At 44.9% G+C, this 115,343-nt stretch carries 107 protein-coding genes, 2 tRNA genes and 1 riboswitch (2 of these 110 running past the window's edge); of the genes, 61 read left to right on the top strand and 48 right to left on the bottom strand.

Annotated elements, in window-relative coordinates:
* Positions 1–185: the 3' portion of a 50S ribosomal protein L3 N(5)-glutamine methyltransferase gene (gene prmB, locus CBX98_RS16530; RefSeq protein ID WP_005397909.1), read on the top strand. 748 nt of this gene lie to the left of the window's left edge; 185 of the gene's 933 nt are visible here — the last part of the coding sequence; its start codon lies off the left edge, out of view; it ends in the stop codon at positions 183–185.
* A 179-nt stretch (positions 186–364) separates the two neighbouring features.
* On the top strand, positions 365–1,450 hold the full coding sequence (gene aroC, locus CBX98_RS16525; protein ID WP_005397911.1) for a chorismate synthase: 1,086 nt from the start codon (positions 365–367) through the stop codon (positions 1,448–1,450).
* A gap of 84 nt (positions 1,451–1,534) precedes the next feature.
* Here the strand turns inward: aroC and CBX98_RS16520 are convergent, their stop codons facing one another.
* Complete coding sequence (locus tag CBX98_RS16520; protein WP_005397913.1) at positions 1,535–2,158, bottom strand: trimeric intracellular cation channel family protein; 624 nt, start codon at positions 2,156–2,158, stop codon at positions 1,535–1,537.
* A gap of 333 nt (positions 2,159–2,491) precedes the next feature.
* Here CBX98_RS16520 and CBX98_RS16510 point away from each other — a divergent pair, with 333 nt between their 5' ends.
* The 3 genes from CBX98_RS16510 (at position 2,492) to CBX98_RS16495 (ending at position 3,981) form a co-directional block, all read left to right on the top strand.
* Positions 2,492–3,022, top strand: a complete 531-nt coding sequence (locus CBX98_RS16510) for an elongation factor P hydroxylase (protein ID WP_109169786.1) — start codon at positions 2,492–2,494, stop codon at positions 3,020–3,022.
* A 25-nt stretch (positions 3,023–3,047) separates the two neighbouring features.
* A complete protein-coding gene (locus tag CBX98_RS16505) occupies positions 3,048–3,311 on the top strand; it encodes a YfcL family protein (RefSeq protein WP_005397926.1) in 264 nt (87 codons plus the stop codon).
* Positions 3,312–3,456: 145 nt separating this feature from the next.
* Positions 3,457–3,981 carry an NADPH-dependent FMN reductase gene (locus CBX98_RS16495; protein WP_053808780.1) on the top strand — a complete coding sequence of 175 codons (525 nt, stop codon included), beginning with the start codon at positions 3,457–3,459 and terminating at the stop codon, positions 3,979–3,981.
* Between the two features lie 76 nt (positions 3,982–4,057).
* Here CBX98_RS16495 and mnmC read toward each other — a convergent pair whose 3' ends face one another.
* Entirely contained in the window at positions 4,058–6,076 is a 2,019-nt protein-coding gene (gene mnmC, locus CBX98_RS16490) for a bifunctional tRNA (5-methylaminomethyl-2-thiouridine)(34)-methyltransferase MnmD/FAD-dependent 5-carboxymethylaminomethyl-2-thiouridine(34) oxidoreductase MnmC (RefSeq protein WP_109169785.1), read from the bottom strand.
* Between the two features lie 128 nt (positions 6,077–6,204).
* Here mnmC and fabB point away from each other — a divergent pair, with 128 nt between their 5' ends.
* The 10 genes from fabB (at position 6,205) to purF (ending at position 20,052) form a co-directional block, all read left to right on the top strand.
* On the top strand, positions 6,205–7,416 hold the full coding sequence (gene fabB / locus CBX98_RS16485; protein ID WP_006741726.1) for a beta-ketoacyl-ACP synthase I: 1,212 nt from the start codon (positions 6,205–6,207) through the stop codon (positions 7,414–7,416).
* A 341-nt stretch (positions 7,417–7,757) separates the two neighbouring features.
* Positions 7,758–8,891, top strand: coding sequence for a 4-phosphoerythronate dehydrogenase (locus tag CBX98_RS16480; RefSeq protein WP_085342870.1), 1,134 nt, complete (start codon positions 7,758–7,760; stop codon positions 8,889–8,891).
* Positions 8,888–9,901 carry an aspartate-semialdehyde dehydrogenase gene (locus CBX98_RS16475; RefSeq protein ID WP_005397941.1) on the top strand — a complete coding sequence of 338 codons (1,014 nt, stop codon included), beginning with the start codon at positions 8,888–8,890 and terminating at the stop codon, positions 9,899–9,901. The genes CBX98_RS16480 and CBX98_RS16475 overlap by 4 nt, the downstream gene beginning before the upstream one ends.
* A 197-nt stretch (positions 9,902–10,098) precedes the next feature.
* Complete coding sequence (locus CBX98_RS16470; RefSeq protein WP_109169784.1) at positions 10,099–13,974, top strand: FimV/HubP family polar landmark protein; 3,876 nt, start codon at positions 10,099–10,101, stop codon at positions 13,972–13,974.
* A gap of 138 nt (positions 13,975–14,112) precedes the next feature.
* The gene (gene truA / locus CBX98_RS16465; protein WP_046874498.1) at positions 14,113–14,907 is read left to right on the top strand and encodes a tRNA pseudouridine(38-40) synthase TruA; all 795 of its coding nucleotides are present in this window, start codon (positions 14,113–14,115) and stop codon (positions 14,905–14,907) included.
* 197 nt (positions 14,908–15,104) lie between these two features.
* Positions 15,105–16,031, top strand: coding sequence for an acetyl-CoA carboxylase, carboxyltransferase subunit beta (gene accD / locus CBX98_RS16455; RefSeq protein WP_005397203.1), 927 nt, complete (start codon positions 15,105–15,107; stop codon positions 16,029–16,031).
* Between the two features lie 46 nt (positions 16,032–16,077).
* Positions 16,078–17,340, top strand: coding sequence for a bifunctional tetrahydrofolate synthase/dihydrofolate synthase (gene folC / locus CBX98_RS16450; protein ID WP_109169783.1), 1,263 nt, complete (start codon positions 16,078–16,080; stop codon positions 17,338–17,340).
* Positions 17,341–17,354: 14 nt separating this feature from the next.
* Complete coding sequence (locus CBX98_RS16445; RefSeq protein ID WP_109169782.1) at positions 17,355–17,948, top strand: SPOR domain-containing protein; 594 nt, start codon at positions 17,355–17,357, stop codon at positions 17,946–17,948.
* A 61-nt stretch (positions 17,949–18,009) separates the two neighbouring features.
* Complete coding sequence (locus CBX98_RS16440) at positions 18,010–18,501, top strand: CvpA family protein (RefSeq protein WP_005380590.1); 492 nt, start codon at positions 18,010–18,012, stop codon at positions 18,499–18,501.
* A 36-nt stretch (positions 18,502–18,537) separates the two neighbouring features.
* Entirely contained in the window at positions 18,538–20,052 is a 1,515-nt protein-coding gene (purF, locus tag CBX98_RS16435; protein ID WP_005397209.1) for an amidophosphoribosyltransferase, read from the top strand.
* A gap of 66 nt (positions 20,053–20,118) precedes the next feature.
* Here purF and CBX98_RS16430 read toward each other — a convergent pair whose 3' ends face one another.
* Positions 20,119–20,994: a LysR family transcriptional regulator gene (locus CBX98_RS16430; RefSeq protein ID WP_005397211.1), complete on the bottom strand. Its 876-nt coding sequence runs from the start codon at positions 20,992–20,994 to the stop codon at positions 20,119–20,121.
* Positions 20,995–21,282: 288 nt separating this feature from the next.
* Here CBX98_RS16430 and CBX98_RS16425 point away from each other — a divergent pair, with 288 nt between their 5' ends.
* The 7 genes from CBX98_RS16425 to recR all read left to right on the top strand — a co-directional run bounded on the left by CBX98_RS16425 (position 21,283) and on the right by recR (position 27,015).
* A complete protein-coding gene (locus CBX98_RS16425) occupies positions 21,283–22,389 on the top strand; it encodes a response regulator (RefSeq protein WP_005397213.1) in 1,107 nt (368 codons plus the stop codon).
* Positions 22,390–22,614: 225 nt separating this feature from the next.
* On the top strand, positions 22,615–22,746 hold the full coding sequence (locus CBX98_RS26795; protein ID WP_005380608.1) for a hypothetical protein: 132 nt from the start codon (positions 22,615–22,617) through the stop codon (positions 22,744–22,746).
* Positions 22,747–22,773: 27 nt separating this feature from the next.
* The gene (locus CBX98_RS16415; RefSeq protein ID WP_041852909.1) at positions 22,774–23,166 is read left to right on the top strand and encodes a YbaN family protein; all 393 of its coding nucleotides are present in this window, start codon (positions 22,774–22,776) and stop codon (positions 23,164–23,166) included.
* 162 nt (positions 23,167–23,328) lie between these two features.
* Positions 23,329–23,874, top strand: coding sequence for an adenine phosphoribosyltransferase (apt, locus tag CBX98_RS16410; protein ID WP_005380615.1), 546 nt, complete (start codon positions 23,329–23,331; stop codon positions 23,872–23,874).
* An 8-nt stretch (positions 23,875–23,882) separates the two neighbouring features.
* Complete coding sequence (dnaX, locus tag CBX98_RS16405; RefSeq protein WP_109169781.1) at positions 23,883–25,973, top strand: DNA polymerase III subunit gamma/tau; 2,091 nt, start codon at positions 23,883–23,885, stop codon at positions 25,971–25,973.
* A gap of 82 nt (positions 25,974–26,055) precedes the next feature.
* Positions 26,056–26,385, top strand: a complete 330-nt coding sequence (locus CBX98_RS16400) for a YbaB/EbfC family nucleoid-associated protein (RefSeq protein ID WP_005380618.1) — start codon at positions 26,056–26,058, stop codon at positions 26,383–26,385.
* Positions 26,386–26,415: 30 nt separating this feature from the next.
* Positions 26,416–27,015 carry a recombination mediator RecR gene (recR, locus tag CBX98_RS16395; protein WP_031780610.1) on the top strand — a complete coding sequence of 200 codons (600 nt, stop codon included), beginning with the start codon at positions 26,416–26,418 and terminating at the stop codon, positions 27,013–27,015.
* 51 nt (positions 27,016–27,066) lie between these two features.
* Here the strand turns inward: recR and aqpZ are convergent, their stop codons facing one another.
* Both aqpZ and CBX98_RS16385 read right to left on the bottom strand, forming a co-directional pair.
* Complete coding sequence (gene aqpZ, locus CBX98_RS16390) at positions 27,067–27,765, bottom strand: aquaporin Z (RefSeq protein ID WP_109169780.1); 699 nt, start codon at positions 27,763–27,765, stop codon at positions 27,067–27,069.
* Between the two features lie 206 nt (positions 27,766–27,971).
* The gene (locus CBX98_RS16385) at positions 27,972–29,231 is read right to left on the bottom strand and encodes an amino acid permease (RefSeq protein WP_172605980.1); all 1,260 of its coding nucleotides are present in this window, start codon (positions 29,229–29,231) and stop codon (positions 27,972–27,974) included.
* A 317-nt stretch (positions 29,232–29,548) separates the two neighbouring features.
* Between CBX98_RS16385 and CBX98_RS16380 the strand changes: the two genes are divergently transcribed.
* Genes CBX98_RS16380 through CBX98_RS16370 form a run of 3 tightly spaced genes read left to right on the top strand, consistent with a single transcriptional unit; the run spans position 29,549 to position 31,910 of the window.
* On the top strand, positions 29,549–29,929 hold the full coding sequence (locus CBX98_RS16380; protein WP_005397224.1) for a RidA family protein: 381 nt from the start codon (positions 29,549–29,551) through the stop codon (positions 29,927–29,929).
* A 15-nt stretch (positions 29,930–29,944) separates the two neighbouring features.
* Positions 29,945–31,222: an L-serine ammonia-lyase, iron-sulfur-dependent, subunit alpha gene (locus CBX98_RS16375; protein WP_104969667.1), complete on the top strand. Its 1,278-nt coding sequence runs from the start codon at positions 29,945–29,947 to the stop codon at positions 31,220–31,222.
* Between the two features lie 28 nt (positions 31,223–31,250).
* Entirely contained in the window at positions 31,251–31,910 is a 660-nt protein-coding gene (locus CBX98_RS16370) for a PAS domain-containing protein (protein ID WP_005397228.1), read from the top strand.
* An 18-nt stretch (positions 31,911–31,928) separates the two neighbouring features.
* Here the strand turns inward: CBX98_RS16370 and CBX98_RS16365 are convergent, their stop codons facing one another.
* A complete protein-coding gene (locus CBX98_RS16365; protein ID WP_025574470.1) occupies positions 31,929–32,177 on the bottom strand; it encodes a YkgJ family cysteine cluster protein in 249 nt (82 codons plus the stop codon).
* 126 nt (positions 32,178–32,303) lie between these two features.
* The gene (locus CBX98_RS16360) at positions 32,304–32,552 is read right to left on the bottom strand and encodes a GlsB/YeaQ/YmgE family stress response membrane protein (protein WP_005397239.1); all 249 of its coding nucleotides are present in this window, start codon (positions 32,550–32,552) and stop codon (positions 32,304–32,306) included.
* A 188-nt stretch (positions 32,553–32,740) separates the two neighbouring features.
* Between CBX98_RS16360 and CBX98_RS16355 the strand changes: the two genes are divergently transcribed.
* The gene (locus CBX98_RS16355; protein ID WP_109169778.1) at positions 32,741–33,184 is read left to right on the top strand and encodes a YcgN family cysteine cluster protein; all 444 of its coding nucleotides are present in this window, start codon (positions 32,741–32,743) and stop codon (positions 33,182–33,184) included.
* A gap of 186 nt (positions 33,185–33,370) precedes the next feature.
* A complete protein-coding gene (locus CBX98_RS16350) occupies positions 33,371–35,050 on the top strand; it encodes a mechanosensitive ion channel family protein (RefSeq protein WP_031780612.1) in 1,680 nt (559 codons plus the stop codon).
* A gap of 68 nt (positions 35,051–35,118) precedes the next feature.
* Here CBX98_RS16350 and CBX98_RS16345 read toward each other — a convergent pair whose 3' ends face one another.
* The 10 genes from CBX98_RS16345 to gap form a co-directional block, all read right to left on the bottom strand.
* A complete protein-coding gene (locus CBX98_RS16345) occupies positions 35,119–35,403 on the bottom strand; it encodes a putative quinol monooxygenase (protein WP_109169777.1) in 285 nt (94 codons plus the stop codon).
* Positions 35,404–35,420: 17 nt separating this feature from the next.
* Complete coding sequence (locus tag CBX98_RS16340; protein ID WP_172605979.1) at positions 35,421–35,816, bottom strand: VOC family protein; 396 nt, start codon at positions 35,814–35,816, stop codon at positions 35,421–35,423.
* A gap of 151 nt (positions 35,817–35,967) precedes the next feature.
* Positions 35,968–36,267 carry a ribbon-helix-helix domain-containing protein gene (locus CBX98_RS16335; RefSeq protein WP_031780613.1) on the bottom strand — a complete coding sequence of 100 codons (300 nt, stop codon included), beginning with the start codon at positions 36,265–36,267 and terminating at the stop codon, positions 35,968–35,970.
* A 136-nt stretch (positions 36,268–36,403) separates the two neighbouring features.
* Entirely contained in the window at positions 36,404–37,981 is a 1,578-nt protein-coding gene (locus CBX98_RS16330; protein WP_047010121.1) for an alkaline phosphatase, read from the bottom strand.
* Positions 37,982–38,378: 397 nt separating this feature from the next.
* A complete protein-coding gene (locus CBX98_RS16320) occupies positions 38,379–38,738 on the bottom strand; it encodes a hypothetical protein (RefSeq protein WP_005397250.1) in 360 nt (119 codons plus the stop codon).
* Between the two features lie 250 nt (positions 38,739–38,988).
* Positions 38,989–39,936: a ChaN family lipoprotein gene (locus CBX98_RS16315; RefSeq protein ID WP_109169776.1), complete on the bottom strand. Its 948-nt coding sequence runs from the start codon at positions 39,934–39,936 to the stop codon at positions 38,989–38,991.
* A 97-nt stretch (positions 39,937–40,033) separates the two neighbouring features.
* Positions 40,034–40,861 carry a 23S rRNA (guanine(745)-N(1))-methyltransferase gene (rlmA, locus tag CBX98_RS16310; protein WP_046874509.1) on the bottom strand — a complete coding sequence of 276 codons (828 nt, stop codon included), beginning with the start codon at positions 40,859–40,861 and terminating at the stop codon, positions 40,034–40,036.
* Positions 40,862–40,957: 96 nt separating this feature from the next.
* On the bottom strand, positions 40,958–42,994 hold the full coding sequence (locus tag CBX98_RS16305; protein ID WP_109169775.1) for a methyl-accepting chemotaxis protein: 2,037 nt from the start codon (positions 42,992–42,994) through the stop codon (positions 40,958–40,960).
* Positions 42,995–43,193: 199 nt separating this feature from the next.
* Positions 43,194–44,078, bottom strand: a complete 885-nt coding sequence (locus CBX98_RS16300; RefSeq protein WP_109169774.1) for a D-hexose-6-phosphate mutarotase — start codon at positions 44,076–44,078, stop codon at positions 43,194–43,196.
* A 158-nt stretch (positions 44,079–44,236) separates the two neighbouring features.
* A complete protein-coding gene (gene gap, locus CBX98_RS16295; protein ID WP_012841556.1) occupies positions 44,237–45,232 on the bottom strand; it encodes a type I glyceraldehyde-3-phosphate dehydrogenase in 996 nt (331 codons plus the stop codon).
* Positions 45,233–45,569: 337 nt separating this feature from the next.
* On the opposite strand from gap, the gene msrB reads away from it, so the two are divergent.
* Positions 45,570–45,980 (top strand): peptide-methionine (R)-S-oxide reductase MsrB, encoded by a 411-nt coding sequence (msrB, locus tag CBX98_RS16290; protein WP_047010128.1) that lies wholly within the window; start codon positions 45,570–45,572, stop codon positions 45,978–45,980.
* Between the two features lie 115 nt (positions 45,981–46,095).
* Here the strand turns inward: msrB and CBX98_RS16285 are convergent, their stop codons facing one another.
* A complete protein-coding gene (locus CBX98_RS16285) occupies positions 46,096–46,917 on the bottom strand; it encodes a DUF2989 domain-containing protein (protein WP_109169773.1) in 822 nt (273 codons plus the stop codon).
* Positions 46,918–47,018: 101 nt separating this feature from the next.
* On the opposite strand from CBX98_RS16285, the gene CBX98_RS16280 reads away from it, so the two are divergent.
* Positions 47,019–47,303, top strand: coding sequence for a DUF1315 family protein (locus tag CBX98_RS16280; protein WP_005380700.1), 285 nt, complete (start codon positions 47,019–47,021; stop codon positions 47,301–47,303).
* 105 nt (positions 47,304–47,408) lie between these two features.
* Here CBX98_RS16280 and ansA read toward each other — a convergent pair whose 3' ends face one another.
* Both ansA and sppA read right to left on the bottom strand, forming a co-directional pair.
* Complete coding sequence (gene ansA, locus CBX98_RS16275) at positions 47,409–48,422, bottom strand: asparaginase (RefSeq protein ID WP_046874512.1); 1,014 nt, start codon at positions 48,420–48,422, stop codon at positions 47,409–47,411.
* Positions 48,423–48,587: 165 nt separating this feature from the next.
* Positions 48,588–50,438, bottom strand: a complete 1,851-nt coding sequence (sppA, locus tag CBX98_RS16270) for a signal peptide peptidase SppA (protein ID WP_012841560.1) — start codon at positions 50,436–50,438, stop codon at positions 48,588–48,590.
* Positions 50,439–50,662: 224 nt separating this feature from the next.
* On the opposite strand from sppA, the gene CBX98_RS16265 reads away from it, so the two are divergent.
* Positions 50,663–52,675, top strand: a complete 2,013-nt coding sequence (locus CBX98_RS16265; RefSeq protein WP_168187874.1) for an NADPH-dependent 2,4-dienoyl-CoA reductase — start codon at positions 50,663–50,665, stop codon at positions 52,673–52,675.
* A 59-nt stretch (positions 52,676–52,734) separates the two neighbouring features.
* Here CBX98_RS16265 and CBX98_RS16260 read toward each other — a convergent pair whose 3' ends face one another.
* Entirely contained in the window at positions 52,735–54,051 is a 1,317-nt protein-coding gene (locus CBX98_RS16260) for an MFS transporter (RefSeq protein ID WP_109169772.1), read from the bottom strand.
* 173 nt (positions 54,052–54,224) lie between these two features.
* Between CBX98_RS16260 and CBX98_RS16255 the strand changes: the two genes are divergently transcribed.
* Positions 54,225–54,773: an NAD(P)H nitroreductase gene (locus CBX98_RS16255; protein ID WP_109169771.1), complete on the top strand. Its 549-nt coding sequence runs from the start codon at positions 54,225–54,227 to the stop codon at positions 54,771–54,773.
* A gap of 103 nt (positions 54,774–54,876) precedes the next feature.
* A complete protein-coding gene (locus CBX98_RS16250) occupies positions 54,877–56,844 on the top strand; it encodes a DNA topoisomerase III (protein ID WP_109169770.1) in 1,968 nt (655 codons plus the stop codon).
* 44 nt (positions 56,845–56,888) lie between these two features.
* Here the strand turns inward: CBX98_RS16250 and CBX98_RS16245 are convergent, their stop codons facing one another.
* Together CBX98_RS16245 and CBX98_RS16240 are read right to left on the bottom strand one after the other, a co-directional pair.
* The gene (locus tag CBX98_RS16245; RefSeq protein ID WP_005380717.1) at positions 56,889–57,095 is read right to left on the bottom strand and encodes a hypothetical protein; all 207 of its coding nucleotides are present in this window, start codon (positions 57,093–57,095) and stop codon (positions 56,889–56,891) included.
* A gap of 183 nt (positions 57,096–57,278) precedes the next feature.
* Complete coding sequence (locus CBX98_RS16240) at positions 57,279–57,968, bottom strand: SDR family oxidoreductase (protein ID WP_109169769.1); 690 nt, start codon at positions 57,966–57,968, stop codon at positions 57,279–57,281.
* Positions 57,969–58,239: 271 nt separating this feature from the next.
* On the opposite strand from CBX98_RS16240, the gene CBX98_RS16235 reads away from it, so the two are divergent.
* Positions 58,240–59,163 (top strand): histone deacetylase, encoded by a 924-nt coding sequence (locus CBX98_RS16235; protein WP_109169768.1) that lies wholly within the window; start codon positions 58,240–58,242, stop codon positions 59,161–59,163.
* A gap of 190 nt (positions 59,164–59,353) precedes the next feature.
* Here the strand turns inward: CBX98_RS16235 and CBX98_RS16230 are convergent.
* The 3 genes from CBX98_RS16230 to CBX98_RS16220 all read right to left on the bottom strand — a co-directional run bounded on the left by CBX98_RS16230 (position 59,354) and on the right by CBX98_RS16220 (position 61,657).
* Positions 59,354–59,444, bottom strand: a tRNA-Ser gene (locus CBX98_RS16230).
* 154 nt (positions 59,445–59,598) lie between these two features.
* Positions 59,599–61,407, bottom strand: a complete 1,809-nt coding sequence (locus CBX98_RS16225; protein WP_046874519.1) for a DUF3413 domain-containing protein — start codon at positions 61,405–61,407, stop codon at positions 59,599–59,601.
* Between the two features lie 22 nt (positions 61,408–61,429).
* Complete coding sequence (locus CBX98_RS16220) at positions 61,430–61,657, bottom strand: YejL family protein (RefSeq protein WP_005380722.1); 228 nt, start codon at positions 61,655–61,657, stop codon at positions 61,430–61,432.
* 85 nt (positions 61,658–61,742) lie between these two features.
* On the opposite strand from CBX98_RS16220, the gene yejK reads away from it, so the two are divergent.
* The 3 genes from yejK to CBX98_RS16205 all read left to right on the top strand — a co-directional run bounded on the left by yejK (position 61,743) and on the right by CBX98_RS16205 (position 65,408).
* The gene (gene yejK / locus CBX98_RS16215; protein WP_005396521.1) at positions 61,743–62,741 is read left to right on the top strand and encodes a nucleoid-associated protein YejK; all 999 of its coding nucleotides are present in this window, start codon (positions 61,743–61,745) and stop codon (positions 62,739–62,741) included.
* An 82-nt stretch (positions 62,742–62,823) separates the two neighbouring features.
* On the top strand, positions 62,824–64,140 hold the full coding sequence (locus CBX98_RS16210; protein ID WP_109169767.1) for an Hpt domain-containing protein: 1,317 nt from the start codon (positions 62,824–62,826) through the stop codon (positions 64,138–64,140).
* Between the two features lie 104 nt (positions 64,141–64,244).
* Complete coding sequence (locus tag CBX98_RS16205) at positions 64,245–65,408, top strand: chemotaxis protein (RefSeq protein WP_065645115.1); 1,164 nt, start codon at positions 64,245–64,247, stop codon at positions 65,406–65,408.
* 88 nt (positions 65,409–65,496) lie between these two features.
* On the opposite strand, the gene nhaC is transcribed toward CBX98_RS16205, so the two are convergent.
* Complete coding sequence (gene nhaC, locus CBX98_RS16200) at positions 65,497–66,930, bottom strand: Na+/H+ antiporter NhaC (RefSeq protein WP_005396525.1); 1,434 nt, start codon at positions 66,928–66,930, stop codon at positions 65,497–65,499.
* A gap of 430 nt (positions 66,931–67,360) precedes the next feature.
* On the opposite strand from nhaC, the gene asd reads away from it, so the two are divergent.
* Positions 67,361–68,476 carry an aspartate-semialdehyde dehydrogenase gene (asd, locus tag CBX98_RS16195; RefSeq protein WP_109169766.1) on the top strand — a complete coding sequence of 372 codons (1,116 nt, stop codon included), beginning with the start codon at positions 67,361–67,363 and terminating at the stop codon, positions 68,474–68,476.
* A 55-nt stretch (positions 68,477–68,531) separates the two neighbouring features.
* Here asd and CBX98_RS16190 read toward each other — a convergent pair whose 3' ends face one another.
* Both CBX98_RS16190 and CBX98_RS16185 read right to left on the bottom strand, forming a co-directional pair.
* Positions 68,532–69,395, bottom strand: coding sequence for an ion transporter (locus CBX98_RS16190; protein WP_005396527.1), 864 nt, complete (start codon positions 69,393–69,395; stop codon positions 68,532–68,534).
* A gap of 35 nt (positions 69,396–69,430) precedes the next feature.
* Positions 69,431–70,069, bottom strand: a complete 639-nt coding sequence (locus CBX98_RS16185; RefSeq protein WP_005396528.1) for a YchE family NAAT transporter — start codon at positions 70,067–70,069, stop codon at positions 69,431–69,433.
* Positions 70,070–70,719: 650 nt separating this feature from the next.
* Here CBX98_RS16185 and adhE point away from each other — a divergent pair.
* Positions 70,720–73,422, top strand: a complete 2,703-nt coding sequence (adhE, locus tag CBX98_RS16180) for a bifunctional acetaldehyde-CoA/alcohol dehydrogenase (protein ID WP_046874521.1) — start codon at positions 70,720–70,722, stop codon at positions 73,420–73,422.
* Between the two features lie 141 nt (positions 73,423–73,563).
* On the opposite strand, the gene CBX98_RS16175 is transcribed toward adhE, so the two are convergent.
* The 3 genes from CBX98_RS16175 to sodB form a co-directional block, all read right to left on the bottom strand.
* Positions 73,564–74,247, bottom strand: a complete 684-nt coding sequence (locus tag CBX98_RS16175) for an SDR family oxidoreductase (RefSeq protein ID WP_012841565.1) — start codon at positions 74,245–74,247, stop codon at positions 73,564–73,566.
* Between the two features lie 191 nt (positions 74,248–74,438).
* Entirely contained in the window at positions 74,439–74,942 is a 504-nt protein-coding gene (locus CBX98_RS16170; protein WP_109169765.1) for a VC2046/SO_2500 family protein, read from the bottom strand.
* A gap of 156 nt (positions 74,943–75,098) precedes the next feature.
* Positions 75,099–75,683 (bottom strand): superoxide dismutase [Fe], encoded by a 585-nt coding sequence (gene sodB / locus CBX98_RS16165; RefSeq protein ID WP_005396533.1) that lies wholly within the window; start codon positions 75,681–75,683, stop codon positions 75,099–75,101.
* Between the two features lie 284 nt (positions 75,684–75,967).
* On the opposite strand from sodB, the gene CBX98_RS16160 reads away from it, so the two are divergent.
* Together CBX98_RS16160 and CBX98_RS16155 are read left to right on the top strand one after the other, a co-directional pair.
* A complete protein-coding gene (locus tag CBX98_RS16160) occupies positions 75,968–76,303 on the top strand; it encodes a Grx4 family monothiol glutaredoxin (protein ID WP_017635833.1) in 336 nt (111 codons plus the stop codon).
* Positions 76,304–76,377: 74 nt separating this feature from the next.
* Positions 76,378–77,007 (top strand): DsbA family protein, encoded by a 630-nt coding sequence (locus tag CBX98_RS16155; protein ID WP_005396534.1) that lies wholly within the window; start codon positions 76,378–76,380, stop codon positions 77,005–77,007.
* Positions 77,008–77,082: 75 nt separating this feature from the next.
* On the opposite strand, the gene CBX98_RS16150 is transcribed toward CBX98_RS16155, so the two are convergent.
* Positions 77,083–78,408, bottom strand: coding sequence for a Na+/H+ antiporter family protein (locus tag CBX98_RS16150; protein ID WP_005396535.1), 1,326 nt, complete (start codon positions 78,406–78,408; stop codon positions 77,083–77,085).
* A gap of 28 nt (positions 78,409–78,436) precedes the next feature.
* Complete coding sequence (rnt, locus tag CBX98_RS16145) at positions 78,437–79,081, bottom strand: ribonuclease T (protein WP_109169764.1); 645 nt, start codon at positions 79,079–79,081, stop codon at positions 78,437–78,439.
* Between the two features lie 263 nt (positions 79,082–79,344).
* Between rnt and CBX98_RS16135 the strand changes: the two genes are divergently transcribed.
* Positions 79,345–80,226, top strand: a complete 882-nt coding sequence (locus CBX98_RS16135; protein WP_012841571.1) for an OmpA family protein — start codon at positions 79,345–79,347, stop codon at positions 80,224–80,226.
* 120 nt (positions 80,227–80,346) lie between these two features.
* Here CBX98_RS16135 and CBX98_RS16130 read toward each other — a convergent pair whose 3' ends face one another.
* The 10 genes from CBX98_RS16130 to CBX98_RS16085 all read right to left on the bottom strand — a co-directional run bounded on the left by CBX98_RS16130 (position 80,347) and on the right by CBX98_RS16085 (position 88,692).
* On the bottom strand, positions 80,347–80,781 hold the full coding sequence (locus tag CBX98_RS16130) for a DUF2753 domain-containing protein (RefSeq protein WP_005384886.1): 435 nt from the start codon (positions 80,779–80,781) through the stop codon (positions 80,347–80,349).
* Between the two features lie 150 nt (positions 80,782–80,931).
* The gene (gene gloA / locus CBX98_RS16125; RefSeq protein WP_005380739.1) at positions 80,932–81,348 is read right to left on the bottom strand and encodes a lactoylglutathione lyase; all 417 of its coding nucleotides are present in this window, start codon (positions 81,346–81,348) and stop codon (positions 80,932–80,934) included.
* 32 nt (positions 81,349–81,380) lie between these two features.
* On the bottom strand, positions 81,381–82,022 hold the full coding sequence (gene nth / locus CBX98_RS16120) for an endonuclease III (RefSeq protein WP_005396542.1): 642 nt from the start codon (positions 82,020–82,022) through the stop codon (positions 81,381–81,383).
* Positions 82,023–82,086: 64 nt separating this feature from the next.
* The gene (locus tag CBX98_RS16115) at positions 82,087–82,779 is read right to left on the bottom strand and encodes an electron transport complex subunit E (protein WP_005396543.1); all 693 of its coding nucleotides are present in this window, start codon (positions 82,777–82,779) and stop codon (positions 82,087–82,089) included.
* Positions 82,779–83,411 carry an electron transport complex subunit RsxG gene (gene rsxG, locus CBX98_RS16110; protein WP_006743364.1) on the bottom strand — a complete coding sequence of 211 codons (633 nt, stop codon included), beginning with the start codon at positions 83,409–83,411 and terminating at the stop codon, positions 82,779–82,781. The genes CBX98_RS16115 and rsxG overlap by 1 nt, the downstream gene beginning before the upstream one ends.
* 7 nt (positions 83,412–83,418) lie before the next feature.
* Positions 83,419–84,465 (bottom strand): electron transport complex subunit RsxD, encoded by a 1,047-nt coding sequence (rsxD, locus tag CBX98_RS16105; RefSeq protein ID WP_109169763.1) that lies wholly within the window; start codon positions 84,463–84,465, stop codon positions 83,419–83,421.
* Positions 84,465–87,101: an electron transport complex subunit RsxC gene (rsxC, locus tag CBX98_RS16100; protein ID WP_109169762.1), complete on the bottom strand. Its 2,637-nt coding sequence runs from the start codon at positions 87,099–87,101 to the stop codon at positions 84,465–84,467. Before rsxC ends, rsxD begins: the two co-directional genes overlap by 1 nt.
* An 8-nt stretch (positions 87,102–87,109) precedes the next feature.
* Positions 87,110–87,706 (bottom strand): electron transport complex subunit RsxB, encoded by a 597-nt coding sequence (gene rsxB, locus CBX98_RS16095; protein WP_005396655.1) that lies wholly within the window; start codon positions 87,704–87,706, stop codon positions 87,110–87,112.
* 3 nt (positions 87,707–87,709) lie between these two features.
* Positions 87,710–88,288: an electron transport complex subunit RsxA gene (gene rsxA, locus CBX98_RS16090; protein ID WP_005380762.1), complete on the bottom strand. Its 579-nt coding sequence runs from the start codon at positions 88,286–88,288 to the stop codon at positions 87,710–87,712.
* 328 nt (positions 88,289–88,616) lie between these two features.
* Positions 88,617–88,692: transfer RNA gene (locus tag CBX98_RS16085), tRNA-Asn, on the bottom strand.
* Between the two features lie 559 nt (positions 88,693–89,251).
* Here CBX98_RS16085 and uvrB point away from each other — a divergent pair.
* From uvrB to luxU, 3 genes are all read left to right on the top strand, one after another.
* Positions 89,252–91,282, top strand: coding sequence for an excinuclease ABC subunit UvrB (gene uvrB, locus CBX98_RS16075; protein ID WP_065646646.1), 2,031 nt, complete (start codon positions 89,252–89,254; stop codon positions 91,280–91,282).
* A gap of 293 nt (positions 91,283–91,575) precedes the next feature.
* Positions 91,576–92,982 (top strand): quorum-sensing sigma-54 dependent transcriptional regulator LuxO, encoded by a 1,407-nt coding sequence (gene luxO / locus CBX98_RS16070; RefSeq protein ID WP_005396653.1) that lies wholly within the window; start codon positions 91,576–91,578, stop codon positions 92,980–92,982.
* The gene (gene luxU, locus CBX98_RS16065) at positions 92,979–93,323 is read left to right on the top strand and encodes a quorum-sensing phosphorelay protein LuxU (protein WP_012841577.1); all 345 of its coding nucleotides are present in this window, start codon (positions 92,979–92,981) and stop codon (positions 93,321–93,323) included. The genes luxO and luxU overlap by 4 nt, the downstream gene beginning before the upstream one ends.
* 110 nt (positions 93,324–93,433) lie before the next feature.
* Here luxU and CBX98_RS16060 read toward each other — a convergent pair whose 3' ends face one another.
* Positions 93,434–94,330, bottom strand: coding sequence for a YvcK family protein (locus tag CBX98_RS16060; RefSeq protein ID WP_074191595.1), 897 nt, complete (start codon positions 94,328–94,330; stop codon positions 93,434–93,436).
* A 175-nt stretch (positions 94,331–94,505) separates the two neighbouring features.
* Positions 94,506–94,640, top strand: a riboswitch (molybdenum cofactor riboswitch).
* Between CBX98_RS16060 and moaA the strand changes: the two genes are divergently transcribed.
* From moaA to CBX98_RS16005, 11 genes are all read left to right on the top strand, one after another.
* The gene (moaA, locus tag CBX98_RS16055) at positions 94,629–95,618 is read left to right on the top strand and encodes a GTP 3',8-cyclase MoaA (protein WP_005396649.1); all 990 of its coding nucleotides are present in this window, start codon (positions 94,629–94,631) and stop codon (positions 95,616–95,618) included. (Overlaps the previous riboswitch by 12 nt.)
* A 105-nt stretch (positions 95,619–95,723) precedes the next feature.
* The gene (gene moaB, locus CBX98_RS16050; RefSeq protein WP_005396648.1) at positions 95,724–96,236 is read left to right on the top strand and encodes a molybdenum cofactor biosynthesis protein B; all 513 of its coding nucleotides are present in this window, start codon (positions 95,724–95,726) and stop codon (positions 96,234–96,236) included.
* 26 nt (positions 96,237–96,262) lie between these two features.
* Positions 96,263–96,742, top strand: a complete 480-nt coding sequence (gene moaC / locus CBX98_RS16045) for a cyclic pyranopterin monophosphate synthase MoaC (protein WP_005396647.1) — start codon at positions 96,263–96,265, stop codon at positions 96,740–96,742.
* Positions 96,739–96,996, top strand: a complete 258-nt coding sequence (gene moaD / locus CBX98_RS16040) for a molybdopterin synthase sulfur carrier subunit (protein ID WP_005396646.1) — start codon at positions 96,739–96,741, stop codon at positions 96,994–96,996. Before moaC ends, moaD begins: the two co-directional genes overlap by 4 nt.
* Before the next feature lies 1 nt (position 96,997).
* Positions 96,998–97,453, top strand: coding sequence for a molybdopterin synthase catalytic subunit MoaE (gene moaE, locus CBX98_RS16035; protein ID WP_109169760.1), 456 nt, complete (start codon positions 96,998–97,000; stop codon positions 97,451–97,453).
* A 532-nt stretch (positions 97,454–97,985) separates the two neighbouring features.
* Positions 97,986–99,662: an ABC transporter substrate-binding protein gene (locus CBX98_RS16030; protein WP_005396644.1), complete on the top strand. Its 1,677-nt coding sequence runs from the start codon at positions 97,986–97,988 to the stop codon at positions 99,660–99,662.
* A 128-nt stretch (positions 99,663–99,790) separates the two neighbouring features.
* Positions 99,791–100,711, top strand: coding sequence for an oligopeptide ABC transporter permease OppB (gene oppB / locus CBX98_RS16025; protein ID WP_006742810.1), 921 nt, complete (start codon positions 99,791–99,793; stop codon positions 100,709–100,711).
* A gap of 15 nt (positions 100,712–100,726) precedes the next feature.
* A complete protein-coding gene (gene oppC / locus CBX98_RS16020; protein ID WP_005396642.1) occupies positions 100,727–101,629 on the top strand; it encodes an oligopeptide ABC transporter permease OppC in 903 nt (300 codons plus the stop codon).
* Positions 101,630–101,656: 27 nt separating this feature from the next.
* On the top strand, positions 101,657–102,628 hold the full coding sequence (locus CBX98_RS16015; RefSeq protein ID WP_005396641.1) for an ABC transporter ATP-binding protein: 972 nt from the start codon (positions 101,657–101,659) through the stop codon (positions 102,626–102,628).
* Positions 102,607–103,620, top strand: a complete 1,014-nt coding sequence (gene oppF / locus CBX98_RS16010) for a murein tripeptide/oligopeptide ABC transporter ATP binding protein OppF (RefSeq protein ID WP_109169759.1) — start codon at positions 102,607–102,609, stop codon at positions 103,618–103,620. Before CBX98_RS16015 ends, oppF begins: the two co-directional genes overlap by 22 nt.
* Positions 103,621–103,787: 167 nt before the next feature.
* Positions 103,788–104,735 (top strand): glutathione S-transferase family protein, encoded by a 948-nt coding sequence (locus tag CBX98_RS16005; protein ID WP_109169758.1) that lies wholly within the window; start codon positions 103,788–103,790, stop codon positions 104,733–104,735.
* 114 nt (positions 104,736–104,849) lie between these two features.
* Here CBX98_RS16005 and CBX98_RS16000 read toward each other — a convergent pair whose 3' ends face one another.
* Complete coding sequence (locus tag CBX98_RS16000) at positions 104,850–105,272, bottom strand: hypothetical protein (RefSeq protein WP_109169757.1); 423 nt, start codon at positions 105,270–105,272, stop codon at positions 104,850–104,852.
* 286 nt (positions 105,273–105,558) lie between these two features.
* Between CBX98_RS16000 and CBX98_RS15995 the strand changes: the two genes are divergently transcribed.
* Positions 105,559–106,836: a DUF4010 domain-containing protein gene (locus tag CBX98_RS15995; RefSeq protein WP_046874406.1), complete on the top strand. Its 1,278-nt coding sequence runs from the start codon at positions 105,559–105,561 to the stop codon at positions 106,834–106,836.
* A gap of 111 nt (positions 106,837–106,947) precedes the next feature.
* On the opposite strand, the gene pta is transcribed toward CBX98_RS15995, so the two are convergent.
* Together pta and CBX98_RS15985 are read right to left on the bottom strand one after the other, a co-directional pair.
* Positions 106,948–109,092, bottom strand: a complete 2,145-nt coding sequence (gene pta / locus CBX98_RS15990) for a phosphate acetyltransferase (RefSeq protein ID WP_005396636.1) — start codon at positions 109,090–109,092, stop codon at positions 106,948–106,950.
* Positions 109,093–109,228: 136 nt separating this feature from the next.
* Positions 109,229–110,425, bottom strand: coding sequence for an acetate kinase (locus tag CBX98_RS15985; protein WP_005396635.1), 1,197 nt, complete (start codon positions 110,423–110,425; stop codon positions 109,229–109,231).
* Between the two features lie 346 nt (positions 110,426–110,771).
* Between CBX98_RS15985 and yfbV the strand changes: the two genes are divergently transcribed.
* The 5 genes from yfbV to malZ form a co-directional block, all read left to right on the top strand.
* On the top strand, positions 110,772–111,224 hold the full coding sequence (gene yfbV / locus CBX98_RS15980) for a terminus macrodomain insulation protein YfbV (protein ID WP_005380809.1): 453 nt from the start codon (positions 110,772–110,774) through the stop codon (positions 111,222–111,224).
* Positions 111,225–111,567: 343 nt separating this feature from the next.
* On the top strand, positions 111,568–112,533 hold the full coding sequence (locus tag CBX98_RS15975) for an ABC transporter substrate-binding protein (RefSeq protein ID WP_012841583.1): 966 nt from the start codon (positions 111,568–111,570) through the stop codon (positions 112,531–112,533).
* A 177-nt stretch (positions 112,534–112,710) separates the two neighbouring features.
* Positions 112,711–113,646: an ABC transporter permease gene (locus tag CBX98_RS15970; protein WP_005396632.1), complete on the top strand. Its 936-nt coding sequence runs from the start codon at positions 112,711–112,713 to the stop codon at positions 113,644–113,646.
* Positions 113,643–114,437 carry an ABC transporter ATP-binding protein gene (locus tag CBX98_RS15965; RefSeq protein WP_005387275.1) on the top strand — a complete coding sequence of 265 codons (795 nt, stop codon included), beginning with the start codon at positions 113,643–113,645 and terminating at the stop codon, positions 114,435–114,437. Before CBX98_RS15970 ends, CBX98_RS15965 begins: the two co-directional genes overlap by 4 nt.
* Positions 114,438–114,578: 141 nt before the next feature.
* On the top strand, positions 114,579–115,343 hold the beginning of the coding sequence (gene malZ, locus CBX98_RS15960; RefSeq protein WP_109169756.1) for a maltodextrin glucosidase. 1,062 nt of this gene lie beyond the right edge of the window; only the first 765 of its 1,827 coding nucleotides appear in the window; it begins with the start codon at positions 114,579–114,581; the stop codon falls past the right edge of the window.

The following is a 115,343-nucleotide window of genomic DNA, read 5'->3' as shown; positions in this document are numbered from 1 at the left end:
ACTACCTAACAGATAACGGCATTCTTATCTGTGAAGTTGGCAACTCAATGATTCATATGATGGAACAGTACCCACAGATTCCGTTCACTTGGATTGAGTTTGAGAACGGTGGTCACGGCGTATTCATGCTAACGCGTGACCAGCTGGTTGAGTGTGCCGAAGAGTTCAAACTGTACAAAGACTAATAGGGTCTTGCACTAAACGTCAAAACACCGAGCTTTATGCTCGGTGTTTTTTTATGCATAACTCGCCGATATTAACTCTTTACATCAAAACGTAATAAAGCCACTATGAATCCACGAAGAATTGGAAAGCAGTTGCGCTCTGGTTTGAGAGGGCGTAGCGATAAAAACTTGAGGAAGTAATGGCAGGAAACAGTATCGGACAACATTTCCGAGTGACGACATTCGGGGAAAGTCACGGTATCGCACTGGGATGTATCGTAGACGGATGTCCTCCGGGGTTAGAAATTACAGAAGCAGATCTGCAAATCGATCTCGACCGCCGTCGTCCAGGCACATCACGTTACACCACACAACGTCGTGAACCGGATGAAGTTAAAATTCTTTCTGGTGTTTTTGAAGGCAAAACCACAGGCACATCGATCGGTTTGCTAATTGAAAACACCGATCAGCGCTCAAAAGATTACTCGGACATCAAAGATAAATTCCGTCCGGGTCATGCTGATTATACTTACCACCAAAAGTATGGCATCCGTGACTATCGAGGTGGCGGCCGTTCGTCTGCTCGTGAAACCGCAATGCGTGTGGCGGCGGGTGCAATCGCGAAGAAATACTTGAAAGATGAGTTTGGTGTTGAGATTCGCGCGTATTTGTCACAAATGGGTGATGTCTCTATCGACAAGGTAGATTGGAACGAAATCGAAAACAATGCGTTCTTTTGCCCAGATGTGGACAAAGTAGAAGCGTTTGACCAACTTATCCGTGACCTGAAAAAAGAAGGTGACTCTATTGGCGCGAAAATTCAGGTTGTGGCAACTAACGTGCCTGTTGGTCTTGGTGAGCCTGTATTTGATCGTCTTGATGCCGACATTGCACACGCGCTAATGAGCATTAATGCGGTGAAAGGCGTTGAGATTGGTGATGGCTTTGATGTGGTAAACCAAAAAGGCAGTCAACACCGTGATACGCTTGCTCCTGAAGGTTTTGGCAGTAATCACGCGGGCGGTATTCTTGGCGGTATCTCAACTGGTCAAGACATTGTGGCTAACATTGCGCTTAAGCCAACATCAAGCATCACAGTTCCGGGTGAGACCATCACAAAAGAAGGTGAGCCAACTCAGTTGATCACCAAAGGCCGTCATGATCCTTGTGTGGGTATTCGTGCCGTACCAATAGCTGAAGCGATGCTAGCGATTGTGGTGATGGATCATTTGCTGCGTCATCGTGGTCAGAACCATGGCGTAACAACTGAAACACCGAAGATTTAAGCTTAAAAATAAGCTTGATAAAGAGACAAAAGGCTGCTCAATGGGCAGCCTTTTTAATGTGTTTTCATTACGCGTTTAGATAAGTTAATGGAGTGAGCCTTCCGTTTCCAAATTGAAAGAAGGGAGACGCCACTTAAAACGTACCGCAGCCATACGCAGCATATAACCGGTGATCAGCGTAATGATAGTGGCTGTTACATCGGGAATATTAAATTCTAATAGCGCTAAGTACATTCCTGATGCGATAAGAGCGACAGAAGCGTAAAGTTCTTCATGCAGTACCAACGGTGTTTGGCGACAGATTAAGTCGCGGAGTAGACCACCGAATACACCCGTTACTAGCGCTGAAACCATACAAATTCCAGGGTGTAAGCCCATGCCCATCGCAATCTTAGTTCCGATGATGCTGAACACGATCAAACCTAACGCATCAAGGCGGATGAATAGACCTTTTAGCTTAATCACCCATTTAGCTAAGCCTGTGGTAAGTACACCCGCAACACACGTGATTGCTAGGAACTCTGGGTTTTTTACCCAACCAAGAGGGTAGTGCCCCAGTAAAATGTCACGTACGGTGCCACCACCAATGGCCGTTGCACTGGCCACCAACATAACACCAAACCAGTCCATTTTTCTTCTACCAGCACTCAACGCACCTGTCATGGCTTCAGCCGTGATACCAATGATATACAACACACTTAGCAACATAGAGAGACACTCAACGTAAAAAGTTACTACGTTCTACATGAATCATCGTAGGCGCAGCAACAATACTTACAAAAGGTTTTATCATTCTTAAAAAGTGATTAAAACCAGCAACATGCCTGTAATCAAACCGCTTAAAAAACAGCAGTTTGAGCAGCATCAAAATAAGGCGAGAGTGTAGTAGCAAATGAGTACGCTGACGAATGAGAAATTATATGGAGAAAGCGATGTTCAGATAAATTCAACTAATAACCAAAACTGTGGGAGCATCTTTACCTTATAGATAAAAACAGCGACAATACGCAGCGCATGTCAAACTGAAGTACAAACTCGACGATGACCCACGAATACCAAGACCTTATCACCATTTTCAATGACACCTTTTTAGACCAATTTAATACGAAATTGGAGTTAGGTGGTGATGAGCCTATTTATCTTCCTGCTGATGATGAGCATCCTCATCATCGGATTATTTTTGCTCGGGGTTTTTATGCCTCCGCATTACACGAAATCTCGCATTGGTGTGTGGCAGGGCCTGAGCGTCGTTTGCTGGAAGATTTTGGCTATTGGTATGAACCCGATGGGCGCACGGAAGAAGTTCAAGCGGAGTTTGAGAAAGTTGAAGTGCGTCCGCAAGCTTATGAATGGATTCTGGCACAAAGTGCTGGCTTCCCTTTTACGGTGAGTTGTGACAATCTACACGGCGATTTTGAACCAGATAGGCTCGGCTTTATGCAGAAAGTGCATAAAGAAGTGTTGGGTATTTTGGAAGCTGGCTTGCCTTTGCGAGTGAGAATGCTTTCGGATGCTCTGCGTGCGTTTTACCAAACCAAGCCGCTGGAAGCGTCAGACTTTTGCGTTAAATAACCTCAAATAACCTCAGAGATACACCATGATTATTGAATTTGAAGAAAAACTACTGGAACTGATTGATGCTCGAATTGAAACAGCATCTGACGATGAATTGTTTGCTGGTGGTTATCTACGTGGTCACATCTCTTTGTCTGCGGCATCTTGTGAAGAAGAAGGCATTAGCGATATTACTGAACTGAAGTCACGCATTGAGAGCAGTTTGGAAGACGCTCGTACCGAATTAAGCCCAGCTGATCGCGCGATCGTCAGTGACTTGTGGCAAGAACTGCAGGCTCAGGCTTAATCTCCGAACGTCGTTCTCCGTTTATTAGTCCAAGTCATTTACTACTTCGAAAAATTCGAACCTCTCCATAAAATTTTTGTGGTTGTAGCGAAACTGTTCAACTTTTATTCTGGTTAGCATAAAACGTGAACAAAGGATTACAACCATGAAAATTGTCGCATTTGGTGCTTCTACCAGCTCTACCTCAATCAATAAACTACTTGCTACTTACGCAGCAAACCAAGTCGAAGACGCTCAAGTGAACGTTTTAGACTTAAACAATTATCAAGTACCGATGTTTAGCGAAGACAAAGAGAAAGAAATTGGTCAAGCTGAAGGTGCTGTCGCATTTTTACGTGATTTGGCTGAGGCTGACGCTATTGTTGTTTCCTTCGCAGAGCATAACGGCTCATACCCAGCAGCGTATAAAAACCTGTTTGATTGGGCGACGCGCATTGAGCGCAACGTATTTCAAAACAAGCCGGTCGTTTACTTAGCAACTTCTCCTGGCCCGGGTGGCGCACAGAGCGTTCTTGCGGCGGCAACAGGTTCCGCGCAATTTTTCGGAGCAGATGTGAAAGCATCGCTATCTGTGCCGAGCTTCTACGAGAACTTTGATGTGGAGTCTGGTGAGGCGGTAAATCCGGAAGTAGCAGAGCAAGTGAAACAGGCAATTGCACAGCTGAAGTAATTTCAACACGAGTGACTTAATGAGTTAGCGATTCCCGACACATACCTGCGTCGGGAATGTAAACGAGAGAATACTCTTACAGCTCAGTAATGGCTTTGCCTTTTTTTAGTTTACGAACCCACATTCGACTTGGATGAAGTTCGGTCAATACATCAACAGGTAATGGCAGCGGGTCTCCACAGATTTGCGAGGCCAACACTTCAGCTAACAATGGTGCAGAGCTCAGCCCACGAGATCCTAAACCTAAGAAGCAGAATAGGTTAGTGAACTGATGAACGGTTTCTACCTCTTCTGCTTTTTGATTTTGTAAGTTGGCGTATTGCGTTTTGATCGTCTCAAAGTCACCCACATTTCCGACAAATGGTAAGTGATCTCGGCTCACGCAGCGAATACCTTGACGAGATCGATTGCCACTGATATCTACCTCTTTTGGCCATTCTTGGTTCGGTACGCACTTAACTAACTTTTCTGCGTTATCCTTCTGAGCGTTTTCATCAAATTCGTAGTCTAGGTGACTGCGATCGTAGCTTGCGCCTATGCACAGGTGCTGATTGTTTGGGTTAACAGGCGTCATGTAGCCGTCGTAACACAATACCGTTTTCAATTGACTCAGCGTTTCGGTTGCTGGAGCATGACTGACTTGCCCTTTCACCTGTCCCATCGGCAGGGAAGCGGTTTGGCTCAATGTCTGGAACTCATGACCATTCGCAATCACAACGGTTGAGTGCTCAAATGTTTGACCATTGACCGTTAGTGTCCAAAGCTGATGCTCTTCATCCCAGTTTAATGCTTCAACGTGATGTTCAAACTTCGTTGAGAGTAACGATGTCTGTTCTAATTGTTTGATTAACCCACGCGTTAGCTCGGCAGGGCACAACCACCCTCCCATTGGGTAGTACACAGACGACATATCGATAGGTAATCCGATAGTATTCGCAGTTTCCTCGGCGGACAGTTTTTGAATCAATTCAGAAGGAAAATTACCCGCAAGCATCTTTTCCAGCTTATCAGCAGATTTTTCATCCCACATTAGCTGAGTTACACCACACCAATCGTGATCGAATGTAACCGACTCCGCAGCTTGTTCAATAAATTGTCTTGCAAACAAAAATGCAGGAGCAAACACACGCGAAACGCCAGTATGGGGACCGTTCAACAATGGATACACGGCCCCTTGACGATTACCCGACGCTCCTTCGGCTGGTTGAGTGTCTTTGCAGTAAAGCGTGACGTTTTGGCCACGACGAACTAACGTTTTCGCTAACGCCGCGCTGGCTATACCACCACCAATGATAGCAATCGAATCAAGATTGCTGGACGCCGTGCGATTGAACCAAGGGAGATGGTTCGACTGCTTTTCACGTTGTTCCATCGAACCTGCGATCATTTCTCGCTTGGTGCCAAAGCCTTTGACCTTTTTCATTGCAAAGCCTGCTTCGTTCAACCCTCGACGCACAAAGCCCGCTGCGGTAAAAGTGGCGACTGTACAGTCTTGCTTGGCTAACTTAGCCATGTTGTTGAACAGATTTTGGTTCCACATTTCTGGGTTTTTACTTGGCGCGAATCCATCTAAAAACCAAGCGTCAATCAAACCTTGTTCGTTGTATGGGACTTGCGGCATGCAGTCTTTGATGTCGCCAAACCAAAGGTCGAGTGTAATTGCGCCATCTTCAAGCACAATGCGGTGACACTCAGGTACGGCGACAGGGTAGTGCTTTTGTAACTTTTCCGCGTACTCAGCTAGCTCAGGCCAAGCTTCATGCGCCTTCTTTAAATCCGCTTGGCTTAGCGGGTATTTTTCAAAGCTAATAAAATGCAGCTCTTTCAATACTGCGTTTGGATGCTGACGACGAAACTCACTAAACCACTGGCATACTGCTAAGAAGTTTAATCCCGTGCCAAATCCTGTTTCACCAATGACAAAACGTCTTTGGTCAAATTCCTGCCATCTTTCTGGGAGATGATTTTGTTTTAAGAAAACGTAGCGTGTCTCTTCAAGACCGTTTACGTTAGAGAAGTAAACATCATCAAATTGGTCTGAAACCGGAGTACCAGCTTCGTTCCAACCAAGTTCTGCGTTTTTTATTGAAGTCATAATGGTGCAAATTTGTGATTTGGCGCGGTAAGAATGGGGCGATTGTACGAATTTATGGGAAAGCTGACCACTTTTGTTGACTATCTTAGTTATCATCTAGCGGATTTTTGAATTATAGGAATGTCATAATGAAACGAGTCGTAATCACCGGTATGGGTATTGTTTCAAGTATCGGTAACAACGTCGAAGAAGTTCTAGCGTCTCTTAAAGCGGGCAAATCTGGCATCACTGCATCTGAGCAGTTCAAAGAACACGGTCTTCGTTCGCAAGTATGGGGTGACCTAAAAATCAACCCGGCGGAACACATCGACCGTAAGCAGATGCGCTTTATGGGTGATGCGGCTGCTTATGCATACCTATCAATGGAGCAGGCAATCGCAGACGCTGGTCTTACAGAGGATCAGGTTTCAAACGATCGTACCGGTATCGTTGCGGGTTCTGGCGGTGCTTCTGCATACAACCAAACGGTAGCGACAGACACGATGCGCGCAAAAGGCGTAAAACGAGTTGGCCCTTACATGGTTCCTCGTACTATGTCTTCTACGGTTTCCGCTTGTCTTGCTACGCCATTTAAGATTCGTGGTGTGAACTACTCAATGAGCTCTGCATGTGCTACTTCTGCACACTGTATCGGTCACGCGATGGAGCTTATTCAACTTGGTAAACAAGACATTGTTTTTGCTGGTGGCGGTGAAGAGCTTGATTGGTCTCAAACCATGATGTTTGACGCTATGGGTGCGCTGTCAACGAAATACAATGACACTCCAGACAAAGCATCTCGTACGTATGATGCGGACCGTGATGGTTTCGTTATCTCTGGCGGTGGCGGCATGCTGGTTATCGAAGAACTTGAGCACGCTCTAGCACGTGGCGCGAAAATCTACGGTGAGATCGTAGGTTACGGTGCGACGTCAGATGGCTACGACATGGTAGCACCATCAGGTGAAGGCGCGATCCGTTGTATGAAGATGGCGATGCAAGACGTTGACGGTGTGGATTACATCAACACACACGGCACGTCGACACCAGTTGGTGACGTGAAAGAGCTTGGTGCGATCCAACAATTGTTTGGTGAGAACAGCCCAGCAATCTCTGCAACAAAAGCAATGACTGGTCACGCACTAGGCGCCGCTGGTGTGCACGAAGCGATTTACTCAACACTTATGCTAGACAAAAACTTCATTGCTCCAAGCATCAATATTGAAAACTTGGACGAAGCAGCTCAAGGTCTGGACATCGTGACAGAAGCACGTGATGCAGAGTTAACAACCGTAATGTCAAACAGCTTTGGCTTTGGCGGCACAAACGCAACTTTGGTTATTAAAAAGTACCAAGGTTAACTGAATTTGTTGGCGCGCCACGTGAGTGAGTACAGCGTCAACAATCCAGTTTCCAGAGCTTGATCAGTCACACTGATCGAACAGACGCAGACTCTATCCCATGGAGAGCGGGATAGGATCCTTTTGTTCTGGAACTTTGCCCGGCTATTTAGCCGGGCTTTTTCTTTTCTCAATTTCTGCTTTTTACATTGCTTCCCGTTAAACGATTTCTTTGGAACTAATCTCCTTGAGGTTTATTAGGGTTATTTCTTGAGATTTTTCGGGAAAAGGGCACAATCGCTTTAGTTTCGCATCTTGCGAATAAACGAACTCATACAAATGGATGTTAAAACGCTGGCGCTATGAAAATTATTGTTGATGAAAATATGCCGTACGCTGAAGAGCTATTCAGCCAACTCGGTAACGTAATTCTAAAACCAGGTCGTACACTGACGGCTGATGATTTAGTGGATGTTGATGCCCTAATGATTCGCTCAGTCACCAAAGTGAATGCTGACCTGATCAGCAAAGCAAACAAGCTGAAGTTTGTTGGTACCGCAACAGCAGGTATGGATCATGTTGACCAAGCACTTTTAAAAGAGAAAGGCATTTTCTTCACTGCGGCGCCAGGGTGTAATAAAGTGGGGGTGGCGGAATACGCGTTCAGCGTGATGATGGTGCTCGCTCAGCAACAAGGCTTCTCGGTATTTGACAAGACGGTAGGTATTATTGGTGCAGGCCAAGTAGGTAGCTACCTAGAGAAATGTTTGAAAGGCATGGGGATTAAAGTTCTCATCAATGACCCATTCAAACAAGAGGCTGGTGATCCTCGTAGCTTTACTCCGTTGACAGAACTGATTGAAAGCTCAGACATCATTACACTACATACGCCAATCACCAAAGATGGCCCATATCCAACTCATCATTTAATTGATGAAACGGTTTTAAACTCGCTTCGTGGTGATCAGATTTTGATTAACGCCGCGCGAGGTCCAATCGTTGATAACGAGGCATTGAAGCAACGTCTTTTGAAAAACGACGGTTTTACCGCAGCGCTTGACGTATTTGAATTTGAACCAGAGGTTGATATGGAGCTTCTGCCTCTGCTAGCATTCGCAACCCCTCACGTTGCAGGCTACGGCTTGGAAGGGAAAGCTCGCGGTACGACGATGATTTTCAACAGCTACTGTGAGTTCTTAAATAACGAATTACGTGCGCATGCCAGCGATTTACTGCCAACCGCGCCTGTTCCTACTATGGTATTGGACAGAGCTTGGGATGAAGCAACACTGCATAACATCACGCAGTTAATCTATGATGTGCGTAGAGATGACGCTCTTTTCCGTCGTGAGATCAGTAAGCCAGGTGCTTTTGACCTGATGCGTAAAAACTACTGGGATCGCCGTGAATACAGCGCTGTCACGCTAGTGGGTAACAAAACATGTAACCTTGCTCCATTAGCAGAACTAGGTTTTCAGATTGAGGTAAGTCAATGAGCCAGCAATATAATGTTGCCATTTTAGGTGCGACCGGTGCGGTCGGTGAAACAATTTTAGAAGTGCTTCAAGAACGTAAATTCCCAGTGGGTGACATTCACTTGTTGGCAAGTGAGCGTAGCGAAGGCAAGACTTATCGCTTTAATGGCAAAACGGTTCGTGTACAGAACGTTGAAGAGTTTGATTGGTCTCAAGCTCATATTGCGTTGTTCTCTGCTGGTGGTGAACTATCTGAAAAATGGGCGCCAATCGCGGCAGATGAAGGTGTTATCGTTATCGACAACACTTCACACTTCCGTTATGAGTACGACATTCCTCTTGTTGTGCCAGAAGTAAACCCAGAAGCGATTGCAGAGTTTCGTAACCGTAACATCATCGCGAACCCAAACTGTTCGACCATTCAAATGCTGGTGGCACTAAAACCAATTCACGATGCAGTGGGTATTGAGCGTATTAACGTATCTACATACCAATCCGTATCTGGTGCGGGTAAAGCGGGCATTGACGAACTAGCAGGTCAAACGGCTAAGCTTCTAAACGGTTTGCCAGCGGATAAGAAGCAATTCTCTCAACAGATTGCGTTTAACTGTATTCCGCAAATCGATCAGATGATGGAAAATGGCTACACCAAAGAAGAAATGAAAATGGTGTGGGAAACACAGAAGATCTTTAACGATCCATCAATCACAGTAAACCCAACGTGTGTGCGTGTGCCGGTATTCTATGGTCATGCTGAAGCGCTTCACATTGAGACTCGCTCTCCAATCGATGCACAAGAAGTCGTTAACTTGCTTGAGCAAACTGACGGTATCGAAGTCTTCCACGGTGATGACTTCCCGACACAAGTGCGTGATGCGGGTGGTAAAGATCATGTTATGGTTGGTCGTATCCGCAACGATATCAGCCACCACAGTGGTGTAAACTTGTGGGTTGTGGCGGATAACGTGCGTAAAGGCGCAGCAACTAACGCGGTACAAATCGCTGAAGTCCTGATCCGCGATTACTACTAAGTCACTTACAGTTCATTTCAAAGCCTCGCACTGTGCGAGGCTTTTTTGTACGAACGGAACAAAATAGTGTGAGATTAGTACGAATATGGCGAGAGCCACACATTTTTTATTCTCAACGCTATAGTTTTGCATGTGATATCCGATATATTTAACCGATCACCATTTCAAATTGTATTTAGCACAAAACTGAGCCTTCTATGCGTCAAAATTATAAGCGTTTGTTAGCAGCCCTTGTGTTGATGAGCGCGACTCAGACATCATCAGTGGTTCAAGCCGAAGGAATTCGTCTTGTTGGACCGTCTGGTGAAGTGCAATCATCTCCGAGCTATGCTGAAGATATTGAGCGAGCATTACCTGCTCCTCCTGCAAATACTCAGCCGTCACGTTTCTTTGGTCCGACTGGTGAAAATCAAACACTATGGTCGATCGCTTCAGAATTAAGACCTTCACGCGGTGTTACCGTTCAACAAACGCTTCTTGCCATTTATCGAATTAACCCTCAAGCGTTTGAGAACCAAAACATTCATGAGTTGATTCCAGGGAGTCGACTACGAGTACCGTCTCTAGAGCAAGTGCAAAGCGCGACTACAGAGCAAGCTGTTGCGATCATGAAGGCGCACGAGGCTAAGTTAAAACAGCCGAAGCCGACAAATAGAGCCACGCCAGCACAACGCGTCACCGAGCAACCAAAGCCACAAATAAAAGTAGAACCCAAGACTGTTGCTCCTAAACCAGAAACCACTGTAGCTGCGGAACCAAAATCGGTTCAAAAAACAATACCAGTTATTCCTGCGCCACCTGTGAACACCTCTCCGCAGGGTGAAAAGCAGGTCAGTGCGTTAAAAGACAAACTTCAAGGCTCACAAAGTGAATTAGAGTCATTGGAAGAGAAGAACCATCGTCTTCGCTTAATGTTGTCAGAAGTGCAAAGCGAAGTTGAAACCTTGAAAAATGAGCTGAATGACGAAGAACGCATTCGCTCGGAAGTCGAGAAACTGCTTGCTGAAGAGCGCCAACGCCTTGCTGAGCAACAACGCATGCAGCCAAGTACGATTGACAAGATTCTGTCTAATGGTTGGCTTGTCGGCTTAGCGGCGCTTATTCCAGGTGCATTGCTAGCACTGTTGGTTGTGATGTTGCTTGGTCGCCGTTCTAAAAACAAAGAGGAAGAGCCTGCTGCGCAATCGCCGCAGGAAACCGATCCATTAGCTGCGCCAATTGGTTTAGCGGCGACGGACGAGCTGGATGAAGAACTCACACTTGATGATGAGTTGTTCGCAGATGAAGATATAAATACTCAGGCTACACAAGAAGAGAAGCCAGACTTAGAAGAAGACGTCTTTGCCAACCTTGACGATGAAGAACTTGATTTCAATCTAGAAGGGGACGATGACCCATTTGCGGGTATCGGTGATGACGGCGACCTGGATGTTGGTCTGGATGAGTTTGAGTCATCAAACAATGGTATCCAAGTTAACGGCGAAGAAAAAGCGCTTGGTTTAGAAGAGATGGAGCGAGCCTTAGATGAGGTTGCTCCAGAACTAGAAGTGCTCGATGACGATGAGGCTGGCTTCGATCTTTCAGATGATACGAACGAGAAAGCAGACTCGCTTTCAGACGACGCATTTGCGGAACTACTTGCAGCAGATGAGCCGTCAGAAGAGTTACCAAGTGACACTGTCGATCAGGATATGCTTGATGACTTGTTTGCGGAACTTGGCAATGACGACTTCGACCTAGATACCGATGAACCTGAACTAAAACAGCCCGTATCGGATGATGATTTCAGCGCAGGAGAGGCATCTGATGACGATATCGATAAGCTATTAGCTCAATACGAGCAGCCTGTTACTGAGTCGACAGAAGTTGAAGGTGACGCCAGCGAAGACGCCGTTCTAGATGAAAACAGTACGGACTTACTCGATGAACTGATCGATTTTGACGAAGATGAAACAGACGACGAGTTTGACCCACTGAATGAGCTAGAAGCACTCTCTGGTTTTGAAGGTGATGACTCGATTGAAGAGTTAGATGCAGATAGCACAGATTTACTGGATGAACTCATTGATGACGTCACATCCGAACTTGATGAAGAGACAGGAACTGAGACTGAGTTAGACCCGTTTGATGATCTGATTCGAGAGGACGAAAGCCCTGCACAGAATAAATCGCAAGAGGAAGAGTTACTCGCTTCACTTGGTTTTGGCGAACCAGACGGCGACGAAAAACCATCTTCAATAGCCGAGTCAGAGCCCGCTCATGAAGAGCCGGAAATTGAGTCTGGGTTGGACATGGACGCTTTATTAAGTGAAAGCCAACCAGACACGCAACAAGCTGCAGAAGAGCAACCATTAACCGAGCCAGAAGCTGCTTCAGAGCCATTTAGCAGCGATGAATTTCTTGGTGATTTAGAGGACCTCTCACCAGAGAATGATCCTTTAATGAGCGAGCTAGACGACCTATTTGAGTCAGACAGTGAAGAACTTCTGCCAACAGAACAAGAAAAAGCGGATTTTTCTGCTGAACTTGACGCTCTATTTGATAGTGAAGATGACTTACCGCAGCAAGTTGAAAAAACACAAGCGGAGATAGAGGAAGCTTCATCTCTACAGCAAGAGGCTACCGATACTGATTCAACACAAGAACCATCTGTGGAGTCCGATGCTGAGGTACAGCCTCACGTTGAGCAAGAGGAAGACATTCCAGCCTTCACGCCGACACCAAATACAATAGAAAATGAATTCGGTGTTCCACAAGAAGAAGATTGGCTACTGGATGAGCCTGAATTGGACCCGGAAACTGAGTCGACCAACGATTCAGAAGATGAATTCAATTTTGATGAGCTAGATCTTCCAGAATTCAGCGAAGAAGATGCTCTAGCATCTATGGCTGGCGAACCTGCGTTAGAAACGTCCGAGTCCATTGAACCAGAACAAATTGAAGCCGACTTGCCAACTGAATCAGAAGATGAATTCAATTTTGACGAGCTGGATCTTCCAGAATTCAGTGAAGAAGATGCTCTAGCATCTATGGCTGGCGAACCTGCGTTAGAAACGTCTGAGTCCGTTGAGCCAGAACAAGTTGAAGCCGACTTGCCAGCTGAGTCCGAAGAAGAGTTCAATTTTGATGAGCTCGATTTGCCAGAGTTCAGCGAAGAAGATGCCTTGGCGTCGATGGAAGAAGAGCCAGAATTACTGAGCTCTGAGACTGCAGATATAGAACCAATCTCCGGTGAGGATGAAGAGTTAAGTTTTGACGACCAAGACCTTCCTGAGTTCAATGAGGAAGATGTTCTCGCGTCAATGAACGAGGGTGCGCCAGAGAGCCTTAAGGTTGAAGCAGAGACATCGAGACCAGCTATTCAAGCCGATAACGATCATGATGCTTTGTTTGAAGTCTTTGCGCAGCAAAACGGTTTTGATACTGAACCAGAAGTGCAGCCAACAGCGACAGAGGGTGAGCCGCTAAGTGACTTAGATGATGAATCTTCAATGGCTAACCTTCTTGCTGAAGACGCAAGTTCAGAGGTGTTTGAAGGTCAGTTAGACAGTGACACCATCGCAAGCGCAGGTATGGATTTTGAAACCATGCTTGATGTTGGAGATGATTGGGATGGCTTTAAACCCGCTGCCGATAGCGTAAGTTCTACGGAAGATGTGCCTGAGGACCAGCGTGATGTTTGGAATTCGAGTGACGCACTAAGTCAGCCAGAGATCGCGCAAGAAAACTGGGCAGAGCAAAGCGACTTGGATGACTTTGACCCGAAGAAAAATCAATTTATGACGATTGATGAATTGATGGCTCAGGTCGATAAAGAAGGTGGTGAGTTCGAAGAGGAAGATCTGAAGCTTGATGTCGGATTGAACGAGTTTCCAGATGTTATCGGTGAGATCGGCGATGTTGACGTAGATAGCAACGCGGAAGCTGCTGGAAAACTGGACCTTGCTAAAATCTATCTCGAGATGAACGATTCTCAAGGGGCGATAAAATTACTAGAAGAGGCGATTGTTTACGGTGAAGATGATATTCGCCGCGAAGCAAAGAGCCTGATTGATGCCATTAATGGCCGATAAATTGAAAAGGGTAGCCTTAGCTACCCTTTTTGTGTCTCGCTAGTATGATGCTACCTCTACGTCATCCTTGTTGAAACTGGCAACTTGAGGCGACTTGAGTATATACTTCCCGCCCCATTTTAGAGTTCGAAGGTTAAGATGAGAATCGCATTAGGTATCGAGTACAACGGTGCAAACTACTTTGGTTGGCAGCGCCAAAGAGAAGTGAAAAGTGTCCAAGAAGAGCTAGAGAAAGCATTGTCCGTTGTTGCTAATCACCCAGTTGAAGTGCAGTGTGCTGGTCGGACAGACGCTGGCGTGCATGGCACAGGACAAGTTGTGCACTTTGATACCAACGTTACTCGAAAAATGGTAGCTTGGACTATGGGCGCAAACGCGAACATGCCGAGTGATATAGCGGTTCGTTGGGCTAAGGAAGTCCCAGATGATTTCCATGCACGATTCTCAGCGACAGCGCGCCGTTATCGTTACATTATTTTCAATCATGCTTTACGACCTGGCATCTTAAACTCTGGTGTGAGCCACTATCATGGTGAGCTCGACGAGAAAAAAATGCATGAGGCAGGGCAGTATCTGCTTGGTGAAAATGATTTTACGTCGTTTCGTGCGGCGCATTGTCAGTCTCGTAGCCCATTTCGAAACTTGATGCATCTGAACGTTACGCGCCATGGGAATTATGTGGTTATTGATATTAAAGCTAATGCGTTCGTGCATCATATGGTTCGTAACATCACGGGTAGCTTGATAAAGGTTGGACGTGGTGAAGAGAGTCCTGAATGGATCAAATGGTTGCTAGAGGCTAAAGATCGCAAACTAGCGGGTGCGACAGCGAAAGCGGAAGGTCTGTACCTGGTAGATGTAGACTATCCAGAAGAATTTGGGTTACCTGAAGTGCCGATCGGTCCACTGTTTTTGCCAGATAATTTGAACTAATTTTACAAACTTATTTCAAAATATCGGTAGTGTTTACATTGAATGTGAGCGGAAAACATACGCTATTTATGATATCAAAAATAGGTACAACCAGTTTTTTATCTACAGTAGCTGCAAGATATGGTTTAATCCGTCGGTATTATGTCGAATTTATATCTTTCGCAATGAAGCGGAAGAGTTGAGAGAAAAGGTCTTCCATGAGTTGGCTTGAAAAGATTTTAGAGAAAAGCAACCTAGTAAGTTCACGCAAAGCTTCTATCCCAGAAGGTGTGTGGACTAAATGTACCTCTTGTGAACAGGTTTTATACCATGCTGAACTAGAGCGTAACCTAGAAGTTTGTCCAAAGTGTAACCATCACATGCGCATGAAAGCGCGTCGTCGTTTGGAAACGTTTTTAGATGAAGGCAATCGAGTTGAATTAGGTACCGAACTTGAGCCACAGGATAAACTGAAATTTAAAGATTCTAAGCGATACAAAGAGCGCATCTCTGCAGCACAAAAAAACAGTGGAGAGAAAGATGCGCTAGTTGTGATGCAAGGTGAACTGCTTGGTCTACCCCTTGTGGCGTGTGCGTTTGAATTCTCCTTTATGGGCGGTTCAATGGGTTCAGTTGTTGGTGCTCGCTTCGTAAAAGCGGTGGATGCAGCCATTGAAAACAACTGTGCACTTGTTTGTTTCTCTGCAAGTGGTGGCGCTCGTATGCAAGAGGCATTGATGTCTCTTATGCAAATGGCAAAAACCAGTGCTGCGCTTGAGCGTCTATCAGAAAAAGGTCTGCCGTTTATTTCGGTTCTAACTGACCCTACAATGGGTGGTGTATCAGCAAGTTTGGCTATGTTGGGTGATATCAACATCGGTGAACCTAAGGCGCTGATTGGCTTTGCTGGTCGTCGTGTTATCGAGCAAACAGTGCGTGAAGATCTTCCTGAAGGTTTCCAGCGTAGTGAGTTCCTGCTTGATCACGGTGCGATTGATATGATCGTTGACCGTCGTGAAATGCGTCAGCGTGTGGGTGGTCTAATCGCTAAGATGACTAACCACAAGTCTCCTTTGGTGGTTTCGGTTAACGAATCTCCAAATGAAGAGCCATATTCTGTACCAGAAGCGGACGAAAAAGGGTAAAGTATCAACTAACATAAAAACCAAAGAATTTAATGGTTAAAGTTAGATGACCCAAAACCCAATTCCTCAAGCCACATCTTCATTAGAGATGTGGCTTGATTATTTAGCAAATATTCATTCCTCAGCAATTGATCTAGGCTTAGACCGTGTCCAAGCGGTAGCAAACAAAGCCAATCTTACCAAACCAGCTCCAACCGTAATCACTGTTGCCGGCACCAATGGCAAAGGCTCAACGTGTGCGTTAATGGAAGCCATTTTACTCGATGCTGGCTATTCAGTCGGTGTTTACAGCTCTCCGCACCTGATTCGTTACAACGAGCGTGTACGCATTAATGGCGTCGACGTTGTAGATGCAAAGCACTGTGAAGCATTCGACTATGTAGAAAAGCAGCGTGGTGATATCAGCCTTAGCCTCTTTGAATTCGGTACGCTTGCTGCGCTACGTATTTTCCAAGCAGAGAAAGTCGACGTTGTGTTGCTTGAAGTAGGACTTGGCGGCCGTCTAGATGCCACCAACGTTGTTGACCATGATGTTTCTGTTATTACGAGCTTAGCGATCGATCATGTGGATTGGCTTGGTGATGACATCAATGTCATTGGTTTTGAAAAGGCAGGCATTTACCGTTCAGGGAAGCCAGCAATTTGTGGTCAACCAACGCCACCGGCGACCGTGGCGGCTCATGCTGACGATATTGGCTCTGAGTTCTTCCAAGTTGGTATTCAGTATGATTACCAACTAACTAATAATGGTTGGAAGTGGAGCAGTGGTGCATTTGCGTTAGAGGATTTACCTGTTCCATCGTTACCGCTACAAAATGCGGCAACAGCATTGATGGCGTTAGGAGCATCGGAATTGCAAATCACTGACATAAACATTGTCAATGGCTTGAATAATGCTCGCCTGGCAGGGCGTATGCAGGTACTGCATCACGAACCTGAAATAGTCCTTGATGTCGCTCATAACCCGCACTCTGCTGAGTATTTGGTAGAGAGAGTGAAGCAACAATATCTGGGTAAGAATATCCATATTGTGGTTGCAATGCTGCATGACAAAGACATTAAAGCAACCATTGAAGCGCTAACTCCAGTTGCAACACAATGGTATCCAGCGTCGCTTACTGGACCGAGAGCGGCGACAGCTGATGAATTGTGCCAATACTTACCTGATGGGCAAGTTCATTTTGAAAACCCTGTTGACGCCTTTGAGAATGCAAGAAGCCACGCAAAGCAAGAAGACGTCATTCTGGTGGTTGGCTCATTCCATACCGTCGGAGAGGTATTGGAACATTGGCAATCAAATAATAAATAAGTAAAGGTATTTTGATGGCAAGTAAATTCCAAAGTCGTTTAGTCGGCACCATCATTCTAGTCGCAGTCGGAGTGATTGTTCTTCCCGATGTGCTAGATGGTAAGAAACTGCACTACAAAGAAGAATTTGCCAGTATTCCTATCAAACCTGAACTTGATAGTGATGTGGAAAACTTCGAAATATTAGAGCCAGTGGAAGACGACATAGCGTTACCGGACTCTCCAGTTGAAGCGGTGGTGCAGGAGCAAGAGGGCGCCCAAGTGGCTGCTTCTGAGCCTGACCCAACGCCGACGCCTAAACCAGAGATCATCAAACAGCCAGAGCAAGTTGAGGTGGCCACTCGTCCTGTGCAAGAAAAAAATCAATATGAAGATTCTGCTTGGATCATTCAGTTGATGGCGCTTAAGAATCACGAAAATGCGGTCGCGCTTGTCGCTGATTTGCAAAAGCGTGGCTATCAAGCTCATACAAAGAAAGAAAACGAGTTTACGAGAGTGATTGTTGGTCCTGATGTGTCAAAAAGTAAACTTGAACGACAAGTCAAGGAATTACAAAAAATTACAGGCTCAAAAGGTCAATTGCTTAAATTTAAGCCATTAAATCCATAAGAAAACGTTTGCGTCAGCATTTTTTCTGTTAAAATGCGCGCCAACTTAAGATGAAGAAAACATGAATTGGATAGATTTTATCATTTTAGGTGTGATCGGATTTTCAGCTCTGATCAGTTTAGTTCGCGGTTTTGCTAAAGAAGCTTTGTCTTTGGTGATTTGGTTTGGAGCGTTTTTTATCTCCAGCAACTACTACGCCAAATTGGCGGTGTACTTCACCAACATCGAAGATGACATGTTTCGTAACGGAGCGGCGATTGCGGCTTTATTTGTCGCGACCTTGGTAGTTGGTGCAGTGGTGAATTACGTCATTGGTCAACTGGTACAAAAAACAGGGCTATCAGGTACGGATCGAATTCTTGGGATTGTATTTGGTGGTCTACGCGGAGTCTTAATTGTTTCTGCGGTGCTGTTTTTTATGGATGCGTTTACTGCATTCCCAAGCTCGGATTGGTGGAAAGATTCACAGTTGATCCCTGAGTTCAGCCGTATCATCGCCCCATTCTTCGAGCATTTACAAGCAACATCAAGTTTTCTGTCTGGCACTATCTAGTAGTGCCAGCTACTGTCGCAAATCGAGGATTAGGACATGTGTGGTATTGTTGGAATCGTGGGCACAACGCCTGTAAACCAGTCTATTTATGACGCGTTAACGGTGTTACAGCATCGTGGCCAAGATGCCGCTGGTATTTGTACCATAGAAAGCAATCGTTTTCGTCTGCGCAAGGCGAACGGTTTAGTCAAGGATGTATTTGAAGCAAGACATATGCAGCGCCTGCAAGGCGAGGTCGGAATTGGTCATGTTCGTTACCCAACAGCAGGCAGTTCAAGCGCTTCAGAAGCTCAACCTTTCTACGTAAACTCTCCTTTCGGTATTACACTTGCCCACAATGGCAACTTGACCAACGCTAACGAAGTTCGTCAAAAGCTGTTTGAAAAAGATCGCCGTCATATCAATACCACTTCAGACTCCGAAGTATTACTAAATGTACTGGCGCACGAAATTGACTCAGTAAAAGGGAATGTCACGACAGAAGACGTATTCCGTGCAGTCACCAATGTGCATCGCACAATTCGTGGTGCTTACGCTGTGACTGCCATGATTATCGGTCATGGTATGATTGCATTTCGTGATCCACACGGTATTCGCCCTCTATGTTTAGGTAAGCGTGAAGTTAATGGCAGAGCGGAGTACATGGTTGCGTCTGAATCGGTAGCATTGGATGCCGTCGGTTTTGATTTTGTCCGTGATGTTGCACCTGGTGAGGCAATCTACGCAACGTTTGACGGTGAACTGTACACGAAGCAGTGTGCAGACAATCCTAAGCTGAACCCTTGTATTTTCGAGTTCGTGTACTTTGCTCGTCCAGACTCGTTCATCGATAAAATTTCGGTATACAGTGCTCGCGTTGAAATGGGTAAAAAGCTAGGCGAACGTATTCGTGAAGACTACGCAAATCTTGATATTGATGTCGTTATTCCTATCCCTGAAACATCGTGCGACATCGCACTTCAAATCGCTCAAGCGATCGATATCCCTTACCGCCAAGGCTTCGTGAAAAACCGTTACGTGGGACGTACGTTTATCATGCCTGGTCAGCAACAACGTAAGAAATCTGTACGTCGCAAGTTGAATGCAATTCGTTCGGAGTTCAAAGATAAGAATGTGTTGCTGGTGGATGACTCTATCGTTCGTGGTACTACGTCAGAACAAATCATCGAAATGGCACGTGATTCTGGTGCGAAGAAAGTGTACATGGTATCAGCAGCACCAGAAGTTCGATTCCCGAACGTGTACGGCATTGATATGCCAAGTGCTACCGAGCTTATTGCTCATGGCCGTGACAACGATACAATTTGTAAGCAGATTGGTGCTGATGCATTGATTTATCAACGTCTAGAAGACTTGGTTGAGGCAGTCGGTCTTGGAAACCAAGATATTACTCAGTTCGATACATCCGTGTTTAACGGCGAATACGTAACGGGTGATATTGACCAACAATACCTAGACTTCTTAGATGGTCTTCGTAACGATGATGCGAAAACACAACTTGAAATCCAACAGGATTTAGCAAACCTAGAGCTGCATAACGAAGGCGCATAATAGGCGTTTTCTTGAGGCGTAAAAAAACCAGAGCTCCGGCTCTGGTTTTTTGTATTCGCTATCGAATTAGTGAATGTTGTAAGCGATCACAAAGTCGATAAAGAGACGAACTTTCTCTGGCAGGTGATCTTTGTGGTTGTAAAGCATATAAATGTCGCGCGGGTTTGCACTCCAATCTGGCAGTATGCGTACCAAATCGCCGCTTTCGATGTATTCTTTGATCATGACATCTGGCATTAGCGTGATGCCTAAACCTTCGGAACAAGCACTGCGTACTACATTTAGTGCATTCGCCTGAAAGCGACCACGATCAACGTTTACGACAGACTCGCCTTTGCTATTAATTAAGGTCCACTTGATAAGAGGGTAGCCTTTTAGCAATGAATGGTTAGAGAGCTCTTCTGCGTGGTTTGGTGCCGGATTCGAGGCAAGGTAGTCAGGACTTGCGACAAGAATATCCTTCACTTCGCCAATCTTGCGTGCGATCAGGCTAGAATCACGTTGGGGCCCCACTCGAAAAATGACATCCCATTCAGTCGGGTCAAGCTTGTCTGCATTATTTTCTGTCGTTAGTTCGATATTGATGTCCGGATACTGCTTCATAAAGCTGTTGAACATCGGCATCATCATGCGCTTAGTTAAGTTATAAGGCGCCGATATCTTAATCTTGCCTGATGCTCCTCGGCAGTCGTCAGTGATTTCCTCTGCTGCCGTGGTTAGCCTTTGTAGCAAAGGGGAGCACTCATGGTAAAAACGTTCCCCGGCTTCTGTAAGCGAGAGTTTGCGAGCGTGACGGTTCAATAGTCGAAGATTGACAGAGTCTTCTAGCGCTTGAATGCGTCGGGTGATGGTCGCAACCGGGATCATGGTTTTTCGCGAAGTTGCGGTGTAGCTCCCATTTTCGACAACCAGTCGAAACAGGTTTAAGTCATCTAATTTCATATTTCCAGACACATTAAATTACCGATTACGGCTAATTTATAATTAACTTTGTGATCAAAGCTTGCTTTAAGTCAACATGTTGCATCATTTGAACACAGCAACCCTGTTTGAGTAAATACTGTTATACCCCGTAATATTTGTATAAACGCCGTTTTCAAGCTACGTTTTATAACAAGGCGGAACGGCCTCAAGTCTTGCTGCGCAACGTTTCGCCGGATGTAAACACAACAAAAATAATGACTTAATAATAAATCTGTTTTTTGACTTAGCTTTGTGAGGTGTAAAGGTATGTTTAAGACTCACAGTCAAACGGCAATGGTCTCGGCACAGGAAGTGGTTAATCAAAAACTAATTATGTTGGTGGATGATGATCCAATATTTCGTAAAGTAACCAATGCTTATTTAGAAAGTCAGGGTTTTAAAGTAGTAGAAGCTGAAAACGGCCTAGAGGCGCTTCAACAACTCAGGGAATGCCAACCCGATCTTATCTTGTGTGATTTATCGATGCCGGTATTAGATGGCATTGAATTCGTCGAAGAAGTCAGTCTTGAATATCCATACTTGCCGCTTATCGTGGTATCCGGCACGGATGAAATGTCCGATGTTGCGAAAGCGTTGCGATTTGGTATTAAAGATTTTCTTCCTAAACCGATAGGTAATTATGAGCACCTATCTCAGGCGATAGACAATACGCTCGAAGATACCGATAGCCATTTCTCCGAACAGCGAGACTTTTCAAGTCAGTGGTTCCGAGTCGATGACGGTGGCGAAATCCCAGATGAGCAAGAGCTTCACTGGCATCTAGAGTATTTGCAGCAGAACCCGAGTGCTGCAAGAGATTTACTGCATGCTCTATTGCCAGAGAAAGATGCTTCTCAAGGTGATTGGCGCTGCTCATACCGTTTATTGCAATCGACGGACGTTATGCCACTGGTGTTCGATTATCGTTGGTTAATGAATGGGCAATTTGCGTTCTATCTCGTTGACTCTGCTTCCCAGAGTAATGATGGTGTCGCGACGACATTGCTTGTTAGGGCTTTGTTTGACGATTACCTGCGTAATTTGAAGAGTTTCAGTGCTGATCTGAAGGATATGGTAGGGATCATTGAAAAAGGAATCGAGTGTTCAGAGTGCGCTGGTGCGGTTAATGCTGTATTTGGTGTCGCCGATCTGGCTTCGTCCTCCGTTTCTATCCTGCCTGCGGGTTTAGATAGCCATTGGTCTGACGGAAATACTAATCAACATATCGCGGCAGGTAACTGTTTAGGGGCAGGAAGTATGAAAAACTTCATAACCCGAGATTTACCGCTAGGTGTTGCTGGTCAGTTATCCATCGGTTGTTTAGGCTCTTCAAGTTTTAGCTTAAATATTGCCCGGAAATCACGACTGGTATAATTCTGACTTCATAACACAATAAGCAGCGTCTTGGCGCTGCTTATTGTCTTTTTAGAACCACAAAAAAACAACAAATGCTCGAACAATAACCTTACTTTTTGCTGGTGTTTAGATTTGGCTGTTTAAGGTATAGTCAACGCCTAAAACAATAATGACCCATTTGTGCAACGATAATTTAACGCCGTGCCTTGGGAGAAGCAAAGTCAACTAGTGAGAAGATACATCATGGCAGACAAAGATTTTAAAGAGCCTTATAATATTTTTTACTTTTTAGGTTTCATTGCAGTACTTTTAATTCCAACACTACCTGCAACGCTAACCTGGCTTCGTGTAATGAATGGTTACGCAGGCTTTTAACCTAGCTATTTTGTACCGGAGTTCACCATTCGTATTAAGCGTTACTTTTTCAATACCGTTGGTGGACTCTGTATTGTGCTCGGCATTGCCGGCATAGCCCTTCCGCTTTTACCCACCACTCCTTTCATTCTACTTGCTAGTGCATGTTTTATGCGTGGTAGCCCCGCATTTCATCATTGGCTGCATAACCACAAAACGTTTGGGCCGATTCTCGATAATTGGCATAAGCACCGGGCTGTTACTTCAAAAGTAAAACAGCGTGGCGCCATTTTTATTGCACTTAGTTTCATGGTTTCAATCGTTGTTGTTCCCCTTGTTTGGGTGAAAATTGGTCTTTTAGTGATGCTAATCGTTTTACTCGGCTGGTTTATGCGTCTGCCTGTGATTGAGTTGGTTGCTGACAGAGAAGAAAATCACTAAGATTGTAGAGAATAGTGTGCCCGCTCTTCGAGTGGGCGTTTGTATTTTCAGCGCCTGTGACTGTTACGAAAATAAGCACATAGTGGTGAAAACCTATTGTTCGTTGCCCTCGTGATACTGCGATTAGAGAGGGTGATGAGCCAATCTAAGTAAATCGGTATTATGACTACAGAAACAATTTCACTGATCAAATCTAGCATCAAAAGCATACAAGACTACCCAAAGCCAGGCATTCTATTTCGTGATGTGACGAGCCTTCTTGAAGACGCAAAAGCATACCAAGCGACGATCAACCTTCTTGTTGAACGTTACAAAGATATGGGCTTTACCAAGGTTGTGGGTACGGAAGCTCGTGGCTTTTTATTTGGTGCGCCTTTAGCGCTTGAGCTAGGTGTTGGTTTTGTACCAGTGCGTAAACCAGGCAAGCTACCACGTCCTACTGTTGCTCAATCTTATGAGCTTGAATACGGCGTTGATACACTAGAAATCCATACAGATGCCATCGTTGAAGGTGACAAAGTACTGGTTGTCGACGATTTATTGGCAACGGGCGGTACTATTGAAGCGACGACTAAGCTGATTCGCCAACTGGGCGGTGAAGTTGAGCACGCTGCGTTCGTTATCAACCTACCAGAAATCGGTGGTGATAAACGTTTAGAAGCACTAGGTCTAAACGTATACAGCATTTGCGATTTTGAAGGACATTAATACATTCAATGAGTTATTTAGCTTTAGCGCGAAAATGGCGTCCTAATCAGTTTGACCAAGTTGTCGGACAAAAACATGTCCTGACGGCGTTGGAAAACGCACTGGCGCAAAATCGTTTACACCATGCTTATCTGTTCAGCGGGACTCGTGGTGTGGGTAAAACGAGTATCGGTAGGTTGTTTGCCAAAGGCTTGAACTGCGAAACCGGTATTACCGCGACACCTTGTGGTAAGTGCGATACTTGTCGTGAAATTGATGAAGGTCGCTTTGTCGATCTTCTTGAAATTGATGCGGCATCACGTACTAAAGTTGAAGACACTCGCGAACTGTTAGACAACGTTCAATACAAACCTGCTCGTGGACGTTTTAAAGTGTACCTCATCGATGAGGTACACATGCTATCGCGTCACTCTTTCAATGCGTTGTTGAAAACCCTGGAAGAGCCGCCAGAGTATGTGAAGTTCTTACTCGCGACAACCGATCCACAAAAGCTGCCAGTTACTATATTGTCGCGTTGTCTACAGTTCCATCTCAAACCGATCAGCGTTGATGATATTCATCAGCAACTCGACTACATTTTGGGTCAAGAGCAAGTATCGGCAGAACCAAAAGCACTGGGTATGATTTCACATGCTGCAGATGGCAGTATGCGTGATGCTCTCAGCTTGACCGATCAAGCAATTGCTTTAGGTAACGGTGCGGTGCAAACCGATATTGTCAGCCACATGTTGGGGACGATTGATACCGACCAAGCGATTCACTTACTAGAGTCAATCAGCAGCAAGCAACCTCAACAAGCCATGGATAAAATCCAGCAATTAGCGGCAAATGGTGTTGAGTGGGATGGTTTGTTGCAGCAAGTCGCAACACAGCTTCATCGAATTGCGATGTATCAAGCGTTGCCAGCGTCGCTAGACCGAGCGCAGCCAGATGCAGAAAAAATCGAGTTGTTGAGTAAAGCACTAAGTCCGCAAGACGTTCAGCTTTACTACCAAATTGCATTGAAAGGTCGTGAAGATTTGACCCTCTCTCCAAATGGGCGAGTCGGTCTGGAAATGATTGTGCTGCGTATGATGGCGTTCCGCCCATCAAATAACAGTGGGGCAAATGTTGTTTCTAGTAACTGCGAACCAGCTTCAGCCCCAGTTCAAAGTGCCAGTCAGCCAAAGACTGCACCAGCTCCTCGAACTCAGCAGCCGAATCCAGCACAAAGCACACCACAAGTGGCGCCTCAACCTTCATCCAATTCACAACCTGAGTATCACGCGAGTGGATATGAGGCGGTTCCGCCACAGTATGATATGGCGCCGCCGATGAGCGAAAACCCAGCGCCGCAGCATGAAACGCCACCTCAACAAGTGCAAGAGAGCGTTTCAACACCGGCGCGCGGCGGTCTAAGCGGTTTGCGTCACCAATTACGTTCTCAGCGTCAAGGCCTACAACAGAACACTCCTCAAAATGGTGGCTCAAAAAAGCCTAAAGCGGCATCTGCACAACCAGAATCGGTTATCGACCGAGTAGCGCAATTGCATGGCAATTCCGCGCAGGTGTCGCCAAACTCAGCTCCGAAGTCGACGGAGCCACAAGTTGAGGAAGCGTATCGCTGGCGTCCAAGCAAGCCTGTTGAGACAAAAGTGAATACAAAACTGACACCTACGCAGCTCAAGCAGGCACTTGAGCATGAGAAAACGCCTGAAATGGCACAAAAGCTCATCGATGAATCGTTAGAACATAATGAATGGGCGAAGCTAATCAGCTTAATGGAGATCCCTAAGCTGGTAGAGCAACTTGCGCTAAACTCTCATTATAGTAAGGAAGGAACAACCATTTCGTTACTATTGAGAAGCAGCCAAGCTCATTTGAATACTGATAGAGCTCAAGCCGAATTGCTTAAAGCACTTAATACCGTGTTAGGTGAAGAGTGCCACATGAGCATCGAAATAGGGGAGAGTGGAGAAACACCACTTGAACTTAGAGATAGGCTCTATCAAGAGAAATTACAGCAAGCTCTGAATAGTTTAGAAAACGATCCAAATGTTCAATTTATTGAACGTCGTTTTGCTGCAGAGCTTGATAAAGATAGTGTGCGCCCTATCTAATAATCGAATGGAATGGGGTTGAAAACCCAAAGGTATAACCCCATTAATTGATGCAACACCTCATTAAACCAGAGAGATAAACATGTTTGGTAAAGGCGGTATGGGCAACCTAATGAAGCAAGCCCAGCAAATGCAAGATCGCATGCAAAAGCTTCAAGAAGAAATCGCGAATATGGAAGTAACTGGCGAGTCTGGTGCTGGCCTAGTTAAAGTTACTATCACTGGTAGTCACAGCGTACGTCGTGTTGACATCGATGAAAGTTTGATGGAAGACGACAAAGAAATGCTTGAAGATTTGATCGCTGCGGCGTTCAACGATGCGGCTCGTCGTGTTGAAGAAACTCAAAAAGAGAAAATGGCTTCTGTAACTGGCGGTATGCAACTACCACCAGGTATGAAAATGCCATTCTAATCTGCTGATATTTAATTAAGCGGACTTTTAATGCGTACCAGTCATATGCTGGAGCAATTGATGGAGGCCTTACGTTGTCTACCTGGGGTTGGCCCCAAGTCGGCGCAGCGTATGGCCTTTCATTTGTTACAGCGCGATAGAAAAGGCGGTTTGCAACTTGCAGATGCGCTTAGCCAGGCAATGACAGAAATCGGTCATTGTACTGAGTGTCGAACCTTCACCGAAGAAGAAGTCTGTCATATTTGTACTAACCCAAAACGCCAAGAAAATGGTCAAATTTGTGTGGTAGAAAGCCCGGCAGACATTGCTGCAGTCGAAGCAACGGGCCAGTATTCTGGTCGATACTTTGTTCTTATGGGACATTTGTCACCACTAGACGGTATTGGTCCAAGTGATATTGGACTGGATGTGCTTGATTACCGCTTACGTCGCGGTGATATAGCCGAAGTGATTTTAGCAACAAACCCGACGGTTGAAGGCGAAGCCACTGCACATTACATCGCAGAGCTATGTAAAGAACACCAAGTTGATGCCAGCCGCATCGCGCATGGTGTGCCTGTCGGTGGAGAACTTGAGCTTGTCGATGGCACGACGTTGTCACACTCGCTGTTAGGTCGACACAGAATTTAATAAAAAGCCGCTGAATTCAGCGGCTTTTTTGACCTTGTGAGTTGGGAACGATTAATCGTTCGATTCTTTACCAAGAAGGTTTTTGTAGATGACTGCACCAAGTACACCACCCAAAATAGGCGCAATCCAGAACAGCCATAATTGAGAAACTGCCCAGTCACCAACATACATTGCGACTGCTGTACTACGAGCCGGGTTTACTGAGGTATTTGTGACAGGAATGCTGATCAGATGAATAAGAGTCAGACACAAACCAATCGCAATAGGTGCAAAACCTTGAGGTGCACGTTTGTCTGTCGCCCCCATGATTACGATAAGGAACATCATCGTCATTACAACTTCAGAAACTAGCGCAGCAAGCATGGAGTACTGACCCGGCGAGTGTTCACCATAACCATTGGCGGCAAAGCCAGAACCCACAACATCGAATCCAGCTTGTCCTGTCGCGATGACATAAAGAATGCCACCAGCGATCAGCCCGCCGAGCACTTGTGCGATGATGTAAGGCGCAACGTCTTTTGTCTCAAACCGACCGCTAGCCCAAAGACCAACCGTCACTGCCGGGTTCAAGTGACAACCTGAAATATGACCGATTGCAAATGCCATGGTTAAAACGGTTAAACCAAAGGCCAGAGCAACGCCCAGCAGACCAATACCCACGTCTGGGAAACCTGCAGCCAACACTGCGCTACCGCAACCGCCTAATACTAGCCAGAACGTACCAAAAGCCTCTGCTAAATACTTGTTCATGTTATTTCCTAATTTCTACTTAAATGACCCGCTGAACATAGTCGAGAATTGTCAATTAAGTGTGAGGGAGATCGCGTAAAGACTGCAAATAGGACGGTATGTGGCAAGAGTTCTCAAGGATGAGAGAAAAGCAGGGAGAGGAGAGGTTGAATCTTAAGGTTGCCTTGGCCATCACTACCTGAGTAACAGCCAAGGCAAAGTAGGTTTTAGCTAAATGCGACGAAAGGTGATACGCACAACAAAATACCAGTCGCAATAATCAAGTAAAGCGACGCGCCTTTGTATTTGTGTAAAGAAGGCACTTGGTAGACAAGGTAAGCTGGAATCAAACAGCCAATCAAACCAAAGATAGGGCTACATACTGATGTGAAGCTCAGAACTGGTAGATTCAATACAATTGCACCCCACGCCATGAGAATCGCAAAGAGAATGATTCCCTTGGTGACTAAGTCTTTATTGATCTTATCTTCAGGCATGACCTTTTTTAGAGCCAGCATCGCTAGACCTTGGCAAGAATCGCGGAAACCTAAGTACACGCCAAAAAACGCAGTCATGACTGAGAAAATATTCAGCATCAAACTCATTAGTTTTAGCGTCGTGCCGTCCATGCCTTGCGCAACCATCGCAAGAGCAGAGATGTTCTCTTCTGCTGCTTTAACCGCTTGTTCATGTGACATCGCAAGCGTAAAGGAAATCGCGTAGAAGAAGACGGTCACAAACAAGATACCGAAAGCAATTTTCATTGCGCGCATGGCTTTAAAGCGAGCAACCTCAATCGATTTTTCTTTTGATCGGTATGAGATCACCATTGGGCTCAAGCTTTGAATGAAGAGAATAGACGTTAGAGTAAACGGCAGTAGCTCAATTGCATCTTTCAAACCAGCGCCTGTTTCTGGAATTGCACCGACATTCGCTACATCCCATTTTTCGATCATCATGACGCCAAGTAATGCAACGGTACAAAGTTTAATCAGTACAAGACCAGTACTGACCTTAAACAAAATCTTTTCACCACGAGATGCAATAGCGACCAGCGCGCACACTAAAGCCAGACCATATAGCGGGTTTTCAGACAATAAACCTTCCGTGATGCCAAAACTATGTAGGAAAGATGCCGAGTCATTGTTGATAGCTGTTGAGTAAACAAAGACCCAAATCACCAACATAATGAAGTAGAGCACACCTAATAACGCCCCCCATTTGTTACCAAGGTAGCCGGAAATGACGCCAGCGTAATCTTGGCACTTTGGAGAACTTGAGAGAGTGTTGATGAAAAGGCGTTGGAATAAGTACATCGCTGGGTAGCCGATCACGGCAGAGGCCAAGAATACCCAAAGGCCCAATACGCCTACTTTTACTGGTAAAAAGACAATACCGGCACCGATTGCCATGCCGATACTCATGATCACCCATCCCCAGTCTGTGCTATCAAACTTGGTCGCGGCTTTCCACTCGTCTAGGGCCATGCCTGCTTTTACGTGCGGTGGCTCTTTACCGATAGGTAAGGTTTGTGTAGGTGCTGTCACGCTCATTTTATTGTTTCTCTTGTTAGTATGAATTTTTCTCAAATTTAATTGAGAAAATGTATATCACCAATTTTTTTGTGGAAAATTCAGATAAATTTGAGATCTTGGCGAAGAAGTTCAAATAAATTGGAGTTTTTAACGAATTTTGTGATCTGATCTAGTTGTTTGATTCATATTTAATTGAAAAAATAACGCTAATACGGAAGTTGAATTAGAAACTTCTTAATAAAAAATAAAATTTATGTGAGGATTTAAAAATGAAAAAATTGATTTCATCTGAACACGCGCCTGCTGCTATCGGACCTTATTCACATGGCACTAGCTATGGCGATTTGATTTTTACTTCTGGCCAATTACCCGTTGATAAGGCAACAGGAAAAGTCGTTGAAGGCGGCATCAGTGCACAAAGTCATCAATCTCTTACTAACTTGAAGCACGTTTTAGAGGCTGGTGGTGGCAGTATCGATACTGTTTTAAAAACAACGTGTTACCTATCGAATATTAATGACTTTGCCGAGTTTAACAAGGTCTACGCAGAGTTTTTCCAACAAGATTGTCCGGCACGCAGTTGCTTCGCAGTGAAAGATTTGCCTCTTGGCGTGTTAATTGAAGTCGAAGCGATTGCTCATAAAAAGTAATACGGAGAACAGAGCATGAACCAGCAATGGACACAATATATCCAAATCATTAAGCAAGTTGTGAAACCTGCATTAGGATGTACAGAACCCATTGCTGCTGCGTACGCGGCAGCAGTTGCTAGAAAAGAGTTAGGCACATCCGATATTGATGCGATAGAGGTGCGTGTTTCAGACAACCTATTTAAAAACTCGATGGGTGTTTTCGTACCCGGAACGGGCAAGATAGGCCTCAAAATTGCCGCCTCAGTTGGTGCATTAGCCGGTGACCCAACAGCAGAACTGGAAGTGTTGGCTCGGATTAATGAGCAGGATGTCGCTGCTGCGCAACAATTGATAGATGAAGAGCGGGTAACTGTAGCGCGCATGGATACGCAAGAATTCATTTATTGCAGCGTAACGCTCACCTCTGGTGACGATGTTGTTTCGGTCACGATCAGTGGCGGTCACACCAACATTCTCCAAATCATGCGTAATGGCGACGTGATTTTTGATGCTCCACCACAGCAACGCGTTGCAACCGCTTCCGTTTGTGAAGGTGTGGATATTTCGATCAAACAAATCTATGAGTTTGCCACTCAAGCGCCTTTTGAAGAGATCAAATTTATTCTCCAAGCTGCAGAGCTTAATACCTTGCTGGCTCAAGAGGGTATCGACCGAGGTTACGGCCTAGAAATTGGACGCACGCTAAAAGGCAACATCGAGCAAGGCTTATTGGGCAATGACTTAATGAGTCGTATACAGATGATGACATCCGCGGCGTCTGATGCTCGCATGGGAGGGGCGACGTTGCCAGCCATGAGCAATTTCGGCAGTGGGAACCAAGGTATTGCCGCTACAATGCCAGTTGTAGTTGCGGCAGAAGTATTCCAAAACGACGAAGAGCAGCTGGCTCGCGCATTGATCATGAGTCATTTAGGGGCTATTTACATCAAATCTTATTACCCACCGTTATCCGCATTTTGTGGCAACACTGTTACCAGTGCGGCGGCATCTATGGCGCTGGTGTATTTAGCTGGTGGTACATTCGAGCAATCATGCTACGCCATTCAAAACGTCATCAGCGACAGTTCAGGTATGGTGTGCGATGGTGCGAAGTCCTCTTGTGCGATGAAAGTGTGTACTTCATCGACAACGGCGGTGCGCTCATATTTGATGGCGATGGGTAACCACAGTGTTAAGAATCAAGGTATAGTAGGCGAAGAAGTTGAGCAAACGATAAGAAATGTTGGCTCAATGGTTCGTTTCGGTATGCCGTATACTGACAAATCTATTATCGATATTATGTCGGCCTAACCTCCAGTTTTTGCTAAGGGAAGTAACATTGCTACTAAAGAAACTCACCAAGAGTGATCTCGATATTTTGAACTCTATGAAAAACGTCGTGGATGGCATTGCACGTATGTATGGTGAACACACTGAAGTGGTTCTCCACAGCTTAGATGCCGAAGCGCCGGAAATCATCAAAATCGCAAATGGACACGTGACGGAACGCAGTGAAGGTGCCCCAATTACCAACTTAGCGAGAATGAAGTTAAGAGAGGGCAAGGACGTTTCTGATTCGTACTTGACGAAAACGTCGAACGGAAAGACCTTGCACTCCATTACGACAATTGTCAGAAATCCAAAAAACAAACCGATTGGTTTGCTGTGTATCAACGTGGATATGGATGCACCGATGCAGGCATTTTTAAAGGCAATGCTGCCTCAGCAACACACCGAGTGTTGTGTTGGTGGCGCTCGATCACCAGAAACGTTTGCGCGTAATATCGATGAAACCATCATCAGTACGATAGAAACCGTGCAAACAGAAGTGTGGGAAAATGAAGCCATTGCGCCTTCTAAACGTAACCGTGAACTGGTGACGCGACTGCACGGCTTAGGCATTTTTAAATACAAAGATGCTGTTTTAATGGTTGCAAACCATCTCGGCATTTCGCGCGATACCATCTACTTGTATTTGCGAGAGCTTGGTAACGACTAAACGGGGGCTCTGAATAGATTAAGTAAGTTGCTCTAGCTCAGTGATGTTGTCGAGCGCTTCTTGGTTGGTTTTGCCACACACAACCGGACACGGTTTAAAATCGTGACAAACGTTAGGGCGCTCAGGCTTACCAAACAGCTTACACAAATTATCATCGTTGAGTTGTACGCAACGAACACCTGCTGGTTTGCCCTTGGGCATTCCAGGTATCGGTGAAGAGATACTTGGCGCAATACAGCAAGCTCCGCATCCTAGTCGACAATCCATAATGTAAACCTCTTAAAAATTGAGGGGCAATTATGGTCATTTTGACGTGGATTGGAAGAGTCGCCTAAGAAAAAATAAAAAGGAGCACTCAATAGAGTGCTCCTTTTGGCTTCTAAACCGTTGTGATCATCTCAAGAAGCGGTTGTAAACAAACAGCAGAATAAATGCGCCTAGCGTTGCGGTGATTATGCTACCGATATTTACGCCAGTTGCCCCGCCGAAACCCAGAATACCGCCAAGAAAGCCGCCGACAAACGCCCCAGCAATACCGAGTAGCATTGTCGCAATCCAGCCACCCCCATCTTTTCCTGGCATGAGCCATTTTGCGAGTGCACCGGCGATTAAGCCCAAAATAATCCAAGAAATAATACCCATGAAAACTCCTTAATGCCTTCTTGATCAATTGAGTAATGGAAACTCGTTTAAGGATAGAACAGTAAAGCGAAAGTAGTTGAATATCTCTACTGTTATGTGTGAATGATTCGAGATCTTCTCAAAACTTGAACTTTTGCGTCGAGAGGGGTATAAATCGCCCCCTAAATTCCCTTGGTGAGACCTGAAGTATGAGCACTCCATTTTGGCAAAGTAAATCGTTAGAGCAGATGACAGAAGAGGAATGGGAATCTCTCTGTGATGGTTGTGGTAAATGTTGCCTGCATAAGCTAATGGACGAAGATACCGACGAAATCTATTACACCAATGTGGCCTGTAGCTGGTTAAATAGCAAAACGTGTTCTTGTAAGGATTACCCAAATCGTTTTACTTCGGGTGAAGAGTGCACCAAGCTGACGCGCGAAGACATTGACGATTTTACTTGGCTGCCGCATACGTGCGCTTACCGCCTGTTGGCTGAAAAACAGCCTTTACCAGAATGGCATCCGTTGATTACGGGCTCGAAATCTGCGATGCACGCGGCGGGCGAAAGTGTCCGCAATAAAGTGGTATACGAGATTGATGTAGTGGATTGGGAAGACCACATTCTGAATCACCCCAATCGCCCTAGTTAAATGTACACAAGCCTTTCATCTAATAATGAAAGGCTTGTTTGTTATTGGGTTTCTCAACTTTGACGCCCAACTAACGAAATGCTGCTCAGTTTATTATTTAGTGTTGTAAACTTAGGTATATAATTTCAAGGCTTTACACTTCTATTCTTGGTCGTTTTGATCAGAACTGTTCCCTAAGAGGTAAACATGACGTTTCATTTCCCCCAGAAAATACGCCTGACATCTTGGGTGGCATTATTCACGCTTATCCTCGGTATGATGGCCCCGATGGTCATCAATGCGAAAGATATTCAGGATACGCCAGAGCCCTCTGCTGCCGAAACTTCTATTGATAACTTGAATCGAGAAATTGTGGATTTATCCCAAGGTCTCTCGCAAGCGAGTGGTGATGAGCGCGACGCGCTTCAACTGCAGCTGTTCCAAAAAAATGAAGAGTTAAGAAGTCAGTTAGCATCAGCAATTGAACGTGAAACTATCCCTCGCGACAAATTGATCTCCTTGGTTAAAAAGCAGGAAAAATACTCTGAGGACGCCACGAACTATCTGTCGGAAAAAATAAAGAAAGTCGTTGAAGATTTAAATAAAGCCAAGGATGAAGAGAAGCTTGCTCTTGTTAATGATTACCGAGAGTTACAGCATTACCTCGATGTCAGCTTCGATTCAAGTTGGCAAAACCTTGCTTGGCTGAAAGAGTTAGGGGCTCAAAATGAGCGCGCAGAAGCGGAACTAAAGGATAAAGTTGATAAACGCATGCGTTTGCTGTCTGCCTCAATTGAGTACTTGAGTCAGCAAAGTGAGATCATCGGCTCTCAACTTTCGTCAAGCCCTGAATCGGAAAAAGCGTCACTGCAGTTAAGTCAGCTTATTACTAAGCAAAGACTGAATATTGCGACAGAAAGCCTACGCAATTTAATTTCGATTGGCGATAAAGTCGGTTTAGAAACGTCCGAATACAAACGCCAAATTTTCGAAGTGACAGGGAATATCACCCACGACTTGCTGAATACCAAAGTAGTGTGGTCAATACTGAGCCATTGGTCCAACTCTGCACTAGACTGGTTTGCCGAAAATGCGCCGCAGCACATTTTCCAGTTGTTTGTATTTGCGTTGATTTTATTGATCGCTCGTGGGCTCGCGAAGTTAACGCGCAAAGTGGTCAGCAAGGCGGTTTCATCGAAAAACTTAAAACTCTCACACTTGATGCAGGATTTCTTTATCTCAATGTCCGGCAAGTTCGTGTGGGTGATTGGTATCATGGTGGGCCTATCTCAGCTCGGATTGAACCTAGCACCGATCCTAACCGGTTTTGGTATTGCCGGTGTGATTATCGGCTTCGCCTTACAAGACACCTTGTCCAATTTCGCGGCGGGTATGATGTTGCTTATTTATCGCCCATTTGATGTTGGTGACTTTGTGTATGCTGGTGGTGTGGATGGTAAGGTAAGCCATATGAGTTTGGTGAACACCACAATCCGTACGTTTGATAACCAAATTATTATTGTACCTAACAGTAAAATTTGGGGAGATGTCATTAAGAACGTCACACACGAGCGCATTCGCCGTGTGGATATGGTGTTTGGCATTGGCTATGCGGATGACTTGCTGAAAGCCGAGTCAGTGCTGTCTGATATCATTACTTCTCACCCTGCAGTACTTCGTACGCCCGAGCCGATGATCAAAGTGCATACGTTAAACACATCATCTGTAGACTTTATTGTTCGTCCTTGGGTAAAAACTGATGATTATTGGGACGTGTATTGGGATGTGACAAAAGAAGTGAAACTGCGCTTTGACCGAGAAGGCATTTCGATTCCTTTCCCACAACAAGATGTGCATTTGCACATGGTAGAGAAACAAGACGCGTAATCACAGCCACAACAGTACGAAAAGGCACTCTAGAAAGAGTGCCTTTTTATTTGCATTAAGCGGTGTTTTTACAGTTCGTTAAAGAACACCAATTTCGGTTCGCATTCTAACAAGTTGTCGATTTGGCTAATCAAAAGAGAAAAGTGTTCTGTTTCACCATGAAGAGCGAACGCTTGTTGGTCTTTAAATTGCTCTTGAAAAACGAAGTGGCACGCATTGTCTTTATCTTGGAATAACTGATAACGAACACAACCTTCCTCATTGCGAGTGGGTTCAAGTGCTCGGGTGAGCACTGCTTTCAGTTCTTGTTCTTTTCCCGGTTGTGCGTGAAAGGTAGCAGTCAAGTGAATCATGATGTTTACTCTTTTTGTTATAGGTAACGCCCTTGGCGTTGTAGGAACTCAATTTTGTAACCATCAGGATCAGTCACAAAAAAGAACGTTGCCAAATGCTTTTGTTGGTGATCAAAAGCTTTGATGTCACCCGCTTCAATACCGAGAGATTTAATGCGTTTGTGAGTTTGTTCGATGTCCTCTACGCTGACAGCAAGGTGACCGTAGCCTGAGCCGTGAGTGTAAGGGTCAGTTTGATCGTGATTGTGTGTTAGCTCTAATTCAAAGCCAGTTTCTTCGTTGGCTAGATAGGTCAGAGAAAAACCATCAAAGATGTATTGGTCTTTGATTTCTAGCTCTAGTACGTCGCGGTAAAATTGTAGAGAACGGTCCAGATCGCTGACTCGGATCATGGTGTGAATCATTTTTGTCATGGGTACTCCTTGATAGTCCGCATAGGTTAGCGAGTTCAAAAGGAGTCTGGGTAGTACTCTAGTACGACAAATTAGAACATGCTCAATGGCTTACAACTCTGTTGCATAGCCTATGAGGGTTATTGGTAGGTTGGTCAGCGGTTGGTTGTTATTAAGTGTTTAGTTGTGTCAGTGCTTGACGAATCGTCTCTTTAGGCTGGCGAGCGTAAGTGAGACAGGCGCAGCGGAGTAGGGAGGCAAAGTTGTTTACTTCACCATTGTATTCGAGCGCTTCTTGATAGACCGTACTAATAAACTTAGGAACAGTCATGTTTTGAGCGTTAGCAATTTCCTCAAGAATCGTCCAAAAGCTCGCTTCAAGTTTTACACTTGTTGCGTGACCATCAATACGGATAGAGCGGGTGATGAACTGATAGTTGTCTTGGGGTTGCTTAGCAAATATTTCGCACATTTTCTTCATTCATATAATCAAAGACCTATAATTATTGAGGTTTATTGTTTAAAACGTCAACTATTTTCATGCATAAAAAAACGCTCCCTTACGAGAGCGTTTGAACATCACGAGTCGTGAAGTAAGTGCAAGCCGATTATTTGATTTGTTGCTTTAAGTACTCACCTAACTGAGAGTGGTGCATGATTTTTGATACCGGAAGGATAGTTTCTGCCGGTCCCCAAGCAAATACGTTGACTGGGGTATGCGTATGAGTACCCGTTCCCCATACTGTGTTTTGCTTTGTTGCATGCTCACGAGCTAGCAAGTTGCCACGGTCGTTGTAAGGAAAGAACGCATCAAAGTCATTGATTGTAGGAACGTTCTCTTCGCTTAAGTATTTGTGTCCAGCGAGTCGGTATGGATTTGGTTTACTTGCTAATACGCGTTCTGCTTGCTCAGGCGTAATCGAAAAAGCGCTATTTGCATTCACAATTTCTGCAAACTTCTCTGGTGTTTGAGCTTTCTTATCAAGCGCTTGGAATTCGCTGATCATACCGTAGTAGCTTTTCTTCTGGTTGTATAAACCATCGAGGATTTCGAACTGACCAAAGTTGAAGTTTGGCGCGTAATCTTGATTTTTGAATGCTTCGCCGTCGCGTTTTTGCGGTTTAGGCAAGTTTGCTGATGAGTAACTAAAGCCGAAAGAACCGGTCTCGTGGTCAGCGGTAACAATGATCAGTGTGTCATCACGGCCTTTTGCCCACTCATAAACCGAGTCTACCGCTTCGTCGAACTTGATCATTTCATGCAGCATCGTACCCGCATCGTTACTGTGGCCAGCCCAGTCAATTTGACCGCCTTCAACCATTAAGAAAAAGCCGTCTTTGTCTTTTGAAAGGATGTCGATTGCTTTGGTGGTCATTTCTTTCAGTGATGGCTGCGTACGTTTTGGATCGTTTTTGCTTTGACTGTAGGCAATACCATCGTTCATGCCCGAGTAAGCAAAAAGTCCAAGTAATTTGTCACCTTTAGCTTGTGTGAGCATATCGCGGCTGAAAGCCAGGTTGTAACCTTGGTCTTGCGCCTCAGTAAGCAAGTTGCGCTCATCTTTACGTTTCGACTTTAGGTAGACATTACCTTCAGTGAGCTTTTCAAGTTGCTCGTATGTCTCTCCCTTGTCGTTTGTCGACTTTGGAATCCAATGACGAAGTCCGCCAGACATCATCACGTCAACGCCAGTTTCTAGCATGTCCGCCGCAATACTGTTTTCTAGAGAACGGTGTGGTTGATGAGCGGCAAATGCGGCTGGCGTTGCATGAGTCATACGTGTATCAGAGACGAGACCCGTAGCCTTACCTTTGCTTTTGGCTTTTTCCAAAATGGTTTCAACGTGGTTGCCTTGGCTATCAATGCCAATGACTTCAGAAGCGGTAGGTATTCCTGTTGCTAGCATCGTTGCGGAGCACGCAGAGTCGACGACAATCGCGTCTTCTGGATTGGTCAGTGATGATCCAATCACACCTTCTTGAGCGAGTTTATACAAAGCGGTAGTTTCGCCTTTGTAAATCGAGTTAGGTGCGTGTTTGGCGTAAGTCTCTAGTAGACCAACTTGTTGAGGCCCCATGCCATCGCCGATCATCAGAATAACGTTTTTGATTTCGGCTGAGAGTGCATTAAAAGAGAGGGTTGATGCTGCCACAGCGGTAACGATTGGAGATACTAAGCGCTTCATTATATTTTCCTTGTTTATTGAAAGCGCTGGCATTAAAACAATGATTTATGACGATTTTGTGTCGGTAATAAAAGTTTAACTAAATTGTCGTCTTTGCTTGGGTTTGTAGAAAAAGTGAATCAGCCTCTAACGTTTGTGAATTTAGAAAGAAGAAAGCCCACAAACGTGGGCTTGGATTACGCTTAGGAGTTGAAAGCATGGACTAAAGTTATCCATCCAGTGCCTTCACAAGAAACCTAGTTTAGGGAGCAATAAACGAGTATGCGTTCTAAGGTCATAAGAGCGGTCGAATTGAGGAGTATATAACCTACGTTTACGACATATCGTTCTTTGACGTATCAAATTATGGGCTGCAGTTAGTGATTTATTCAAATAGGATTTATTGTCGTAACGATTATTAGACCAACGCTAATATGATGCCACCGACAGTGAGGGCCGCAGAAAGGTATTGACCCGCAGAGTATGAGCCGTCTTCTTCTTCCTCGATTTTGTCAGGGTGATCCATGCCAAGTGCGCCATGTGTAAAGGACTCCACTTTTTCACCAACAGATTTATCTTCTGCTTCTACTCTCTTACTGTCGTGTTCGATTTGCTGCAGAGCGGCGAGGAGCGCTTTGCCCTCCGTGGACAGTGTCACCTTATTGTGTTCGACTTTTAGCGGCGAAGCGTTGCCTTCCTCTTGTGCAATACTTGTTTGCTTAGAGGCGACAGATTGTTTGGCATAGTTATTAACAGAAGTGCTTCCTACTGGATTCATCGAATACTCCTTGGAACATCGACACTCGGTCACTGAGTGCGGTAAAAAGCAGTTATATTACTATCGGCGGCAAAGTCTATTTCTGAAGCTATTTGGATAAAAACAGGTCTGCTTTTGCCGCTTCTGGTTTCTATTCGTGATCATTAGCAAAAAATAGACCAGCAGTAAGCAGACCGTTGTCACTCTATGAACTCGGAGCAGTGTGATGATGCAACGCAACGACAAGGTAGTAACTTAAATTGGAGACCAGCTACTTACATTGAAGATCGCTATTGCGCTTAGTGAGGTGTTGATATGCCGCCATGCGGTGAGCATCTTGTACATACCGTACTGGTGGTGCAAGAACCTCTAACTGATAATCAGTATGATCAGCAAGCATATTATCTGTTGGGCTAATTACAACCACTTTTAAGCTCGGGTTGCGGCTTAAGATTGATGCTGCCGTACCCAACCCTTGCTCGGTGTGAAACTTGCCCGCAACATGGACAACCTGAGCGCCTGGGTTGTCGTCTAGGTAGCTAACGATAGATTCCGCCATAGTTTCATCCCAAGTAACTTGAGCTGCAAACTGTTTTTCCGTCTGCTCTGGCTTACCGTGATGCATGGATGCCATGAACTTTTCTTTGTACGGACTACTACCAGTGTTGATGGCTTGTGCAATGAACATCCGCTGATCATCATCGAGCTTGTTAATGTAGTCTATCCCCTGACGACCAATACATCGGACAATGCCCTTTGGTGCATTCGCTGCAATCACCGGGAGATTTTTCTGCTTAGCAAACTCAACGAGAGGGCGATAGTCGCTCTCATAATTGGGCCAAGCATTGGCTTGTTTCATCAAGTACTGTTCACCGATTTCCCCACGCAGGTAAGCGTCAACAACAGGTTGTTTGTCGCGGGTAAATTGTTCCATTGATAACGCGAGTGGGCGGCCATAAGATGAAAGTTGTTTGAGCATATCGGTTTGAAAGCGATGAACGCCAGCATGTGTGTGCCATTCACCAATAAGAATGACATCTGCTTGTTGCAGCTCTTTTGGTAGTTCGCTTAGAGCGATGTGCTCGCCAGAAGGGGTGTAAAGTTGGTAGTCGTAAAAAGTAGTGACTTCCGCAGAGGTAGGGTGAGAGTTGGTTGATGGAACAGAAGAACAACCAGTAAGTAAGCCAGCAAAGAGCAAGCTTAAAATAGAAAAGCGCATTGAAAAGCCTCCAAAAATGTCCGGATGATATTAATGGAGGCTGAACAATGAATCAATATAAATGATAACTATTTGCGTTTGTTGTCTGCCACTATTATTACTGAGTGGACTTTTTGCGATATACGCGCAGCATAAAATCAGCCTCACACTGATAGAGTGTAGCGGACTTCAACTCTTCACGAAGTGCATCGGTTGCTTTCCATGCGAATGGCGTCATTTGCAATAAATCGAATGCGGCCCCGTCCTTCAAATTCATAACATAGTTAAGATGTTGTTGATGCTCTAATTCATATCCTTCAATATGTTCTGGCTCTTCACTGTGAAGACGAACATCTTGATAAATGCGTTCACGTAGTTGGTATAAGTGACGGCTTGCAGGTGTCACCGTGATGACCACACCGTTCTCTTTTACAACGCGCTGAAGCTCTTCTGCCTTGCAAGGGGCATAAATGCGCAAAATAGCATCTAAGGATTCATTCGCGAAAGGAAGCCGATGGCTAGAAGCGACGCTAAAGTGACTCTGTGTGTAGCGCTTCGCCGCATAACGAATCGCAACTTTTGAAATGTCCAATCCATATATCGTCGCATCGTCCGTTTGCGTTTGTATCGTTTTCTGCACTTGATCCGTGTAGTAACCCTCGCCGCAACCAATATCTAATAACTGATGACCGGTTCCCTCAGTGTATTTCGCGCACAGCTGCGCAACCTCTTGGCGCATTGGGTTGTAGTAATTCCCTTCAAGGAATCGACGACGAGCTTGCATCATCTCTTTATTGTCACCAGGATCTTTAGAACGTTTGTGGTGCGCTGGCATCAAGTTAACGTAGCCTTCTTTTGCTAAGTCAAACTGATGATTGTTTTCGCACTTAAACGTTTTTTCATTTAACGCTAGAGCTTGGTGGCATAGAGGGCATTGATAGTTCATGACGATCTCGAACAGAAAGTAGGGCGGCAAATTCTATCAAAAAGCGTGGTCTCAAGTGAAACAAAAAGAGCCGATGGAATCGGCTCTTATTCAGTATTAGTGGAAGAAGTCGACTTGCTCTTTCAAGTTCCGAGCTTGTTGTTGCAGTTCAATGGCACTTTGCGAGGTTTTCGCGCTGGTGTCGCGGCTTTCTCGGTTTAGTTCACTGATAGAATGGGCATTTGCAGCAATTTCTTGGGATACTTGCGCTTGCTCTTCTGAGGTCGCAGCAATGGCGTCGGCTTGAGACGCTATCGACTGGACTTGTACTGCGATGGCTTCTAATGCTGTACCCGCGTCTTGTGCTTTGTCTAAGACCTGATTGGCACTGCGTTGGCTGTCGGTCATCATATTAACTGCATTATGAGTAGAGCCTTTTAGCTTCTCAATAATTTCAACAACATCCTGAACTGAGCTTTGTGTACGGTGCGCAAGTGTACGCACTTCATCTGCTACAACTGCGAAGCCACGACCTTGCTCACCTGCTCGTGCGGCTTCAATGGCTGCATTCAACGCAAGTAGGTTGGTTTGCTCTGCAATCTCATCAATCATCTTCGTGACGGTTTGAATACTCTCACTATCGCGATTGACTTGCTCGATAGCCGCTGCTGATTGATCCAATTGATCGTTAAGTTGAGCAACGTCGATACATACGCCTTCAACAATCGCGAGACCAGACTGGCTATCGGTATTTGCTGAGCGTACGTTTTCCGCAATGCTTTCGACTTGTTGTGCGACAGATTGAGCGGAAGAGGCCATTTCTTCAATCGCTGTCACAACTTGCTCGACTTCTTCTTGTTGGCGGTCAGCTTGGGTCAAATTGCTATGGGCATCGTTGGCAACGCTGGTGGAGTTGCTCTCCACTAAGTCGCTTGTTGAACGGATCTTGCCAACAAGTTCATTGAGCTGACCTGCCATACTGGCAACACCCGAACTCAAGTTCGTAATTTCATTTTTTGATGCTTTACGAGACGCTGGGATGCTCAAGCTGACTTCGCCGCCAGCTAAGCGAGTCATGTATGAGTTTAGAGTCGTGAGAGGCTGTAGGCTACGGTTCAAGAAAAGCGTCAATACAACAAAAGTAATGATCGCCGCAACCGAAGAAATGATGGCGATAAGTTTGAGTAGTGTATCACTGCCTTTGGTCACTTCTTTGATGAACGTACCACCCAGTAGTTTCCAGTTCCAGCCTGGTACTTCGGTAAACACTAAGTACTTTTCGCCGACTGTTGAGCCGAATTGGTAAGGGTAGAGAATTAATCCGCTCTTTTGTTCAAAAATTTTATGGAAAGGCTTATTACCCTCGTAGTCACGAACTTCTGTGATTGAAGGGTCGGTTGCACTTTTGGTCGGATGGAGTAGGTACTTACCAAGATTGTTGTCGTCGTTGTCGACAATGATGGTATAGCCAGTATCGCCCCATTTAATCTCTTCTAGCGCATCGAATAGCGTTTGTGTTGCTTGATCTACGGGTAAACCAATAAACGATAACCCTGCAACTTTTCCTGTTGCATCTTTAATTGGAGAGTAATAGGTAATGTAGCGTTCGCCGTACAACTTTATTTGAGCGTAATATGGCTGACCAGCTTTTAGTTGCTGATAACCTGGGTGGTCGAGACCTAGTGTGGTTCCCACTGCTCGTTGACCTTGAGGATCTTTTAGTGAGGTAGATACACGGATAAAGTCATCTCCCAAAGGCGCGAATAAAGTCGCGATAGCACCGGTATCACGTGTGAAGCTATCGACCAGCTTTGTGTCGTTAATTAAGCTTTCACTGTATTGAGTGATGTTTGGTATTTCGTGACCCATGAAATCAACGGTATAGTTTTCGACATAAACACCGGCAAGGTAGCCATTACGAAAAGTGGACTCGAGCACTTTAGCGGTATGCAGATAAGCATCGAATTGGCCAGCAATGGTTTTAGCCATCGACTCTACTTTAGATTGGTGCTCTTTAAGGGTGCTTTTCAATAGAACATCGGAAGCGTTACGGTAAACAAGCGCAGCAATACTGCTGAAAGCAATGAATAGACACAAAGTGATAACCAGCTTTAACTGGAATCCGACACTTTGATTTCGGTATCTCTCTAACATAGATCAGTTCCTGATATTTTTATTATTTATGAGTTTTGTATCGGCATGCTATCGGTTTATATGATCGAATTTTTTGATATTTATTAATGAAATAGTCAAAAGTGACTGATAACCAATAAGTTAGTTGAGAGAGGACCATCTAAGTGGGGCTTTTATTACAAAAAAGGCCGGGTATCCCCGACCTTTGAGCTGGTTACAACTACTGCACTGAAATTACAGTGACAAGTTCATGAGTCTCACCTGGCTGGAGCGTTTTACCTTGCTCGATACTTGGAGCGTGAACAGTAGACTCAACACACAGCATGGTTTGGTAACCATCGTCAGCCATATCTGCCATACCTTGTGCACCTTCTGCCCAAGGGTTCCAAAGTACCGTGGAGTTATGACCATGGTTTTCCACGCTTAATGTACGATTCAGTTCCGGATCTTTTACCAAAATTTTCGCTTCTGGTTGCGTGTAAACGCGATCAATGGTGTCAGTGAGTTGCAGAACATCACCACCTTGGCATACCGCATCAGCCTTCAAGCTATCAATGTACTCGGCACCCATGCCTGTCGTTTGTGCTTGCTTAATGTCTCCAACGTTTAGGTAAGTATGTAACGCGCCAGAGAAGGTCCAAGCTTCGTCATCGATGTTCATGACTTTGAGTGTCACTTTTAGCTCATCGCCAACTTCAACCACCAAACGAGCGTCAAACATATGTGGCCAAATATCGTGGATTTCTTCTGTCGGGAACAGAGCAAGTTCAACAATCACGCCGTTATCGTTCTCGCGATGTTCAACCAGCTCCCATTCAGCAGTACGTGCGAAACCATGAGCCGGTGCTGCAATACGGCCAAACCATGGCCAGCAAACGGGAATGCCGCCTCGCAGAGCTTTTTTCCCGTCGAAAATTGCCTTCTCGCTCATCCAAATCAAATCTTCATGACCAGCAGGAGTGAACGAAACAACGTGACCACCATGTAAGGAGATGCCTGCTGTCGCTTTCTCATGAATAACACGTACTACTTTGACCTGATCAATTTCAACGACAGTAACGTTATCAGATAACACGGTTAGAGCTGGGAGAGTTTTTAAATCCATGTGCTGTTTCCTATCATTGGGGAAAGTAGGGTTTCGACATCCGTCGCAAATACAATGCAACAGCGCCGAGGTATTCTCTCAAATTCCAGATACAAAAAAGGCGACTCTAGAGCCGCCTTTTCTTTAACGAAGTTATTCGCTAATTGCTAACTATCTAATTACTTAGAGATGTGAGCGATTAGGTCTAGAACTTTGTTTGAGTAACCGATTTCGTTGTCGTACCAAGATACAACTTTAACGAAGTTATCAGTTAGAGCGATACCAGCTTTAGCATCGAATACAGAAGTTTGAACTTCACCGATGAAGTCTTGAGATACTACTGCATCTTCAGTGTAACCTAGAACACCTTTTAGCTCGCCTTCAGAAGCTTCTTTCATTGCTGCACAGATAGCTTCGTAAGATGCGCCTTCTTTTAGGTTAACTGTTAGGTCAACTACAGAAACGTTAGCTGTTGGTACGCGGAAAGCCATACCAGTTAGTTTGCCGTTTAGTTCTGGAAGAACAACGCCTACAGCTTTAGCAGCACCAGTTGAAGATGGGATGATGTTTTGAGAAGCACCACGACCACCGCGCCAGTCTTTAGCAGAAGGACCGTCTACAGTTTTTTGAGTTGCTGTAGTAGCGTGAACTGTAGTCATAAGACCAGATTCGATACCGAACTTGTCGTTAAGAACTTTAGCGATAGGCGCTAGACAGTTAGTAGTACAAGAAGCGTTAGAAACGATGTCTTGACCAGCGTAAGTAGCGTGGTTAACGCCCATTACGAACATTGGAGTAGCGTCTTTTGAAGGACCAGTTAGAACAACTTTCTTCGCGCCAGCTTCGATGTGCTTACGTGCAGTCTCGTCAGTTAGGAAAAGACCAGTTGCTTCTGCAACAACGTCAACACCGATTTCGTCCCATTTAAGGTCCGCTGGGTTGCGCTCTGCAGTAACACGTACAGTTTTACCGTTAACGATTAGGTTACCGCCTTCAACTTCAACAGTACCGTTGAAACGGCCGTGAGTTGAGTCGTACTTAAGCATGTATGCCATGTAATCTACGTCGATAAGGTCGTTGATACCTACAACTTCGATGTCAGCACGCTCTTGCGCTGCACGGAATACGAAACGACCGATACGGCCAAAACCGTTAATACCTACTTTGATAGTCATTATAGTTGCTCCACAACTTAATTTCTGATTAAAGATAACTGGTAGTAAAATTACAGAATCCAGTAAACATCTGCAAGTGATAATCGGACTTAACTTGTTTAAAGTCAAAAAAAAGCGACGCTTTTTTTAACAATTCTTCGCAAATGTTCGTTTTTTAAACTTTTAACTGATTCTTCTGTAGTCCAGTTGGCGTAATATAACTGGTGAGATAAGTGCTCTTATCAAATTAATTACGCATGGTGTCCTGGTGAGAAAGTATGTGCTACAACTGTTAAGAGAAGCAAGTTTTTTGCTAAAAAAGTCAATACCAAAAACAGTAGAGAAGGAGCAGAAAGTCGTGGAACAAAACGGGAAAAAAGTGGCGAAGTCAGATGAGCAGTGGCGTGAGCAACTTTCTGAAGAAGAGTTTCGTGTCTGCCGAGAGCAAGGTACAGAACCGCCTTTCAGCGGTAAACTACTGCATAATAAAGAGACGGGTGTTTATGCTTGTACCTGTTGCAATGCCCCTCTCTTTGTCTCTGATAACAAGTATGACTCTGGCTGTGGTTGGCCAAGTTTTGATGCGCCCATCAATGATCAAGCGGTGCGCTATTTAGAAGATCTGAGTCACGGAATGGTACGTACAGAGATTCGTTGTGCCGCATGTGATAGCCATCTAGGGCACGTTTTTGAAGATGGCCCACAGACCACGGGTGAGCGTTTTTGTGTTAATTCAGTGTCGTTAATTTTCAACAAATCAGAACAATAACGACAAAATTGTGCTCGATAGTGTTTTATCCTTTCAATACGATTTGTTGTAAGTAGAAAACAGAGTGTAGTTTGACCCAAAGAAAAACTCCCGCCAATTGCGGGAGTTTTTTCGTTTATATCTCTTTGGGTATCATTGCTGGAGAGTAGTTTCCTCTCTCTATGGCTTTTGCCACCGATTCAGCTAATTCATCTAGCTGCTGATATTGCTCTGCATGACTAAAATTAAACATACGCTTGAGCTGCTTTTCATCAGCAAGCGGGACGTCGAATCTTTTTGCAACCATTGCCCACAGATACGCGCGCTCTTTTTCTCCAAGCCCTTGATGAATGCTTGCCATTGATTTGAGAATGATCGGATTAAGGTTGTCTTCATCCGATAAAGACAACGCTTTATTCAGCAGTATTAACGTTTTCTTGGCATCTCGATTAGTATAGAAAGTAGCTAATGCATATTGCATCTCAGCAGTATTTAACTTGGGTGAGCCTTCCATTTGTAAAAATGCGCGACGAGCTTGGATGTCACCCGTTTGAGACCACAAAAAATACAAAGTAGCCGGGTCTTCTGAGCCTTTTAACTCGTTTACGATGCGTTCTAGCTCATCAATACTGTGTACCAAAGCGTTAAAACGCTGTCTCTTGAGAGCACTTTGATCAATAGGTGTGATCTGAGAGGCGAGTTCTAAGCATTTTCTATATTCAGCGACCAGAGCGTATTCGATGATTTGGTTGGCTTCTGATGGTTTTTTCAATTGCTCAAACCGATGCCATACTAAATTTGTTCTGGGAACTCGACATTGCCCGTCATCCATATTGAGCTGTTTGCAGCGCAGCTCTGGTGTTTTTTGGCACAACTCTTCGGTTGTCACGTTACCTTCGAAACAGCCCGTTAGTGCGAGACTTGTGAGGCTGAGAAGTAACCAGTGTGTTCTTTTCATGGCTTTGCTTGTGATCCGTTACACCAATTCATTTTCGTATTCTTGACTCAGTTTCTTAACCCGTTATGTTCTGTAAATAGAATGTAATAAGAAGGTACATTATGGACGCAGAACAACTATTACAAGCGATGACTCCAGAAGTTTATGATCGCTTAGTCTATGCAGTAGAAACGGGAAGATGGCCTGAGGGTACAACACTTTCTAAAGAGCAGCGAGATTCGTGTATGCAAGCTGTGATGTTGTATCAATCAAAACATAATACTGATGCGCAGCATATGACGGTTGCGGCAGGTGGTGAAATCAGCTTTAAATCGAAGCAAGAACTTAAAAAACAATTTAGCGGAGAAGAGAGCGACATTGTTCGTGTCAATCCGAACATTGATTAAGTGAACCTTTGATTTTTATAGGGTTCCCTTTACCGCTACTACTTTGACTTTAAAAGAAAAAAGCCCAATCTCTATTGGGCTTTTTAGATCGTAGTAAGCTTGAATTTACAGGCTCATCTCACCACGCAGTACTTGCTGCATTCTCTCTTTCACTTCTTCGTAAGAAAGGTTTTGGCTTAGAAGGTAATGCAGTTTTGCTAGTGCCGCTTCTGGCGTCATGTCAAAGCCGCTGATAACTCCAGAGTCTGCCAGTGCACAACCCGTGGCGTAGCCGCCCATATTCACTTTGCCTGCCAAACATTGAGTTAGGTTCACGACAATAACGCCGCGCTCAGAGGCCTCTTTAAGGTGACCCAGTAGCTCAGGGTTTTGAGGCGCGTTGCCCACACCAAAAGTCAACAGAATCATCGCATTTACAGGCTGACGAAGCGTATTACGAATAACTTCATGTGATATACCAGGATACATAGTGATCACGCCGATTGGCTGTGGTGTAATGTTGTGAACCTTAAATTCACCTTCTGGTTGTGCACCAACGGTTACGCTGTTACTTACTTGAATATTGATCCCAGCTTCCAGTAGTGGAGGAAGGTTTGGTGAAGTAAAGGCATTAAAACCGTCAGCATGAGATTTTGTGCTGCGGTTACCACGCATCAACTGATTATTGAAGAACAAAGTCACTTCGTTGATCGGGTAGTTTGCGGCAATATGCAGAGCATTCAGTAGGTTTGCTTGACCGTCAGAACGCAGCTCCGCAAGAGGGATCTGTGAACCCGTAACAATCACTGGCTTGCCAAGGTTTTCAAGCATGAAAGACAATGCAGATGCTGTGTATGCCATGGTGTCAGTACCATGTAGGATGACGAAACCATCGTATTTGTCATAGTTGTCACGAATATCATCCGCAATCTGCTGCCAGTCGGCAGGCGTCATATCTGATGAGTCAATCAGAGGATCGTATTCGTGGATAGTGTAATCCGGCATTTCAGGACGGTGAAACTCTGGCATGCTTGCTAGTTGCTTTTCCATAAAGCCAGCAACAGGCACATAGCCGTGATCCGATTTTTGCATTCCGATGGTGCCACCGGTGTAAGCGATGTAGATGTGTTTTCTAGTCATCGTTTTTTTCTTTCATGTAGGGGAACAGAGGCGGGGATTATATACCTAAATAACCTTGAGATGCGAGGCTATGCGCACAGCATCAGAAAGTCATCTGAGGAGATGTTGAGCGTAATAAAAAGGGCACCTCAAGTAGAGGTACCCTTTGTAATATTAATGAAAAAGCTACTGCACTTGGCAGTTCAAACAAAATGCGTATTGACCTTTAGGATCGTTAAAGCTTTGTAGCAAGCTTGCGTCTTGTTCAAACTGTTGAGCTACGGGTTGAAGACTTTTTGGTAGCAAGCTGGTTGCATCAATACCTAGAGAGACTTTCACCTGTTTCATGAACTCTTGTAAAAATAGTTCAGTGGGAGAAAGCGGTTCTTCTACCCAGTAAATGCCGTAATCGGTCACATTCGCCAGTTTCGCCGCTAGTTCTACGGCATCATCAAAGTCACCCATTTGGTCAACAAGACCAAAGGATAGGGCGTCTTGTCCTGTCCAAACTCGACCTTGAGCGACGTTGTCGACTTCCTCTAGAGACATATCGCGATTCTCGCCAACCAAAGAAATAAAGCGCTTATAACCGTGCTCGATACCTAATTGGAATACTTGAGACGCGCCGTCAGAAAGGCCAGTGGTAATACCGTCACCAGAGAACGGCGATGTGCCAACGCCATCAGTATTAATGCCTAACTTGCTAAAGCCTTTTTCAAACGTGGTGATGACACTAAAAATACCAATGGAACCCGTCAGTGTTGTTGGCTGAGCAACGATCTTGTCTGCGCTCATTGAAATCCAATAACCACCAGAAGCGGCTAAACTCGACATGGATACAACAACTGGCTTGCCTGCTTGTTTCAGTGCTTCTACTTCGTTGCGAATCACTTCAGAGGCAAAGGCACTACCCCCAGGGCTATCTACTCGCAACACGACCGCTTTCACCTTTTCATCATTGCGTGCTTGACGCAACAAGCTTGCGACGGTGTCACCTCCGACAGTACCACGAGGTTGTTGACCATCCATAATCGCGCCACTGGCTAGAACAACGGCGATATCGTGCTGAGGTAGTGTGTAATCAGGGCGAATCGTTGCAAGGTAGTCGTAGTAACCAATCGCGTTGTAGCTGTCTTTGCCGTCACTACCAAACTGCTTTGCAAATAGAGTGCGAATGTCTTGGCGTGTCGCGAGTTCATCAACCAAGCCCAGTTTAACCGCGAGCTGAGCAAGATCACCGTCCACTGACTTCATTTCGTCAATCAGCTCATCCATGGTTGGGTTAAGCACTTTCGCATCAATATTTCGGTTTGTTGTTACGTCATCAACAAAAGCACTCCACAATTGAGTAACCCAACGTGTTGCAGACTCTTTCGCCGCATCGGACATGTCATCACGAATAAACGGTTCGATAGCGGATTTATAAGTACCTACGCGAAAAACATGAGTAGAAACATCAAGCTTTTCCAATAACGTTTTGTAGTACATTGAATAGGCACTGTAACCTTTAATCAATACGCCGCCATCCGGTGCCAGGTAAACTTTATCAGCGTAACTTGCCAAGTAATATTGGCTTTGGTTGTAGAAATCACCTACAGCGTAAACTGGTTTACCTGACGCTTTAAATTCGTTCAACGCTTTCGCGATGTAACGTAATTTCGTGAGATTTGTTTCTGGCATGTCTCGCAGTGCTAGCACTAATCCAGACACTTTAGGATCGTCTTTCGCGTAGCGAATAGTATCAACGATATCGAAAAGGACGTTTTCTTTCGGTAACTCATTGCCCAAAAGGGAACCAGCAAAAGAGTCCATTGGATTTACATAGCGTCTTTGTTCGACAATCGGACCTGAAAGATTCATCACCAATGCCGACTCTTTTTCGACGACGGGTTGACCGTCTCCGGTATAAGTAAAAGCAAAGTAGAAAACGGCAATCATCAGCAAGAAGATCAGGTTTGCCAGTGCGAGTCTGATAAAGGTGATGCTCTTCCATATCCCTTTAAATATCAAACCAATAAATTTGAAGAGTTTTTTCATCTTGTCTCCATAACGAGATAGTTACGCCGAGTCTAACAAAGTATGGGTTCTTATCTCTAAGATCTCAAAAGATAACATTTTTTTAGCTTATCACGACCACTCAACAATTGGCATATTTTCACGCGAGATTGATCGGTGTTACAAAAATGTAAACGCTTGTTTGATTTTTTGGTTGAGCGGGCTTAATCTGGTCAGACCATGATAATAACAATGGATGTTAAGTGATGTCTGCCATGTACCCAAACCTATTAAAGCCACTGGATCTCGGTTTTACACAATTACGAAACCGAGTCCTGATGGGATCAATGCACACGGGCTTAGAAGAGCACAAAGAAGGATTACAGAAGCTCGCGGCTTTCTATGAAGAACGCGTGAAAGGCGGTGTTGGACTGATTGTAACCGGAGGTTTTTCTCCGAACTTACGCGGTCGTTTGCACCCATTGAGTGCTGAGTTCAGCAAGCCAAAGCATGCCAAGGCCCACAAAGTTGTGACAGAAGCGGTGCACAAGCACGGCGGCAAAATTGCCCTACAAATTCTTCATGCTGGGCGTTATGCCATGCATCCATTCTCGCAAAGTGCGTCTGGCATTAAAGCGCCAATTGCAAAGTTTGCTCCGAGTGAAATGAGCGACCGCCAGATTAAGAAAACCATTGATGCCTTTGCGAACAGCGCTGAGTTAGCCCAGCTTGCTGGTTATGATGGCGTCGAGTTAATGGGCTCGGAAGGTTACCTGATAAACCAATTCTTATGTAAGCGCACGAACATGCGTTACGACGAATGGGGTGGCAGTTACAAAAAACGTATGCGTTTTCCGCTAGAAATTGTCAAAGCGGTTCGTAAGGCGGTGGGCGACAAGTTCATCATCATTTTCCGTCTCTCTATGCTGGATCTTGTCGAGCAGGGCAGCACATTTGAAGACGTTATCGAATTGGCGAAAGCGCTTGAAGAGGCTGGCGTCACGATTATCAATACGGGTATTGGTTGGCATGAGGCTCGAATTCCGACCATTGCGACTCAAGTACCACGCGGTGCGTTTACGTGGGTTACGGAAAAAGTTAAACCTCACGTTTCGGTTCCTATCATCACTTGTAACCGAATAAATACGCCAGACGAAGCAGAACGTATTCTATCTTCTGGGCATGCCGATATGGTTTCGATGGCGCGCCCATTCTTGGCTGATCCTTACTTTGTTGCTAAAGCCGAACAGGAAAAAGCGCAGCTCATTAATACATGTATTGGATGTAATCAGGCGTGTCTAGATAACGTGTTTAAAGGTAAGCGTGCCAGTTGCTTAGTGAACCCTCTAGCGTGCTATGAAACCGAAATTGTTGTTGAACCAGCCTTTAAGAAGAAAAACATTGCCGTTGTCGGAGCCGGCCCGGCGGGCTTGGCTTGTGCGACTACACTGGCTGAACGTGGCCATAAGGTTGATTTGTTCGAAAAGAACGACCGCATCGGTGGTCAGTTCCGTCTTGCGATGCAGATCCCTGGTAAGGAAGAGTTTCGAGAGACGATACGATATTTCGCTAATCGTATTGATGAAACAGGCGTGAATCTGCACTTATCGACGGAAGCGAACTATGACCTACTAACAGAATACGATGAGATCGTGATGGCGTCGGGTGTCGAGCCACGTAAAGTCAATATTGATGGAATTGAGAACCCAGAAAAAGTCGTCGACTATCAAACTCTCATTCGAGACAAAACGCCAGTCGGTGAGAAAGTGGCTATCGTTGGTGCTGGTGGTATTGGCGTAGATGTCGCGACCATGCTCACAGAGCCAGTTGGACAAACGTTGGATGACTGGCTGCATGAATGGGGAATCGACAAAGAGATGTCTCAACCGGGTGGTTTATACCCTTACCCTGATGCGGTCAGCGATAAAGAAGTCTGGGTACTTCAGCGTCGTAAAGGTCGTGTAGGTAAAGGTCCGGGTAAAACGACTGGTTGGATCCATAAACGTACCCTTGAAAAAAGGGGCGTACATTTAGTCGGTGGCGTGTCTTACGATAAAATTGATGATCAAGGTTTGCACATTCATGTAGATGGAAAAGAACAATTATTGAACGCGGACAAAGTCGTCATTTGTGCGGGGCAAGAGTCTGTTCGTCCATTTGAAGATAAATGGTCTGAACTTGGAGAGAAGATTCATATCATTGGCGGAGCTGACCATGCGGGTGAACTTGATGCTGTGCGTGCGATTCGTCAAGGCGTTAAATTGGCGGTAAAACTCTAGTCTTTCAAGGTGTGTTTACTATGAAAGCTGCGCTTTGAGCGCAGCTTTTTTGTATAGAACTAGTCACTGATATCTGGCAGTTGTTTGGCCATTACCACGCCAGCAAGAGTAATAAAAGAGAACACTAACACCACAGCTGAAAGGCTCAAAAAGTTCGACATAACACCAAGAGAACTCATTAGAAGCAGCATTATCCCAACCACCGTGTTACTCACGGCTACATAGCTTGTCCGTTTGTCACCTTCCGCGATATCAACTAAGTAGGTTTTTCGTCCGACTCGTATTCCGTCGTGGGCAATACACACACAAAAGTAGAGCAGAGGAATCACGAATAGGAAGCTTTGGCTAGCGGTGACCCACGTATCGTAAACAAATAAAACAACACCAAGTAGCGCGCTCATCGTTGCGCCTATGACCATCACACTGCGGCTAGATCGATCGGACATTCTTCCCCAGAAAGGACCTGATACAAAGGAGGCCAAGCCACTCGCAAACATAAAGAGAGCTAGCACCCAGAGCTGTCCACCGAGAGATTGCTGTGCCAGCACAACGTAGTACGGTGCACTCAGCGCAGAACATAAAAATAGTGTCCGCGTGATAACGAATCGACGAAAGGTCAGGTCTGTTTTAAGTAACGCGAGTTGTTTAAATGCCTCAAGAACGCCATTTCGACCACCGTCTACCTCACCGGCATACTCATTAATTCGCGCATAGACTAATGCCGCAACAAGCCATATGACGCCCGCTAAGCCTAAACTCAGACCGTAAAATCGCTCTGTCGGCTCTACGTCCCATAACCAGGCTAGTGCCAGAAGGCTCGCGAAAAGCAGCGTAACCAGGCCAGCAGCGCTTGAAGACCAGCCGTTAACTTGACCTCGTTGGTTTTTAGGGATGGTTTTGCCCAATACATCTTTTGATGCGACGGAATTTAAACCGCGTGAGAGGCTGAAGATCATAAGACATGCAATCACACCATAACCCGCAGCTGCTCCTGTTAGAGTTAATGCGACCAATCCGATTGCAAATATGGAAAGAGCCTGCAAGATGCTGCCAATTACCCAGACCCATTTTCTTACTGGAATGCGTCGGATGTAGTGCGCGATGCTAAGTTGTGGGATAAGGGATCCTGACTCACGAATAGGAACCAGCCAACCAATTAAGTAAACCGGTGCCCCAAGACTTTGTAGTATCCACGGCAACGTGACTTTAGGGTTGATTAACGCATCGCCGACCTTCGTTAAAAACTGAGCAAGAATGATTTTAAGAAAGTTGCCGGGAACTTGATGGCAAGCTGATTCAGGAATCGCCTTACAGGCACGGGCATCTTCGTCATTAACGATCTTTTCGTAAATGCTGTTTTGTTTATCCTTGTTCATCAACCTGCCTATGTTCAACTTATTCATTTCGCGAATAAATTAACATTAAATCGAGTTTGATGTTAAGTGAAGCACGTTATCAAGCCCACAGAAAACCGGTTGTTATTCGTAGGAACAGATTGTGCTAAAGTGGCGTAAACAAAATAACAACGATATTCGATAAGGATTCTTTCATGGACGCTCTCGATCTTTTGCTCAATCGCCGATCTATCGCGAAGTTATCTGCGCCTGCACCAGAAGGTAAAGCACTTGAGAACATCATTCGTGCAGGCCTTCGTGCGCCTGACCATGCGGGATTAACCCCTTGGCGTTTCGTTATCGCACAGGGCGATGGTTTGAAAAAACTGTCAGATATCTTGGTAAAAGCCGCAGAAGCTGAAAATAGTGATGAAGCGGCGGTCGAAAAGGTGAAAAATGCGCCATTTCGTGCGCCAATGGTGATCACGGTGATTGCTAAAGTAACGGAACATGAGAAAGTGCCTGCACTAGAGCAACACTTATCTGCGGGATGTGCCGTACAATCCATGCAGATGGCAGCGGTAGCGCAAGGCTTTCAAGGATTTTGGCGCTCAGGTAAGTGGATGTTCCATCCAGAAGTTCATCAAGCGTTTGGTTTAGAAGGCGACGATGAGATTGTTGGTTTCTTGTACCTAGGTACGCCTGGTTGCACACCGATGAAAGTTCCTGAGCGTGACCTTTCTCAGTTTGTTGAGTTTCTATAACTGAACATCTAGGTAAATTGACTGTTTATTTATACAGTTTTTCTTGATTTATTAGGGCTACATTCGTTAATGTGGCCCTAATTATATTTATTTCCAAAACGTTATGTCTCGTCTGTTTATTGCTGAAAAACCAAGCTTAGGCCGTGCGATTGCCGCTGCACTGCCAAACCCTCAAAAGAAAGATCAAGGATTCATCCGCTGTGGGAACGGGGATATCGTTACTTGGTGTATCGGCCATTTGCTCGAACAAGTCGAACCTGATGCTTACGATGAGCGTTATAAAAAGTGGAATATGGCAGATTTACCAATTGTTCCGCAGCAATGGCAGCTCAGACCGAGGAAAAGCGCAAGTAAGCAATTAACAGTGATTCGTAAATTGCTCAAAGAAGCTAACGAAGTCATTCATGCAGGAGACCCAGACCGAGAGGGGCAGCTGTTAGTTGATGAAGTTCTCGACTATTGCAAGTTATCTAAAACCAAGAAGGAATCCACACAGCGTTTGCTGATTTCCGACTTGAACTTACCTGCGGTGAAACGCGCACTCAGTTCTATGCGCAGTAATCGCGAGTTTATCCCACTTTCAGTTTCTGCATTGGCTCGCTCTCGGGCTGATTGGTTGTATGGCATGAACATGTCTCGTGCTTATACCTTGCTTGGTCAAAAAGCAGGGTATCAAGGTGTTCTCTCGGTAGGGCGAGTGCAAACGCCAGTTCTTGGCTTAGTGGTGCGTCGTGATGAGGAAGTCGAAAACTTTGTCCCGAAGGACTATTTTACCCTACATGCTCTGATCCCATATCAAGATGCCAATGGTACTTTTGATATTCGTGCTCGTTGGAAGCCAAGTGAGGCATGCAAGCCTTGGCAGGATGAAGAAGGGCGAGTGTTAAACCGTAAGTTAGTGGAAAACGTTGCAAACCGTATTGCAAATCAACCCGCGAAAGTGACGGAGTCGGAACAAAAGCAAACCAAGCAATCAGCACCATTACCTTATTCATTATCTGCTTTACAGATCGATGCAGCGAAGCGCTATGGTATGAGTGCGCAACAAGTACTAGATACTTGTCAGGCATTGTATGAAAAGCACAAGCTGATCACTTATCCACGTTCAGATTGTCGCTATTTACCGATGGAACACTACTCACAAGCAGAGATGGTGACAACAGCTATTGCGAATAACGCAAAAGAGCTGCAAGGTGCCGTTCAGGGAGCAGACTTAACATTAAAGTCCAAAGCCTGGAACGATAAAAAAGTGGATGCGCACCATGCGATTATCCCTACACCAAAACAAGCTAATGTGAATGCGCTTTCGGGCAATGAGATGAAAGTGTATCAATTGATTGCGCGCCAGTATCTCATGCAGTTTTATCCGGTGGCGGTTTACGCAGAAGCGAAATTAGTTTTCGATATCGCTGGTGGTACGTTTATCGCGAAAGGTCGTCAGTTAGTTTCGCCGGGTTGGAAAGCGCTAATGGGCAAAACTGACAAGGAAGATGAAGGTATTGATGCCGTTCCACCGTTACCAGAAGGCACCGTGTTAACTTGTCGTGAAGGGGAAATAAAAGACCGAAAAACCGAGCCACCAAAGCACTTTACCGAAGCATCGCTGTTGCAAGCGATGACCGGGATCGCCCGTTACGTTGCGGATAAAGAACTGAAAAAAATCCTTCGCGATACTGATGGGCTAGGTACGGAAGCGACTCGCGCTGGTATTTTGGACACGCTGTTCAAACGCCAACTGCTCAAGCGTCAAGGTAAATCAATTCTCAGCTCTCCTGCGGGAAGAGGTCTCATTCATGCCTTGCCACAGGATTCAACGTACCCAGATATGACGGCTCATTGGGAGCACCAGTTACAAGGTATGGCAGAGAGAAATCAGGCATATCAGCCGTTTATGCAAGCACTAGAGCAACGCATTGATGGCTTGATGGCACAAGTAAAAGCAGGGCCGATCCCTGATTCATTGCGTCATCTACCCAAAGTGGAACGTCCTGCGTTTAAACGTAAAAAGCGTAGTTATTCAAAGAGTGGTGGCGCAACTAAATCTCGTGCAACCAAAGGTAAGCAGGCATAGGACAAGCGCGGCGTAATTAAACTCCGCGCATGCTTGAAAATAGATTACTCGAACAGATCACCGTGGTTTTGGATCGCGCCTCTTACTTCACCTTGAGTTAACACGCGTTTGTCCAGTACCTCTTTCACCTGGTTGCCCAAGTCAACTAATGTATCTCGATTCGCTTGAGTTTGGCGTTTACCAGCACTTCTCAAGCAGTAATTTAGTTCGTGCTCTTCGCTAAAATTAACCAAATCCCTATCTGCTGCCATCGTGCTTTCTCCTTATTTGTTCTACTTTTTCCTAAGTCTGGATTGGATGTAGATAAATTCAAGTTAGATTGCGCGAATTATGCTGGTGGATCACTGATGAACATTATGTTTGCCAACCAAGTCACGATTATGAAGCCTGGCTTTGATGGTATTTGGTTTAGTGATGGTTGTGTCTTAATGCTGCTACCAAGGTAACTCAGTACCATCGTAGTTAATAAATCGACCTGAAAGTTGCGGTGTACTCAGCTCTATCACGTTCGCGAGGCCCTGTGCGGAGGTTTGCGTATCTATCAATGCATTTGGTCCGCCCATTGCCGTTTTTACCCAACCAGGGTGAAGCGCTAAAACGGTAAATCCTTCAGGTGTTAAATCATTACTCAAGCTTTTAACAACCGAGTTTAGCGCCGCTTTCGATGAACGATAAATATAACCGCCACCGGACGTATTTTCGGTCATGCTCCCCACTTTTGATGAGATACAAGCAATCTTTTTCATCTTGCCTTGTTGTAAGCGAGGGTAACAGTGCTCAACCAGTTTTAACGGTGCAATGGTGTTCACTTCGAGGACTTTACGCCATTCTTCTACGTCAGTGTTTCCAAAGCCGTATCCCTTGGGGCCGTAATATCCCGCATTGTTAATGAGTAAGTCGATGGCGGGGAGCTTATCTGCAAGCAGAGCGACTTGTTCGTAGTGAGTAACATCCAGTTCGTGCAAAACTAGATTGCTGTAATGTGAGGCTAGAGTTTGTAGTTCAGAACTGTTCTCTAAGGAACGGCTAGTAGCGTGTACTTGATGGCCTTGCTTCAGGTAAAGCTCAGTTAAGCTAAGGCCAATGCCGCGATTTGCTCCGGTAATAAAGACGGTTTGACTCATACAAACACCTATATTTTTTTGATTTCAGTTGAAAGTCATTGTGTTAGCTAAGCGCAATAAAATCAACCAGCCACCACGCACCAACAACGAAAGATGAAAATAGGGACAGAGCACAAAGAGAGCCAAACAGTGCGCCGAGAATAGCAAAGAAAGTAGAATTCATATGTATATTAAATTTAGTTGATATTGAAAATCATTATCAATTAAATTGCATTTTATTCAACCCTTGAAGTTGATACTATTTCGTTACCATTGTTATTAAGAATTTCTCATGCTGCCATTTATCTACCACCCGATTTATTCTCAACTTGAGTTGCCAGAGGGGCATCGTTACCCAATTATGAAATACCAGTACCTCTATGAATCGGTATTGGTGCATATGGAGAAAGATAACTGGAAAGAGCACACGCAGTTTTTCCAACCCGAAGCATTAACTGTTGGGGAAGTAAAACGTGTTCATGACGAGGAATACGTCGAGTTACTTGTTAGTGGAAACATGCCAGCTGCGAAGATGCGCCGAATAGGTTTTCCTTGGAGTGAGTATCTCATTACCAGAACGCTAACTTCAGCAGCGGGCACGGCTCTGACCGCAAAAAAGGCACTTGAGTACGGTGTGGCCATTCATTTGAGTGGTGGGTATCATCACGCACACAAAGAGTTTGGCAGTGGTTTTTGTTTATTTAATGACTTAGTGATCGCGGCTAGGCAAGCACTCGAAGTTGAGCATGTCGATAAAGTATTGATCATTGACAGTGATGTTCATCATGGGGATGGAACAGCAACTTTATGTGACGATGAGCCAGATATCATCACGCTTTCTTTCCACTGTGACAAAAACTTCCCGGCTAGAAAGCCTCAGTCTGATCTAGATGTGCCTTTGATACGAGGGACCGGTGATGAGGCTTTTTTAATGGCGTTTAAGGAAGTGGTCGATATGGCGCTTAATCTTCATCGTCCTGATTTGGTTATCTACGATGCTGGTGTTGATATACATCAAGACGATGAGTTGGGATATTTTGATGTTTCGACGCAAGGGATTTTAGAACGTGATAGATTTTTAATGCAAACAATGAAATCGCGAGGTATCCCTGTCGCAGCTGTCGTCGGAGGTGGATATCGAACGAATCATGCAGACCTTGTCCCAATTCATTTACAGCTCATTAATGCCGCTAAAGAAGTCTTTGTTGGTAAGTAAATACAACTAGACGTAAGTATCAACCTGATTAAAAACGGGACACTGAAACGAAAAGGTCTTAATTTCTAAGCGTGCTCTTTGTGAATGTGGCGATTGCTGGGCTTGTATTCAAGGAGGGATTTGTACAAATCTTTTCAAATCTGGATATACGAAAAAGCCCGCTAATTTCTTAGCGGGCTTTTTCTAAATGTGGCGGAGAGATAGGGATTTGAACCCTAGATACGCTATTAACGTATGCCGGTTTTCAAGACCGGTGCTTTCAACCACTCAGCCATCTCTCCGTTGTTGAGGCGCATAATATAAGGCTTTGAAAATGTTGTAAACCCCTAGTTGAACTGATTGGATGTTTACTGCGCAAATTTGTGGTTTGTGTTGTTTAAATAAACAAAAACTCCCCAAAAAGGGGAGTTTGAATAGTATATGGATTGCTAGGTATTAATCGTTTTTAGAATAAAAACGCTGTAACTCAGTTAAACCTTGCATCAAAACTGGCAACTTCGGTGCATCATCTCGAAGTCGTTTGTAATTTTTGTCATACAACTTGTAGTTGCCAAACTTATCGATCACTGTGGTTTGTGAGCTAGTAATTAAGGCAAGCTCACGAGTGTCACCCGCTAGGATCCAACGGCGACGACTTTCGTCAAATAGGTTACGACCACTACTGTAATCATATGGGTTGGAAGATACACCGAGCATATCCTGCAACAACGTGACCGAAAGGTCCAAGTGGCTTGTGCTGTGATTAAATTCACCAGCCAACATTCCTGGCCATTGGATTACCATAGGAACTTGTAACTGATAACGGCTGTAGTTGCTGTTTGCGCCCCAGCTGTTCGTATTGGTTTCGTTAAACTCACTACCGTGATTAGAAGTGATAATCACGATGGTGTTTGTCAATAGTCCATTTTTTTCAAGCTCATCAATAATACTAGCGACGGTTTTATCCGCTGATTTCACCGCATATTCATAAGCTTTTTTGAAGCGATCACTTGCGGACATTTCTTCGTCATTATTTGAAGGGATCGATTCAAAATTATCAACGGTGGTGACTTCGATGTAACTAAACCATGGTTGACTCGCTTTCTCTGTTAACCATGTATTCCAGTTCGCGATAGATTGCTTATCGGTATGAGCTTGTGTGCCATCGAGGTCTTCCGCTAGTTTTAAGTCGCGGAAAATAATCTCTGAGTAGAGATCATCTTCAAACCCGCTGCCACTGAATAGGCCGAAGTTGTAACCCTGATCTTTCAGTACATCGAGTAACACTGGCGAAGCACCTTGCGCCTTGATGCTTGAGGCGTAACTGGTTGGTAAGCCGTAGAACAAACCAAAAGCCCCGTAAGTATCATTACTTGAACTGTAATGATTACGGAAGTTCTGATTGTTTTCGGCAAACTCATAGAGGTTAGGCATCTCTTCTGGATTCAGCGCGTCTGCACGCAGGTTATTTACGCTGATCATCAACACGTTGAGCTTATTGACTCGACGGTTAAACTCTAGCTTTTCTAGAGGGTAATTGACTAACTCTACGTTGCCTTCATTTTCCGCTAAGCGTTTTAGGTATTCCTCACGGTCAAGTAGACCATGTTTTTCCATAAAGCTCTTCGCCGTCATCGGATAAGACAATGGGAAGTTTGAACGCTGACTGGTAATTGGATTGTAGAAGTATGCATCTGCCCAAATATAAACCAAATGGCTGGTCATAAAGCTGAGGAAAAATACAGCTGCTAGAGGACGTCCTACGTGCTTATGAGATAGTTTGCGCTGTTTTCGCCATACCCATTCGGATAGAGCGAGCTGAATAAGGAAGATCAGCGGCATTACAACAAACAGATGTTGTAGATCAGTGCTGAGTGCACTTTTATCTTCGCTGAATAGTAACTCCCAAACGACAGGAGTTAAGTGCAAATTGATCGACTGATACGCTTGGGTATCAATCAATAATATGGTTTGCCCAACGGTCGCGAAAATCACTGCCACCAAACGGAACAATTTCCGCGATGGCAGGATAAACGTTAACGGGAATAGAACGAGCAAGTAAAGCGCGAAAACTAGAAAGCCAAAGTGACCAACCCAAGAAACCGCCAGATAAAACTGACCAAGTAACGTCTCGGGCCAAGGAGACTGAACAATGTAGCGTGTGCCTATCAACATCGATGCAACGATATTGAAGAATGCAAACCAGTGACCCCAACCAACCAGTCGAGATACACGTTCGCCGTATGAGTTTCCGCTGTCTACCATGTATGTGTTCTATTGTCCGTTATTAGTGTGTTTTTGGTGTTTCTAAAGAAGACATCAGCGCCTGAGCAAATTTTTCAGCAATCGCTTTGCGTTGTGAAGCAGCAACACGTTGATTTAAGACATTGGTTGCGATATTTCCGGCAATCATTAGCGTCAACTCAGGAGAAGCAGCGTGTTTTTCAAGAACTGTTGCTACTTCAGCAAGAATTTTCTCTACTTGCTCGTCAGTATATTTAGATGTAATCGGCATAAAGACTCTAATAATGATAGTAAAAGCGGCTTATGATAACCTACAATGCCCATCAACTAAAACCTTGTAGCAAGATAAAATCACTATGAGCCTTCATCTTTCAAACGTTATTCTGCATCAACTGTGCAAAAACGATCAGGACGAGCTAGTTGTAAACTTTCGTCCAGCATCATTAGAGAACGATGCATCTACTGAAAACTTAGTCGCTGAGCTTCACCGAGTATTCCATTCTAAAGCTGGTAAAGGTTTTGGCTCTTTCCAGTCAGACAGCGAATTTCAATTTTGGCTTCAAGAAATGCGCAAAGGAGAGCGAGATTTTTACGACTTCTCACAAATTAGTGCAAATCGCTTGAAAGAAGAGTTGATTAAGTACCCATTTGCGGATGAAGGTATTTTGGTTTTCGCTGAGTATCAGAGTTTAGCAACGGACTACTTGTTCATCGGTATCTTACCAATGAACCAAAGTTTAAAAGTGACCGAAGGTTTGGACATCAGTGCGACGGATTACCTAGATATCACCAAAATGGATATTGCGGCCCGCATTGACTTGTCGAGCTACGACACTGACAAGGAATCTAATCGTTACTTGCAATACATCAAGGGACGCGTCGGCCGTAAAGTGGCGGATTTCTTCCTAGATTTCCTGCAAGCGGACATCGGCTTAGATACGAAACAACAAAACTTAGTGTTGATGCAGGCAGTGGATGATTTTTGTGCTGACTCGAAGCTAGAAAAGCAAGAAGTGAACGAGTACAAGAAACAAGTTTACGATTACTGCAATGAGCAAATTAAATCCGGTGATGAGGTTCAAATCTCAGAGCTTTCTGGAGAGCTTCCTCCAAGCCAAGATGGCACAAGCTTTATGGATTTCACCAAAGAGCAAGGGTACGAACTTGAAGAATCTTTCCCAGGTGACCGTGCGACGGTTCGCAAACTGACTAAATTTGTTGGCGCTGGTGGTGGCTTGAATATTAGCTTTGATAGCCTATTGCTTGGCGAGCGTATTTTTTATGACCCAGAGACGGATACCTTAACGATTAAAGGTACGCCACCAAATCTAAAAGATCAGTTGAGTCGCAACTAAAACCATATCGTCAAATTAAGAGAGCCAATGGCTCTCTTTTTTTATGTGAATAAGAAACATCCATAGTATATGCTTGTAATTAATGGAGATATGCGAGGGGCGAGTGTTGCTGAAGCTAAAAGAAGGAATGAGGCGGTTTGTTTGGTTCTGGTTCGTTTTATGGTGTGTTTTAGCGCTAGGGATTTGGTTGCAAGCCAAACAAACGATTCAAACCATTTCAACAGTGAATGAGCTAGGAAGCAAAGTCGAAGAAGTCAGACATTTTTTTAACTTCGATCTGCCTTATCGTGTTAAGCACGTCGACCAAGTTTCACTAAAACTTCAGTTAGCCTATGCAGTTCGCTTACAGCTTGAAAGTGAGTTTTCTGAAGGAAAAATCACACCAGATATTACTCAATTGCTTTATGCGACCGATCGATTTTTAGAAAGTGCTCGAGCCTTTGTAGGGAGTGACAGTGAGCTTGTATCATTGGCTGAACAGTTGCGAAGAAGCCGCTCCCGAGATGAAAACTCTGAGCAAATTCAATCAATGTACTATCGCTTAGGCGCACTTGTTTTGGAGTCTATTTTTAGTGACTCAGCAACGAATAGCGATACTTATCGTGATTTAGACCGACTCTTTATCGAGTCGGACACGCTTTCTCCTCAAGAGCGAAGTGCTTTTCAGCGTCAACTTGCCCAGACTTCAAGCGCGCTATCTGCCAAGGCGCAAGGCAGCTATCTAGTTAATCAACTGCTTAATCCTGATTTCCCGAACCAGTTGACTTCGATAAATGACCAGTTGGAACAAAAGTTGATGACCTTTGTTACTTGGTTGTCAGTAATCAGTGGTTTATTTCTTTCTCTTTTTTCATGGGGGCTTTTCTCCCAAAGAACCGTTCAGCCGCTAATACCATCAAGAGCAGAAGATAAAGAGTCTGAGCAAGCTGATGGGTCTTACGTTGTTTTTTCTGCTCAGTCTGAAAGCGCTCAAAACGGCCAAGTTAACGAACAGAGTCATAATGAGCCGAACACATCACAAGTGGCAGTAGTGGAACGTGAGCCGTATATAGATATCAATAAGATGCTGGACTCGCTATCGGGAGATGAAAGCGCGGTGCGAATGTTACTTGAAGTCTTTATTCAGGATCACTCTGGCGATGGTTCAAAAATGCATCGGCTATTAGAAGAAGATAAAGAGCAAGCGCAAAGAGCGGCTCATAGTCTTAAAGGGGTCTCGGGAAGTTTAGGGGCAATGCCATTGCACTGCATTTCGGGTGATATTGAGCTGTTGATTAAACAAGGGCAAAAAGTGCCGGAAGAGAAACTGACACGTTTAGATGATGTCCTAAAGCAAACCATACTTTTCGCTAACCACGTTCTCAATAGTGAAAAGATACAAGAAGCGCTAACAGATTGATATTGCTCTGACTTACAATCATCAGAGTTGGGGTATTAAAGGCCCGAACTATATGACTTAGTTCGCTTTATTCCTGTTCCATACAATTTGTTAAAGGTACTTTCATGTCCGTTCGTCGATTGTCTTCAATGATGTTGATAGGGTTGGTTGTGATGCTTTCAGGGTGCTCCCTGTTAGAAGTGAAAATCGAGAGTCAAACCGTCCCTCTTACCAAACAAGAGCTTAATATGCGTCTCCTGACTCGTGAGTATGCGCAACAGTTTTTTGCTCAGGTAGAGCAAGCTGCTGATGCATTGCACGATCAATATGAGCCGCATGATAAAGTCCATCAATCTTATATTTTGCTTTGGAAGATAAATGCTGAAGAAGGTCTTCAAGCAGCAGCATACCAAGTCTCGCCAATGGCAGCACTGATTGATACTTGGACTTTTACGCTACAGATGGATCAATTCTTTACGACTGGCCCTGGTAATGAACTGTTTGCGACAGATGAGGCAAAGTTAGTTTCTGCTCACTTAGCGAAAGAGGTGGATAAACTGGCTCAATCTCTGTTAAAACAAGAAGCGTACATCAAGACACAAGCGTTTGTTGCAGAGTTCGTTAAGCAACATCCATTCGCGGACTTAAGTATGATCAGGACGCCAGCTTACCGTGGGTGGTTAGATGCGAATCAAATTAGCGAGGAAGAGGCAGTGACTACGCTAGGTACAATGCCAGAAGCATTAGGGGATGTCTCGGATCGTCTAAGCCTTGTATCAGAACAGACCCCCAAAATTATGACTTGGAAGGCGCAGTTATTAGCATTAAATAGCTCTGCCAGCATCGAAAAAGTTAATGCTGCGCTAAATAGCCTACAAGTTACGGCTGATTCGATGAAGGACTTTATTGATAACAATCCAGAGTACATGCGCTATTTGGCAGAGCAAATGGCGGTAGAGTTACAACCTTTGGTTGACGATATTGACCAAAAAACGCAAGCGCGTTTATCTCAATTGGGTGAGGAGCGCCAAGCTTTAGAGCTGATGGTAGCCAGAGAGCGCCAAGAAATCGCGCAGATCATTACCCATGAGCGTGAGAAGTTTGCTCAAGATATGGACCGAGTCTCGCAGGAAGTGGTCAGTTTAGCGATGACCAAGCTGATTGAGCTCGTTAAAAGTACCATTATCTACTTCATCTTGTTCATTGCCGTTATATTCTTTGCACCACTTGGCTTGGGCTATTGGTTTGGTAAGCGTGCAGCAGTGAAAACGCAAGTCAAACAAAGTTAACGTTTGGTTGAGATATAAAAAAGAGCGCTAATGCGCTCTTTTTCTTTGTCTTTCACTCGGAAGAGAGATTCTTCCTATCTATGCGAACTCAAGCGGTTTGCTGCTTCAGTTCACCTTCTGCTTGTTCAACTGCTTCCGCCGTTGGTTCGCATTTATCAACAAACCAACCCATGTAGGAACTGATGATGGTCACAATGATACATACAAAACTTAGCCACATGAACGGTGCATAAGACAGTGTCGCAACACCCAGAATACTTGCCATGTAGATACCGTTGTCACTCCATGGAACCATACCAGATGTTAATGTGCCGCCGAACTCTGCGTTACGAGACAAGTTCTTACGTTTGTAGCCTAGGCGATCGTAGTTCTTCGCACAGATTTTTGGTGTCAGGATAAGTGAAACGTACATCGCTGAACCAAATACGTTCCCCATAAAGGCTGTACCGATTGTACTTGTTGCCAGTGAACCTGCACTTTGAACGCGTTTTTCAAACAGCTTAGCGATAGTTTCTAACACACCCACTTTATCTAGTAGACCACCAAAACCAAGGCCGAATACGATAACTGCTACCGAGCCAAGCATTGAAGACATGCCGCCACGGTTAAGAATTGAGTCAATGAAATCTACGCCTGAAGAAATCGCAAACGGAGCCCAAGCGGTGTTGAACGCGGTTAGGAAGTCCACATCTTGAATCATTACTGCCCAAATAATACCGAGCAGAGAACCAAAACTGATCACTGGGAATGAAGGCATACGCATTGCTAGAAGTGACAATACGATGATCACAGGAACAAATGAGTAAGGGGTGATGTAGAATTGCTGCTCCATCGCTTTAATTACAGAGTCTACCTGGCTCATGTCAACTTGACCTGCGTAGTGGAAGCCAAATGCAGTAAACATAATGCCTGTAATAATGTAGCTAATGAGTGCGATCGGCAGCATGCCTTTAATATGTTCCATCACTTCAACGTTAGACATCGATGAAGCAAGAATCACAGAATCTGATAGAGGCGACATTTTGTCACCAAAGTAACAACCTGAAAGCACCGCACCAGCTGTAATTGGTGCAGGAACGCCAAGGCCTTGGCCAATACCCATCATCGCAATACCAGCAGTACCAGCAGCGCCCCAAGAGGTGCCAGTCGCTAGCGCAGTCAATGAACAGATGATCATGGTTGCGAGCAAAAAGATAGAAGGGTGAATTGCTTTAAGGCCGTAGTAAATAATGGTTGGAACAATACCACCAGAGATCCACGTACCAACAAGCGCGCCAACGGCAAGAAGAATTAAGACGGCTCCAAGTCCATTGGAAATGCCATTTAGTGCAGCTTTTTCCAGATCTTTGTACTGATGACCAAGCTTAATGCCTAATATCATGATAATGAACCAACCGATGTACAGCGCTAGCTGGATCGGTAGGTCTAGCTTGGCAGTGAACGAAAATGCCAGCAGTAGAAATAAACCGAGCGAGATAAATACCTGTATCAAGCTTGGTAGGCGTGGTGTAACTTGCTTCATATGTGCCTCTGTCAATCTTGGAGCAATAGAGGAAGGCGCTCCTTGTTGTAATCGCGCATAACATACATTAACAAAAATTATATTTCGAATATTTGGTGTTTTATCTTGATGTTCGTCGGCAAAAACGTTTGCTTGTGAAATTAACTGTTAGTTTGTTTTAACTTTTTTGGTTTTAAATGTTGTGTAATGTGAAATTATTGTGCTTCATGTGTTATTTTATCACTGAGTGGTAAGACCAATTTGGAGTAACAGGGCTTTCCCTACTTGAAAAATGGCCGAAATCGCAAACCAAACACTAAAAAATCTCGTTTAACACGAATTTTCATAGGAAAAGGTTAAAAAATAGGCTTATTTACAAAATAGGGGTTGAGATTTTGATGCGAAAAATTAACTATGGGGTAGGTTTTTTAATACATGGAGAGTTAATACGATGAGAGTTGGTTTAGTTGGTTGGCGCGGTATGGTTGGTTCAGTCCTTATGCAGCGTATGGTTGAAGAGAAAGACTTCGACCTAATCGAACCAGTATTCTACAGTACTTCTCAAGTTGGTATTCCTGCTCCTAACTTAGGAAAAGACGCAGGCTTACTGCAAGACGCGTATGATATTGAAAGCTTAAAACAGCTTGATGCGGTAATTACATGTCAAGGTGGTAGCTACACAGAAAAAGTTTACCCAGTACTTCGTCAAGCCGGTTGGAAAGGCTATTGGATTGACGCCGCATCTACGTTACGTATGGCGGAAGATTCCATCATCACGCTTGATCCTGTGAACTTAAAGCAAATCCAACAAGGCATCCACGGTGGCACGAACACATTTGTTGGTGGTAACTGTACGGTTAGTTTAATGCTAATGGGTCTAGGTGGCTTATTCGAGAAAGGCCTTGTTGAGTGGACAAGCGCAATGACGTACCAAGCCGCTTCTGGTGCTGGCGCACAAAACATGCGTGAACTGATCTCGCAAATGGGCGTTATCAATGACTCTGTAAGTTCCGAACTTGCAAACCCATCAAGCTCTATCCTAGATATTGATAAAAAAGTTGCAGACACAATGCGCAGCAGTTCTTTCCCTACCGATAAATTCGGTGTACCACTAGCTGGCTCGCTTATTCCGTGGATCGATGTGAAACGTGATAACGGTCAGAGTAAAGAAGAGTGGAAAGCGGGCGCAGAAGCAAACAAAATTTTGGGCTCACAAAGCTCGCCTGTGCCAATTGATGGTACTTGTGTCCGTATTGGTGCGATGCGCTGTCACTCTCAAGCACTCACTATCAAGCTTAAGCAAAATGTCCCAATGGACGAAATCGAAGAAATCATCGCCACTCATAACGACTGGGTTAAAGTGATTCCTAACGATCGTGACATTACTGCGCAAGAACTTACACCTGCAAAAGTAACAGGCACTATGTCAGTACCAGTAGGTCGTCTACGTAAGATGGCAATGGGTGATGACTTCCTAAATGCTTTCACTGTTGGTGACCAACTACTATGGGGCGCAGCAGAACCATTGCGTCGTACGTTACGCATTATTCTTTCTGAGAAAGCATAATCACATCAATCTTTGTTTGATGACAAAATAAAAGAGCTCCCTAGGGAGCTCTTTTTTATGCTTCGTCTTCTCCACGAACAACGCGTTTATCAGGATCGGCCAGTTCACTACCACAGTGTTTACAGTAAGTCGCATCAGAGTCGTGCCCGGCGTGAGAACAGTTCGGACACTTCACTAATACTTTGTGCGATTGCATTTCTTGGTGAAGCTCTGCTGTGAAAATACCAGTAGGGACCGCCAAAATTGAATAACCCAACAACATGGTGAGTGAGGCAAGCCCTTTTCCGAGGTCCGTTTGAGGTACCAAGTCGCCATATCCAACCGTTGTGATGGTCACAATAGCCCAATAAATACTTTTCGGAATGCTAGTAAATCCGTTTTCAGGCCCCTCAATGACAAAAATCAGTGACCCAAAGATCGTGACCATAATGGCGACAGAGCTAAAGAAGATAAAAATCTTTCTGCGCGCCATCAGTAGAGAGCGTAAGAGGATGTTGGATTCTTGAAGATAGCGGACCAACTTGAGTATGCGGAATATTCGCATGACTCGCAGTGCTCTTATTACGCCCATAAAGGAGGCAGAAGGGAAAAACAGTGCTAAGTAAGTAGGTAAAATCGCGAGTAAATCAACGACGCCATAAAAGCTTTTTGCATAGGCGGCTGGCTTTGGAGAGCAATAAAGCCGGAGAAAATACTCAATAGTGAATAAACCGGTAAAAGTGTACTCCAAGTATTTCAGCTCTTTTGCCCACTCGGCGCGTACGGATGGTATTGAGTCTAATACCAGTACGATTAGAGAACTGATAATCGCGATAATGAGTGCAATATCGAAGGTTCGACCAGCTTTGGTATGAGTACCAAAAATGGTGACATAAAGAGTATGTTTGAGAGAGTCAGTCGTCATGACAAAGCGATCCATTGTTGAATCGCTCTATCATACAATTTTATAGAAACTCAGGCTAATCCTGGAAATAAGTTGCGTAAACCATTGGCGATAAACTCAATACCCAATGCGCCTAATATCAAACCCATGATACGGGTAATGACGTTGATACCAGTTTGGCCCAAAAATCGCACGATCAGTGGAGCAGAGCGGAACAACAGCCACGAGCATAGACAGAACAAGCCAATTGTAATGCTGATGCCTACCGTATCAAACATGCTTGGGTAGCGTGCACCGTAAACAATAGTCGAACTGATTGCGCCTGGTCCTGCCATTAACGGCATCGCAAGAGGAACAACACCGATCTGCTCGCGACTCACGTATTCTGATTTTTCCTGTTTGTTTTGTTTATCTTCCCCCAGTTTACCGCTCATCATCGAGAACGCGATGCTAAGCAGCAGTAGCCCACCTGCAACACGAAACGAATCCAGAGAAATGCTGAACATATCTAATAGTAACTGGCCAGCAAAGAGCGAAATGATCAGGATGATCGCAACAGCCACGTTCGCTGTGGTTGCCGTATTGCGCTTTTCGTCTGGTGTCATATGTCCGGTTAGTGACACAAACACAGGCATGATACCAACAGGGTTTACTGCGGCGACCAAACCAAGAAAAAACTGCAAGAAGATAGCAAGTTCAAAAGTTTGCATGTTGCGTACTCATTAAAGTTCACATTAGTGAAAAGGCGAAGGGGTAATTTGGGCGTAATGTAAGGCAAAAGTTGGGTTGGAAGAAATGAAAAAAACTAACGCATTTCCTACTGTTTTAGTGAGAAAAACTAATTCTTTAATAAACTGTATCTAATCTGGAAAAGAATTGTTGCGTATAAAGTTGCTGTCAAAGCGTGCTGTTTTACATAAACGTTAACATTCGCACACTTTTGATAAAAACTAAGGTGGTTTGTAGAGAGATGTATTCGGTTCGATATACTCTCAGTAGCACAAGGAATTGGGCCTACATGTAATTTTGTTGGCTAAAAATGAAACTTTTTTACAGGTTGTTGTAGTTTCTTTTATTTATTTGTCTATTTGCTTCTTTTTTGTTCAATAAAAATTGAAGGTTAATTTATTTGTTTATCAGTGAGTTATGTCGTTTTAGTGTGATGGAGCACCACTTTGGTGGTATTTAGGTCGTGAGAACTGATCCAAGTCAATTTTTTTCACACTCTGAAATATTATACTCAGTCCTGAAAGCAATTTACTAAGACGTTTGTTTTCTAAGTGACTGATAAACAGTAAAAACGATAAGTAATAGCCTTAGTAAAAAGTTTTTAATATTTGTTAATTTTAGGAGATTCCCTATGCCTGTAACTAATATGGCTGAACTAGATGCAATGGTCGCTCGCGTTAAGAAAGCGCAAGAAGAGTTCGCTACTTACTCTCAAGAGCAAGTAGACAAAATCTTCCGTGCAGCGTCTCTTGCAGCTAACCAAGCTCGTATCCCTCTAGCGCAACAAGCGGTAGAAGAATCTGGTATGGGTATTGTTGAAGATAAAGTAATCAAGAACCACTTCGCTTCTGAGTTTATCTACAACAAATACAAAGACGAACAAACGTGTGGCATCCTAGAAGAGGATGACAACCTAGGCACTATGACTATCGCTGAGCCTGTAGGTATCATCTGCGGTATCGTACCAACAACTAACCCAACATCTACAGCGATCTTCAAATCTCTAATCTCTCTGAAGACTCGTAACGGTATTATCTTCTCACCACACCCACGTGCGAAAAACTCGACTAACGACGCAGCGAAACTTGTTTTAGATGCAGCGGTAGCAGCAGGTGCACCAAAAGACATCATCGGTTGGATCGACCAGCCTTCAGTTGAGCTATCAAACGCTCTAATGAAACACGATGACATCGCTCTTATCCTTGCAACTGGTGGCCCAGGCATGGTTAAAGCAGCTTACTCTTCTGGTAAACCAGCAATCGGTGTAGGTGCAGGTAACGTTCCTGTTGTTATCGACGAAACTGCTGACATCAAACGTGCAGTGGCTTCTATCCTGATGTCTAAGACTTTCGACAACGGCGTAGTATGTGCTTCTGAGCAGGCTGCAATCGTAGTTGACGAAGTTTACGACGAAGTGAAAGAGCGTTTTGCTTCTCACAAAGCTTACGTACTAAGCAAAGCAGAAGCGGAAAAAGTTCGTAAAGTACTGCTTATCGATGGCGCGCTAAACGCGAAAATCGTAGGCCAACCAGCAGCAGCAATCGCTGAAATGGCAGGCGTTAAAGTTCCAGCAGATACTAAAGTTCTTGTTGGTGAAGGTCTGGGTAAAGTTTCTTACGATGACGCATTTGCTCACGAGAAATTATCTCCAACTCTAGGTCTATTCCGTGCTGACAACTTCGAAGACGCGGTTGCTCAAGCGGTAACTATGGTTGAGATCGGTGGTATCGGCCACACATCTGGTCTTTACACTAACCAAGATACTAACGCTGACCGTATCCGTTACTTCGGTGACAAGATGAAGACAGCTCGTATCCTAATCAACATCCCGACTACTCACGGTGGTATCGGTGACTTGTACAACTTCAACGTTGCGCCTTCTCTAACTCTAGGTTGTGGTTCATGGGGTGGTAACTCTATCTCTGAGAACGTAGGTCCTAAACACCTAATCAACAAGAAAACTGTAGCGAAGCGAGCTGAAAACATGTTGTGGCATAAACTACCTAAGTCAATCTACTTCCGTCGTGGTAGCCTTCCAATTGCTCTAGGCGACCTAGAAGGTAAGAAACGCGCATTCTTAGTAACTGACCGTTTCCTATTCAACAACGGTTACGCAGATGACGTAGTAAGCCTACTTAAAGCTCAAGGCATGGAAGTTCAAACATTCTTCGATGTTGAAGCTGACCCAACGCTTTCTGTTGTAGAGAAAGGTGCGGCTCAAATGGCTAGCTACCAACCAGATGTTATCCTAGCGCTAGGTGGTGGTTCACCAATGGATGCTGCGAAGATCATGTGGGTAATGTACGAGCACCCAGAAACTCACTTCGAAGAACTAGCAATGCGCTTTATGGACATCCGTAAACGTATTTACAAGTTCCCTAAAATGGGTCAAAAAGCTGAGCTTGTATGTATCACTACAACTTCAGGTACTGGTTCAGAAGTTACACCATTTGCGGTTGTTACTGACGACAAGACTGGTGCTAAATACCCACTAGCTGACTACGAAATCACGCCAAACATGGCTATCGTTGATGCTAACCTAGTGATGAACATGCCTAAGTCTCTAACAGCATTTGGTGGTTACGATGCAGTAACTCACGCTCTAGAAGCTTACGTATCTGTTCTTGCGAACGAATACTCAGATGGTCAGGCTCTACAAGCACTTAAGATGCTAAAAGAATACTTACCTTCAAGCTACGCGAACGGCGCTAACGACCCAATCGCTCGTGAGAAAGTACACAACGCAGCAACTATCGCTGGTGTGGCATTTGCTAACGCATTCCTAGGTGTTTGTCACTCAATGGCGCACAAACTAGGTGCTGAGTTCCACATTCCACATGGCCTAGCAAACGCACTACTTATCTCTAACGTTGTACGTTACAACGCGAACGATAACCCAACTAAACAAACAGCGTTCTCTCAATACGACCGCCCACAAGCACGTCGTCGTTACGCTGAAGTTGCTGACCACTTAGGTCTAAGCCAAGCTGGTGACCGTACTGCTCAGAAAATTGAACGTCTACTAGCATGGTTGGATGAGCTAAAAGTGAACCTAGACATCCCAATGTCTATCCAAGCGGCAGGCGTAGCTGAAGCAGACTTTATCGCGAAACTTGATGAGCTAGCAGTTGAAGCGTTCGATGACCAATGTACTGGTGCGAACCCTCGCTACCCACTAATTAGCGAACTTAAAGATGTGTTAATGGCTTCTTACTACGGTAAAGCATTCGTTGAAGGTGAAACTTTCGAAGGTACAACAGTTATCAAGAAGAAAGCAGACCAAGAAGCAGCGAAAGCGGCGCCTAAAGCAAAGAAAGAAAAAGCTGACGCGTAATTAAGAGTCGTGTGAGTAAGGTTTTCGCTAGCACGAAACCTTAACCGGGAAAAAGTAAAGCCCCAGTCATTTGACTGGGGCTTTTTTTGTTGAAAGAGTTGAGTCATAGCGATCCGTTGACGCAACAAACACGTTGTCCATTCATACTTCTGTAGCAACCACTCTGCCACTAAAATACTCATTTGATACGATATATGCGGTATTGCGAACCAATTCATCTTGGATCTCGGCCCAGTGTCTTTCGTTAAGTTCTTCTCTTGTATGGTTTACCGAAGGAATGACGCCACCCACCCGAATATTAAATGGAGTGAGCTCTTTTGCCCAACTGTGAGTAAAACCTGATACCAAAGCAGCCATGCTTTCGACTCCCGTTAAATCTTCATGGCTGTCATGGGAAATGACGTTAACAATTACCCCTTTCTTATTTCTAGCGCGAAATCGTTCGGCTCCCACCTGGCCATAGGTGTAGAGGAAACGTGCTGCAGAAGACAAGTGATCAATGTAAGTACTCATAGGTTCGGGAGCCATCAAGCCTGGCATGGGAGAGCTCGTCCAGCAATTGACTATCACGTCTGGTGTCGCACGCAGCTGCGATTCTATCTGATCAAACAGTAAGTTAATGGACGTTGTGTTATCACTGCACACATTCATCGCATAGACTTTATCTGTGAAGGCACTAATCTGTTCATAGCTCGATTTTAGAGCGCTAGAGTTTTGGTCACAAAGAATCAACGTCGCTCCAAGGTGAGCAAAGTGACTAGCACAAGTCCTTCCTATAACAGAACCTGCAGACGTGACGAGAATAATTGATTCTTTAATATCCATAACACCTTCACTGTATCCCTGTGTGAAAAAAATACACCAGTGGTTTGTGCTATTAGCATGGTTGAAATTAGAAAGGCTCAGTGTGAAAGACTTCAAACTAACGCTTTTGGATGAGGACTATTGTGCGGTAATTTGTAAGGCGTCACATTTCTGACTGTGGATACTGCAAGCTGTTGGTTGAACAATGCTCTCTATACTTGCAGTTGAATTTGATGCTGACGTTGAGCCGTCACTAGTTGATTGTATAGCCCTGCATCTGGGATAAGGTTTTTGTTGCGCTCGCCCAATTTGCGTCGCTCATGACCGGATAGGTTGTGATAAACGTCTTCAGGAAGGTTAAACGTATCTTCCGGCAAGTAGGTCAGGGCGTCTGGTTTCAAGTAGTGACTCAGTTTCGCTGAGGGTAGACCTGCACCGTGGAATTGTTTTGCTTGTTGTGCTGCTAGCTCATAGCTGCTGCTATCAGAACGAAGAGCTTGAGGCGTTGACAATTCAAGTTGTTGGCGGAGTATATCATCGCTAGTGGCTACTTCTTTGATTTCCTCTACAGGTACAACGTCGCGTACATCGTTAGAAAACATCGACAAAATCAGTGCAAAATCGGCACGACGTCCTTCGTGGACAGCATGGTTGATACCATTGCCGAACTGAAGTTCGTTAATAATTGCCGCTTTGTCTAAAGTATGAATTTGCATGATGTTCCTCGCTCGATGCCATTTTAACGGCGTGTCTGAGAAGAACTTTAGGAAAAAGAAGAGATTAAATTGGAGTTTTTAAGCGAAAAATAAAAAGCTCGCTGGTTCAGCGAGCTTTTAAAATAAGACTAAATTGAACTTAGGGGGGAAGTAAAATTACTTCGCTAGGTTCTCAGCTACAAAGTCCCAGTTTACAAGTGCCCAGAAGCCGTTCATGTAATCAGGACGCACGTTGCGGTAATCGATGTAGTATGCGTGTTCCCATAGGTCAACAGTTAGAAGTGGTGTTGTGCCTTCTTCTGTTAGAGGAGTAGCAGCGTTAGAAGTGTTAACGATCTCTAGAGAGCCGTCCGCTTTCTTAACAAGCCAAGTCCATGAAGAACCGAAGTTGTTGATTGCTGAATCAGTAAACTTCGCTTTGAATTCTTCGAAAGAACCGAATGCTGCGTTGATTGCGTCAGCAACTGCGCCTGTTGGTTCGCCGCCCGCGTTTGGAGCAAGACAGTGCCAGTAGAACGTGTGGTTCCAGATTTGCGCTGCGTTGTTGAATACGCCACCAGTAGAAGTCTTGATGATCTCTTCTAGAGTTTTGCCTTCGAACTCAGTACCAGGGATAAGACCGTTAAGCTTAACAACGTAAGTGTTGTGGTGCTTACCGTGGTGGTAGTCTAGAGTCTCTGCTGAGATGTGTGGTTCTAGTGCGTCTTTCGCGTAAGGAAGAGCTGGTAGTTCAAATGCCATTACTCGATTCTCCATTGATTTGAAAGGATGACCTTTCGATTGCTTCCAGTGTTTTTTATAGCTATGTAGCCTTTAAGGCTGACTTGCTAAGTATTTTAGCAAGTTTTTACTTTATTAAAACCCCGATATGAAAATATTTTAAGGGGTTAGCGGCTGTGAAGTGCTGAATTGTTCGCCATCAAGCAACCTGAATTTAAGCCTTATTAATTATATGGTTTTTATTCTGTCGTTATTGAGTAGAATGTGGCAAATAAACAAAGTTCAAACCCATGAATGAGGAAGCGATGGAAACTATCGACAAAATCAAACAGCAGATCTCTGAAAACTCAATCCTGCTGTACATGAAAGGATCACCGAAACTGCCAAGCTGTGGTTTCTCTTCTCAAGCGTCACAGGCTCTAATGGCATGTGGTGAGAAGTTCGCTTACGTAGACATTCTGCAAAACCCAGATATCCGTGCTGAGCTACCAAAGTACGCACAATGGCCAACATTCCCTCAACTATGGGTTGAAGGCGAGCTTATCGGCGGTTGCGACATCATTCTAGAAATGTTCCAAAAAGGTGAACTTCAGCCTCTAATCAAAGAAGCTGCAGCGCGCGCTGAAGATCAAGCTGAGTAATTCGTAAATACTCACATTTAGCGATAGAATACGAAGGAGCCGTACTGGCTCCTTTTTCTTTTTAGGTTAGTGGAATGAACATAAAGCTTTACTACGTGCATGACCCAATGTGCAGTTGGTGTTGGGGTTACAAACCGACGCTTGATAAATTGAAACAGCAACTGCCAGGCGTTATTCAGTTTGAGTATGTGGTGGGTGGTCTTGCGCCAGATACTAGTTTGCCGATGCCACCAGAGATGCAACAAAAACTCGAAGGTATTTGGAAGCAGATTGAGCGTCAGTTGGGCACCAAGTTTAACTACGATTTCTGGAAGCTTTGTACGCCAGTAAGAAGCACTTACCAATCTTGTCGCGCAGTTATCGCAGCGGGCTTTCAAGATTCTTATGAGCAGATGCTAGAAGCGATTCAACATGCGTATTACTTACGTGCGATGCCTCCTCATGAAGAAGCGACTCACTTGCAGCTAGCTAAAGAAATTGGTTTGAATGTTCAGCAGTTCAAGAACGATATGGACGGCTCTTTCTTAGAAGGTGTGTTCCAAGATCAACTGAGTCTTGCAAAGAGCCTAGGCGTGGATTCTTACCCTAGCTTGGTTCTTCAAATTAACGACGCTTATTTCCCGATTGCCGTGGATTATCTGTCAACAGAGCCTACCTTGAAACTGATACGTGAGCGTATTATTGACAATATGCCAGCGCAATAATCGCGATTTCAAATAACAAAAAGCCGCTCAATGAGCGGCTTTTTCGTAACTAAGTATATCCATCAAACAACGGTACTAAAGCACCATTGCAGCAATCCAACCAAAGATGATCAGTGGAATGTTGTAGTGGATAAAGGTTGGAACAACCGTTTCCCAAATGTGCTCATGCTGACCGTCGGCATTTAGACCAGATGTAGGGCCTAATGTCGAGTCGGACGCTGGAGAACCAGCATCACCCAAAGCGGCAGCAGTACCAACTAGCGCGATTGTTGCCATTGGCGAAAAACCAAATGCCAACGCGAGTGGAACGTAGATTGTCGCCAAGATTGGAATGGTTGAAAACGATGAACCGATACCCATTGTTACCAACAGACCAACAATTAGCATTAATAGCGCAGCAAGCGGCTTATTATCACCAATGCTGGTAGAGAGAGACTGTACTAATGTCTCAACGCCACCTGTTTGCTTCATTACCGCAGCAAAACCTGCGGCAGCGATCATGATGAAACCAATCATAGCCATCATATGCACGCCTTTTGTGAAGACATCGTGTGTTTCTTTCCAAGCAATCACACCGCCAAAAGTAAACACCATAAAGCCAGCTAGAGCACCAATAATCATTGAGCCAGTGTAAAGCTGAACACCCAATGCGGCGACAATACCAAGAGCGGCCACCAAGATGTGCTTTTTATTGATAGCATGATCTGTCTCGTGAACGACAGTCAACTCCGTTTCTTCGTAGATGCGTGGTTTACGGTAGCTAACAAAGATTGCCAGCAATAGACCAAACAACATACCAGCACCTGGCAGTAACATTGCAGTTGGAACTTGGCTTGCAACCACGTTTTCCAAACCGTTGTCATGTAGGTTCTTTAATAGAATGTTATTTAAGAAAATACCGCCGAAACCAACAGGTAAGATCATGTAAGGTGTGATCAAACCAAAGGTAAGAACACACGCGACCAAACGTCGATCGAGCTTAAGTTTCGCAAATACGCCCAAAAGAGGTGGAATCAAAATTGGAATAAAGGCGATATGGACCGGAATTACGTTCTGAGATGACATAGTGACAAGAACGAGCGCGACTAACACCGCGTACTTTAACCCGGTAGTTGACGCCGAGTTTTCTTTACCATTTAAGCGCTTGATAACACTTTTAGCCAGTAGGTCCGTGATGCCAGATTTAGAGATAGCAACGGCGAAAGTGCCTAACATTGCGTAGCTCAGAGCGATAGTCGCACCGCCACCTAAACCACTTTCGAACGCGGCAACTGTGTCTCCAAGGCTCATGCCTGCGACAAGGCCACCAACGATGGCACTAAACGTGAGGGCAACCACCACGTTTACGCGCATCAATGCTAACACGAGCATGACGCACACTGATATAACGACAGGATTCATACTTTTCCTAATATGTTGTGTTTACTTATTATTCTTCATCAACAAGCGGCCAACCGCCGAGGGCCTTCCATTTGTTGACAATACCGCAGAATAATTCTGCTGTTTTTTGTGTATCGTAAAGCGCTGAGTGTGCTTCACGATTATCGAATTCCATCCCGGCCATTTTGCATGCTTTCGCGAGAACCGTTTGACCATAAGCAAGGCCACTCAATGTTGCCGTGTCAAAAGTAGCAAAGGGATGAAAAGGGACTCTTTTTAGTTTACAGCGCTCATTGGCTGCATTTACAAAACCTAAGTCGAATGCTGCGTTATGGGCAACCATAATTGCGCGCGAGCAATCTGCGGCTTTTTGTTCTTTGCGAATAAGTTTATAAATCTCTTTTAACGCTTCTTGCTCAGAAACTGCACCACGAAGAGGGCTATATGGGTCACGAATACCATTGAATTCTAGCGCTTCTTTTTCTAAGTTAGCGCCCTCAAATGGCTCAACATGAAAATGAATGGTGGAGGCTGGATGCAACACGCCATCTTCGTCCATTTTTAACGTAACGGCGCAAATTTCTAAAAGTGCATCAGTTTGAGCATTGAAACCTGCGGTCTCAACGTCTACTACCACAGGGAAATAACCACGAAAGCGTTTTTTCAAGGTCAGAGCTTCATTTTCTATTGTCATGTCGGCTTATTTTTGTGTGACGAAGGCTGCATTATTGCAGATTATACCGACGAGAAAAACCGCAATTTAGGAGAAAAACGGAATTCTATTTTGCATCTCATCAATACGCTCGATCGCATTTCGGGTGATTGAGTTACCATGATTAACGTTAATCGTATTATCACGATATTTCGCACGTTGGCGAGGTTTTTGCATGCCAGGTGAAGTGGTTTTATTGATTCAAATTGACGGCAACAGACTGCCGTTTAAGAGACAGTACTTAGATGAAGAAATGGCTGATTACTAGTGGCGTTGTATTTTCGTTGTTTAGCACAAGCAGTTTTGCTGTGATGGGCAAACGTTATGTTGCCACTCCACAGCAATCTCAATGGGAAATGGTGGTCAACACACCGTTAGAATGCCAACTTGTTCACCCTATTCCAAGTTTTGGAGATGCGGTATTTTCATCTCGTGCGAATAAAAAAATAAATTTAGACTTTGAGTTAAAAATGCGTCGTCCGATGGGAGAAACACGTAACGTCAGTCTCATCTCTATGCCGCCACCTTGGCGACCAGGTGAACACGCCGATCGAATTACAAACCTAAAGTTTTTTAAACAGTTTGATGGTTATGTCGGAGGGCAAACAGCATGGGGCATTTTGTCTGAGCTGGAAAAAGGGCGTTATCCGACCTTTAGTTATCAGGATTGGCAGAGCCGAGATCAGAGAATTGAAGTCGCATTGTCATCCGTGCTGTTTCAAAATAAGTACAACGCGTTTAGCGACTGTATTTCCAATTTATTGAAATACAGTTTTGAAGACATTGCCTTTACGATTTTGCACTACGAAAGACAAGGTGATCAGTTAACCAAGGCTTCCAAAAAGCGTTTATCACAAATTGCAGATTATATCCGACATAATCAAGATATCGATCTCGTGCTGGTGGCGACGTACACCGATTCAACCGATGGCAAAAGTGCGAGCCAAAGTTTATCTGAGCGACGTGCAGAGTCACTTCGTGATTATTTTCAGTCTCTAGGGCTACCGGAAGATCGAATTCAAGTGCAAGGGTACGGCAAGCGTCGTCCTATTGCAGATAATGGCTCGCCAATAGGAAAAGACAAAAACCGCCGAGTCGTAATATCACTCGGGCGAACCCAAGTGTAACGAATATAAAAACGCCGAAGCTGAAAGCTTCGGCGTTTTTAATTTACTGACGTTGTTAATAATATTTTAATGGGATTTTGCTAAGTACCTTTCGGTGATTCCGGCTGTATAATTTGGATGTTAGTTTAATCGGAATTTGGCAATGACTTCGCAATTGGTTGCGGTATCTATTTTTTCAACCTGTTTGGCAATAGCCGGATTAGGGTGACGTTTCATGAAGTCTATTAATGCTTTAGTGCAACATCCTATTGAGTCGATAAAGCTTGCACATTCTTTATTTGGGCATTGTGGGATGAGTGTTAAGACTTTCTCTGAAGCCAGCTGAAGGTATTTGAGTTCATAGTCAGTGTCTCCGGCCCAACGCCAGAACTGAGCTAAGTTATGACAAGAAATCACAGAAATTAATAATCGCTCGTCTGCTTCAATTTCCACACATTCGCTAATATCTTCACTCAGGCTTAGGGCTTGCTGGTAATGAAGAATGCTGCGAACAGGGTCATCTAGTTGAAGTGCCGTATCGGCTAGAAGTGTGTGTTTTTCCCATTCACTGATCATTATCGTAATCCCGCATCTCGAAGTTGCGAACAAATCTAAACGATAATTATTATCAAGTAAAGTGTTTTGTTTATAAAAGGACAGGCAGATCGCAGACCTGCCTGTAATCGATGTTCAACTTGCAGTACAAGTGATTATTAGAAGTGCCGCTTAGCCTTCAAGACCAGCTGAAGCTTGCTTGTTTTGGATAAGCTCAATCATATAACCATCTGGGTCTTTTACGAATGCAATGTGCGTGCTTCCGCCTTTTACTGGACCTGGTTCACGCGTCACATTACCGCCCGCCGCTTTGATAGCGTCGCAAGTTGTGTAGATATCATCAACACCAATGGCGATATGACCAAAAGCAGTACCTAGGTCATATTCAGTTTTACCCCAGTTGTAAGTTAGCTCGATCACAGCACCTTGGGATTCGTCACCGTAGCCAAGAAACGCCAGTGTGTATTCGTACTCTTTATTCTCGTTCGTACGAAGCAACTGCATGCCCATAACTTCAGTGTAAAACTTGATGGATTTGTCTAGATCACCTACGCGAAGCATAGTGTGGAGAATTCGACCATTTGACATTTTTTGCTCCTAGCTTTGATTTTCAAATAGCGTTAGCTATCTGGATATACTTTCTCTTTATATTCGCACAAATCTTCAATAATGCAGCTACCGCAGCGAGGCTTTCTCGCCAAGCACGTGTAGCGGCCATGAAGAATGAGCCAGTGGTGCACATCGAGTTTGAACTCTTTTGGCACAACTTTTAATAGCTTTTGCTCGACATCATCAACCGTTTTGCCCATTGCAAACTTAGTACGATTCGACACGCGATAAATGTGCGTATCGACGGCAATGGTTGGCCAACCAAAAGCGGTGTTGAGCACGACGTTTGCGGTCTTGCGACCTACGCCTGGTAGCGCTTCTAACGCTGCACGATCTTCAGGAACTTCACCATTGTGTTTTTCCAACAAGATCTTACAAGTCTTGATAGTGTTTTCTGCTTTTGAGTTAAATAAACCGATGGTCTTTATGTATTCTTTTAAGCCATCAACTCCCAAATCGAGAATACTTTTCGGTGTATTAGCGACAGGGAAAAGCTTGTCGGTGGCTTTATTGACACTTACATCGGTTGCTTGCGCTGATAGTAATACCGCGATTAGCAGTTCAAAAGGGGAGCTCCAGTTAAGCTCAGTTTGAGGATTCGGATTGTTTTCTCGTAATCGCTCAAGAATTTCGATTCTTTTTATTTTGTTCATTGCTGACTTCCAATACCGTCTCTGCGGTTTATGAAAAAGGCTCCTATGACAGAGCCTTATTTTGTTATGCGTTGGTGACGCGAGCACGTTCTATGGTTGGTTTTTCTTCTTTTGGTTGACGTGCCTGGACTGAATTATCGATGACATTTTTAAGCGCTATCAACAGACCAACACCGATAAATGCACCGGGTGGAAGAAGCGCTAGCAGAAAGCTGTTGTCAAATTGGAAAACTTGAATGCGGAGAGCGGATGCCCAGTCTCCTAATAGCAGATCTGCCCCGTCGAATAGTGTGCCATTACCAATTAACTCACGCATGGCACCTAGCACGACCAAAACGCTTGTCATACCAAGCCCCATCCATAAACCGTCTAATGCTGCAGGCGCAACATCATTTTTTGAAGCATATGCTTCAGCTCGACCAATAATGATGCAGTTGGTTACAATCAGAGGAATAAAGATACCAAGAGATAGGTATAAACCATACGCATAGGCATTCATCAATAACTGAACACAGGTAACGAGAGAGGCAATGATCATCACGAACACAGGAATGCGGATCTCTTTTGGTACGTAATTACGAATAAGAGAAACCGTGACGTTGGAGCCGACCAGCACTAATAAGGTTGCAATACCAAGACCTAAGGCATTGGTTATCGTGGAAGAAACCGCTAGTAGTGGACACAGACCCAGCAGCTGTACGAGAGCAGGGTTATTGCTCCACATACCGTTTTTCATCAGCAATTTATTTTCACTCATTACTGCTCTCCTTCACAGCCCAAAGGCTGGCTAAGAATGTCTTCACGAGATTGGTTTACGTAGTTAACGGTATTTCGCACCACTTTTACGACGGCTCTAGGCGTGATCGTTGCACCAGTAAATTGATCGAAATCACCACCATCTTTACGAACTTTCCATGAGTTCCAGTTACTTTCCGTGACTTGTTTGCCCGTAAAGCTCAGGATCCAGTCGGTGACACGAAGATCAATTTTGTCGCCCAGGCCAGGGGTTTCTTGATGGCTTAAGACGCGTGTCCCCAAAATATTGCCCTGATTGTCAATCCCAGTAATAACTTTTATCTCACCATTGTAGCCATCTGGCGCGATGGATTCTATTGCGATTGCTGTCGGTTCACCATTCTTTGTGGCGAGGTAGGCTGGCATCGCACGCAATGTCCCCAGTTCTGGTGACGTGACCATAGTGCAGGCTTGCGTGAGTGCGTTGTCATGCATGTTTTCTGGAATGACTTGATTCAAAACAGAAAGCAATTGTTGTTGTTCTTGTATCTTGATTTGGTCTTTTGTTAGGTACTGAGTAAAGGCGACTAATCCGGTTGTTGCACAGGCAAAGATCGCAAGTGTCAGACCATTTTTTCTAATAGCGGTTAACATGTTTACCTCAGTGACCGTAAGTTCTAGGTTTGGTGTAGTAATCGATCAGTGGCACGCACATATTTGCAAGTAACACAGCGAATGCAACACCATCAGGGAAGCCTCCCCAACTGCGAATGATAAAGACCAAAGCACCAATAAGCGCGCCAAAGATCAAACGTCCTTTAACGGTTGTCGACGCCGACACGGGATCGGTTGCAATAAAGAATGCGCCAAGCATGGTTGCACCTGATAGCAAGTGGAAGATTGGCGACGCAGTTTCCCCTGGGGTCAGTAAGCTGAACACGAGGCTAAATAGCGTCAGGCTCACTAGGAAACCTACGGGGATATACCATTGGATGATGTGTTTTTTGATCATCACTAAACCACCAAGTAAGTAGGCAAGATTTACCCATTGCCAACCAATGCCAGCTAAGCCATCGAATATTGGCTGCGACAGTACTTCGCTTGGGGTTGCACCTGTATGAATACCAGTTTTAAATGCATCAAGTGGCGTCGCCATTGTCACGCCGTCAACCCCCGTTCGAACTTGCTGAAGCGATAAGCCGTCGTAATCATAGCCCGTAAAAATTAAAGAGAGTGTATCTGCAAAATTTACGTGATCAGGTATGAGTGACGTCGGGGCACTCCAACTCGTCATTTGCACTGGGAATGAGATCAACAAGACCACATAAGCGACCATAGCAGGATTGAATAAGTTTTGACCAAGGCCACCATATAGGTGTTTAGCGATTACAATCGCGAAAATAAGTCCGATCACCATAATCCACCACGGAGACCATGGTGGGATAGCCACGGCTAATAACCAAGCGGTAACGATCGCACTGTTATCACGTAGTGCTCGCATCGGCGAACGTTTACGGAAGACCATAACTAAGGCTTCAAGTGATACAGCGACTGCGATGGCAAAAATCAGCTGAATAAGCGTTCCCCACCCAAAGAAGTAGGTCTGAGCCGCTAAACCTGGGAGAGCACAAAGTGCCACCCATTTCATTAAGTCAGGTGTACTACGACGGCTGTGGGTATGCGGTGAACTGGCAATAAAAAACGACACTACTCGTTCTCCTCAGTATTATTTTTATTAGCTTCTTGCTGCGCTTTGCGAGCCTTCGCGCGCGCAATAGCAGCAGCGACAGCCGCTTTTTTCGGATCTTCAGTTTGTTCAGCAGGCGTTTCAGCTTCTACCGTTTCGGCTGGTTCTTCTTGCTTAGCTTTACGCGCTTTGGCACGCGCAATAGCCGCAGCGACAGCCGCTTTTTTCGGATCTTCAGCTTGTTCAGCAGGCGTTTCAGCTTCTACCGTTTCGGCTGGTTCTTCTTGCTTAGCTTTACGCGCTTTGGCACGCGCAATGGCAGCAGCCACGGCGGCTTTTTTCGGATCTTCGGTTTGCTCGGCAGGTGCTTCAGCTTTTTCCGCTTCAGTTGAGTCTGCTTGTTTCGCTTTGCGCGCTTTGGCTCGAGCAATTGCAGCGGCAACTGCGGCTTTTTTCGGATCGTCGGTTTGCTCAGCAGGTGCTTCAGCTTCTTCCGCTTCAGTTGAGTCTGCTTGCTTCGCTTTACGCGCTTTGGCACGTGCAATCGCAGCAGCCACGGCGGCTTTTTTCGGATCGTCGGTTTGCTCGGCAGGTGCTTCAGCTTCTTCCGCTTCAGTTGAGTCTGCTTGTTTCGCTTTACGTGCTTTGGCACGTGCAATGGCAGCAGCAACCGCGGCTTTCTTCGGATCGTCGGTTTGCTCAGCAGGTGCTTCAGCTTCTTCCGCTTCAGTTGAGTCTGCTTGCTTCGCTTTACGCGCTTTGGCACGTGCAATCGCAGCAGCAACCGCGGCTTTCTTCGGATCGTCGGTTTTCTCAGCAGATGCTTGAGCTTCTATCGTTTCGGTTGATTCTTCTTGTTGAGCTTTTTTCGCTTTAGCTCGGGCGATGGCTGCTGCAACTGCCGATTTCTTATCATCAGCGTTGTTGTCTGGCGTTTCGCCTTGTTCTTTTTGTGCTTTACGTTCGCGGGCTAGACGTTTGCGTTCTTCGCGCAGTTTTGCCATTTCTGAGTTATCAGGTTCACTAGAGCCTGCTTTAGCGGCTGCGGCCTGTTTTGCCTTCGCTTTGGCAATGGCTGCAGCGACGGCAGGTTTAACGGCTGGCTCTGCTTTTTCTGTTGTTTCTGTCTTCTGAGCTTTCACTCGTGCGATCGCTGCTGCAATCGCATCATCACCACCAGAAGATTTCATGTCTTTACGGCGCTGATCGGCTGCTTTCTTAAAGCGATTTTCACGTTCTGCTTTTTCGCGCTCCATACGCGCTTTCTTCTCTTCAAAACGCAGCTTCGCTCGCTCAGCAGCTTCCGCTTCTTGTGTTCTGGTGCGAATTTCCGCTTTTGCTTGGCGGTAGTACTGTACGAGAGGAATTTCACTTGGACACACAAACGCACAAGCACCGCACTCGATACAATCCTTTAAGTTTAGTTCTTCGAGTTTGTCATACTCTTCAGCTTTTGCATGCCATTGCAGTTGCTGAGGTAGCAGTGAAGCAGGGCAAGCTTCAGCACATTGGCTACAGCGAATACATTCAATCTCATGTTGGTGTGGAGAGATCTCACGACGAGTCGGGGCAAGGATACAGTTTGCTGTCTTGGTAATCGGCACTTGAGAGTGGGGAAGGGTGAAGCCCATCATTGGTCCACCCATGATTAAACGTTGTAACTTCTTATCGGCTTTATAGCCAAACTCATCCAATAACGCCTGTACTGGTGTACCTAATAATGCCCAAACATTGCGTGGTTGTTTGAATGTTTTACCGGTGAGAGTCACCACGCGTTTTATCATCGGTTCACCATCGATGATTGCGCGTTTGATTGAGTAAAGAGAACCGACATTTTGAACCAAAATACCAATATCGGCTGGAATTGCGCCGCTTGGTACTTCTTTATTGGTCAAAATTTTGATCAGCTGTTTTTCACCACCAGAAGGGTATTTAGTCGGGATAACGCGAATGACGATATCTTTGTTTAGAGCCGCAGCTTCTAAAGCTTTAATTGCCTCTGGTTTGTTATCTTCAATACCAATAATCGTGAGCTTTGGTGTCAGGATATGTTCGACAATCTCGATACCTTGGATGAGCTCTTCGGCATGCTCTTGCATGAGCTTGTCATCAGATGTGATGTACGGCTCACACTCAGCCGCGTTGACGATAAGAATCTCTGTGCGAGCAAAGCCAGATTGGATTTTTTTTGCGGTAGGGAAACCTGCGCCACCCATACCAGAAATGCCTGCGAGACGAATAATATCGATCAGTGCGTCAGGTGTTTCTTGTTTGTAATCCGCGACGGGTTTTCTGTCACACCATGTATCGTTACCATCAGGGGTAATGACCGCACAGAGTTCACTCAGACCTGAAGGGTGAGCAACGGTTCTAGGCTCAATTGCGGTGATCGTACCCGATGTAGGAGCATGCACTGGAACGGTAAAACCAGTTTCGGATTGCGTTAATGGCTGACCTTTTAATACGTGGTCACCTTCGGCAACCAATAAGTTACCAGCCTTACCAATGTGCTGTTTTAGCGGTAATACAATTTCTGATGGGATAGCCGCGTGAACGAGCTCAGTTTTGTTGGACTGCTTTTTGTTTTCTGCCGGATGCACACCACCAGGGAAATCCCAAAGCGAGCCTGTACGAATTTGTTCAATCAAAGACAACATGCGAAACCTTACTTAATTGAATCTTTCACGTTCGCTGCATCGTCGGCAGCATCCGTAATGTTGAGTACTGGAATGGAGTTAAGCTGCCACTTCCAGCTTTCCGTGGTGGTTGCCACAGGAATCATTTCAATACAATCAGTTGGACATGGTGCAACACATAAGTCACACCCCGTACATTCGTCTTTAATTACGGTATGGACCGCTTTTGTACCGCCTACAATTGCATCCACTGGACACGCTTGAATACACTTAGTACAGCCAATGCACATATCTTCATGGATAAACGCAACGGTTGGAATTTTGCTGTCGAGATCGTGCGCAGATTCTTCTGGCTCAACACCCATTAAGTCGGCGAGCTTTTCGATTGTTGCCTGACCGCCAGGTGGACATTTGTTGATGTGGTCGCCATTTGCAATCGCTTCAGCATAAGGGCGGCAACCAGGATAGCCACATTGACCGCATTGAGTTTGAGGTAAGATTGCGTCGATTTGATCCACAATTGGGTCTGCCTCGACTTTGAAGCGAATAGAAGCAAAACCAAGTATCGCGCCGAAAATCGCAGCAAGAACCGCTAACGCGATGATCGCAATTAAAATCGTACTCATTGTTTACTTCACCAAACCTGTAAAGCCCATAAAGGCTAGTGACATTAAACCCGCTGTAATCATTGCAATCGATGCACCTTTAAAAGGCACTGGTACGTCGGCGGCAGCTATGCGCTCACGCATGGATGCAAAAAGTATCAACACCAATGAGAAACCAACAGCGGCGCCGAAGCCGTAGATAATCGATTCGATAAAGTTATGGTTCTCATTAATATTAAGAAGCGCGACGCCTAATACCGCGCAGTTTGTAGTGATCAGCGGTAAGAAAATACCAAGCAAGCGATAAAGTGTTGGACTTGTTTTGTGCACAACCATTTCGGTGAACTGCACCACAACGGCTATCACCAAAATAAAACTCATGGTTCGAAGGTACTCAATACCCAGTGGACGAAGAATGTAGCTTTCCACTAAATACGCACACACTGACGCGAGCGTTAGCACAAAAGTTGTTGCTAAGCCCATACCTATTGCTGTTTCCAGTTTTTTGGACACACCCATAAAAGGACAGAGGCCCAAAAACTTCACCAGTACAAAGTTGTTCACCAGCACAGTGCCGACCAACAACAAAACATATTCGGTCATAGTTATTACGTTCTTAAAATCCGATCTTGATATTATCGTGTTTTGTGACACCAATAACAACCAGTGAACGATGTGGTTTTACATACACGATGGAAAAATAGTCGTCTATGTGAGGTATTTTGATGAATCAATAAGAAATTGAACAGCTTGCTGAATGGATTTTACAAAGACGCTGGTGCTGTCTTTCCTCAAAGAATCTTTTGCTCAGAAGGCGGGAATGACATTTAGCGAGTAATTTTAAGTCGTCACTTGAGATATTGATGGTGAAAGAAGTTTTTTATTTCAAAACGAAAAAAGCCGTGTCTTGCGACACGGCTTTTCTGGAATTTGGCTCCTCCTGCTGGGCTCGAACCAGCGACCTGCGGATTAACAGTCCGTCGCTCTACCAACTGAGCTAAGGAGGAATTGCTTTGCTTGAAAGCGGGACGAATCTTACCGAGCAGCCAAACTACTGTCAACAGTAAAAAAATACATTTTTAGCAAAAAATATTGAGGGAAGGGCTTTACTTTTCTGTACTGCTTGTCAGCAAAGGGGTGAGGTTACTTATCCACTAATTTTGTGGATAACTATGTTGATGAGATCTGAGTAAAGATCTTTTATATGCAACCTGGTTTTTATTTAGTGAATTTTTAATCAGAGCTATACAGAGAATATGCAATTAAAACATAGATTTATTGATGTTAAGCAAAATGTATTCAAGGTGGATAAAAATCTAGCTTTTGGGGATAAAGAGTGTTTAGGCCAATTTTTGGGGAAAAGTTGTGGAAACTGCAATGTGAAGAATGGGTGTGGCTCTTCAGCTAGGGCGAGATATTATATCAGAGTAGGTTTTGTATGGCTACAGCATTCTAGACAAACAAGAAAATTTATTAACAATGGTGGGTAAATTTTCGATAGACGTAGATTTCATTGGCTAAGGTGTATATATATACAGCCAAAGCGCAGTAAAGTTGAGGAAGGGTATGAGTAAAGTCTATGAATTGGTCTCCGATTATCAGCCATCGGGTGACCAGCCGGGAGCGATCAAGCAGCTGCTTGAGGGGCTCGATGCTGGACTGGCACATCAAACACTATTGGGGGTAACGGGATCGGGTAAAACGTTCACACTAGCGAATGTTATCGCTCAAGCCCAGCGACCTGCAATATTACTTGCTCCAAACAAAACGCTCGCAGCGCAATTATATGGCGAGATGAAATCATTCTTTCCCAATAATGCGGTGGAATACTTTGTTTCCTACTACGATTACTACCAGCCTGAAGCTTATGTCCCGACGACGGATACTTTCATTGAAAAAGACGCATCAGTTAACGCTCACATAGAGCAAATGCGCCTTTCCGCAACGAAAGCACTATTGGAACGTAAAGACGCGATTATCGTTGCGTCTGTTTCTGCTATCTATGGTTTGGGTGACCCAGAATCTTACTTGCAAATGATGTTGCATTTACGTCGTGGTGACGTGATTGATCAACGGGACATGCTACGACGTTTGGCAGAGCTACAATATTCAAGAAATGACGTGGCATTTGAGCGAGGACAGTTTCGGGTTCGTGGCGAAGTGATTGATATCTTTCCAGCGGAATCTGACCAAGACGCAGTTCGTGTCGAAATGTTTGATGATGAAATTGACTGCATCAGTGTTTTTGATCCATTGACTGGTGTGGTGAAACAGCGAGATTTACCACGCTACACCATTTATCCTAAGACGCACTACGTGACACCAAGAGATCGTATTCTTGAAGCGATTGAAAATATTAAGGTTGAATTAGAAGTACGCAAAAAACAGCTTCTAGACAACAACAAGCTACTGGAAGAACAGCGTATTAGCCAGCGGACTCAATTCGATATCGAGATGATGAATGAGTTAGGTTTTTGCTCAGGTATCGAAAACTATTCTCGCTATCTCAGCGGACGATCGGAAGGCGAGCCGCCACCGACATTGTTTGATTACTTGCCTCATGACGGTTTGTTGATCATCGATGAATCCCACGTGACTGTGCCGCAGATTGGTGCCATGTATAAAGGTGACCGCTCTCGTAAAGAAACGCTAGTGGAGTTTGGTTTTCGCTTACCTTCTGCGTTAGATAATCGTCCGCTCAAGTTTGAAGAGTTTGAAGCGTTAGCACCGCAGACGATTTTTGTCTCTGCGACGCCAGGAAATTATGAACTAGAAAAATCTTCAGGCGATGTAGCGGATCAAGTTGTTCGTCCAACAGGCTTGCTTGACCCAGAATTGGAAGTTCGCCCAGTAGCGACCCAAGTAGACGACTTGTTGTCTGAAATTCGCCTCCGTTCTGCTAAAGATGAGCGAGTTCTAGTGACAACATTGACCAAACGGATGGCCGAAGATCTCACCGAGTACTTGCACGAACATGATGTTAGGGTACGTTATTTACACTCAGATATTGATACCGTAGAACGTGTGGAGATCATCCGTGATCTTCGTCTTGGCGAGTTTGACGTGCTGGTGGGAATTAACTTGCTACGAGAAGGCTTGGACATGCCTGAAGTTTCGCTGGTTGCAATATTGGATGCAGATAAAGAGGGCTTCTTGCGCTCCGAGCGTTCACTGATTCAGACCATTGGTCGTGCTGCGCGAAATCTTGAAGGTAAGGCGATCTTGTATGCTGACCGAATCACCAACTCCATGAAAAAGGCGATGGATGAAACCAACCGCCGCCGCGAGAAGCAGAAAGCGTACAACGAAGAAATGGGCATTTCGCCGCAAGCGCTCAAACGAAATATCAAAGATATTATGGAATTGGGCGATATTACCAAGTCTAAACGTCAGCGTAATACTAAACAGGTACCGTTGTCGAAAGTGGCGGAGCCTTCGCAAACATACGAGGTCATGTCTCCTCAACAGTTGGAAAAAGAAATCAGTCGACTTGAGGCGGCAATGTATCAGCACGCGCAAGATTTAGAGTTTGAATTGGCGGCGCAAAAGCGTGACGAGATTGAAAAACTAAGAGCGCAGTTCATCGCAAATAGTTAAAAGTAAGCTTAATGATCTAGCTTAGCCAAGTGTTTTAGATTGCTTGCAAAAAAAGAAGCCAATAGGCAGTCGGGTCTATTGGCTTGTTTTGTGAACATCTCGTTCACTAACAACGTCAGTTGGCTAGGTGACCCGAGGGGTCACTAAACTATCAGCATGGTTTATGCCATTTTTTAAATAATTGATATTATTTTTGAATCCTTTCTCTTACCCATAATTTAGCTAATGTTATTTGCAAAATGCAAAGCGTAATGCGATTATTGTTTAAAACACAACAAAATATTAGCTAGGTTATGCAACAAAAATCTGAAGGTCCTAAATCTCGTTACCTTTTAATGGTTGAGGATACCGCATCTGTTGCGGCACTGTACCGCTCATACCTGACACCGCTTGGTATAGATATCAATATTGTCGGTACAGGTAGGGATGCCATTGAAAGTCTCAACCATAGAATTCCAGATCTTATTCTGCTCGATCTTCGTCTTCCAGATATGACGGGGATGGATGTTTTACACGCTGTAAAAAAGAGTCATCCAGACGTACCTATTATTTTTATGACCGCTCACGGTTCTATCGATACCGCGGTAGAAGCAATGCGTCATGGCTCTCAAGACTTTTTGATCAAACCGTGTGAAGCTGACCGCTTACGTGTCACGGTTAACAATGCGATTCGTAAAGCGACTAAGTTAAAAAACGAGGCTGATAACCCGGGTAATCAAAGTTATCAAGGCTTTATTGGCAGCAGCCAAACTATGCAACAGGTCTACCGTACGATTGATTCAGCAGCGAGCAGTAAAGCGAGCATCTTCATCACAGGTGAAAGTGGTACGGGTAAAGAGGTATGCGCCGAGGCAATCCATGCGGCAAGCAAGCGTGGTGACAAGCCTTTTATTGCGATTAACTGTGCTGCAATTCCAAAAGATTTGATTGAGAGTGAACTGTTTGGTCACGTGAAAGGTGCTTTTACCGGCGCAGCAAATGATCGTCAGGGGGCAGCGGAATTAGCGGATGGTGGCACACTTTTCCTTGATGAACTGTGTGAGATGGACTTAGATTTGCAAACCAAATTGCTACGATTTATTCAAACCGGCACGTTCCAAAAAGTGGGCTCTTCAAAAATGAAGAGCGTGGATGTTCGCTTTGTTTGTGCAACTAACCGTGACCCATGGAAAGAGGTACAAGAAGGTCGATTCCGTGAAGATTTGTACTATCGTTTGTATGTCATTCCTTTGCATTTGCCACCTTTACGTGAACGAGGTGAAGATGTCATTGAAATTGCATACTCACTGTTAGGCTATATGTCGCACGAAGAAGGAAAAAGCTTCGTGCGTTTTGCGCCTGATGTAATCGACCGATTTAATAGCTATGAGTGGCCAGGCAACGTTCGTCAGTTACAAAACGTGCTGCGCAATATCGTTGTTCTAAACAACGGTAAAGAAATCACGTTGGATATGTTACCGCCACCGCTGAATCAACCGCTTGACCGTCCGTCTTCTGTGGCGAAATTCATTGAGCCGAAAGTGATGACGGCGTCTGAGATTATGCCGTTGTGGATGACAGAAAAAATGGCGATAGAGCAAGCGATTGAAGCGTGTGATGGCAATATCCCCCGAGCGGCGGGATACCTTGATGTCAGTCCGTCGACGATTTACCGCAAGTTACAGGCTTGGAATGGCAAGGAAGAGCGGCAAAAAGTATGAGTGTGAATGTATTAAATCAGCAAAAAATCGATGAACTGTCGATGGAGATTGGCAGTGACAATGTTCCTGTTTTACTCGATATTTTCTTGGGGGAGATGGATACCTACATCGAGAATTTATCTCAGTTTCAAGGGACAGAGCGATTACGTTACCTAAAAGAAATCAGTCACGCGTTAAAAAGCAGCGCAGCGAGCTTTGGAGCAGACCGTCTTTGTCAATTGGCGATGTCGATAGATAAAAAAGCCAAAGCAGGTGAGTTAGCTGAAGAGTCAGACGAGTTAAAAACGATGTTCGATCTTTTGCATGAAACACGCGACGCTTACCGTGATTGGCAGCAGTAATGCGCTGTTCTAATGAGGCTCTTACACAAAACCCTTCACTTGAGTGAAGGGTTTTTTCATTGCTGACAGCGAGTAAACTTGAAGCTATCCCCTAGCTTTAGAGGGCTTTTTTAAATTGAAAGCCTTAGCTGGCTTTCAATAGCGAGCTTGAGTTTATCTCGGTCGTGACGCCAATCTCGGTTCGACGAAGCTAACGATTCCGTCACTACATTCCACTGGCTCAATACTTCTTGCTCGGTTTCCTCTGCTAGAACCACGTCTATCTTCCTACCTTGGCAGGCACGCTCACACCATTCTAATTTTTGTGCCATGGTCATTCGTCCGGCTGGGCCGTACTCCGGGCTCAAGTTGGCAACGAAAATGACTTTTGCTTTCTCATTGGCGGCAATGGCTTTGCCGAGCTCAGGCAACAGCAAAGGAGGCATGATGCTGGTTAAAAAGCTGCCAGGACCAAGAATAATAGCGTCTGCCTCTGCCAGTGCAGTTACTGCTTCTTTAGTTGCAGGGACTTCTGGTGATAGATCGAGACGGCGTAAATCGGTGTTCATCTCGTCTACATTCGTTTCTCCCGTGACCCACTTCCCATCCACAGATAACGCGGAAAGATCGGAAGGGTGTTCAGACATAGGAAGAATGTTAACGTCGACTTTTAACATGTTTCGAATCAGATTGATGGCATCTAACGGTCTGACCGATAAGTTATCGAGCGCCGTAAGCATCAAGTTACCGAGGTTATGACCATCAAGCTCGCCAGTACCTTTGAAGCGATATTCAAACATCATTGAACTGATCGACGGCTCTGTGATCAGCTGATTAATGCAGTTCCGTGTGTCGCCCCAGGCGATTCCACCTTGGCAGTGACGAATTCTTCCTGTTGAGCCACCATTGTCTGTTGTGGCGACAATGCCAGTTGCATTGCCGCCAAAATCCCGTAGTGCGGCCAACATTCGACCTAAGCCATGACCACCGCCAACAGCGACCACTTTTTTATCCGTGTAGATATTCATTACGTTCTTCTAATAATCTTGTAAAAAACGGCTACAATTTATCTCAAGGAGTGCTTGAAAGGTACTCACTTAGCGGTAAATTGTGTCTCTAGAGAGTTTTTTATCACTCAAGTCTGGATTCCAGTACAAATATTAAGTATTTTACACCGCAAAGCTATCAGAGGTTTCATATCTCTGGTTGCCATAACTCCGAGCTCACTATTGCTAAGTCCGAGGATAAGCGTTTTGAGCCAGTGGCGTACTGTCACAAGGGCATGATTGGAAATGGCCATGCCTCCCGTGTTTGGAAAGGTGTTCCGTGGCGCAACAATTCGAAGACAAATTTCATCGTAAGTTCTATTACTTGCGTCTGTCTGTGACCGACGTATGTAATTTCAAATGTACCTATTGCCTTCCTGATGGCTATAAGCCTTCGGGCAATAAAAACTCGTCTTTTTTATCTCTTCCTGAAATCAAACGGGTCGTAAAAGCGTTTGCTGATTGTGGCACGTCAAAAGTGCGCATTACTGGCGGTGAACCAAGTTTACGCAAAGATTTTACCGACATTATCCACTCAGTGGCGACGACGCCTGGTATCCAAAAAGTTGCAACGACGACCAATGGTTACCGCATGGCGAAGCAAGTCGCAGACTGGCGTGAAGCGGGCTTAACTCACATCAACGTCAGCGTGGACAGCCTTGATCCGCGCATGTTCCATCAAATCACGGGTGAAAATAAGTTCACTGAGGTGATGAATGGTATCGAGCGCGCGTTTGAAGTTGGTTATGAGCAAGTAAAAGTTAATGTGGTGTTGATGAAAGATCTGAACCATCAAGAACTGCCAGCGTTTCTCAACTGGATAAAAGATCGTCCAATCCAACTGCGCTTCATCGAATTGATGCAAACGGGTGAGATGGATGATTTATTCAATAAGCATCATGTGTCTGGCGTAGCAATTCGTAATCAGTTGATTGCGAACGGTTGGCTGCTTAAAGTGCGCTCTCATAATGACGGCCCCGCGCAAGTGTTTGTTCATCCAGATTACAAGGGTGAAATTGGCCTGATCATGCCGTATGAAAAAGACTTTTGTGAGAGCTGCAACCGACTACGCGTCTCTGCGATGGGTAAGCTGCATCTGTGTTTGTTTGGAGACCACGGTGTAGAACTACGTGATCTATTGGAACGTGATGAGCAAGAAAGCGAGCTTATTGAACGCATCCAAGCGCAGTTACAAACTAAGTCGGTGAGCCACTTCTTGCACGATGGTAATACGGGTATGACGCCACATCTGGCGTCTATCGGCGGCTAAATCAACTCAAATTTTGTAGGGAAAGCTTATTTATAGGCTAGCTTTCCCTCGCTTTTCTAGAATCGATACCAAACGTATCAAAGTTAAAAGAGAATAGGTGAACACATGGGTCACGCTGAAAGCAAATTTCAACCTGCAAATATTGCCGTTCTAACGGTATCTGACACTCGTACCGAAGAAAACGATACCTCTGGTCGCTACCTTGTTGAACACGCTCAAGAAGCGGGTCACAATGTTGTCGATAAGCAAATTGTTATTGATGACATGTACAAAATTCGCGCAATTGTTTCTCAGTGGATTGCGGACGACAATGTTCAAGCGATCATGATTACTGGTGGTACAGGGTTCACGTCACGTGACAGCACGCCAGAAGCGCTGAAGCCTCTGTTTGATAAAGAAGTAGAAGGTTTTGGTGAGTTATTCCGCATGGTGTCTTACGAAGAAATTGGTACGTCAACGATCCAATCGCGTGCAATTGCAGGTTTTGCTAACCATACAGTTATCTTCGCAATGCCTGGTTCAACAGGCGCGTGCCGCACTGGCTGGACGAAGATCATCAAGCAGCAGTTAGATGCAAGCCATCGCCCTTGTAACTTCATGCCGCACCTATCTGTATAACCTTTCCTAAAAGCGAAGGAAAAACAATGACTCAATTTACCCATATCAACGCGTCTGGCGAAGCTAACATGGTCGACGTGTCTGCAAAAGCTGAAACGGTTCGTGAAGCACGTGCAGAAGCATTTGTTCACATGGCCCCAGAAACCTTGCAACTGATTGTTTCCGGTCAGCATCATAAAGGTGATGTGTTCGCGACGGCTCGAATTGCTGGTATCCAAGCTGCAAAGAAAACGTGGGATTTGATTCCACTTTGTCATCCTCTGTTGCTTTCTAAAGTCGAAGTTCAGTTGGAGGCTATTGAGTCAGAAAACAAAGTTCGTATTGAATCTGTTTGTAAGCTTGCAGGTAAAACGGGCGTAGAAATGGAAGCGCTCACGGCGGCTTCTGTTGCTGCACTGACGATTTACGATATGTGTAAAGCGGTGCAAAAAGATATGGTTATCGGTCAAGTTCGTCTCCTAGAAAAGACGGGTGGAAAATCTGGACACTTCAAGGCGGAATCATGATCAAAGTACTTTTTTTTGCTCAGACTCGTGAGCTGATTGGTATCGACAGTGTCGAATTAGATGATCAATTTGAAACGGTTGAAGCGATTCGCGCACATCTCGTGGAAGAGGGCGCTGATAAAAATGGTAAGTGGGATTTGGCTTTAGAGCCAGGAAAGCTACTTGCTGCTGTTAATCAATCTATTGTCCCACTTGATACCGAAGTAAAAGCGGGGGATGAAGTTGCATTTTTCCCACCGGTAACCGGAGGTTAAGATGGACCCACGCGTCTCTGTACAAGTTGAAGACTTTTCCGTTGATCACGAATATCAACGTTTATCCGAAGGTACGGCTGCTGGTGCTGTCGTAACATTCATTGGTAAAGTTCGAGATATGAACCTTGGCGATAATGTTGTTGGTTTGCACTTGGAACACTACCCAGGCATGACTGAGAAGAGCTTGAGCGACATTTGCGATCAAGCTGAATCACGTTGGCCATTATTGGGCGTACGCGTGATTCATCGCGTTGGTGACATGGATAGCGGTGATCAAATCGTCTTTGTTGGTGTTTCAAGTGCACACCGTGGAGCAGCATTTGATGCTTGCGAGTTCATTATGGACTACTTGAAAACCAAAGCACCATTTTGGAAGAAAGAACGCACGACGAGTGAAGATCGTTGGATTGAGTCGCGCGATACTGATCACCAAGCTGCACGGCGTTGGGAAAAATAGAACCCACTCCTCATTCTAGTGAAAAAAGCTAAGTGTCAATGGCACTTAGCTTTTTTTGTACTTATCTTCATAATTCTGCTCATTTGACTTCAACACAACCCGTACTCGCTCTGGTGATATTCTTCACAATAAAAGTTTTTAGCCCAATATATAAACAATTATTTGTTAGACTTCATTTGTCATAAATGTTAAATAATATGTAAATATCTAGCATAAGATGCTATCAAATGGTTTAAATGTAGATTAATCGAAAGTTTTGTCTGTGGAATGTCGCTTCTGGTCTCCATTTGGCTGGTGAATACTTTTTGATTAGAGTTTACTGCTAGATATGTGTGGTTTAGTCAGGATTATTGGTTTTTTTGCTACATTTTTATGGCAAATTACTTCAATGATTGCTAATGTGTGCCGCAGTCTTTGTAAGGTTTTAGGCTTTTGTGCTCAGAAAATGCACTAAAAAAATCTAAAACTCTGACCGTTCCAGGCCCTTACAAAGAAGTCATGGATGCTAACGAAAAAATTTGGAGTTTTACGCATGTATAAGAATAAAATCACGCGCGCTTTATTTATTGGTGCTGGTCTTTCTCTCGCTTTAGCTGGTTGTGGCGAAAAGCCTGCAGAGAAACAAGCTGCTGAGCCTGCTCCGGCTCCAGCCCCTGAAGCTAAATCTGATTCTAAAGAGCCAAAACTTGCTGCTGTTCAAGAATTGGTGCGTGGTAACGGTACAGAAGTTGCGACAATAGACCCTCATAAATCTCAAGGTGTTCCAGAATCCCACGTGATTCGCGATCTTCTTGAAGGCCTAGTAAACCAAGATGCGGACGGTAACACTATCCCTGGTGTTGCAGAATCTTGGGAAACTGAAGACAACAAAACATACACTTTCCACCTACGTGAAGACGCAAAATGGTCTAACGGTGATCCTGTTACTGCAGGTGATTTTGTATACAGCTTCCAACGCGCAGTCGACCCAGCAACCGCTTCTCCATACGCTTGGTACATGGAATACACCAAGATGAAGAACGCAAAAGACATTGTTGCGGGTAAAAAAGACAAGAGTGAGTTGGGTGTTAAAGCGGTTGACGACCACACGTTAGTGGTTGAGCTAGACACTGCTGTACCATACTTTGTGATGATGATGGGCCACACAACAGTGAAGCCTGTTCACCAAGCAACCGTTGAAAAGTTCGGAGATCAATGGACGAAGCCTGAGAACTTTGTAGGTAACGGTGCTTATGTTGTTGACAACTGGGTTGTAAACGAGCGTTTAGTTCTAAAACGTAACGAACAATACTGGGACAACGAAAACACGACGCTTGATCAAGTTACTTTCCTACCAATCGAAAACCAAGTAGCGGAAATGAACCGCTTCCTAGCAGGTGAAATCGACTTCACGAATGAACTGCCTACAGAGCACTTCAAGCGTTTGAAGCAAGAGCATCCAGAAGACGTGTCTGTATCGGGTAACTTATGTACTTACTACTACATCTTCAACACGAAGAAAAAGCCGTTTGATGATGTTCGCGTACGTAAAGCGATTTCTTATGCGATTGACCGTAATATCGTGACTGATGCGATCCTAGCACAAGGTCAAAAGCCAGCTTATTTCCTAACGCCTGAAATCACGGCGGGTTTCAACCCAGAAATCCCTGCATACGGCAAAATGACGCAAGAAGAGCGTAACGCTGAAGCGGCGCGTCTATTGGAAGAAGCGGGTTACGGCGCAGACAACCCTCTTGAATTTAACCTTCTATACAACACGTCAGAGAACCACAAGAAACTTGCGGTTGCACTGGGTTCAATGTGGAAGAAGACGCTTGGTCTAGACGTTACGCTAGAAAACCAAGAGTGGAAAACTTACCTATCTACCAAAGATTCTGGCAATTTTGAGGTTGCTCGTGCAGGTTGGTGTGGCGACTACAACGAAGCTTCATCTTTCCTAACGCTGATGATGAGTAATAACACTACTGGTGGTATTCACTACGACAGCAAAGAGTACGATGCAATCATGAACAAAGCATTTGCTTCAACTTCTGACGAAGAGCGTCAAGCGCTTTACCTAGAAGCAGAGAAGTTGATGGCAAAAGATATGCCAATCGCACCTATCTACCAGTACGTGAAATCACGTCTACTATCACCGAAAGTTGGTGGCTTCCCAGTCAATAACGCGGAAGACAAGATTTACTCTAAAGATCTCTACATCACAGAGTAATTCGTAACTCGATAGAACTATAAAAATGAGGCTCTACATGTGAGAAATTGCATGTAGCGCCTATCTTTAGTCCAAAAGAATTGGACGACTTCTTTAATTTAACTGTCACAGACTGAAAGAGTGAGTTTATGCTTAAATTCATCGCAAAAAGGATATTTGAGGCGATCCCAACAATGTTGGTTTTGATCACCGTATCTTTCTTTCTTATGCGCTTTGCACCGGGAAACCCTTTCTCGACAGAGCGTCCATTGCCACCCGAAGTAATGGCAAATATCGAAGCTAAATATGGCTTAGATAAACCTGTATTTGAACAATACACCACGTATTTGACCAATGTTATCCAAGGGGATTTCGGACCGTCATTTAAATACCTTGATTACTCGGTTAACGAGCTGATCGCGGTTGCCTTACCGGTTTCGGCTAAAGTGGGCTTCATCGCCTTTATCTTTACCCTGATTATGGGGGTTACTGTCGGTACCATTGCTGCGCTCAAGCAGAATACTTGGATTGATTACACCATCATGTCGACAGCGATGCTCGGCGTGGTAATGCCTTCTTTTGTATTGGCACCTGCTCTTATCTATCTGTTCTCGCTTCACTGGAATATCTTCCCTGCGGGCGGTTGGCAAGATGGTAGCTGGCAGTATTTAGTGCTTCCTGTCATTGGTATGTCACTACTGTATGTTGCAACCTTCGCTCGTATTACGCGTGGTTCGATGATCGAGACACTGAACAGTAACTTTATTCGTACGGCTCGTGCTAAAGGTCTAAGCTACCGTTACATCATCATCAAGCATGCTCTTAAGCCGGCACTTCTCCCTGTTGTTTCTTACATGGGTCCTGCTTTCGTAGGTATCATCACTGGTTCTGTTGTTATCGAAACCATTTTTGGTCTACCAGGTATTGGTAAGCTATTCGTTAACGCTGCGTTTAACCGTGACTACTCGCTAGTAATGGGTGTAACCATCCTGATTGGTTTCCTATTCATTTTATTCAACGCGATTGTAGATATTCTACTTGCAATGATTGACCCGAAAATTCGCTACTAACAGGGACGTTTGGTTATGTTAACGAAAAAAGAAAACCTAGAAGCGATTGAGAAGTTCTCCGAAAACTTGGAGATTGAAGGTCGCAGTCTTTGGCAAGATGCTCGTATCCGTTTTATGCGCAACAAAGCGGCAATGGTGAGCTTATTCCTTCTTGTTCTAATGACGTTGGCGGTGATTATTCTGCCAATGATCGCACCGCACACCTTTGATGATACTGACTGGTACGCGATGCACGTTGCACCGAATGCTGACCATTGGTTTGGTACCGACAGCTTAGGTCGTGACTTATACGTACGCACGCTAATCGGCGGTCGTATTTCGTTGATGGTGGGGGTCATGGGTGCATTTGTAGCCGTACTGATTGGTACGCTCTATGGCGCAGCATCTGGTTTTATCGGCGGTAAAGTTGACCGCGTAATGATGCGTATTCTAGAAATTTTATACGCGGTACCGTTTATGTTCCTGGTAATCGTACTGGTAACATTCTTCGGTCGTAACATCATGCTGATCTTTGTCGCGATTGGTGCTATCGCATGGCTAGATATGGCGCGTATCGTACGTGGTCAGACACTCAGCTTACGTAGCAAAGAGTTCATCGAAGCTGCACACGTGTGTGGTGTTAGCAACTGGAAAATTATCACTCGTCATATCGTGCCGAACGTACTGGGTATCGTAGCGGTTTACTCTACGCTACTTATCCCGAGCATGATCCTGACGGAGTCATTCCTATCATTCCTTGGTCTTGGTGTTCAGGAACCGATGACAAGTTGGGGCGCGCTTCTACAAGAAGGTGCACAGACAATGGAAGTGGCAATCTGGCAGCTGGCATTCCCAGCCGTGTTCATGGTTGTGACGCTATTCTGCTTCAACTACGTTGGTGACGGCCTGCGCGATGCGCTGGATCCAAAAGACAGATAATTAAAAGATAAGATTAAGGAAGCAATGATGAGCTTATTAGATGTCAAAGATCTGCGCGTCGAATTCACCACGCAAGATGGTATCGTAACCGCAGTAAACGATTTGAACTTCTCTCTCAACCAAGGCGAAACCTTAGGCATCGTTGGAGAGTCGGGATCAGGTAAATCTCAAACCGTATTCGCAATCATGGGCCTGTTGGCTAAGAACGGTATTATTTCTGGTAGCGCAAAGTTTGAAGGCAAAGAAATCTTAAACTTACCAGAAAAAGAACTGAACAAAGTGCGTGCGGAACAGATCGCAATGATCTTCCAAGACCCAATGACATCACTGAACCCTTACATGAAGGTAAGTGACCAGTTGATGGAAGTGCTTATGCTACATAAAGGCATGGGCAAAGCGGAAGCATTTGAAGAATCAGTACGCATGCTGGAAGCGGTGAAAATCCCTGAAGCGCGTAAGCGTATCACGATGTACCCGCATGAGTTTTCAGGCGGTATGCGTCAGCGTGTAATGATCGCGATGGCGTTGTTATGTCGTCCTAAGTTGCTTATTGCCGATGAGCCAACAACAGCACTTGATGTGACGGTTCAAGCACAGATAATGGACCTGCTTAATGAGCTTAAAGATGAGTTCAACACGGCGATCATCATGATCACGCACGACCTTGGTGTTGTTGCAGGTTCGTGTGATAAGGTGCTGGTGATGTATGCAGGTCGTACGATGGAGTACGGCAACGTAAACGAGATCTTCTATAATCCAAGCCACCCTTATGCAGAGGGTCTACTGAAGGCGATTCCTCGCCTTGATACGGAAGGTGAAATTCTGCCAACCATTCCTGGTAACCCACCAAACTTGCTTCGTCTACCACCGGGCTGCCCTTATCAAGAGCGTTGTCACCGAGTGATGGATCGTTGTAAGCGTGAAGCGCCAATTCTGACTCCATTTGGTGATGGCCGTCAGCGCGCATGTTTTTCTGAATGGGAGGCTTGGAACAAATGAACGCAGTAGATAAAAAGCTAATTCTGGACATTTCAGAGCTGAAAGTTCACTTCAGCATTTCGTCAAAATCGGCATGGCCTTGGTCAAAGCCTTCAAGCCTAAAAGCGGTTGATGGGGTGAACGTTCGACTATACGAAGGGGAAACGCTTGGTGTAGTAGGTGAGTCAGGTTGTGGTAAATCGACGTTTGCGCGCGCCATCATCGGTCTTGTTGAAGCGACGGATGGAGAAGTAGTTTGGTTGGGTCAAGATCTAACTAAGATGAAAGACGTCCAACGTCGTGAAACGCGTAAAGAAATCCAAATGATTTTCCAAGATCCTTTGGCTTCTCTTAACCCACGTATGACGGTTGGCGACATTATTGCTGAGCCTCTTGAAACGTTCTACCCAGAACTGTCTAAGCAGGAAGTGAAAGACCGCGTTAAAGAGATGATGGCGAAAGTTGGCCTATTACCTAACGTTATTAACCGTTACCCACACGAGTTCTCGGGTGGTCAGTGTCAGCGTATCGGGATTGCGCGTGCGCTTATCCTTAAGCCTAAGATGATCATTTGTGACGAGCCAGTATCGGCGCTTGATGTATCTATTCAAGCTCAGGTTGTTAACCTGCTTAAAGAGATTCAAAAAGAACTAGGCCTTTCTCTGGTATTCATTGCGCATGATTTGTCAGTGGTTAAACACATCTCAGACCGTGTTTTGGTCATGTACTTGGGTAATGCTGTCGAGCTCGGTGAGGCGGAGGCGCTGTTTGCTGATCCTAAGCACCCATATACACGCGCATTGATGTCAGCGGTTCCGATTCCGGACCCGAACATTGAACGCAGTAAGAAAATCCAAATGCTGGAAGGCGACCTTCCTTCGCCGATCAGCCCACCATCGGGTTGTGTGTTCCGCACTCGTTGCCCACAAGCAACCGAAGAGTGTGCGAAGACGAAGCCAACGATTCAAGGTAACGACGTTCACGCGGTATCTTGTTTGCACGTTAGTGTATAAATTCAGCCTGTGACGGGCTTAAGCGCGACACCTTCATCGGGTCGCGCTTTTTTTATGCATCTGATTTATACATTCGAATTTCTTGAACATGATGTCCTAAGTTCAGTGATTTTCTGTTTGATAGGAAACGCTAATATAGACATAAACAGAATGAGAGGAGCGCAATCATGGGTAAGTTGGTCGAAGGTGTTTGGCATGACGTCTGGTATGACACAAAATCAAATGGTGGCAAATTTGTGCGTGAAGATGCCGGATTCCGTAACTGGGTTAAAAACGAACCTGATGCGGAGTTTAAACCAGAGTCTGGTCGATACCATTTGTATGTCTCTCTTGCTTGTCCTTGGGCACACCGAACGCTCATCTTCCGCAAGCTGAAAGGCTTAGAACCACATATTGATGTCACGGTTGTTTGCCCTGATATGTTAAGCCAAGGCTGGCAAATGGGGCTTCCTGAGCCACTATTTGGTCACACTCGTATGCACCAAATCTACACGCAGGCCAAACCAGATTACACAGGCCGTGTAACTGTGCCTGTGCTTTGGGATAAAAAGACCAATACGATCGTGTCGAATGAGTCGTCAGAAATTATTCGTATGTTTAACACGGAGTTCAATGCGTTAACAGGAAACCACGATGACTATTATCCAGAACAGCTAAAGCATGTTATTGACGAGTGGAACGATTTTGTTTATCCAAACGTCAACAATGGAGTGTATCGCTGTGGTTTTGCGACCACGCAAGAGGCATATGAAGAAGCATTCGATTCTTTATTCGCTGCGCTAGATAAAATCGATTCGCACCTATCGACGCATCGTTATTTAGCGGGGAATACTATTACTGAGGCTGATTGGCGTTTGTTTACGACTCTGATCCGTTTCGATGCCGTGTATGTGGGCCACTTCAAATGTAATAAGCAGCGCATCGCAGACTACGAAAATATTCAAGGATACTTAAAAGAGCTGTATCAAGTCGAAGGCGTCGAAGAAACCACGGATTTCTACCATATTAAACGTCACTACTATTTCAGCCACACTGGGATTAACCCGACGCAAGTCGTACCCAAAGGGCCTGATTTAGACTTAAACTCTCCTCATGGAAGAGAAATAATTAGCTAGTTTGCTACCTCCATCAGAAATGAAAAAGTACTTAACGGTTAGCAATATCGTTAAGTACTTTTACGCCAACTAAATACTAGGAGCAGGAGAGTGACTTTTAAATGTGCGCACGTCTTACTTAGCGCGTACGACATCCATCACTAGTTTTCCGTCGACTTTTACAGGGCCATCTTCTTTGGCTCCGAGTGTATATTCAAATACGCCAGTCTTCATTCCCCCTTTTTCTCCGTGGACCATTAGCATCAGCATGTCGCCAGACTCAACCGGTTCCATCAAAATTGCATTCACGTTCTCATTCTGTCCCATCTTTAGTGGGGCATAGCCGATAACAGGGCCAGGCTTCATTGATTCGTCTGTTCGGTGGACTACCATCCATCCGTTGTCGTCAGCATGAGCCATTTTTGCGGTTACCGTTCCTTCGGACATATCTTGATCAACGCCTTTAATGCTTGGGGCTGAAAAGCTGAATGAAGAAAAACTGAACAGAATTGCAGCTAAACCAAGCTTTAGCAGTGAGTTGTTGATGGAGTTGTTCATATGTATTCCTTACTTATGTGTGAGTTTGCGTAATTGCAGTCCATCTTCGTTACGTAGTTCTAGTAAGAAAGTTCAGTTGAAATGTAAATAATGCTGATAAATTGAACAGGGAGGGCCGCTTCGTTCTATTACGTTTTGGTGGTAGATAAAAGAATAATGAAATTATAAGACGCAATGGTAAGCAGGGAACCGGGGCCATTTTCTGATTATCCTCTCATCGTCACAGCTTCTTACCCATATTCAAATAAACTAATGATATAACAACCGCTTTTTAACGGGGTGATGCATGGATATCAATGAGTTTGTCAGTGGCGAGCATCTAATTTGGAATCTGCTTATTGCTCTATTACTAGGGGCAATTGTTGGCACCCAACGTGGCTGGGTGATGCGCAATAGCGTAGAAGGCAGTCGTGTAGCAGGCATTCGTACTTTTTCTTTAGTCGGTTTACTCGGTGGTTTAGTTGGCATTCTCGCCAACATCTATACACCTTTACTCATTGGTTTTGCGCTTATCGCTTTAGTCATCCTCACTTGCATCGCTTTTGTTATACAGCAGAAAAAGAGCGGAGATGTGAGCATCACTGGCGTGGTTAGTATCATGGTGGTGTTTGTTCTGGGTAACCTTGCCGTGTCGGGTGAGGCTGTTTTGGCTGCAGCAGCGGCCGTCATAACCGCTGTGGTGCTCGATAACAAAAGAGAGCTACATCAAGCGCTACAAAAACTGCAAGAGTATGAGTTAGACGCAGCACTGCGTTTATTACTTATCTCGATAGTCATGTTACCCCTGTTACCAAATCAATCTTACGGCCCTTGGAATGCACTTAACCCGTATGAGATTTGGTGGATGGTTGTGCTGATCGCTAGTATCTCTTTTGTCGGTTATTTTGCGATAAAGATCGGCGGGGCGAAGCGAGGTATTTTGTTTACGTCTGTATTTGCGGGGCTTAGCTCTTCGACAGCATTAACGTTGCAGTTTTCCCATCTTTCTCGTGAGCAAGCGAGCATCAGCCCGTTACTCGCTAGTGGTATTCTTTTGAGCTGCGGAACCATGTTCCCTCGTTTACTTATCGTACTGTCTGTTATCAATCCACAATTAGTGAAACTGCTTTGGCCAATTGTGATGGCGATGATGGTTGCGCTGTACATCCCAGCATGGTGGATTTGGCGCAGAAGTGAAGTTGAGCAGATTGAGCAATCAAATAAGCAAACGAACCCTCTAGCTTTGCAGTCGGCACTGTTCTTTGGCCTCGTGTTGGCGGTGATTATGCTGCTTGCTCACGCTTTGTCTGACTGGTTCGGCAATGCGGGGGTGTTGATCCTTTCTGCTTTATCAGGGATTACTGACGTTGATGCGATCTCGTTAACCCTCGGACGTCAAAGTACGCAAACATTGAGCGTGACCACTGCTGCGTTAGGCATTTTGATTGCCGCTTCGGTTAATACCATTGTGAAAATGGGGATGGTCATCGCGATAGGGGATAAGAAGCTTTGGCGCCGAATCGCACCAGTGATGACAGGTTGTGTTGTGGTTGGGGCAGGGGTATTTATGGCGCTGTATTCGTAAGAGCGTATTAGTGCTATTGCTCATAGCCTCTTTGCTGTGTGCTCAACAATAGAAAAAGCCCTCGACGAATTGAGGGCTTTGGATAGTTGTCCAACTAGATGTCAGAAGCGATTATTTAGCTTCTTGGTCTGCTTGGATTGCTGTTAGAGCGATTGTGTACACGATATCGTCTACTAGCGCGCCACGAGACAAGTCGTTTACAGGCTTGCGCATACCTTGCAGCATTGGACCGATAGAAACTAGGTCAGCTGAACGTTGTACTGCTTTGTAAGTCGTGTTACCCGTGTTTAGGTCTGGGAATACGAATACTGTCGCTTTACCTGCTACTGGAGAGTTAGGCGCTTTAGACGCTGCCACGTTTTCCATGATAGCTGCGTCGTACTGCAGAGGACCGTCGATCACTAGATCAGGACGCTTCTCTTTCGCGATGCGAGTTGCTTCACGTACTTTATCAACGTCTGCACCCTTACCAGATTCACCAGTAGAGTAAGAGATCATAGCAACGCGAGGGTCGATACCGAATGCTGCTGCAGAGTCAGCAGATTGGATAGCGATTTCAGCAAGCTGTTCAGCGGTTGGATCTGGGTTGATCGCACAGTCACCGTAAACCAGTACTTGATCAGGCAGAAGCATGAAGAATACTGAAGATACGATAGACGCATTTGGTGCAGTCTTGATGATTTGGAACGGAGGAACGATAGTGTTCGCCGTAGTATGAACAGCACCAGAAACTAGGCCGTCAACTTCGTCGTTCTCAAGCATCATTGTGCCCAGGAATACTGAATCTTGTAGCTTCTCACGAGCCACAACTTCAGTCATGCCTTTCGCACCGCGCAGCTCAACTAGACGAGCAACGTAGTTTTCACGAACAGCATCAGCATCGATGATGGTTACGCCAGTACCTAGCTCAACGCCTTGTTGAGCTGCTACGCGACGGATTTCATCTGGGTTACCTAGAAGTACACAGTCTGCAATACCTCGTTCAGCACAGATTGCTGCCGCTTTAACAGTACGTGGTTCGTCACCTTCTGGAAGAACGATACGCTTGCCTGCTTTACGAGCAAGTTCAGTTAGTTGGTAACGGAACGCAGGTGGGCTTAGACGACGAGACTTCTGAGTACCTTCAGTCATTGACTCGATCCAGTTACCGTCGATGTGACCAGCAACGTGCTCGTTGATGAACTCGATACGCTCTTTATCGTCTGCAGGTACTTCGATGCTGAAGCTCTGTAGGTTTAGAGATGTCTGCCAAGTGTTACCTTGTGCTTTGAAGATAGGTAGACCAGTGTCGAACGCTGGTTTACATAGACCTTCGATTTCGCGAGGGATGTCGTAACCGCCAGTTAGCAGTACAGCACCAATATCCACACCGTTCATTGCAGCAAGAGAAGCAGCAACGATAACATCAGGACGGTCTGCAGAAGTAACAAGTAGAGAGCCAGGTTTGAAATGCTCAATCATGTTTGGCAGAGAACGTGCACAGAAAGTGATGCTCTTGATGCGACGAGTGTTGATGTCACCTTCGTTGATGATATCTGCTTTCAGGTGCTTAGCCATGTCGATTGCACGAGTCGCAATCAGATCAATGCTCCATGGCACGCAACCTAGTACACGAATTGGAGAAGTGTTGAAGATTTCCATCACTTTCAATTCGTTTTGTTTCGCGCTATCTGCATCGTCAAAGATTTCAGATAGGTCAGGGCGAGTACGGCCAGCTTCGTCAACAGGAGCGTTTAGCTTGTTGATGATAACGCCAGAGATGTTTTTGTTCTTAGTGCCGCCGAAGTTAGAACATGCTACTTCGATACGCTCTTTCAGTTGCGCTGGGTTATCAGTACCTGGAGTCGCAACTAGCACGATTTCTGCACCAAGTGTTGCCGCGATTTCCGCGTTTACTTGGTTTGCAAATGGGTGCTTACGAGTAGGTACAAGACCTTCGATTAGCGTAACGTCTGCGTCTTTGTTGATTTGGTTGTAACGTTCAACAACGGTTTCTAGCAGCTCGTCCATGTTGTCGTTACCGATTAGGCTTTCAGCAACAGACATCGCCATTGGTTCACCGATCTTCATATCGCTGTTGTGGCCAACGATAGTTGAAGTCAGATCTGGCTGATCACCACCTGAACGTGGCTGACAGATTGGCTTGTAGAAAGAAACTTTAACGCCTTTACGCTCCATAGCGCGAAGAACACCCATGCTAACGCTTGTTAGGCCAACGCCTGCGCTAGTAGGGATAAGCATAATAGTACGAGACATTCGTAGAGTACCTTTAGCTATTTGGGGGATAAAAGCTCAACTCTTATTCCATGAAGCTCGAAGAATAGGAGTTGAGCCCCTAAGAAATTCGTTTGAATGAAAATCTGGCTAGCCGAGTGGCTAGCCAGTAATTCAATTAAAGACCTGTCAGGCGTGCAGTGTCTTCAGCGATGACTAGCTCTTCGTTAGTAGAGATAACCATTGCAGGGATACGGCTGTTTTCAGTCGTGATAACGCCTTCGCCGCCGAAGCGAGCTTTAAGGTTAGCTTCGCTATCTACTTCGATACCGAAGATGCCAAGACGGTTTAGAACCATTTCACGGATAGGGCCAGAGTTCTCGCCGATACCGCCAGTGAAAGTGATTGCGTCTAGACGACCGTCCATTGAAGCAGTGTAGCCAGCTACGTACTTAGCTAGACGGTGGCAGAACACGTCCATTGCGCGTGTTGCTTCTTCTTTCTCACCGTAGTTGTCTTCAACGAAACGACAATCAGAAGTCACTTCAGTTAGACCTTGAAGACCAGACTCTTTAGTTAGCATCGTGTTGATTTGATCAACAGAGTAACCTAGAGCGTCGTGTAGGTGGAAGATGATCGCAGGGTCGATGTCGCCACAGCGAGTACCCATTACTAGACCTTCAAGTGGAGTAAGACCCATAGAAGTGTCTACAGATTGACCGTTCTTGATTGCACATACAGACGCGCCGTTACCTAGGTGACAGTTGATGATGTTTACTTCTTCAACTGGTTTGTTTAGTAGGCCAGCAACTTCACGAGTGATGAACAAGTGAGAAGTACCGTGCATGCCGTAACGACGGATACCGTGTTCTTTGTATAGGTTGTATGGAAGAGCGTATAGGTAAGACTCTTCAGGCATAGTTTGGTGGAACGCAGTGTCAAATACAGCAACGTTTTTCAGCTCTGGGAAGTTTTTCTTAGCCGCTTCGATACCGATGATGTGAGCAGGGTTGTGAAGAGGTGCAAATGTTGCAGCGTCTTGAATACCTTTTAGAACTTCATCAGTGATTAGTGCAGATTGAGTGAACTGCTCGCCGCCGTGAACGATACGGTGACCGATTGCGCCTAGGTTAGCTTTAAGCTCTGGCTTAGAAGCAAGAATAGTTTCTACCATAAACGCTAGTGCTTCTTCGTGAGCTGCACCATTGCCTAGTTGAGCTTCGTGCTTGCCATCAAGTTTCCACTTGATGCGAGCTTCAGGAAGGTGAAGACACTCAGCAAGACCTGATAAGTGCTCGTCGCCGTTCTCGGCATCAACAACGGCAAATTTAAGAGAAGAACTACCGCAGTTTAAAACTAAAACTAGCTTAGACATGTATGACTACCTGTTATTCGTCTGATAAAAAATCAGTTAAAGAATGAAAAATTAATCACAAGAATAGCCGATACCCAGAAGGCTGCGTACTAATCCTGGTCAAAAATTGTTCTAATTCCATATAAAGAAATAGTGATGAACCCATCCATCACTATGATGCGATCCGTGCAGATAGATATCTCGGAGTTGCTTAAATTGTAAATAACAGCAACAATGAGATTGAGGGTCTGCAAAGGATAGCGATAATAAGCAATGATAACAAAAAAAATTTGAAAGAATATTAACTTTCATCAATTTTTTGTACCTTCAGTTGAAATGTTCAACTATTTTTTAGTGAGAGAGCGGTATGAGTAATAAAGTCGGATTGATCCATAGCCTGAAAGATGGCCAGAATTACATGGAGATCTGGCCGGTTCGTAAAGAGCTAAGCGCCATATTTCCGGAACAGCGTATCATTAAGGCGACTCGCTTTGGCATTAAAGTCATGCCAGCCGTCGCTGCGATCAGCGTACTCACTCAAATGGCATTCAACAATTACCACGCGTTACCTCAGTCTATTGTTGTCGCCTTGTTTGCGATTAGCTTGCCACTCCAAGGGATTTGGTGGCTTGGTGCTCGATCCAACACGAAACTGCCGCCTTCTCTGGCATCTTGGTATCGGGAGCTGCATCAAAAAATTGTGGAAACAGGTTTTGCACTAGAGCCTGTTAAAGCTCGCCCTCGTTATAAAGAGCTTGCGATAATACTGAATCGAGCGTTTCGTCAGCTTGATAAGTCCTCACTAGAGCGTTGGTTCTAATCTAAGTTTTTTGAAATGGAGTGTGCATTAGCCACTCCATTTTTGATCCTGCCTGTGATTACCTTGCGCTTCAGCCACTCCTACCATCTTTGATGGTGCGTACATTACTTGGTTTACCAAGGATTCTTATCGAGATGAAGAGACCTCTCGATCACAAATGTTGCTTTAGTGTTAAATCTTTCTTTTCTTTACTAAGACTTAGTAGTAATAATAAAAACAAGATGCGCAAGAAATGCACAGTTATACGAACACAACATTACCCCCTTCAAACATTTGAATTCACGAGTCGATATTCATGTTGAATGCTCGCGAAACAAGGACGAAGTCACATCAAGGAGTTATGATGAAAACGAAACGTTTATTAGCCACTGCCGTTCTATCTGCTACTGCTATTTTCTCTTCTGCCAATGTACTGGCCGCCACTGCAACCGTTGCAGTTTCACAAATTGTCGAACACCCCGCGTTAGACGCGACGCGTCAAGGATTGCTTGATGGTTTAAAAGCGAAAGGCTACGAAGAAGGCAAAAATCTAGAATTTGATTATAAGACCGCACAGGGTAACCCTGCGATTGCAGTGCAAATTGCCCGTCAGTACGTCGGCGAAAATCCTGATGTGTTAGTGGGTATCGCGACGCCTTCGGCACAAGCCTTGGTGTCGGCAACGCGCTCTATTCCTGTTGTCTTTACTGCGGTAACAGACCCGGTCGGTGCGAAATTAGTTAAGTCGATGGAACAACCAGGCAAAAACGTAACTGGCCTATCTGATCTTTCACCCGTTGCTCAGCATGTCGATCTCATCCAAGAAATTCTTCCTCAGGTGAAAAGCATCGGGGTTGTATTTAATCCCGGTGAAGCTAATGCCGTGACTTTAGTTGAATTACTAAAAGAAAGCGCAAAAGCAAAAGGCATACAAGTGGTTGAAGCGACCGCACTAAAAAGTGCTGATGTTCAGTCTGCGACTCAAGCGATTGCAGCGAAATCAGACATTCTTTACGCCCCAACAGACAATACAGTTGCAAGCGCGATTGAAGGGATGATTGTGGCAGCGAATCAAGCGAAAAAACCTGTATTTGGTGGTGCGACGTCATATGTCGAAAAAGGAGCAATTGCAGGCTTAGGTTTTGACTACTACCAGGTTGGTGTGCAAACCGCTGATTACGTGGCGGCGATTCTTGATGGTCAAGAACCAGGCAAATTGGATGTAAAAGTCGCGACGGGCTCTGACCTCGTAATTAATGAAAGCGCGGCATCTAAGCTCGGTATCAAGCTGCCAAGTTCTGTGGTTGAACGTGCGACAAGCATGCAATAAGTAACGCTCTTTTTTGGGGTTAGGGCCGTCACGTCTGTTGATAGAGGCTTGCCCCAAAATTGATACTCGCCGGACTTCTCGTGTAGAGCATTCTGCTAGAGAAGAATGGGAGTATACGTTAGAAGTCTTACGTTCAGGTTGGTATTCGTCAGCCTGAACATGCAGAAAGGAGCAGTTATGTCTGCATTTGCTTTTTTTGGCGCACTCGAAATTGGCTTAATTTATGGCCTAGTTGCCTTGGGTGTGTATCTTACATTTCGTGTTCTCGATTTCCCCGATTTGAGTGTGGATGGCAGCTTTCCAATGGGAGCGGCGGTGGCTGCAACGGCGATTGTCGCAGGTATTAATCCTTGGCTTGCGACAATAATGGCGATGATAGCCGGTAGTATGACGGGTTGGATAACCGCTTTTCTGGCTGTTCGATGTGGTATTTTGCACCTGTTAGCTTCCATTCTTACCATGATCGCGGCATTTTCAATCAATATTCGTATTATGGGCAAACCTAATATGGCGTTGCTTGGAGAGGATACGATTCTCACGCCGTTTGAAGCCTTGGGCGATCCGATGTTCATTCGTCCTCTGGTTGTTGGGGTCTTAGTTCTTTTGTCCGCTTTCTTTGTGATTCGCTTGCTCAACAGCGACTTTGGTCTTGGTTTACGAGCCACGGGCGTTAATGCGCGTATGGTTTCTGCGCAAGGGGCGAGCACTGGTTTTTATACCTACTTTGGGTTGGCTTTATCCAACGGTTTTGTCGGATTCGCAGGCGCGTTGTTTGCACAAACGAACAGCTTTGCAGATGTGACCTCTGGCGTGGGCACCATTGTGGTTGGTTTGGCTGCTGTGATTTTGGGCCAGACCCTTATTCCCGGGCGAAAAATTTGGGTTGCGGTATTTGCTGTCATCATCGGTTCGGTACTTTATCGTCTTGCAGTGGCTTTCGCTTTGAGCTCTGGCATGTTTGGTTTACAAGCTTCAGACCTCAACCTGGTTACCGCAGTATTGGTGGCTGTGGCGCTTATTGCTCCAAAGCTAAAACAGAGCATGAGAGCGAAACAACGCGTTACTGATGCTAAACAAGCGGCATCAAAAAATGGTTCTGGGGAGGCGTTATGATTGAACTTAATAACATTCAGGTCACGTTCAACCCTGGGACGATTTTGGAAAATCGTGCACTGAAAGGTGTCTCTTTAGAGGTTCCAGAACATCAGTTTCTGACTGTGATTGGTTCTAATGGCGCAGGAAAGTCGACGTTGCTTGGTGCGGTGACAGGTGAGACACCGATGATAGGTGGTCAGGTGATCATTGATGGCAAAGACGTCACCAAGCAGACGGTTGCCCAGCGTGCGACGCAATGCGCCCGAGTGTTTCAAGATCCATTGGCCGGGACTTGTGGTGAACTGACGATAGAAGAGAATATGGCTCTGGCGCACATGCGTGGTAAAAAACGCAGCTGGGGGTTGGCGCTCTCTACCAAACGTCGCAAGCTGTTCCAAGAACGAATTAGCATCCTCGGTCTTGGTTTAGAAGACCGCTTGGGCGATAGCATTGGGTTGCTGTCTGGTGGACAACGACAAGCCGTTAGCCTTGTGATGGCGACGTTATCGGAGAGTAAGTTGTTATTGCTTGATGAACACACGGCTGCGCTTGATCCTCGTATGGCGGCGTTTGTTATCGACTTAACTAAACGTATTGTCGATGAGTTCGATTTAACCGTGATGATGGTGACGCATTCGATGAAAGACGCATTAGCATGTGGCGATAGGACCGTAATGCTTCACCAAGGTGAAATTGTGCTAGATGTGGCTGGAGAGCAGCGCGCTAACATGCAGGTACCAGACTTGTTGGATATGTTCTCCAAAGTGCGTGGTGAAGAGCTTGCAGATGACAGTCTCTTGTTGAACTAAGTGGTATCCTACCAGTCACTACGCCTACTAAGTGTGATCCTCCTTGGGAAAATTGGCTGATATGTCAACTCGCAAGGAGGATTTCTTGTCTTTCATTCTTCAATAACATAGTGGCATATCCGATGACGAGGAGTGCCCATAATGAACCTGCCATTTATTTTTCATAGTCAAACTATTGATGGTTTAGCTTTTAATCAAGAGCAAGTCACAGTCAGACTGAAAACCGAGACATTGGATTTTGATTCCGTATATGTGCGTCTTGAGCCGGACAATGAAGAATATCTGGTCGACATGGCTCAAATTGGAACAGCTGGGGAGTTGTTACTATGGGAAGCATCGTTCCGACCAAATCGAGATCGAGATGTCACACATTATGTGTTTAAGCTTCTCAAAGACGGACAACAATACTGGCTCGATGCACGAGGCGTACAAAAGCGTATTCCACCCAAAGAGTTCCACTTTAAGTTGAATGTAAACCATCAACCACCAAGCTGGGTCCAAGAGCAAGTGTTCTATCAAATCTTTCCTGACCGTTTTTCTGCTAGTAAAAGTGAATCTGACATTCGTAAAGCTTATGTTCAGCATGATTCAGAAGCGATCATTAAATCGTGGGGAGAAGCGGTAGGCTCTCACCAAAATACCGGGGCACGTGAATTCTTTGGCGGCGACCTCAAAGGTGTGGAACAAAAGTTGGACTATCTTGAACAGCTCGGCGTTACTGCGCTTTATTTTAATCCGATCTTTTCTTCACCAAGTAATCATAAATACGACACCACTGATTACTTCACTGTTGACCCTATGTTCGGCACCAATGATCAGTTTGCTGAACTGTGTGAGAAAATCTGTGGTAAGAATATGAAGATTGTCTTAGACGCGGTGTTTAACCACACGTCAGTGCATCATCCT

Origin of the sequence: Vibrio sp. T9, assembly GCF_003123985.1 — a bacterium.
Taxonomy (GTDB): Bacteria; Pseudomonadota; Gammaproteobacteria; order Enterobacterales; family Vibrionaceae; genus Vibrio; species Vibrio diabolicus.
This window is presented reverse-complemented; position numbering and strand designations above follow the sequence as displayed.

Bases quoted from the DNA above. Each gene is read 5' to 3' on its own strand.
- luxU (WP_012841577.1), top strand. From the start codon at position 92,979: ATGAGTGTGAATGTATTAAATCAGCAAAAAATCGATGAACTGTCGATG.
- CBX98_RS16155 (WP_005396534.1), top strand. From the start codon at position 76,378: ATGAACATAAAGCTTTACTACGTGCATGACCCAATGTGCAGTTGGTGT.
- CBX98_RS16255 (WP_109169771.1), top strand. From the start codon at position 54,225: ATGGACGCTCTCGATCTTTTGCTCAATCGCCGATCTATCGCGAAGTTA.
- CBX98_RS16475 (WP_005397941.1), top strand. From the start codon at position 8,888: ATGAGCCAGCAATATAATGTTGCCATTTTAGGTGCGACCGGTGCGGTC.
- CBX98_RS16385 (WP_172605980.1), bottom strand. From the start codon at position 29,231: ATGGCCCTAGACGAGTGGAAAGCCGCGACCAAGTTTGATAGCACAGAC.
- CBX98_RS16260 (WP_109169772.1), bottom strand. From the start codon at position 54,051: ATGAACAAGGATAAACAAAACAGCATTTACGAAAAGATCGTTAATGAC.
- CBX98_RS16235 (WP_109169768.1), top strand. From the start codon at position 58,240: ATGCTGCCATTTATCTACCACCCGATTTATTCTCAACTTGAGTTGCCA.
- CBX98_RS16285 (WP_109169773.1), bottom strand. From the start codon at position 46,917: ATGAAAAGAACACACTGGTTACTTCTCAGCCTCACAAGTCTCGCACTA.
- folC (WP_109169783.1), top strand. From the start codon at position 16,078: ATGACCCAAAACCCAATTCCTCAAGCCACATCTTCATTAGAGATGTGG.
- CBX98_RS16365 (WP_025574470.1), bottom strand. From the start codon at position 32,177: ATGGATTGTCGACTAGGATGCGGAGCTTGCTGTATTGCGCCAAGTATC.
- CBX98_RS16400 (WP_005380618.1), top strand. From the start codon at position 26,056: ATGTTTGGTAAAGGCGGTATGGGCAACCTAATGAAGCAAGCCCAGCAA.
- CBX98_RS16505 (WP_005397926.1), top strand. From the start codon at position 3,048: ATGATTATTGAATTTGAAGAAAAACTACTGGAACTGATTGATGCTCGA.
- dnaX (WP_109169781.1), top strand. From the start codon at position 23,883: ATGAGTTATTTAGCTTTAGCGCGAAAATGGCGTCCTAATCAGTTTGAC.
- fabB (WP_006741726.1), top strand. From the start codon at position 6,205: ATGAAACGAGTCGTAATCACCGGTATGGGTATTGTTTCAAGTATCGGT.
- CBX98_RS16245 (WP_005380717.1), bottom strand. From the start codon at position 57,095: ATGGCAGCAGATAGGGATTTGGTTAATTTTAGCGAAGAGCACGAACTA.
- CBX98_RS15975 (WP_012841583.1), top strand. From the start codon at position 111,568: ATGAAAACGAAACGTTTATTAGCCACTGCCGTTCTATCTGCTACTGCT.
- CBX98_RS16350 (WP_031780612.1), top strand. From the start codon at position 33,371: ATGACGTTTCATTTCCCCCAGAAAATACGCCTGACATCTTGGGTGGCA.
- CBX98_RS15995 (WP_046874406.1), top strand. From the start codon at position 105,559: ATGGATATCAATGAGTTTGTCAGTGGCGAGCATCTAATTTGGAATCTG.
- oppC (WP_005396642.1), top strand. From the start codon at position 100,727: ATGTTAACGAAAAAAGAAAACCTAGAAGCGATTGAGAAGTTCTCCGAA.
- sppA (WP_012841560.1), bottom strand. From the start codon at position 50,438: ATGAAAAAACTCTTCAAATTTATTGGTTTGATATTTAAAGGGATATGG.
- adhE (WP_046874521.1), top strand. From the start codon at position 70,720: ATGCCTGTAACTAATATGGCTGAACTAGATGCAATGGTCGCTCGCGTT.
- CBX98_RS16335 (WP_031780613.1), bottom strand. From the start codon at position 36,267: ATGTGCGAAATATTTGCTAAGCAACCCCAAGACAACTATCAGTTCATC.
- CBX98_RS26795 (WP_005380608.1), top strand. From the start codon at position 22,615: ATGGCAGACAAAGATTTTAAAGAGCCTTATAATATTTTTTACTTTTTA.
- CBX98_RS16280 (WP_005380700.1), top strand. From the start codon at position 47,019: ATGGACGCAGAACAACTATTACAAGCGATGACTCCAGAAGTTTATGAT.
- yfbV (WP_005380809.1), top strand. From the start codon at position 110,772: ATGAGTAATAAAGTCGGATTGATCCATAGCCTGAAAGATGGCCAGAAT.
- moaD (WP_005396646.1), top strand. From the start codon at position 96,739: ATGATCAAAGTACTTTTTTTTGCTCAGACTCGTGAGCTGATTGGTATC.
- rsxG (WP_006743364.1), bottom strand. From the start codon at position 83,411: ATGTTAACCGCTATTAGAAAAAATGGTCTGACACTTGCGATCTTTGCC.
- oppF (WP_109169759.1), top strand. From the start codon at position 102,607: ATGGGAGGCTTGGAACAAATGAACGCAGTAGATAAAAAGCTAATTCTG.
- aqpZ (WP_109169780.1), bottom strand. From the start codon at position 27,765: ATGAACAAGTATTTAGCAGAGGCTTTTGGTACGTTCTGGCTAGTATTA.
- CBX98_RS16340 (WP_172605979.1), bottom strand. From the start codon at position 35,816: ATGACAAAAATGATTCACACCATGATCCGAGTCAGCGATCTGGACCGT.
- purF (WP_005397209.1), top strand. From the start codon at position 18,538: ATGTGTGGTATTGTTGGAATCGTGGGCACAACGCCTGTAAACCAGTCT.
- CBX98_RS16470 (WP_109169784.1), top strand. From the start codon at position 10,099: ATGCGTCAAAATTATAAGCGTTTGTTAGCAGCCCTTGTGTTGATGAGC.
- CBX98_RS16000 (WP_109169757.1), bottom strand. From the start codon at position 105,272: ATGAACAACTCCATCAACAACTCACTGCTAAAGCTTGGTTTAGCTGCA.
- accD (WP_005397203.1), top strand. From the start codon at position 15,105: ATGAGTTGGCTTGAAAAGATTTTAGAGAAAAGCAACCTAGTAAGTTCA.
- CBX98_RS16440 (WP_005380590.1), top strand. From the start codon at position 18,010: ATGAATTGGATAGATTTTATCATTTTAGGTGTGATCGGATTTTCAGCT.
- CBX98_RS16115 (WP_005396543.1), bottom strand. From the start codon at position 82,779: ATGAGTGAAAATAAATTGCTGATGAAAAACGGTATGTGGAGCAATAAC.
- CBX98_RS16225 (WP_046874519.1), bottom strand. From the start codon at position 61,407: ATGGTAGACAGCGGAAACTCATACGGCGAACGTGTATCTCGACTGGTT.
- rsxC (WP_109169762.1), bottom strand. From the start codon at position 87,101: ATGTTGTCTTTGATTGAACAAATTCGTACAGGCTCGCTTTGGGATTTC.
- CBX98_RS16240 (WP_109169769.1), bottom strand. From the start codon at position 57,968: ATGAGTCAAACCGTCTTTATTACCGGAGCAAATCGCGGCATTGGCCTT.
- CBX98_RS16315 (WP_109169776.1), bottom strand. From the start codon at position 39,936: ATGCGCTTTTCTATTTTAAGCTTGCTCTTTGCTGGCTTACTTACTGGT.
- aroC (WP_005397911.1), top strand. From the start codon at position 365: ATGGCAGGAAACAGTATCGGACAACATTTCCGAGTGACGACATTCGGG.
- pta (WP_005396636.1), bottom strand. From the start codon at position 109,092: ATGTCTCGTACTATTATGCTTATCCCTACTAGCGCAGGCGTTGGCCTA.
- moaB (WP_005396648.1), top strand. From the start codon at position 95,724: ATGGGTCACGCTGAAAGCAAATTTCAACCTGCAAATATTGCCGTTCTA.
- CBX98_RS15965 (WP_005387275.1), top strand. From the start codon at position 113,643: ATGATTGAACTTAATAACATTCAGGTCACGTTCAACCCTGGGACGATT.
- CBX98_RS15970 (WP_005396632.1), top strand. From the start codon at position 112,711: ATGTCTGCATTTGCTTTTTTTGGCGCACTCGAAATTGGCTTAATTTAT.
- CBX98_RS16220 (WP_005380722.1), bottom strand. From the start codon at position 61,657: ATGCCGATTACATCTAAATATACTGACGAGCAAGTAGAGAAAATTCTT.
- CBX98_RS16030 (WP_005396644.1), top strand. From the start codon at position 97,986: ATGTATAAGAATAAAATCACGCGCGCTTTATTTATTGGTGCTGGTCTT.
- CBX98_RS16305 (WP_109169775.1), bottom strand. From the start codon at position 42,994: ATGTTAGAGAGATACCGAAATCAAAGTGTCGGATTCCAGTTAAAGCTG.
- CBX98_RS16480 (WP_085342870.1), top strand. From the start codon at position 7,758: ATGAAAATTATTGTTGATGAAAATATGCCGTACGCTGAAGAGCTATTC.
- sodB (WP_005396533.1), bottom strand. From the start codon at position 75,683: ATGGCATTTGAACTACCAGCTCTTCCTTACGCGAAAGACGCACTAGAA.
- yejK (WP_005396521.1), top strand. From the start codon at position 61,743: ATGAGCCTTCATCTTTCAAACGTTATTCTGCATCAACTGTGCAAAAAC.
- uvrB (WP_065646646.1), top strand. From the start codon at position 89,252: ATGAGTAAAGTCTATGAATTGGTCTCCGATTATCAGCCATCGGGTGAC.
- CBX98_RS16265 (WP_168187874.1), top strand. From the start codon at position 50,663: ATGTCTGCCATGTACCCAAACCTATTAAAGCCACTGGATCTCGGTTTT.
- CBX98_RS16170 (WP_109169765.1), bottom strand. From the start codon at position 74,942: ATGCAAATTCATACTTTAGACAAAGCGGCAATTATTAACGAACTTCAG.
- CBX98_RS16205 (WP_065645115.1), top strand. From the start codon at position 64,245: ATGTCCGTTCGTCGATTGTCTTCAATGATGTTGATAGGGTTGGTTGTG.
- CBX98_RS16380 (WP_005397224.1), top strand. From the start codon at position 29,549: ATGAAAAAATTGATTTCATCTGAACACGCGCCTGCTGCTATCGGACCT.
- CBX98_RS16375 (WP_104969667.1), top strand. From the start codon at position 29,945: ATGAACCAGCAATGGACACAATATATCCAAATCATTAAGCAAGTTGTG.
- CBX98_RS16130 (WP_005384886.1), bottom strand. From the start codon at position 80,781: ATGATCAGTGAATGGGAAAAACACACACTTCTAGCCGATACGGCACTT.
- CBX98_RS16005 (WP_109169758.1), top strand. From the start codon at position 103,788: ATGGGTAAGTTGGTCGAAGGTGTTTGGCATGACGTCTGGTATGACACA.
- apt (WP_005380615.1), top strand. From the start codon at position 23,329: ATGACTACAGAAACAATTTCACTGATCAAATCTAGCATCAAAAGCATA.
- gap (WP_012841556.1), bottom strand. From the start codon at position 45,232: ATGACTATCAAAGTAGGTATTAACGGTTTTGGCCGTATCGGTCGTTTC.
- rsxA (WP_005380762.1), bottom strand. From the start codon at position 88,288: ATGACCGAATATGTTTTGTTGTTGGTCGGCACTGTGCTGGTGAACAAC.
- gloA (WP_005380739.1), bottom strand. From the start codon at position 81,348: ATGTCAAATGGTCGAATTCTCCACACTATGCTTCGCGTAGGTGATCTA.
- CBX98_RS16445 (WP_109169782.1), top strand. From the start codon at position 17,355: ATGGCAAGTAAATTCCAAAGTCGTTTAGTCGGCACCATCATTCTAGTC.
- truA (WP_046874498.1), top strand. From the start codon at position 14,113: ATGAGAATCGCATTAGGTATCGAGTACAACGGTGCAAACTACTTTGGT.
- mnmC (WP_109169785.1), bottom strand. From the start codon at position 6,076: ATGACTTCAATAAAAAACGCAGAACTTGGTTGGAACGAAGCTGGTACT.
- recR (WP_031780610.1), top strand. From the start codon at position 26,416: ATGCGTACCAGTCATATGCTGGAGCAATTGATGGAGGCCTTACGTTGT.
- rlmA (WP_046874509.1), bottom strand. From the start codon at position 40,861: ATGAACTATCAATGCCCTCTATGCCACCAAGCTCTAGCGTTAAATGAA.
- asd (WP_109169766.1), top strand. From the start codon at position 67,361: ATGAGAGTTGGTTTAGTTGGTTGGCGCGGTATGGTTGGTTCAGTCCTT.
- CBX98_RS16175 (WP_012841565.1), bottom strand. From the start codon at position 74,247: ATGGATATTAAAGAATCAATTATTCTCGTCACGTCTGCAGGTTCTGTT.
- luxO (WP_005396653.1), top strand. From the start codon at position 91,576: ATGCAACAAAAATCTGAAGGTCCTAAATCTCGTTACCTTTTAATGGTT.
- oppB (WP_006742810.1), top strand. From the start codon at position 99,791: ATGCTTAAATTCATCGCAAAAAGGATATTTGAGGCGATCCCAACAATG.
- moaC (WP_005396647.1), top strand. From the start codon at position 96,263: ATGACTCAATTTACCCATATCAACGCGTCTGGCGAAGCTAACATGGTC.
- CBX98_RS16190 (WP_005396527.1), bottom strand. From the start codon at position 69,395: ATGGATCGCTTTGTCATGACGACTGACTCTCTCAAACATACTCTTTAT.
- CBX98_RS16355 (WP_109169778.1), top strand. From the start codon at position 32,741: ATGAGCACTCCATTTTGGCAAAGTAAATCGTTAGAGCAGATGACAGAA.
- CBX98_RS15985 (WP_005396635.1), bottom strand. From the start codon at position 110,425: ATGTCTAAGCTAGTTTTAGTTTTAAACTGCGGTAGTTCTTCTCTTAAA.
- CBX98_RS16520 (WP_005397913.1), bottom strand. From the start codon at position 2,158: ATGTTGCTAAGTGTGTTGTATATCATTGGTATCACGGCTGAAGCCATG.
- CBX98_RS16015 (WP_005396641.1), top strand. From the start codon at position 101,657: ATGAGCTTATTAGATGTCAAAGATCTGCGCGTCGAATTCACCACGCAA.
- nth (WP_005396542.1), bottom strand. From the start codon at position 82,022: ATGAACAAAATAAAAAGAATCGAAATTCTTGAGCGATTACGAGAAAAC.
- CBX98_RS16160 (WP_017635833.1), top strand. From the start codon at position 75,968: ATGGAAACTATCGACAAAATCAAACAGCAGATCTCTGAAAACTCAATC.
- CBX98_RS16185 (WP_005396528.1), bottom strand. From the start codon at position 70,069: ATGCAAACTTTTGAACTTGCTATCTTCTTGCAGTTTTTTCTTGGTTTG.
- rsxB (WP_005396655.1), bottom strand. From the start codon at position 87,706: ATGAGTACGATTTTAATTGCGATCATCGCGTTAGCGGTTCTTGCTGCG.
- CBX98_RS16300 (WP_109169774.1), bottom strand. From the start codon at position 44,078: ATGGATTTAAAAACTCTCCCAGCTCTAACCGTGTTATCTGATAACGTT.
- CBX98_RS16060 (WP_074191595.1), bottom strand. From the start codon at position 94,330: ATGAATATCTACACGGATAAAAAAGTGGTCGCTGTTGGCGGTGGTCAT.
- CBX98_RS16330 (WP_047010121.1), bottom strand. From the start codon at position 37,981: ATGAAGCGCTTAGTATCTCCAATCGTTACCGCTGTGGCAGCATCAACC.
- CBX98_RS16250 (WP_109169770.1), top strand. From the start codon at position 54,877: ATGTCTCGTCTGTTTATTGCTGAAAAACCAAGCTTAGGCCGTGCGATT.
- CBX98_RS16320 (WP_005397250.1), bottom strand. From the start codon at position 38,738: ATGAATCCAGTAGGAAGCACTTCTGTTAATAACTATGCCAAACAATCT.
- ansA (WP_046874512.1), bottom strand. From the start codon at position 48,422: ATGACTAGAAAACACATCTACATCGCTTACACCGGTGGCACCATCGGA.
- CBX98_RS16495 (WP_053808780.1), top strand. From the start codon at position 3,457: ATGAAAATTGTCGCATTTGGTGCTTCTACCAGCTCTACCTCAATCAAT.
- rnt (WP_109169764.1), bottom strand. From the start codon at position 79,081: ATGACAATAGAAAATGAAGCTCTGACCTTGAAAAAACGCTTTCGTGGT.
- CBX98_RS16345 (WP_109169777.1), bottom strand. From the start codon at position 35,403: ATGATTCACTTGACTGCTACCTTTCACGCACAACCGGGAAAAGAACAA.
- moaE (WP_109169760.1), top strand. From the start codon at position 96,998: ATGGACCCACGCGTCTCTGTACAAGTTGAAGACTTTTCCGTTGATCAC.
- CBX98_RS16430 (WP_005397211.1), bottom strand. From the start codon at position 20,994: ATGAAATTAGATGACTTAAACCTGTTTCGACTGGTTGTCGAAAATGGG.
- CBX98_RS16210 (WP_109169767.1), top strand. From the start codon at position 62,824: ATGGAGATATGCGAGGGGCGAGTGTTGCTGAAGCTAAAAGAAGGAATG.
- CBX98_RS16360 (WP_005397239.1), bottom strand. From the start codon at position 32,552: ATGGGTATTATTTCTTGGATTATTTTGGGCTTAATCGCCGGTGCACTC.
- CBX98_RS16425 (WP_005397213.1), top strand. From the start codon at position 21,283: ATGTTTAAGACTCACAGTCAAACGGCAATGGTCTCGGCACAGGAAGTG.
- nhaC (WP_005396525.1), bottom strand. From the start codon at position 66,930: ATGAAGCAAGTTACACCACGCCTACCAAGCTTGATACAGGTATTTATC.
- CBX98_RS16135 (WP_012841571.1), top strand. From the start codon at position 79,345: ATGAAGAAATGGCTGATTACTAGTGGCGTTGTATTTTCGTTGTTTAGC.
- CBX98_RS16510 (WP_109169786.1), top strand. From the start codon at position 2,492: ATGACCCACGAATACCAAGACCTTATCACCATTTTCAATGACACCTTT.
- CBX98_RS16150 (WP_005396535.1), bottom strand. From the start codon at position 78,408: ATGAATCCTGTCGTTATATCAGTGTGCGTCATGCTCGTGTTAGCATTG.